General features: G+C 71.4%; 109 protein-coding genes, 1 tRNA gene and 1 riboswitch (2 of these 111 cut by a window edge). Of the genes, 58 read left to right on the top strand and 52 right to left on the bottom strand.

Annotated elements, in window-relative coordinates; translation table 11 throughout:
• A protein-coding gene (locus GGQ54_RS04110; protein WP_179444232.1) for an acyl-CoA carboxylase subunit beta crosses the window boundary here: on the top strand, positions 1–1,533 show its 3' portion. The gene continues 18 nt to the left of window position 1, outside the view; the window shows 1,533 of its 1,551 coding nt (coding positions 19–1,551); the start codon falls outside the window, past its left edge; its stop codon occupies positions 1,531–1,533.
• A gap of 51 nt (positions 1,534–1,584) precedes the next feature.
• Here GGQ54_RS04110 and GGQ54_RS04105 read toward each other — a convergent pair whose 3' ends face one another.
• The 9 genes from GGQ54_RS04105 to GGQ54_RS04065 all read right to left on the bottom strand — a co-directional run bounded on the left by GGQ54_RS04105 (position 1,585) and on the right by GGQ54_RS04065 (position 11,341).
• The gene (locus tag GGQ54_RS04105) at positions 1,585–2,295 is read right to left on the bottom strand and encodes an SDR family oxidoreductase (RefSeq protein WP_179444231.1); all 711 of its coding nucleotides are present in this window, start codon (positions 2,293–2,295) and stop codon (positions 1,585–1,587) included.
• A 9-nt stretch (positions 2,296–2,304) separates the two neighbouring features.
• Positions 2,305–2,778 (bottom strand): monovalent cation/H(+) antiporter subunit G, encoded by a 474-nt coding sequence (gene mnhG, locus GGQ54_RS04100; protein WP_179444230.1) that lies wholly within the window; start codon positions 2,776–2,778, stop codon positions 2,305–2,307.
• Complete coding sequence (locus tag GGQ54_RS04095) at positions 2,775–3,101, bottom strand: MrpF/PhaF family protein (protein WP_179444229.1); 327 nt, start codon at positions 3,099–3,101, stop codon at positions 2,775–2,777. The genes mnhG and GGQ54_RS04095 overlap by 4 nt, the downstream gene beginning before the upstream one ends.
• Positions 3,098–3,694 carry a Na+/H+ antiporter subunit E gene (locus GGQ54_RS04090; protein ID WP_179444228.1) on the bottom strand — a complete coding sequence of 199 codons (597 nt, stop codon included), beginning with the start codon at positions 3,692–3,694 and terminating at the stop codon, positions 3,098–3,100. The genes GGQ54_RS04095 and GGQ54_RS04090 overlap by 4 nt, the downstream gene beginning before the upstream one ends.
• A complete protein-coding gene (locus tag GGQ54_RS04085) occupies positions 3,694–5,226 on the bottom strand; it encodes a Na+/H+ antiporter subunit D (RefSeq protein WP_179444227.1) in 1,533 nt (510 codons plus the stop codon). The genes GGQ54_RS04090 and GGQ54_RS04085 overlap by 1 nt, the downstream gene beginning before the upstream one ends.
• Positions 5,223–5,798, bottom strand: a complete 576-nt coding sequence (locus GGQ54_RS04080; protein WP_246292548.1) for a Na(+)/H(+) antiporter subunit C — start codon at positions 5,796–5,798, stop codon at positions 5,223–5,225. Before GGQ54_RS04080 ends, GGQ54_RS04085 begins: the two co-directional genes overlap by 4 nt.
• Positions 5,795–8,803, bottom strand: coding sequence for a Na+/H+ antiporter subunit A (locus GGQ54_RS04075; protein ID WP_179444226.1), 3,009 nt, complete (start codon positions 8,801–8,803; stop codon positions 5,795–5,797). The genes GGQ54_RS04080 and GGQ54_RS04075 overlap by 4 nt, the downstream gene beginning before the upstream one ends.
• Before the next feature lie 149 nt (positions 8,804–8,952).
• Entirely contained in the window at positions 8,953–9,819 is an 867-nt protein-coding gene (locus GGQ54_RS04070; protein ID WP_179444225.1) for a class I SAM-dependent methyltransferase, read from the bottom strand.
• A 61-nt stretch (positions 9,820–9,880) separates the two neighbouring features.
• Positions 9,881–11,341 carry a hypothetical protein gene (locus GGQ54_RS04065; RefSeq protein ID WP_179444224.1) on the bottom strand — a complete coding sequence of 487 codons (1,461 nt, stop codon included), beginning with the start codon at positions 11,339–11,341 and terminating at the stop codon, positions 9,881–9,883.
• 192 nt (positions 11,342–11,533) lie between these two features.
• Here GGQ54_RS04065 and GGQ54_RS04060 point away from each other — a divergent pair, with 192 nt between their 5' ends.
• Positions 11,534–14,023 (top strand): helix-turn-helix transcriptional regulator, encoded by a 2,490-nt coding sequence (locus GGQ54_RS04060; RefSeq protein WP_179444223.1) that lies wholly within the window; start codon positions 11,534–11,536, stop codon positions 14,021–14,023.
• A gap of 6 nt (positions 14,024–14,029) precedes the next feature.
• Here GGQ54_RS04060 and GGQ54_RS04055 read toward each other — a convergent pair whose 3' ends face one another.
• The gene (locus tag GGQ54_RS04055) at positions 14,030–16,168 is read right to left on the bottom strand and encodes an alpha-galactosidase (RefSeq protein WP_179444222.1); all 2,139 of its coding nucleotides are present in this window, start codon (positions 16,166–16,168) and stop codon (positions 14,030–14,032) included.
• A 64-nt stretch (positions 16,169–16,232) separates the two neighbouring features.
• Between GGQ54_RS04055 and GGQ54_RS04050 the strand changes: the two genes are divergently transcribed.
• Complete coding sequence (locus GGQ54_RS04050; RefSeq protein ID WP_179444221.1) at positions 16,233–16,589, top strand: hypothetical protein; 357 nt, start codon at positions 16,233–16,235, stop codon at positions 16,587–16,589.
• A gap of 13 nt (positions 16,590–16,602) precedes the next feature.
• Here the strand turns inward: GGQ54_RS04050 and GGQ54_RS04045 are convergent, their stop codons facing one another.
• The 8 genes from GGQ54_RS04045 to GGQ54_RS04010 form a co-directional block, all read right to left on the bottom strand.
• Positions 16,603–16,995, bottom strand: a complete 393-nt coding sequence (locus GGQ54_RS04045) for a nuclear transport factor 2 family protein (RefSeq protein WP_179444220.1) — start codon at positions 16,993–16,995, stop codon at positions 16,603–16,605.
• A 62-nt stretch (positions 16,996–17,057) separates the two neighbouring features.
• Positions 17,058–19,598: a DEAD/DEAH box helicase gene (locus tag GGQ54_RS04040; protein WP_179444219.1), complete on the bottom strand. Its 2,541-nt coding sequence runs from the start codon at positions 19,596–19,598 to the stop codon at positions 17,058–17,060.
• 136 nt (positions 19,599–19,734) lie between these two features.
• Positions 19,735–21,168: a S28 family serine protease gene (locus GGQ54_RS04035; RefSeq protein ID WP_179444218.1), complete on the bottom strand. Its 1,434-nt coding sequence runs from the start codon at positions 21,166–21,168 to the stop codon at positions 19,735–19,737.
• Between the two features lie 96 nt (positions 21,169–21,264).
• Positions 21,265–22,662 carry a glycosyltransferase family protein gene (locus GGQ54_RS04030; protein ID WP_179444217.1) on the bottom strand — a complete coding sequence of 466 codons (1,398 nt, stop codon included), beginning with the start codon at positions 22,660–22,662 and terminating at the stop codon, positions 21,265–21,267.
• A gap of 63 nt (positions 22,663–22,725) precedes the next feature.
• Positions 22,726–23,901 (bottom strand): carbohydrate kinase family protein, encoded by a 1,176-nt coding sequence (locus GGQ54_RS04025; RefSeq protein ID WP_179444216.1) that lies wholly within the window; start codon positions 23,899–23,901, stop codon positions 22,726–22,728.
• A complete protein-coding gene (locus tag GGQ54_RS04020) occupies positions 23,898–24,704 on the bottom strand; it encodes a carbohydrate ABC transporter permease (protein WP_179444215.1) in 807 nt (268 codons plus the stop codon). The genes GGQ54_RS04025 and GGQ54_RS04020 overlap by 4 nt, the downstream gene beginning before the upstream one ends.
• Positions 24,701–25,654, bottom strand: coding sequence for a carbohydrate ABC transporter permease (locus GGQ54_RS04015; protein ID WP_179444214.1), 954 nt, complete (start codon positions 25,652–25,654; stop codon positions 24,701–24,703). Before GGQ54_RS04015 ends, GGQ54_RS04020 begins: the two co-directional genes overlap by 4 nt.
• Before the next feature lie 7 nt (positions 25,655–25,661).
• On the bottom strand, positions 25,662–27,020 hold the full coding sequence (locus GGQ54_RS04010; protein WP_343045845.1) for a substrate-binding domain-containing protein: 1,359 nt from the start codon (positions 27,018–27,020) through the stop codon (positions 25,662–25,664).
• Between the two features lie 136 nt (positions 27,021–27,156).
• On the opposite strand from GGQ54_RS04010, the gene GGQ54_RS04005 reads away from it, so the two are divergent.
• Both GGQ54_RS04005 and GGQ54_RS04000 read left to right on the top strand, forming a co-directional pair.
• Complete coding sequence (locus GGQ54_RS04005; RefSeq protein WP_179444213.1) at positions 27,157–27,921, top strand: DeoR family transcriptional regulator; 765 nt, start codon at positions 27,157–27,159, stop codon at positions 27,919–27,921.
• Positions 27,918–29,285, top strand: coding sequence for a family 4 glycosyl hydrolase (locus GGQ54_RS04000; protein WP_179444212.1), 1,368 nt, complete (start codon positions 27,918–27,920; stop codon positions 29,283–29,285). Before GGQ54_RS04005 ends, GGQ54_RS04000 begins: the two co-directional genes overlap by 4 nt.
• Here the strand turns inward: GGQ54_RS04000 and GGQ54_RS03995 are convergent.
• On the bottom strand, positions 29,225–30,232 hold the full coding sequence (locus GGQ54_RS03995; RefSeq protein ID WP_179444211.1) for a helix-turn-helix transcriptional regulator: 1,008 nt from the start codon (positions 30,230–30,232) through the stop codon (positions 29,225–29,227). The genes GGQ54_RS04000 and GGQ54_RS03995 overlap by 61 nt on opposite strands.
• A gap of 63 nt (positions 30,233–30,295) precedes the next feature.
• Here GGQ54_RS03995 and GGQ54_RS03990 point away from each other — a divergent pair, with 63 nt between their 5' ends.
• A complete protein-coding gene (locus GGQ54_RS03990) occupies positions 30,296–30,877 on the top strand; it encodes a TIGR03086 family metal-binding protein (RefSeq protein ID WP_179444210.1) in 582 nt (193 codons plus the stop codon).
• A gap of 31 nt (positions 30,878–30,908) precedes the next feature.
• Positions 30,909–32,099 carry an MFS transporter gene (locus GGQ54_RS03985; protein WP_179444209.1) on the top strand — a complete coding sequence of 397 codons (1,191 nt, stop codon included), beginning with the start codon at positions 30,909–30,911 and terminating at the stop codon, positions 32,097–32,099.
• 90 nt (positions 32,100–32,189) lie between these two features.
• Here GGQ54_RS03985 and GGQ54_RS03980 read toward each other — a convergent pair whose 3' ends face one another.
• The 5 genes from GGQ54_RS03980 to GGQ54_RS03960 form a co-directional block, all read right to left on the bottom strand.
• A complete protein-coding gene (locus GGQ54_RS03980) occupies positions 32,190–32,510 on the bottom strand; it encodes an imine reductase family protein (RefSeq protein WP_179444208.1) in 321 nt (106 codons plus the stop codon).
• 20 nt (positions 32,511–32,530) lie between these two features.
• Entirely contained in the window at positions 32,531–34,024 is a 1,494-nt protein-coding gene (locus GGQ54_RS03975) for an HNH endonuclease signature motif containing protein (RefSeq protein ID WP_218843686.1), read from the bottom strand.
• Between the two features lie 286 nt (positions 34,025–34,310).
• Positions 34,311–35,066 carry a decaprenylphospho-beta-D-erythro-pentofuranosid-2-ulose 2-reductase gene (gene dprE2 / locus GGQ54_RS03970; protein ID WP_179444207.1) on the bottom strand — a complete coding sequence of 252 codons (756 nt, stop codon included), beginning with the start codon at positions 35,064–35,066 and terminating at the stop codon, positions 34,311–34,313.
• A gap of 27 nt (positions 35,067–35,093) precedes the next feature.
• Positions 35,094–36,470 (bottom strand): decaprenylphosphoryl-beta-D-ribose oxidase, encoded by a 1,377-nt coding sequence (dprE1, locus tag GGQ54_RS03965; RefSeq protein WP_343045844.1) that lies wholly within the window; start codon positions 36,468–36,470, stop codon positions 35,094–35,096.
• Positions 36,467–37,483, bottom strand: a complete 1,017-nt coding sequence (locus GGQ54_RS03960; RefSeq protein ID WP_179444206.1) for a decaprenyl-phosphate phosphoribosyltransferase — start codon at positions 37,481–37,483, stop codon at positions 36,467–36,469. Before GGQ54_RS03960 ends, dprE1 begins: the two co-directional genes overlap by 4 nt.
• 36 nt (positions 37,484–37,519) lie before the next feature.
• Between GGQ54_RS03960 and GGQ54_RS03955 the strand changes: the two genes are divergently transcribed.
• Complete coding sequence (locus tag GGQ54_RS03955) at positions 37,520–37,957, top strand: hypothetical protein (protein WP_179444205.1); 438 nt, start codon at positions 37,520–37,522, stop codon at positions 37,955–37,957.
• A gap of 25 nt (positions 37,958–37,982) precedes the next feature.
• Entirely contained in the window at positions 37,983–38,471 is a 489-nt protein-coding gene (locus tag GGQ54_RS03950) for a hypothetical protein (protein ID WP_179444204.1), read from the top strand.
• Here GGQ54_RS03950 and GGQ54_RS03945 read toward each other — a convergent pair.
• The 6 genes from GGQ54_RS03945 to GGQ54_RS03920 form a co-directional block, all read right to left on the bottom strand.
• Positions 38,464–39,096, bottom strand: coding sequence for a Maf family protein (locus GGQ54_RS03945; protein WP_179444203.1), 633 nt, complete (start codon positions 39,094–39,096; stop codon positions 38,464–38,466). The genes GGQ54_RS03950 and GGQ54_RS03945 overlap by 8 nt on opposite strands.
• Positions 39,093–39,764 carry a DUF937 domain-containing protein gene (locus GGQ54_RS03940; RefSeq protein ID WP_179444202.1) on the bottom strand — a complete coding sequence of 224 codons (672 nt, stop codon included), beginning with the start codon at positions 39,762–39,764 and terminating at the stop codon, positions 39,093–39,095. The genes GGQ54_RS03945 and GGQ54_RS03940 overlap by 4 nt, the downstream gene beginning before the upstream one ends.
• A gap of 100 nt (positions 39,765–39,864) precedes the next feature.
• Entirely contained in the window at positions 39,865–41,535 is a 1,671-nt protein-coding gene (locus GGQ54_RS03935; RefSeq protein WP_179444201.1) for a dipeptide ABC transporter ATP-binding protein, read from the bottom strand.
• Entirely contained in the window at positions 41,532–42,443 is a 912-nt protein-coding gene (locus GGQ54_RS03930) for an ABC transporter permease (RefSeq protein ID WP_179444200.1), read from the bottom strand. The genes GGQ54_RS03935 and GGQ54_RS03930 overlap by 4 nt, the downstream gene beginning before the upstream one ends.
• Positions 42,440–43,438, bottom strand: a complete 999-nt coding sequence (locus GGQ54_RS03925; protein WP_179444199.1) for an ABC transporter permease — start codon at positions 43,436–43,438, stop codon at positions 42,440–42,442. The genes GGQ54_RS03930 and GGQ54_RS03925 overlap by 4 nt, the downstream gene beginning before the upstream one ends.
• A gap of 10 nt (positions 43,439–43,448) precedes the next feature.
• Complete coding sequence (locus tag GGQ54_RS03920) at positions 43,449–44,990, bottom strand: ABC transporter substrate-binding protein (protein ID WP_179444198.1); 1,542 nt, start codon at positions 44,988–44,990, stop codon at positions 43,449–43,451.
• Between the two features lie 115 nt (positions 44,991–45,105).
• On the opposite strand from GGQ54_RS03920, the gene GGQ54_RS03915 reads away from it, so the two are divergent.
• Complete coding sequence (locus GGQ54_RS03915) at positions 45,106–45,882, top strand: DUF1028 domain-containing protein (protein ID WP_179444197.1); 777 nt, start codon at positions 45,106–45,108, stop codon at positions 45,880–45,882.
• Here GGQ54_RS03915 and GGQ54_RS03910 read toward each other — a convergent pair.
• From GGQ54_RS03910 to GGQ54_RS03900, 3 genes are read right to left on the bottom strand one after another with little or no spacing between them, the layout of a single operon-like run.
• Entirely contained in the window at positions 45,863–46,447 is a 585-nt protein-coding gene (locus GGQ54_RS03910) for a helix-turn-helix domain-containing protein (protein WP_218843684.1), read from the bottom strand. The two genes, GGQ54_RS03915 and GGQ54_RS03910, sit on opposite strands and share 20 nt — an antisense overlap.
• A gap of 43 nt (positions 46,448–46,490) precedes the next feature.
• Complete coding sequence (locus GGQ54_RS03905) at positions 46,491–46,721, bottom strand: acyl-CoA carboxylase subunit epsilon (protein WP_179444195.1); 231 nt, start codon at positions 46,719–46,721, stop codon at positions 46,491–46,493.
• A 28-nt stretch (positions 46,722–46,749) separates the two neighbouring features.
• A complete protein-coding gene (locus tag GGQ54_RS03900; RefSeq protein WP_179444194.1) occupies positions 46,750–48,321 on the bottom strand; it encodes a carboxyl transferase domain-containing protein in 1,572 nt (523 codons plus the stop codon).
• Between the two features lie 45 nt (positions 48,322–48,366).
• Between GGQ54_RS03900 and GGQ54_RS03895 the strand changes: the two genes are divergently transcribed.
• The 3 genes from GGQ54_RS03895 to GGQ54_RS03885 all read left to right on the top strand — a co-directional run bounded on the left by GGQ54_RS03895 (position 48,367) and on the right by GGQ54_RS03885 (position 50,448).
• Positions 48,367–49,179, top strand: a complete 813-nt coding sequence (locus tag GGQ54_RS03895; RefSeq protein ID WP_179444193.1) for a biotin--[acetyl-CoA-carboxylase] ligase — start codon at positions 48,367–48,369, stop codon at positions 49,177–49,179.
• A 253-nt stretch (positions 49,180–49,432) separates the two neighbouring features.
• Positions 49,433–49,930, top strand: a complete 498-nt coding sequence (locus GGQ54_RS03890; protein ID WP_179444192.1) for a PH domain-containing protein — start codon at positions 49,433–49,435, stop codon at positions 49,928–49,930.
• 23 nt (positions 49,931–49,953) lie between these two features.
• The gene (locus GGQ54_RS03885) at positions 49,954–50,448 is read left to right on the top strand and encodes a GtrA family protein (RefSeq protein WP_343045843.1); all 495 of its coding nucleotides are present in this window, start codon (positions 49,954–49,956) and stop codon (positions 50,446–50,448) included.
• 8 nt (positions 50,449–50,456) lie between these two features.
• On the opposite strand, the gene GGQ54_RS03880 is transcribed toward GGQ54_RS03885, so the two are convergent.
• The gene (locus GGQ54_RS03880) at positions 50,457–51,359 is read right to left on the bottom strand and encodes a LysR family transcriptional regulator (RefSeq protein ID WP_179444191.1); all 903 of its coding nucleotides are present in this window, start codon (positions 51,357–51,359) and stop codon (positions 50,457–50,459) included.
• Between the two features lie 110 nt (positions 51,360–51,469).
• Between GGQ54_RS03880 and GGQ54_RS03875 the strand changes: the two genes are divergently transcribed.
• From GGQ54_RS03875 to GGQ54_RS03855, 5 genes are all read left to right on the top strand, one after another.
• Complete coding sequence (locus GGQ54_RS03875) at positions 51,470–52,777, top strand: MFS transporter (protein ID WP_179444190.1); 1,308 nt, start codon at positions 51,470–51,472, stop codon at positions 52,775–52,777.
• Positions 52,778–52,884: 107 nt separating this feature from the next.
• Positions 52,885–53,802, top strand: coding sequence for a carbon-nitrogen hydrolase family protein (locus GGQ54_RS03870; RefSeq protein ID WP_179444189.1), 918 nt, complete (start codon positions 52,885–52,887; stop codon positions 53,800–53,802).
• Between the two features lie 48 nt (positions 53,803–53,850).
• Positions 53,851–55,014 carry a 5-(carboxyamino)imidazole ribonucleotide synthase gene (locus GGQ54_RS03865; RefSeq protein ID WP_179444188.1) on the top strand — a complete coding sequence of 388 codons (1,164 nt, stop codon included), beginning with the start codon at positions 53,851–53,853 and terminating at the stop codon, positions 55,012–55,014.
• A gap of 284 nt (positions 55,015–55,298) precedes the next feature.
• Complete coding sequence (locus GGQ54_RS03860; RefSeq protein WP_179444187.1) at positions 55,299–55,853, top strand: hypothetical protein; 555 nt, start codon at positions 55,299–55,301, stop codon at positions 55,851–55,853.
• 2 nt (positions 55,854–55,855) lie between these two features.
• The gene (locus tag GGQ54_RS03855) at positions 55,856–56,284 is read left to right on the top strand and encodes a DUF7878 domain-containing protein (protein ID WP_179444186.1); all 429 of its coding nucleotides are present in this window, start codon (positions 55,856–55,858) and stop codon (positions 56,282–56,284) included.
• 1,066 nt (positions 56,285–57,350) lie between these two features.
• On the opposite strand, the gene GGQ54_RS03850 is transcribed toward GGQ54_RS03855, so the two are convergent.
• Entirely contained in the window at positions 57,351–58,112 is a 762-nt protein-coding gene (locus GGQ54_RS03850; RefSeq protein ID WP_179444185.1) for a helix-turn-helix domain-containing protein, read from the bottom strand.
• Positions 58,113–58,232: 120 nt separating this feature from the next.
• Between GGQ54_RS03850 and GGQ54_RS03845 the strand changes: the two genes are divergently transcribed.
• Complete coding sequence (locus GGQ54_RS03845) at positions 58,233–58,586, top strand: nuclear transport factor 2 family protein (RefSeq protein ID WP_179444184.1); 354 nt, start codon at positions 58,233–58,235, stop codon at positions 58,584–58,586.
• Positions 58,587–58,699: 113 nt separating this feature from the next.
• Positions 58,700–59,041: a hypothetical protein gene (locus GGQ54_RS03840; protein ID WP_179444183.1), complete on the top strand. Its 342-nt coding sequence runs from the start codon at positions 58,700–58,702 to the stop codon at positions 59,039–59,041.
• 12 nt (positions 59,042–59,053) lie between these two features.
• Here GGQ54_RS03840 and GGQ54_RS03835 read toward each other — a convergent pair whose 3' ends face one another.
• A complete protein-coding gene (locus tag GGQ54_RS03835; RefSeq protein ID WP_179444182.1) occupies positions 59,054–59,248 on the bottom strand; it encodes a Z-ring associated ZapG family protein in 195 nt (64 codons plus the stop codon).
• A 46-nt stretch (positions 59,249–59,294) separates the two neighbouring features.
• Between GGQ54_RS03835 and GGQ54_RS03830 the strand changes: the two genes are divergently transcribed.
• The 6 genes from GGQ54_RS03830 to GGQ54_RS03805 are packed head-to-tail and all read left to right on the top strand — an operon-like array spanning position 59,295 to position 63,190.
• Positions 59,295–59,795, top strand: a complete 501-nt coding sequence (locus GGQ54_RS03830; RefSeq protein WP_179444181.1) for an anthrone oxygenase family protein — start codon at positions 59,295–59,297, stop codon at positions 59,793–59,795.
• A gap of 18 nt (positions 59,796–59,813) precedes the next feature.
• Positions 59,814–60,305 (top strand): 5-(carboxyamino)imidazole ribonucleotide mutase, encoded by a 492-nt coding sequence (gene purE / locus GGQ54_RS03825; RefSeq protein WP_179444180.1) that lies wholly within the window; start codon positions 59,814–59,816, stop codon positions 60,303–60,305.
• A 25-nt stretch (positions 60,306–60,330) separates the two neighbouring features.
• Positions 60,331–60,819 carry a hypothetical protein gene (locus tag GGQ54_RS03820; RefSeq protein ID WP_179444179.1) on the top strand — a complete coding sequence of 163 codons (489 nt, stop codon included), beginning with the start codon at positions 60,331–60,333 and terminating at the stop codon, positions 60,817–60,819.
• Positions 60,820–60,829: 10 nt separating this feature from the next.
• Positions 60,830–61,234 (top strand): NUDIX hydrolase, encoded by a 405-nt coding sequence (locus tag GGQ54_RS03815; RefSeq protein ID WP_179444178.1) that lies wholly within the window; start codon positions 60,830–60,832, stop codon positions 61,232–61,234.
• Positions 61,231–62,001, top strand: a complete 771-nt coding sequence (locus tag GGQ54_RS03810) for an EI24 domain-containing protein (protein WP_179444177.1) — start codon at positions 61,231–61,233, stop codon at positions 61,999–62,001. Before GGQ54_RS03815 ends, GGQ54_RS03810 begins: the two co-directional genes overlap by 4 nt.
• A gap of 19 nt (positions 62,002–62,020) precedes the next feature.
• Complete coding sequence (locus GGQ54_RS03805) at positions 62,021–63,190, top strand: acyl-CoA dehydrogenase family protein (protein ID WP_179444176.1); 1,170 nt, start codon at positions 62,021–62,023, stop codon at positions 63,188–63,190.
• A 4-nt stretch (positions 63,191–63,194) separates the two neighbouring features.
• Here GGQ54_RS03805 and GGQ54_RS03800 read toward each other — a convergent pair whose 3' ends face one another.
• Complete coding sequence (locus GGQ54_RS03800; RefSeq protein ID WP_179444175.1) at positions 63,195–64,508, bottom strand: LCP family protein; 1,314 nt, start codon at positions 64,506–64,508, stop codon at positions 63,195–63,197.
• Positions 64,509–64,742: 234 nt separating this feature from the next.
• Here GGQ54_RS03800 and GGQ54_RS17535 point away from each other — a divergent pair, with 234 nt between their 5' ends.
• Positions 64,743–66,335 (top strand): LCP family glycopolymer transferase, encoded by a 1,593-nt coding sequence (locus GGQ54_RS17535; protein WP_179444174.1) that lies wholly within the window; start codon positions 64,743–64,745, stop codon positions 66,333–66,335.
• 508 nt (positions 66,336–66,843) lie between these two features.
• Here the strand turns inward: GGQ54_RS17535 and GGQ54_RS03790 are convergent.
• A complete protein-coding gene (locus tag GGQ54_RS03790) occupies positions 66,844–67,542 on the bottom strand; it encodes a TIGR03089 family protein (protein ID WP_179444173.1) in 699 nt (232 codons plus the stop codon).
• Positions 67,543–67,623: 81 nt separating this feature from the next.
• Between GGQ54_RS03790 and GGQ54_RS03785 the strand changes: the two genes are divergently transcribed.
• Positions 67,624–68,700 (top strand): mannose-1-phosphate guanylyltransferase, encoded by a 1,077-nt coding sequence (locus GGQ54_RS03785; RefSeq protein ID WP_179444172.1) that lies wholly within the window; start codon positions 67,624–67,626, stop codon positions 68,698–68,700.
• A gap of 46 nt (positions 68,701–68,746) precedes the next feature.
• Here GGQ54_RS03785 and cofE read toward each other — a convergent pair whose 3' ends face one another.
• Positions 68,747–69,604, bottom strand: coding sequence for a coenzyme F420-0:L-glutamate ligase (cofE, locus tag GGQ54_RS03780; RefSeq protein ID WP_179444171.1), 858 nt, complete (start codon positions 69,602–69,604; stop codon positions 68,747–68,749).
• Positions 69,604–70,635, bottom strand: a complete 1,032-nt coding sequence (gene cofD, locus GGQ54_RS03775) for a 2-phospho-L-lactate transferase (RefSeq protein WP_179444170.1) — start codon at positions 70,633–70,635, stop codon at positions 69,604–69,606. The genes cofE and cofD overlap by 1 nt, the downstream gene beginning before the upstream one ends.
• 125 nt (positions 70,636–70,760) lie before the next feature.
• Between cofD and GGQ54_RS03770 the strand changes: the two genes are divergently transcribed.
• From GGQ54_RS03770 to GGQ54_RS03755, 4 genes are all read left to right on the top strand, one after another.
• On the top strand, positions 70,761–71,531 hold the full coding sequence (locus GGQ54_RS03770) for a hypothetical protein (protein WP_179444169.1): 771 nt from the start codon (positions 70,761–70,763) through the stop codon (positions 71,529–71,531).
• A 71-nt stretch (positions 71,532–71,602) separates the two neighbouring features.
• On the top strand, positions 71,603–71,866 hold the full coding sequence (locus tag GGQ54_RS03765) for a WhiB family transcriptional regulator (protein ID WP_179444168.1): 264 nt from the start codon (positions 71,603–71,605) through the stop codon (positions 71,864–71,866).
• A gap of 99 nt (positions 71,867–71,965) precedes the next feature.
• Entirely contained in the window at positions 71,966–75,592 is a 3,627-nt protein-coding gene (locus tag GGQ54_RS03760) for a glycosyltransferase (protein ID WP_179444167.1), read from the top strand.
• Positions 75,592–76,998 (top strand): DUF5719 family protein, encoded by a 1,407-nt coding sequence (locus tag GGQ54_RS03755; RefSeq protein WP_179444166.1) that lies wholly within the window; start codon positions 75,592–75,594, stop codon positions 76,996–76,998. Before GGQ54_RS03760 ends, GGQ54_RS03755 begins: the two co-directional genes overlap by 1 nt.
• 39 nt (positions 76,999–77,037) lie before the next feature.
• Here the strand turns inward: GGQ54_RS03755 and GGQ54_RS03750 are convergent, their stop codons facing one another.
• A complete protein-coding gene (locus tag GGQ54_RS03750; protein WP_179444165.1) occupies positions 77,038–77,463 on the bottom strand; it encodes a metallopeptidase family protein in 426 nt (141 codons plus the stop codon).
• A gap of 149 nt (positions 77,464–77,612) precedes the next feature.
• Here GGQ54_RS03750 and GGQ54_RS03745 point away from each other — a divergent pair, with 149 nt between their 5' ends.
• The 8 genes from GGQ54_RS03745 (at position 77,613) to ahcY (ending at position 84,352) form a co-directional block, all read left to right on the top strand.
• A complete protein-coding gene (locus tag GGQ54_RS03745; RefSeq protein ID WP_179444164.1) occupies positions 77,613–78,029 on the top strand; it encodes a DUF3499 domain-containing protein in 417 nt (138 codons plus the stop codon).
• A gap of 9 nt (positions 78,030–78,038) precedes the next feature.
• A complete protein-coding gene (locus tag GGQ54_RS03740; RefSeq protein ID WP_179444163.1) occupies positions 78,039–79,433 on the top strand; it encodes a phosphomannomutase/phosphoglucomutase in 1,395 nt (464 codons plus the stop codon).
• 48 nt (positions 79,434–79,481) lie between these two features.
• Complete coding sequence (locus GGQ54_RS03735; RefSeq protein WP_218843677.1) at positions 79,482–79,697, top strand: Trm112 family protein; 216 nt, start codon at positions 79,482–79,484, stop codon at positions 79,695–79,697.
• A 9-nt stretch (positions 79,698–79,706) separates the two neighbouring features.
• Positions 79,707–80,729 (top strand): SIS domain-containing protein, encoded by a 1,023-nt coding sequence (locus GGQ54_RS03730; RefSeq protein WP_179444162.1) that lies wholly within the window; start codon positions 79,707–79,709, stop codon positions 80,727–80,729.
• Between the two features lie 39 nt (positions 80,730–80,768).
• Positions 80,769–81,743 carry a cation diffusion facilitator family transporter gene (locus GGQ54_RS03725; protein ID WP_179444161.1) on the top strand — a complete coding sequence of 325 codons (975 nt, stop codon included), beginning with the start codon at positions 80,769–80,771 and terminating at the stop codon, positions 81,741–81,743.
• Complete coding sequence (gene aroQ, locus GGQ54_RS03720; protein ID WP_179444160.1) at positions 81,743–82,195, top strand: type II 3-dehydroquinate dehydratase; 453 nt, start codon at positions 81,743–81,745, stop codon at positions 82,193–82,195. The genes GGQ54_RS03725 and aroQ overlap by 1 nt, the downstream gene beginning before the upstream one ends.
• Positions 82,192–82,821: a vitamin K epoxide reductase family protein gene (locus tag GGQ54_RS03715; protein WP_179444159.1), complete on the top strand. Its 630-nt coding sequence runs from the start codon at positions 82,192–82,194 to the stop codon at positions 82,819–82,821. The genes aroQ and GGQ54_RS03715 overlap by 4 nt, the downstream gene beginning before the upstream one ends.
• A 79-nt stretch (positions 82,822–82,900) precedes the next feature.
• Complete coding sequence (gene ahcY / locus GGQ54_RS03710) at positions 82,901–84,352, top strand: adenosylhomocysteinase (RefSeq protein WP_179444158.1); 1,452 nt, start codon at positions 82,901–82,903, stop codon at positions 84,350–84,352.
• A gap of 519 nt (positions 84,353–84,871) precedes the next feature.
• On the opposite strand, the gene GGQ54_RS03705 is transcribed toward ahcY, so the two are convergent.
• Positions 84,872–85,135: a DUF3039 domain-containing protein gene (locus GGQ54_RS03705; RefSeq protein ID WP_179444157.1), complete on the bottom strand. Its 264-nt coding sequence runs from the start codon at positions 85,133–85,135 to the stop codon at positions 84,872–84,874.
• An 87-nt stretch (positions 85,136–85,222) separates the two neighbouring features.
• On the opposite strand from GGQ54_RS03705, the gene GGQ54_RS03700 reads away from it, so the two are divergent.
• Positions 85,223–86,668: an MFS transporter gene (locus tag GGQ54_RS03700; RefSeq protein ID WP_179444156.1), complete on the top strand. Its 1,446-nt coding sequence runs from the start codon at positions 85,223–85,225 to the stop codon at positions 86,666–86,668.
• Here the strand turns inward: GGQ54_RS03700 and ribH are convergent.
• From ribH to ribD, 4 genes are read right to left on the bottom strand one after another with little or no spacing between them, the layout of a single operon-like run.
• The gene (gene ribH, locus GGQ54_RS03695) at positions 86,643–87,143 is read right to left on the bottom strand and encodes a 6,7-dimethyl-8-ribityllumazine synthase (protein ID WP_179444155.1); all 501 of its coding nucleotides are present in this window, start codon (positions 87,141–87,143) and stop codon (positions 86,643–86,645) included. The genes GGQ54_RS03700 and ribH overlap by 26 nt on opposite strands.
• Positions 87,128–87,748 (bottom strand): 3,4-dihydroxy-2-butanone-4-phosphate synthase, encoded by a 621-nt coding sequence (gene ribB, locus GGQ54_RS03690; RefSeq protein ID WP_179444154.1) that lies wholly within the window; start codon positions 87,746–87,748, stop codon positions 87,128–87,130. The genes ribH and ribB overlap by 16 nt, the downstream gene beginning before the upstream one ends.
• Positions 87,745–88,365: a riboflavin synthase gene (locus tag GGQ54_RS03685; protein ID WP_179444153.1), complete on the bottom strand. Its 621-nt coding sequence runs from the start codon at positions 88,363–88,365 to the stop codon at positions 87,745–87,747. Before GGQ54_RS03685 ends, ribB begins: the two co-directional genes overlap by 4 nt.
• Positions 88,365–89,381: a bifunctional diaminohydroxyphosphoribosylaminopyrimidine deaminase/5-amino-6-(5-phosphoribosylamino)uracil reductase RibD gene (gene ribD, locus GGQ54_RS03680; RefSeq protein ID WP_179444152.1), complete on the bottom strand. Its 1,017-nt coding sequence runs from the start codon at positions 89,379–89,381 to the stop codon at positions 88,365–88,367. The genes GGQ54_RS03685 and ribD overlap by 1 nt, the downstream gene beginning before the upstream one ends.
• 69 nt (positions 89,382–89,450) lie before the next feature.
• Positions 89,451–89,604, bottom strand: a riboswitch (FMN riboswitch).
• 77 nt (positions 89,605–89,681) lie between these two features.
• Here ribD and GGQ54_RS03675 point away from each other — a divergent pair.
• The gene (locus GGQ54_RS03675; RefSeq protein WP_425487394.1) at positions 89,682–91,445 is read left to right on the top strand and encodes a DEAD/DEAH box helicase; all 1,764 of its coding nucleotides are present in this window, start codon (positions 89,682–89,684) and stop codon (positions 91,443–91,445) included.
• Here the strand turns inward: GGQ54_RS03675 and GGQ54_RS03670 are convergent, their stop codons facing one another.
• Positions 91,446–92,738, bottom strand: coding sequence for a serine/threonine-protein kinase (locus GGQ54_RS03670; protein WP_179444150.1), 1,293 nt, complete (start codon positions 92,736–92,738; stop codon positions 91,446–91,448). It abuts the gene before it with no gap.
• Between the two features lie 108 nt (positions 92,739–92,846).
• Here GGQ54_RS03670 and GGQ54_RS03665 point away from each other — a divergent pair, with 108 nt between their 5' ends.
• Together GGQ54_RS03665 and malQ are read left to right on the top strand one after the other, a co-directional pair.
• Positions 92,847–93,644 (top strand): RDD family protein, encoded by a 798-nt coding sequence (locus tag GGQ54_RS03665; RefSeq protein WP_179444149.1) that lies wholly within the window; start codon positions 92,847–92,849, stop codon positions 93,642–93,644.
• Positions 93,644–95,740, top strand: a complete 2,097-nt coding sequence (malQ, locus tag GGQ54_RS03660) for a 4-alpha-glucanotransferase (protein ID WP_179444148.1) — start codon at positions 93,644–93,646, stop codon at positions 95,738–95,740. Before GGQ54_RS03665 ends, malQ begins: the two co-directional genes overlap by 1 nt.
• On the opposite strand, the gene GGQ54_RS03655 is transcribed toward malQ, so the two are convergent.
• Complete coding sequence (locus GGQ54_RS03655) at positions 95,717–96,325, bottom strand: isochorismatase family protein (RefSeq protein ID WP_179444147.1); 609 nt, start codon at positions 96,323–96,325, stop codon at positions 95,717–95,719. The two genes, malQ and GGQ54_RS03655, sit on opposite strands and share 24 nt — an antisense overlap.
• The gene (locus GGQ54_RS03650; RefSeq protein WP_179446407.1) at positions 96,322–97,620 is read right to left on the bottom strand and encodes a nicotinate phosphoribosyltransferase; all 1,299 of its coding nucleotides are present in this window, start codon (positions 97,618–97,620) and stop codon (positions 96,322–96,324) included. Before GGQ54_RS03650 ends, GGQ54_RS03655 begins: the two co-directional genes overlap by 4 nt.
• Positions 97,621–97,793: 173 nt before the next feature.
• Here GGQ54_RS03650 and clpS point away from each other — a divergent pair, with 173 nt between their 5' ends.
• The 7 genes from clpS to GGQ54_RS03615 all read left to right on the top strand — a co-directional run bounded on the left by clpS (position 97,794) and on the right by GGQ54_RS03615 (position 102,482).
• Positions 97,794–98,117 (top strand): ATP-dependent Clp protease adapter ClpS, encoded by a 324-nt coding sequence (clpS, locus tag GGQ54_RS03645; protein WP_179444146.1) that lies wholly within the window; start codon positions 97,794–97,796, stop codon positions 98,115–98,117.
• 52 nt (positions 98,118–98,169) lie between these two features.
• On the top strand, positions 98,170–98,736 hold the full coding sequence (locus tag GGQ54_RS03640; RefSeq protein ID WP_179444145.1) for a DUF2017 domain-containing protein: 567 nt from the start codon (positions 98,170–98,172) through the stop codon (positions 98,734–98,736).
• A 20-nt stretch (positions 98,737–98,756) separates the two neighbouring features.
• The gene (murI, locus tag GGQ54_RS03635) at positions 98,757–99,554 is read left to right on the top strand and encodes a glutamate racemase (RefSeq protein WP_343045842.1); all 798 of its coding nucleotides are present in this window, start codon (positions 98,757–98,759) and stop codon (positions 99,552–99,554) included.
• A gap of 285 nt (positions 99,555–99,839) precedes the next feature.
• Positions 99,840–100,583, top strand: coding sequence for a ribonuclease PH (rph, locus tag GGQ54_RS03630; protein ID WP_179444143.1), 744 nt, complete (start codon positions 99,840–99,842; stop codon positions 100,581–100,583).
• Positions 100,580–101,209: an RdgB/HAM1 family non-canonical purine NTP pyrophosphatase gene (rdgB, locus tag GGQ54_RS03625; RefSeq protein ID WP_179444142.1), complete on the top strand. Its 630-nt coding sequence runs from the start codon at positions 100,580–100,582 to the stop codon at positions 101,207–101,209. Before rph ends, rdgB begins: the two co-directional genes overlap by 4 nt.
• A complete protein-coding gene (locus tag GGQ54_RS03620) occupies positions 101,209–102,003 on the top strand; it encodes a thymidylate synthase (RefSeq protein WP_179444141.1) in 795 nt (264 codons plus the stop codon). Before rdgB ends, GGQ54_RS03620 begins: the two co-directional genes overlap by 1 nt.
• Positions 102,000–102,482 carry a dihydrofolate reductase gene (locus GGQ54_RS03615; protein ID WP_179444140.1) on the top strand — a complete coding sequence of 161 codons (483 nt, stop codon included), beginning with the start codon at positions 102,000–102,002 and terminating at the stop codon, positions 102,480–102,482. Before GGQ54_RS03620 ends, GGQ54_RS03615 begins: the two co-directional genes overlap by 4 nt.
• Positions 102,483–102,503: 21 nt before the next feature.
• Here GGQ54_RS03615 and GGQ54_RS03610 read toward each other — a convergent pair.
• Both GGQ54_RS03610 and GGQ54_RS03605 read right to left on the bottom strand, forming a co-directional pair.
• Positions 102,504–102,580, bottom strand: a tRNA-Leu gene (locus tag GGQ54_RS03610).
• A gap of 31 nt (positions 102,581–102,611) precedes the next feature.
• Positions 102,612–103,091, bottom strand: a complete 480-nt coding sequence (locus tag GGQ54_RS03605; RefSeq protein ID WP_179444139.1) for a peroxiredoxin — start codon at positions 103,089–103,091, stop codon at positions 102,612–102,614.
• 167 nt (positions 103,092–103,258) lie between these two features.
• On the opposite strand from GGQ54_RS03605, the gene GGQ54_RS03600 reads away from it, so the two are divergent.
• From GGQ54_RS03600 to GGQ54_RS03575, 6 genes are all read left to right on the top strand, one after another.
• Positions 103,259–104,593, top strand: coding sequence for an ABC transporter substrate-binding protein (locus GGQ54_RS03600; protein WP_179444138.1), 1,335 nt, complete (start codon positions 103,259–103,261; stop codon positions 104,591–104,593).
• 56 nt (positions 104,594–104,649) lie between these two features.
• A complete protein-coding gene (locus GGQ54_RS03595) occupies positions 104,650–104,970 on the top strand; it encodes a DUF3618 domain-containing protein (RefSeq protein ID WP_179444137.1) in 321 nt (106 codons plus the stop codon).
• Between the two features lie 300 nt (positions 104,971–105,270).
• Entirely contained in the window at positions 105,271–106,629 is a 1,359-nt protein-coding gene (locus GGQ54_RS03590) for an ABC transporter substrate-binding protein (protein WP_179444136.1), read from the top strand.
• A gap of 53 nt (positions 106,630–106,682) precedes the next feature.
• Entirely contained in the window at positions 106,683–107,849 is a 1,167-nt protein-coding gene (locus GGQ54_RS03585) for a carbohydrate ABC transporter permease (RefSeq protein WP_179444135.1), read from the top strand.
• Positions 107,846–108,778, top strand: a complete 933-nt coding sequence (locus GGQ54_RS03580) for a carbohydrate ABC transporter permease (RefSeq protein WP_179444134.1) — start codon at positions 107,846–107,848, stop codon at positions 108,776–108,778. Before GGQ54_RS03585 ends, GGQ54_RS03580 begins: the two co-directional genes overlap by 4 nt.
• 19 nt (positions 108,779–108,797) lie before the next feature.
• On the top strand, positions 108,798–109,430 hold the full coding sequence (locus GGQ54_RS03575) for a pyridoxamine 5'-phosphate oxidase family protein (protein ID WP_179444133.1): 633 nt from the start codon (positions 108,798–108,800) through the stop codon (positions 109,428–109,430).
• A gap of 1 nt (position 109,431) precedes the next feature.
• Here the strand turns inward: GGQ54_RS03575 and GGQ54_RS03570 are convergent, their stop codons facing one another.
• Positions 109,432–110,931 (bottom strand): FAD-dependent monooxygenase, encoded by a 1,500-nt coding sequence (locus GGQ54_RS03570; protein WP_179444132.1) that lies wholly within the window; start codon positions 110,929–110,931, stop codon positions 109,432–109,434.
• 60 nt (positions 110,932–110,991) lie between these two features.
• On the opposite strand from GGQ54_RS03570, the gene GGQ54_RS03565 reads away from it, so the two are divergent.
• A protein-coding gene (locus tag GGQ54_RS03565; protein ID WP_179444131.1) for a TetR/AcrR family transcriptional regulator crosses the window boundary here: on the top strand, positions 110,992–111,324 show its 5' portion. Its footprint extends 264 nt past the window's final position; only the first 333 of its 597 coding nucleotides appear in the window; it begins with the start codon at positions 110,992–110,994; its stop codon lies beyond the right edge, outside the window.

The following is a 111,324-nucleotide window of genomic DNA, read 5'->3' as shown; positions in this document are numbered from 1 at the left end:
TCCCCGGTGATCAGCGACGACGCGATGATCCGGTCGGCGCGGGAGGCCACCCTTGCCCCGTCGGAGAAGGCCGCCGCCAAGCTCGCCGACCAGAACAAGCTCTTCGTCCGCGACCGGCTCGCGCTGTTGTTCGACGACGGAACCTTCGTCGAGGACGGCCAGCTCGCGAATGCGGCGGCGGGCAACCTGCCGGCCGACGGCGTCGTCACCGGCCGCGGCCTGGTCGCCGGCCGCCCCGCGCTCGTGGTGGCCAACGACCCGTCGGTGAAGGCGGGCTCGTGGGGCGCCCGGACGGTGGAGAAGATCATCCGGGTGACCGAGACCGCGCTGCGCGACGAACTCCCGGTGTTCTGGTTCATCGATTCCGCGGGTGCCCGGATCACCGATCAGGTGGAGCTGTTCCCGGGCCGCCGCGGTGCGGGCCGGATCTTCCACAACCAGGTCGCCCTGTCGGGCAAGGTGCCACAGATCTGCTGCCTGTTCGGCCCGTCGGCGGCCGGCGGTGCCTACATCCCGTCGTTCTGCGATCTGGTGATCATGGTCGAGGGCAATGCGTCGATGTATCTCGGCTCGCCCCGGATGGCCGAGATGGTGGTCGGGGAGAAGGTGACGCTGGAGGAGATGGGCGGCGCGCGGATGCACGCCTCGGTGTCCGGCTGCGGCGACCAGCTCGCCACCGACGACGCCGATGCGATCGAGCAGGCGAAGGCGTACTTCTCCTATCTGCCGGAGAACTGGCGCGCCGAGCCGCCGGTCTATGCGCCCGAGCCGCCGGCGCGGGAGTTCGCCGCCGATCTGGTGCCGGCCGAGGAGTCGGCCGGCTATGACGTGCACACCGTGATCGAGGCGATCGTCGATGCCGACAGCTTCTTCGAGGTGAAGCCGCTGTTCGCGCCCGAGCTGGTGGTCGGATTCGGGCTGCTGGAGGGTCGCGTGATCGGCATCGTCGCCAACCAGCCCGCGGTGAAGGGTGGCGTGCTGTTCGTCGACTCCGCCGACAAGGCCGCACGGTTCATTCTCGAGTGCGACGCCTTCAACGTGCCGTTGCTCTATCTCGCCGATGTGCCCGGTTTCATGATCGGCTCGGCCGTCGAGCGCCAGGGCATCATCCGGCACGGCGCAAAGATGATCACCGCCGTCTCCGAGGCAACGGTGCCGACCGTCTCGCTGATCGTCCGCAAGGCCTACGGGGCCGGGCTGTACGCCATGAGCGGACCCGGTTTCGGCCCGGATGCCACGCTGGCGCTGCCAACCGCGAAGATCGCCGTGATGGGCCCGGAGGCGGCGATCAATGCCGTTTATGCCAACAAGATCAACGCGATCGCCGACGATGCCGAGCGCGAGGCCTATGTCGAACGGCTGCGCACCGAGTATGAGGCCGATATCGACATCCTCCGGCTGGCCAGCGACCTGGTGATCGACGCGATCATCGAGCCGGCGGAGGTACGCGCCGAGCTGGTGGCGCGGTTCGCCGCCGCGGCCGGCAAGGACCGGCACTTCTCCCAGCGCCGGCACGGCGTACCCCCCGTCTGATCCGGGCGGCCGACCCGGCTCAGCCGGTGTGGACCGGGCGGCCGACCCGGCTCAGCCGGTGTATACCGGGCGGATCGAGACCGACTCGACCATCGCGTCGGGAGAGGCATCGACCGCGGCCCGGACGGCGGCCGCGACGGACTCCGGGCGCAGGTACTCATCGCCCCGGTAGCCGGTATTTCCTCGCTGGTGCTGGATCTCTCGTTGCATGTCGGTGTCGACCCGCCCCGGATGGATGCTCGCCACCCGCACCTCGCCGCGGACCTGTTCGCGCAGCGAGTCGGTCAGTGCCGTCAGCGCGAACTTCGAGGCCGAGTACATCGCCCCGCCGCGGCCGGCCATCAGCCCGGACCCCGAGTTGATCATGATTACCTGGCCGCCCGCGGCCCGCAGGGCCGGCAGCAGGTCGCGGGTCAGGTCGGCGACCGCGATCACGTTCAACTCCATGATCGTCCGCCAGTCCTCGCGGCTGGCGTCCTCGACGATCGCCAGGTTCGAGATTCCGGCCGAGTGCACCAGCACGTCGAGCCGGTCGATCCCGGCAGCAGCTTGCCGCGTGGACTCCTCGTCGGCCAGGTCGGCGACGAAGACGCCGGCATCGGGCAGCTCGGCGGCGACCCGTGCCGCCGCCTCGGGGTCGCGCCCGCCGATCAGCACGCGGTGATCGCGGCCCAGATCGCGGGCAATGGCCAGCCCGATGCCGCGGGTGCCCCCGGTGACGAGCGCGGTGGGTCGAGACGTGTCGCGTGCCGTCGCAGTCATGGTTCCAACCTAACCGGCCGGGTCGTCGGCGCCGTCACGGCCCGCGGGGCGCCAACGGGTGCGATGCCGCTCGGGATCGTGGGTGGGCGCGGTCTCGCCGTCCCCGGCGGGCTCGTCGACGGGCGTTTCCACCAGCTCGAAGCCGGCCCGGGACAGGTCCTCGGCCAGGTCGTCGACGTCCAGCAGATCGTCGCGGAACTGATGGGTGCGGTACGCGGTCCGCCCGACCATGTGCGCCGCCACCGGCGCGGTCGCCAGTTGCAGCAGCATCGCCAGCACCATCACGCCGATCACCCGCGGTTCGCGCAAGGTCAGGCCGAGCCCGGCGAGCACGCACAGCAGGCCGAGGGTCTGGGGCTTGGTGGCCGCGTGCATCCGGGTCAGCACGTCCGGTAGCCGGACCAGCCCGATGGCCGCGGTCAGGCAGAGGAAGGAACCGGCGAGCAACAGCAGGGCGCCGGCGATGTCGAGGACGGCGTTCATCGCTGGTCCTCCCAGCCGCGGCCCTCGTTGCCACCGTCGGGATCGCGCCAGGAGATCGCCTGGTCACGGTCGGCGGCGAACCGGGCGACGCTCAGCGAGCCGGCGAAGCCGAGCAGCGCGAGCACGAGGATGACGGGCAGCGTGGTGACGTGCCGATTCAGCGCCGCTTCCAGCGCGAGGCCACAGATCAGGATCGCGATCACCACATCGCCGGCGACCACCCGGTCGAGGGTGCTCGGTCCCCGGGCCAGCCGGAACAGGGTGAGCACGGCGGCGGCGCTCAGCATCGCGGCGGCCACCGCGATGATCACCGTGACGATCATGGGGCCTCCTCCTCGTCGCCGGGCGATTGCCGGATCGCGGCCTGCTCCTCGCGGCTGCCGAATGCCGCCAGCACCGCATCCTCGGCGCGCCGCACCTGGAGCCGCGCCTGTGCCAGGTCGTCTGCCGACGTGGCCTCGAGCACGTGCAGATAGAGGGTGCGGTTCGACCGCCGGGCCTCGATCACCAACGACCCGGGGACCAACGAGGCCAGCTCGCTGACCAGCGCCTCGTACAGGTCGTCATCGACGCGCAGCGGCACCCGGATGATGCCGCTGTGCAACGGGGGTCCGGGTCGCAGGATCGCGCGGATCACGTCGATGCTGGCCACGGTCAGCGATCCGAGCAGCCGCACCAGCAGCCACGCCACCCGAAACGGCCGGAAGCGGCCGGCGAAGCGTACCGGTGGCATCGGGAATGCCAGCGTGATGATCAGGCCGACCAGCAGGCCCATCAGCGCGGCGAAGATCGACAGGTCGCCCCACAGCACCATCCAGACGATCGCCAGCGCCAGAATCGTGCGCCACTGCAATCCGCTGCGCCGCGGCGGCAGCGCCGGGTTCGCCGGGTCGGTGTTCGGCTCCCGTTCGCTCATCAGCGCACCCCCGGGGGGAGGACGGACTCCAGGTACGGCGTGACCGCGAGCAGGTCCTGTGCGGCGCGCTCGGAGTAGCCGTAGAGGGGTCCCGCGATGAAGGTGATCCCGAGGCCGACCAGCACCAGGAAGCCCGCGGTCACCACCATCCCGAGCGGCAGGCGTACCCCGCGGCGCCGGATCGTCAGCGACGCCCCGCCGGTGCGGACCTCCTCGGGCACCTCGCGCCAGAACGCGCGATTCCAGACCTTGGCCATCGCGTACAGGGTGAGCAGGCTGGTCAGGACGCCTCCGGCGACGAGCAGGTACGCCAACGGCGTGCCGTTGGCCACTCCGGCGCCGAGCAGGCCCACCTTGCCGACGAAGCCCGACAACGGCGGGATGCCGGCGAGGTTCATCGCCGGCACGAAGAACAACACCCCGAGCACCGGCGACAGGGCGGCGAGGCCGCCGAGCCGGTTCAGCGAGGTGCTGCCGCCGCGCCGCTCGATCAGCCCGGTGACCAGGAACAGGGTGGTCTGGATGGTGATGTGGTGGGCGGTGTAGAAGATCGCGCCGGCGTACCCGGCCACGGAGGCGAGCGCGACCCCGAAGATCATGTAGCCGATGTGGCTGACCAGGGTGAAGGACAGCATTCGTTTGATCTCGGACTGGGCGACCGCCCCGAGGATGCCGACGATCATCGTCAGCAGCGCCGCCCACATCAGCGGCACGGTCAGCGGCGAGTCGGGGAACAGCGTGGTCTGGGTACGGATGATGGCGTACACGCCGACCTTGGTCAGCAATCCCGCGAAGACGGCGGTGACCGGCGCGGGCGCGGTCGGGTAGGAGTCCGGCAGCCACGCCGAGAGCGGGAAGACCGCGGCCTTGATCGAGAACACCACCAGCAACAGCAACTGCAGGATCAGTTGCAGCGGTCCCGGCAGCTCGGCGAAGCGCAGCGACAACTGCGCGAAGTTGACCGTGCCGGTCGCGGCATAGACGACCGCGATCGCGATCAGGAAGAGCAACGAGGACATCAGGTTGACCACGACATAGGTGCTGCCGGCGCGGACCCGCTCGCCGGTGCCGCCGAGGGTGAGCAGCACGTAGGAAGCGAACAGCAAGATCTCGAACCCGACGAACAGGTTGAACAGGTCGCCGGAACTGAACGCGGCCGAGACGCCCGCCGCGAGCACCAGGAAGGTCGGGTGGTAGATCGAGACCGGCGTCTCGCGCTTGCGGGCCTCGAGGTCGGTGCCGATCGAGAACACCAGCACGGTGAACGCGACCAGCGAGGAGACGAACAACATCAGCGCCGAGAACCGGTCGATCACCAGGGCCAGGCCGAGCGGCTCGGGCCAGGCGCCGATCCACAGCGACATCGGTCCGGTCCGGTCGGTGATCCCGATCAGGAATCCCTCGATGATCAGCACGGCCAGCAGGACCACCACGGAGACGGCGCGCTGGGCCCGCGGCCAGCGGCTCAGCGCCAGCGCCAGGCCGGCGCCCAGCAGCGGCAGCAGGACCGGCAGCGGAAGCAGATTGTTCACCGCTCGTCCTCCTTCGCCGGGTCCTCGTCGTTCTCGGGCTCGTCGTTCTCGGGCTCGTCGTTCTCGGGCTCGTCGTTCTCGGGCTCATCGTTCTCGGGCTCATCGTCCTCGGGGGGCGGCTCCTCGGAGACGATCACCCGCTCGTCCTCCGAGGGCAGCGAGGAGTCGGGCTCGTCGAAGGACTGGGAAGCAAGATCGGCCCGGGCCAGGCGCCGGATCTGGGCGTCCTCGACATCGTCGGGCACGTCGTCATTGCCGTCGAGCTGGAAGCTGCGGTAGGCCAGGGTGAGCACGAACGCGGCCGTACCGAGGGTGATCACGATCGCGGTCAGCACCATCGCCTGCGGCAGCGGATCGCTCATCTCCTCCGCCGGGGTACGCCCGATCAGCGGCGCGCCGCCGCCTCGCCCGGAGGCCACCAGGAACAACAGATTGATCCCGTTGCCGGCGATCAGCAGGCCGATCAGGATCCGGGTCAGCGACCGCTCCAGCATCAGATAGGCGCCGGCCGCGAACAGCGCGGCGCCACAGATGACCAGGGTCAGGTTGGGCGCCATGTCGGGATTGATCATCGATCACCCTCCAGACTGGCCGCATAGGCCCGCGGCCCGGTGGTGCGCGGGCCGGGGGTGTTGTCCTCGGCCTCGTGCTGGTCGATCCCCGAGCCGAGGCTGCGGATCAGATCCAGCATCACGCCGACCACCACCAGGTAGACGCCGATGTCGAAGATCATCGACGTGACCAGATAGGGCTCGCCGAGGATCGGCAACTGCCCGAACGGGGTGGCCACCGAGATCAGCGGCTCGATGGTCAGGTCGATCTTGTAGGACTGGCCGATCCGGCCGCCCCACAGCGCCGGCGCCAACACGCTCGCCCCGGCGAGCAGCAGGCCGCTCCCGAGGACCGTGCCCGCGTTCACCGGCGCGGCCTCGTCCAGCTCGTCGCGGCCGCCCGCCAGGTAGCGGATCGCCAGGGCCAGGCCGGCGACCAGGCCGCCCGCGAACCCGCCGCCGGGGTCGTTGTGGCCCGCGATCAGGAAGTAGATCGAGACGACCATCATCACCCCGAACAGCAGCCGGGTGACGACCTCGAAGACGACCGATCGGTTGGCCGGCGACAAGGCGACGCCGCCGCGCAGCCAGACCGTCGGCCCCTGTGCGGCGCGCCGACGCCGCTCGCGCCGAGTCGCCCGGGTCCGGTCCGGTGTGGTCAGCCGCGCATTGCGGGTACGCAGGAAGATCAGGCTGGCCACGCCCGTGGCGGCCACCGCGAGCACGGCGATCTCGCCGAGGGTGTCCCAGGAGCGGATGTCGACCAGGGTGATGTTGACGATGTTGTCGCCGTAGCCGAACTCGTAGGCATAGGTCGGGTAGGTCTCCGAGACGGGCGCCGCGGTCCGGGAACCGGCGGCATAGAAGGCGATTCCGCCGACCACCACGCCCGCCGTGCCGGCCACCGCGATTCGCCACCAGCGAGCCGAGCTGCGCGGGCGATGGGTGAAGGAGCGGGGCAACTTGCGCATCACCAGGACCAGCACGACGAGCGTCACGGTCTCCACCAGGACCTGGGTCAGCGCCAGATCCGGGGCGCCGTGCAGCAGGAACAGCAGCGCCGCCCCGTAGCCGACCACGCCGACCGCGACCACCGCCTTCATCCGGCCGCGTGCATTCGCGGCGATCACCGCGGCCGCGATGGTCAGCGCGCCGACCACGACCTGGGCGGCCGAGGTGGCGATCACGAACCGGTCGGGAAAGACCTGGGTGGTGGCCAGCACCAGGCCTGGTCCGGCGATGACCACCACGAGGATCGTGCCGAGGTAGTTGGGCAGCGAGCCGCGCTGGGTGAGCGCGGTCGTCTCGACCGCGATCCGGTCCACGCCGCGCATGATCAGCCGGTAGACGTCGGCGGCCTCCGGCACCCGGGGCAGCGAGCCGTGCATCTGCTCGACGCGTCCCCGGGTCCAGAACAACAGGCCGCCGACCACCAGCACGGCGGCCGACATCGCCAGCGGCGCGCCGAATCCGTGCCAGAGCGCGATCCCGTGGCCCGGCTCGCCGACCCGGCCCAGCGCGACATACGGTTCGAGTGCCGCGGTCAGTTGGGGTCCGAGAAAGCCGCCGACGAGCGACAGGACGGCCAGCAGCAACGGTGCCGCCACGAAGCCGCCGGGGCGGGGTGCGCAGGCGGTGGTGCGGCCGTCGGCGGGGGAGTCGTCCTCGCCCGCGCTCTTGGTGGCGAAGGTGCCCCAGAGGAACCGCAGCGTGTACGCCACCGTGAGCGCCGAGCCGAACAGCAGGGCGCCCGTCAGCGCCAGCGCGGGCAGCGGCGGCACCCGCGTACCGTCCGAGCCCGCGACCAGATAGCTCAACGACTCGAATGCGCTCTCCTTGGTGGTGAAGCCGATCAGCGGCGGTACGCCGGCCATCGACGCTCCGGCGAGCACCGACGCCACCAACACCACGGGCATCGCCCGCCCGACGCCGGACAGCTCGCGGATGTCGCGGCTGCCGGCGCTGCGGTCGACGACCCCGACGATCAGGAACAGCGCCGACTTGAACAAGGCGTGGGAGATGATCATGCCCACGCCGGCCAGCATGGCCGAGCGGGTGCCGAGGCCATTCATGAACATCAGGAAGCCGAGCTGACTGACGGTGCCGTAGGCGAGCAGCACCTTGATGTCGTGTTGCCGCAGGGCGCGCAACGCGCCGAGGACCATGGTCACGGCGCCGAGCGTGAGCAGGATCTCCCGCCAGCCGGGCAGACCCGCGAAGAACGGCGACAACAGCGCCACCAGATAGACGCCGGCCTTGACCATCGCTGCCGCGTGCAGGTACGCGCTGACGGGCGTCGGGGCCGCCATCGCGCCCGGCAGCCAGAAGTGGAAGGGCACCTGCGCGGACTTGGTCAGCGCGCCGAGCAGGAGCAACAACACCGCGATGATCACGATCGGCGAGGCCGTGGCCGGATCGTCGATGGCCGCGCGGACGACGGGGGATGCGAGCACCCCGGACAGCCGGAACGTGCCGGCGGTGACGCCGAGCATGACGATCCCGACCAGCATCGCCAGCCCACCGAAGGTGGTCACGATCAGCGCGGTCAGGGCGGCCAGCCGGTTCGCGCTGCGGCCGGGATTGTGACCCCCGACCAGCAGGTAGGAGAAGACCGTCGTCAACTCCCAGAAGATGTAGAACACGATCAGGTCGTCGGCCAGAACCAGACCCAGCATGGCGCCGGCGAACGCGGTGAGCACGGCACCGGTGCGTGCCGCGGGATCCGCGGTGGTGAAGTACCACCGGCAGTACGCCAGGATCAGCGCGCCGACGCCGGAGACCAGCAGGGCGAGCACCCACTGCAGCGTTCCCATCCGGAACGACAGCTCGATCGCGAGCGCCGGGATCCACGGCAGAGACTCGACGACCGAGCCTCCGGCCAGCACGGTGGGCGCCTGGGCGACCAGCCAGACGAATGCGACGAGCGGGCCGAGCGCGAGCAGCAGGTACGCCCGCCGCCCCAGGACTCGGACGAGGGCGGGGGCGAGCGCGGCCAGCGCGAACTGCACGGCGATGAGCGCTGCCACGGATGCCCTCTCGTCGACGGGTTCTCGGACGCCCCCGGGGATCGCGTGACGACCGGCCTCGGGAGCGCACAGGCTACCGAAGAACGTCCCGCGACCGCGCGGCCGCCGTGCGCTCGACCGCGGGCCTCGTCAGGCGGGCGGCGGATTCGTCAGCGGCGGCGGAAGGTGAGCAGGATGAAGGTGTAGTCGAGGCCGACCCGGGTCCAGTGCACCGGGCGCTCGGGGTGGGTCAGCGAGTCCGGGCTCGACAGGTCGCCCACCAGCTCCAGACCCGCCGCATCGGCCAGCAGGACCAGGTCTGCGATGTCGTCCGGTCCGAAGATCCGGACCTCTGCGCCGTACGCGGTCCGCCCGGTGGTGTCCGGGGGCACCTCGTCGTAGTCGGTGGACACGACGAGGATGCCGCCGGGGCGCAGAACCCGCGCGGACTCGTGGAGGAACGCCTCGAGCGGTACGCCGTGCTCGATCACGGACATGCAGGTGATGGCGTCGAGCGATGCGTCGGGCAGCTCCGTGGCGGTGACGTCACCGTGTCGGAAGGTCACCCCGTCGTGGCGTACCTCGAGGCCGAACTCGAGATTGATCCCGAGCAGCGAGTCCCGCTGGGTCCCGAGTCCGTACAGTCGCAACCAGGGCAGCACCGGCGAGTATCGCGCGCTGCCCGCGTCCATCACCCGCGCCGTGCGCGTGCCGTCGTCGGCGAGGCGGAGCACCGCCGCGACGGCGCCGAGGGCGTCCCAGTTCTTGGGCAGATCGCGGTGCAGCGGCAGCCGGAGCCGCTTGGCCTCCTCGACCGCCCGCTGCCACTCGGCGTCGCTGGGCAGCACACCCGTCGGGCCAACGCTGCGCGGGACCGGTCGGCGCACCGCGGTGCCCTGTCGCGCCTCGGCCCGCCGCTGCAGGGCGACGCGGGCCCAGAGCGCATGCTCCGCGACGCGTTTCGCGATGGCGAGCAGGCGCCCGCCGGGCGGGGCGGCTACCTGAACCGGAGACTCCTCATCGTCTGCGCTGGCCATTCGGCAAAGGTAACCATCCCGCCCGCGAGCACCAAGGGCGCTGGGCCTTGACGGGTGCCGATCAGTCGCGGCGCCGGCGGATGAGCGCGGTGCCGGTCGCGAGCAGCGCCGTCGCGGCGACGAGCGCGCCCAGGCCGGTGGCCGCGCCGGTGTCGGCGAGCGGGCTGCCGCCCGCGCCGGATCCGGTGCCGTCGCCGCGGGGACCGCCCGGGGACACGCTCGACGGTGGTGCCGACGAGGTGCTCGACGGGCGCGCCGGTCCGGGCGTACCGGACGGCTCGGTGGACGGGCCGGTCGGCTCCGTGGACGGGCCGGTCGGCTCGGGGTTTGCCGCCGTGATCGTGATCGGTGCCCAGCCGATCAGGCTCTCGTCCTCGGCGTACACGGCGATCCGGTGCTCGCCGGTGGTGTTCGCCGGCAGCGTGACCGCGATCGTCGAGTCCGGGCCCACGGTCGCGGTGCCGAGGTAGCTCGGCTGGCTGAACAGCCAGACGCCGACCCGGTCGCCGGGGGTCCCGTTCGTGATGGTGATGGTGATGGTGCTGCCGGCAACCGCGCTGTCCGGAGCGGTGATCCCGCCCTCGGTGTCGTCGGTCAGCTCGTCCGCGCTGGGCGGCGTCGCCGGGATCGTGTCCCCCGGGGTCGTCGTCGGGCTGGGCGTCACTGCCGGGCTGGGCGTCGGTGACGGGGTCGGGCTGGGCGTGGGCGTAGCGGTCGGGCTCGGGGTCGCGGTCGGCGTGGGCGACGGGGTCGGGCTCGCGGTCGGGCTCGGCGTCGGTGTGGGCGACGGGGTCGGTGTGGGCGACGGGGTCGGTGTGGGCGACGGGGTCGGTGTGGGTGTCGGTGTGGGTGTCGGTGTGGGGGTCGGAGTCGGCGTCGGTGTGGGCGTCGGCGTCGGCGTCGGTGTGGGGGTCGGAGTCGGCGTCGGTGTCGGGCTCGGAGTCGGCGTCGGGGTCGGGCTCGGAGTCGGCGTCGGGGTCGGGCTCGGCGTGGGTGTGGGCGTCGGGCTGGGCGTGGGCGACGGCGTGGGGCTGGGCGTCGGGGTCGGCGTGGGCTGCGCGCTCACCTGTGCGGTCCAGGTGAAGCGGTAACCCTGGCAGCCCAGTTCCGGCATGCTGGCGTACCCTTCGCCGCTGGCGGAACCGTCCGCGTTCAGCAGGAAGTCCATCTCGTAGCGGACGATGGCGCCCGGGTCGCCGAGCTCCCAGATCACCTTCTGCCGCACGCCGGCCTCCATCGTCGTGGGCGGAATCCCCGCCCACTGCATGGCCGTCGGGTACAGGCCGCACTGGATGTAGCTCTCGGTGAAGAAGTCCGTCAGCACGCCCGCGGAGTCGACCTTGAACTCCACCACTGCGCCGTTGTACGCCGAGCTCGGGCCCGTGTAGGTGCCGGCCGGCGGCGCCGCCTTCGCGAATGCCACCGGTTGTGCCAGGACCGTCAGTCCGAGCAGCGCGGTGATGGCTCCGAGGAACAGCAGCCAACTCTTGCGCTGGCGACGCCGATGGGCGCTGGATGACATGGGCGAGGGTCCTTCGCTCGTGCTCGACAGGTGGCGCCGACGGGCGCCCGGCCAACCTATGAGCCAGATGTGTGCCCGGGGTACCCGTGGTACTACGGGTCTTGGCCCGGCGCGAGGTCTCGCCCCGGCTTCGGCCATGATGGGCGCGTTACGGGCGCGCGCCCGTGCCGGACGGAAGCGAGCAGGAAAACGATGGCCAGGCGGCAGGCACAGGCGTCACGGCTGCGGGCCGCGCTGGATGCGACCGGGCGCACGCCCGGGTCGTCACGGGTGTTGCTCGTCGAGGGCGGCATGGGCATCGGCAAGACCTCACTGTTGACCACGGCCGCCGCGGCGGGCTTCGACGTGGTGCTCGCCCGGGCGGATCGACTGACCGGGGGGTCGCCCCTGTCGGTCGCGCGGTCCGTGCTCGAACATCTGGACCCCGACGTGGCGGTCGGGGCCGAGGAATCGGTCCGGGATCTTGCTCGGCGGGCCGCGCGGGTGCTCGACGCGCGACCGGTGCCGATCGTCGTCGATGACGCCCAGTGGCTGGATCCCGCATCGGCGGAGTTTCTGCAGGGCCTGTTGCTCGGCCGGGTCACGACCTGGCGCACCCTGGTTCTGGCCCATCGCACCGGCCGGCCGCCGCTGTCGATCATCGACATCGCCCACCGGGTCGGCGCGGACGTGGAACATCTGCAGCTCGAGCCGTTGCCCGACGAGGACATCGCGGCGATCGCGGCCGATCTGCCGGCGTGGCAGGGCGCCGAGGTGGTCGCGGGCGCGCGCGGCAATCCGCTGTTCGCGAGCGTCCTCAGCGCGCTGTTTCGCCGCCGACCCGAGCTGGCGACCACGGCCGAGGCGCTGCGCGCCGAGCCGGCCGATGCCGGCGCGGCGCTGTACCGGGCGGTGGCGGCCGATCTGGCCCAACTCGACGCCGACGAGACGGCCGCCCTCGAGGCCGTGGCCGTGCTGGACTCGCTGGACGTGGCCGCGCTGGCGGTGATCGCCGATCGCGAGGAGGAGCGGGTGAGCGCCCAGCTCGGCCGGCTGCGTTCGCTCCAGTTGTTGTCCCAGAACCCGGGCGAGGCGATCCATCCGGTGATCAGGTCCAGCGTCTATCACGCCATCCCGCCCGACCGTGCGGTACGCGCACACCGCCGCGCCGCGGCGCTGCCCGGCCTCGCCCCCTACCAGCGGGCAGAACACCTCGCGATGTTGCGCGAACACGCCTCCGCCGCGGAGATCGACCGCCTGGTCGAGCTTGCCGAGCCCGCCATCGGCACCGACCCGGGCGCCGTGCGACGCTGGCTCGAACCCACCCGGCATCACCGGGTCAGCCCGCGACGCGATCTGCTGCTGGCCCGGGCGCTCGTGCTCGACGGGCGCCCCGACGACGCGGCCGGCCTGCTCGAGCCGCTGCTGACCGACAGCGCGGCCGACGCTGCCGAGGCGCGCAGCCTGCTCGCCCAGGCCTGGCGCGCCTCCGGGCGGACCGCCGAGGCACACCGGCTGCTCGCCGAGGCCCCGCTCACCGAACCGGCCACCCTGATCGACGCTGCCGCGCTGGCGGCGCTGGCGGGCGAGATCGACACCGTGCGGGACACCGTCGACCGGCTGGCCGGCTCCCCGCCGCAGTTTCAGCTCGCCGGCCGGGCACTGCGCGCGGTCGCGCTGCTCGGATCCGGCGACATCGCGGCCGCGCGGCGGGCGCTGGCCGGTGTGCCCGACGCGTTGCGTGCGCTGGGCGACGACCGGTTGCGCGACATCCTGGACGCCTGTGCTGCCGCGGTGTGGAGCGCGTACCTGCTGGATGACTTCCATGCCGCGATCGCTCTCGGTGAACGCGCGCTGTGGGTCGCCCAACGTCACGGGCGCGGGCACGTGCTGGCCAATCTCGGCGCCGCGACGGCCCATGCCCTGGCCAGCGTCGGTCGGCTGTCCGAGACCGACGAGCTCGGCGAGCAGGCCGTCGCGGATGCCGAGCGCTACCAGACCCCCGATCCGATCCCGATGGCCCGGCACGCCCAGGTGCTTGCGGCATTCTGGGCCGACGACCCGGCGCTGCTGCGCCGGCGGTTCGATCAGCTCCGGGCCGCACCGTCGCCGGGCGTGGAGTGGTGGCGGCGCGCGACCCGGTCGACCCGCGCGCGCATCGCTGCCGTGCTCGGCGAGCCGGAGCCGTACGCCGTGCTGCTGCCCCCGCCCGATGTGGCCGCCGGACTGCGGCATGCCGACGCCGCCACGGTCGCTGCACTCGGCGGTGACCAGGCCACCGCCCAACACCTGCTGGCCGCCGGTCTCGACCACGCCGAGCGGCACCGGCTACGCAGCCAGGGTGCGCTGCTGCGCCTGCTGACGGCCATGCTGGTCGCCCGGCCCGCCCGGGACTGGCCGCGGGCAGCCGAGCTGGCCGAGCAGGCCGTTGACGAATTCTCGGCTCTCGGCATGTCCTGCCACCTGCGACTTGCCCGGCAGACGGCGGCAGAGATCACGCGCGATGCCGCGGCCTCGCCCGCGGGCACGCTGACCCGCCGCGAGCTGGAGATCGCCCGCCTGGTCGCCGACGGGCTGTCCAATCAGCAGATCGCGGACCGGCTGGTGATCAGTCGACGCACCGTCGAGGAGCACGTCTCGAAGGTGCTGCGCAAGCTCGACGTCTCCTCCCGCGCGGCCGTGCGGCCGGTGCTGCACAGCTAGCTCCGGTCAGTGCGCCGCCAGGTGCAGCAGCACCAGTTGGTCGGGGTGCAGCACCGGTGCCGCGATGCCGACGGACGTCAGTGCTGCACCGGCGAGCGTCACGCCGGCGCCCGGCCAGCCGGCCGGGTAGCCGGCGAGGTCGGGACCCGGCGGCGGTGTGATGTCGCGGACCAGGTAGCGGCGATCCGGATCCAGGCCGCGCAACCGGATCCGGCCGGCGGGCTCGGTGGCGCGCGATCCGGTGCTGACCACCGCGAACAGCGCCTCCGATCGATCGGGCGCGACGACGCCGTGCACGTCGAGGTTGTCGGTGTGCGGGTCCAGGCGGACGACGCGTCCGCGGTGCAGGAGCGCGCGGTGCTCCTTGTGCAGGGCGACCCACGCGCTCAGTTCGGCCAACTCGCCGTCGGTCGCCCCGGTCAGGTCCCATTCGATGCCGAGGTGCCCCCAGAACGCGGTGCCCGCCCGGAAGTGCAACGTGTGCCGACGCCTCGTGGTGTGCGAGTGCCCCGAGGCGATGTGGGCGCCCATCAGCTCCGGGGTGATCAACTGGGTGGTCCAGCGGTGGATCTGTTGGCGTTCCAGCGGGTCGATGCAGTCGCTGGCCCAGACCCGGTCGGTGTGGGCCAGTACGCCCAGATCGACCCGGGCACCGCCGGAGGAGCAGGACTCGATCTCGAGGCCGGGGAAGCGATCCTTCAGCTCGGCCATCAGCCGGTACGCGGCGAGCGTCTGCTCGTGCACTCCCGGGCGGCCGCTCGGCGCCGTGCCGGCGTCGATCAGGTCGCGATTGTGATCCCACTTCAGATAGGCGATGGGGTACGCCTCGAGCACCGCGACGAGCTGGTCGCGGACGTGGGCGTAGGCCTGGTCGATGCCGAGATTGATCACCTGCTGGTGACGCGACTCCACCGGCAGCCGGTCACCGGTCGCCATGATCCACTCCGGGTGGGCGCGCGCCACGTCGGAATCGGCATTGATCATCTCCGGCTCGACCCAGAGACCGAACTCCATCCCCAGCCCGCGCACATGATCAACCAGCGGTCCGAGCCCGTCGGGCCAGACGTCGGGGGAGACCACCCAGTCGCCCAGCCCGGCGCGATCGTCGCGGCGCGCACCGAACCAGCCGTCGTCCAGCACATAGCGCTCGGCGCCGGCGGCAGCCGCGGCATCGGCGAGCGCGCGCAGCTTCGTCAGGTCATGATCGAAATAGACGGCCTCCCAGACGTTGATCGTCACCGGCCGCGGGCGCCGGGGATGCTCGGCGCGCTCACGGAGGAAGGCGTGCAGGCGCGCGGCCTGGTCATCGAGCCCGTCGCCGTAGCTGGCGTACAGCCACGGCGTCGCGTAGCTCTCGCCCGGCCCCAGCACCATCTCGCCCGGCAACAGCAGTTCCGCCGCCCCGATCGTGCGGTGCCCGTTGAACAGCCGCTCCGCCCAGTGCCGATGGTTGCCCGACCAGCCGAGGTGAACGCCCCACACCTGCCCGGTGGCGAATCCGAAGCCCGGTTCGCCGGCGCTCAGCAGGTACGCCGCATCGGGGCCGGTCCGGCCCTTGCGGCCCTCCCGCAGATGCACGCCCACCCCCAGCGGCGCGCGCTGGGGCACGCGCTCGTTGCCCCAGTGGCCGGCGAAGTCCAGGACCTCGGCGGCCCGGTCGGGGACCGGCAGGGTGAGGCCGAGCTCGTCGAGGAAGTAGTCGTCGGTGCCGGTATTGGTGAGCCGGGCCGCGGTCCGGAGCAACCCGGACGGGGCAAGTGCGACGGTGAGCGCGAGGGCCAGGCCGGCGCTCTCGTCGCGGGCGTCGACCTCCAGGGTGGTCTTGTCCGGATCCAGCCGGGCGCCGATGATCGCGAATCTGGGCGACCAGTCGCGCCCGCCCGTGCGGTGGCCGACCAGGCCCGGGCGCCCCGTCCAGCCGGTCCAGTGCCCGGGGACCAGCGACGGCGTGACGGGAAGATCGACATTGTTCTGTGCGACCGGCGGCTCGGTGGTCCGGACCAGCTCCGCGGCCTCCGCGGGAGCAAGGTCGCCCGGCAGCTCGGCGCCCCAGTGGGTGATCCGGGGCAGGTCGGCGGTCAGGTCCACCAGCACCGAGACGCCGCCCGAGCGCAGGTGGGCGAGACCGGGGAATGAGGCGTTCATCGCAACCGAGCATAGGGCGGATAACCGGTTGCCGGGCGATCGCGCGATGCCGTTGACTCGCGGCATGATTCCGCCCGACTGGATCGCCCATCACCGCGCCGACGACGACGAGCTGCTGGGCTACCTGCGCCCGGAGGATGACGGGTTCGTGCCGGTCACCGTGTTCGGGTATCCGCTGGGCGAGCGGGGCGACCGCGACGGCGCGGCCGAGACGCTGGATTCGCGCGGTCTGTCCTATCTGGCCGAGCCGTGGTTGCTGCGCGCGGCCGACGGATCCGAGCGCAGGGTCGCGATCATCGAGGCCAGCCCGGAGCGGGTGGTCGTCAGCGGCGCCGACTACGCCTTCGCCCTGGCGGTCGGCGCGAACGTCGGCGAGCCGATCGAGCTGGCGGTGCCGACCGATCGGCTGCGCCCCGCCTGAGTGCCGGCGAGGCTCAGGCGGGTGACTCGATCACCTGGCGCCAGCGCCCGTCCCGGAGCGTGGCGTCCACCCGCCGCGCGACGGACGAGCCGGGCGTGCGGTGTCGTTCGAGGAACAGCACGCGCAGCGAGGCCTCGGCGTCGTCCAGCACCTCGACCTCGGAGATCTCGATCATCAGCTCCGGCGCGACGCCGCCCGCGCGGTCCAGCTCGGCGGCGAGCCCGGCCAGCTCGAGCTCGCGCCCGTCGAGGGTCTGCAACCGGAAGTCGGGGCTGTGCGCCGCGAGGAACGCCTCCAACGACGTCCGGTCGGCTCGGGTCAGCCAGGCCTGGAGCAGGCGGTGGTGCTCGATCAACAGGTCTCGCGCCCGCTGGTCGGGTTGCGGCGTCTGCTGGGCATCGGACATGTTCGGCAGCCTAGCGACCACTGCTCGCCGAGCGAGTGCCGCCGTTCCGCCGGCGCGGCCGGTCAGTCCAGCCGGGTGAGGCCGGTGGCCAGTACGATCGCGGCGCCGGCGGCATCGCTGGCGGCGAGATCGAGGGTCGCGGTGATCGCCCAGTCGTGATCGCCGGCGGGATCGGCCAGTACCTGGCGCAGGTCCCAGCGACCCGGCTGTCGGTCGATCTGCAACATCCCGGGGGCCCGAGCCGCGGCGTCGATGCCGATCTCGTCGTGATCGTCGTAGTAGTCGTCCAGCGCATCGGCCCACGCGTCGGCGTCCATGATCACCGTGCCCGGCGGGTCGGTCAGCGCAGCCACGCGCTCCTCGACCGCGCCGAGCGCGTCCGGGTCGTCGCGCCGGGCGAGCTCGACGCGGTGGAACATGGCATTGCGCACCGCCACGGTGAGGGCGCGCTGGTTCGCCGTGAAGGGGCGCTCGGGCCGCGGCTCGGCGGCATCCGGGCGTACCGGATCGGGATTCGTCAGGGCCTCCCACTCGTCCAGCAGGCTGGAGTCGGTCTGCCGGATCACCTCGCCCAACCACTCGACGAGATCGTCGAACTCGTCGTTGCGGGCCCGCTCGGGCACCGTGTGCCGCAGGGTGCGGTAGGCATCGGTCAGGTAGCGCAGCAGTACGCCCTCGCTGCGCGCGAGCCCGTAGACGGAGACGTACTCGGCGAAGGTCATCGCGGTCTCATACATCTCGCGGACGATCGATTTCGGCGACAACGCCTCGGGCGCGATCCACGGATGGGTTTCCCGGTACGCCTCGAGCGCCGTCTCCAGCAGGTCGGCAAGCGGCTGCGGCCAGGTGATCTCCTCGGCCAGCTCCATCCGCTCGGTGTAGTCGAGTCCCTCGGCCTTCATGGCGCCGATGGCCTCGCCGCGCGCCCGCCGCTGCTGGGCGAACAACACGGGCTTCGGGTCCTCCAGGATGGATTCGATCACCGAGACCACATCGCGGGCATGATCGGGCGAATCGGCATCGAGGGTGTCGAGGGCCGCCAGCGCGAACGGGGCGAGCGGTTGGTTCACGGCGAAATCGCGTTGCAGGTCCACGGTCAGGGCATAGCGGCGCCCGTCCTCGCGCGCTGTGGGCAGGCGTTCGACCACACCGGAGTTGATCAACTCGCGGGCCAGCACCAGCGCGTGTCTGCGCAGCCGCCGTCGGCCGGCGTCGTCATGATGATTGTCGGTGATCAGCCGGTACGCCGCGGCCACCGGATTGCCCTGCCGGGCGAGCAGGTTGACCAGCATCGCGTGCGACATCCGCAGGCGCGGCTGCAGTGGCTCGGGCGGCGCCGCGATCAGCCGGGTGAAGGTCTCCTCGGTCCAACTGATCTGTCCCTCAGCGGGCTGCTTGCGCTTGATCTTCTTCTGCTTGGCGCGGTCGTCGCCCGCCTTGGCCAGCGCGCGCTTGTTCTCGATCACGTGCTCCGGTGCCTGGGCCACCACCCAGCCGCGGACATCGAAGCCGGCCCGGCCCGCCCGGCCGGCGATCTGGTGGAACTCGCGGGCCCGCAGCAGGCGCATCTTCGTGCCGTCGAACTTGGTCAGCCCGGTCAGCAGCACGGTGCGGATCGGCACGTTGATCCCGACCCCGAGCGTGTCGGTGCCGCAGATGATCTTGAGCAGCCCGGCCTGGGCGAGTTGTTCGACCAGGCGACGGTACTTGGGCAGCATGCCGGCGTGATGCACCCCGATGCCGGCGCGGACGAGGCGGCTCAGGGTCCGGCCGAAGCCGGCGGCGAAGCGGAAGTTGCCGATCTTGTCCGCGATGGCGTCGCGGTCGGCGCGGGAGACCAGGTTCAGGCCGACCAGGGACTGCGCGCCCTCCAGCGCGGCGGCCTGGGAGAAATGGACGACGTAGACGGGTGCGCGGTCGGCGTCCAGCAGCGCGGTGAGCTGTTCGCCGATCGGTTCCTCGGACCATTCGTAGTCCAGCGGCACGGGCCGTTCGGTGCCGGTGATCACCGTGGTCCCGCGGCCGGTACGCCGGTCCAGGTCGGCCGCGAAGCCGTCGACCTCGCCCAGCGTCGCCGACATCAGCACGAACTGGGCCTGCGGCAGCTCCAGCAGCGGGACCTGCCAGGCCCAGCCGCGGTCCGGCTCGGCGTAGAAGTGGAACTCGTCGGCGATCACGCAGCCGGCATCGGCCAGCACGCCCTCGCGCAGCGCGATGTTGGCGAGGATCTCGGCGGTGCAGCAGATGATCGGCGCGTCGGCGTTGACCGAGCCGTCGCCGGTGACCATCCCGACATTGTCGGCGCCGAAGGCGGCCACCAGGTCGAAGAACTTCTCGCTGACCAGCGCTTTGATCGGGGCGGTGTAGAAGCTGACCTCGTCACGGGCCAGGGCGGCGAAGTGCGCGGCGAGGGCGACCATCGACTTCCCCGAGCCGGTGGGCGTGGAGATGATCACGTTCTCGCCCGACACCAGCGCCAGCAGCGCCTCCTCCTGGTGCGGGTAGAGCGGCGTACCCCGCTGCGCCGCCCAGTCCGCGAACGCGTCGTAGAGCGCCTCGGGTGTGGGGTCGGTCGGGATCAGGTCGGTCAGTGTGGCGGCCATGGCGCTGGCCAGCCTCTCACAGGGGTCTCGCGTGGGCGACCGGCCCGCCCGCGCCGCCGTTACCGACCACTCGCCGGGATTCCGGCGGCGGTTCGGTGAGTTCCCGCGCCGTTGGCGACCGCTCGCGCGGGTTTGGTCAGCGCAGCGGGACGGCGCGCGGCGCCTCCAGGTAGTCCGGCTCGCGGTCGAGGCCGTCGATCTTGGGCGGCAGGCCGGTACGGCGCGCGGAGATGGTGTCGTCCAGGCCCGCCCAGGAGCGGACCAGCGCCACCGCCCGGTCGCGCTCGGCCGGGGGCAGTTGCTCGATGTTCGAGCCGTGCGTACCGCCGTCGACGAAGAACCGGAAGCACTCGCGGCTCGCGCCGGACGTTCCGCAGGTGAACGGCTCGGCGCTCCACGGGTCGTTGCCGCCGTAGACGTAGAGCATCCGTTCCGAGGAGGTACGCACCCAGCGGTCGATGTCGCGCATCGCCGGCCAGTCGAAGCGGTTCGGGCGTACCGAGCGCGGCACGAAGTTCCGGGCGATGTTGGTGCCGGGGTATTGCAGGAGATCGCCGATCCGGTCCTCGTACGGTTTCGGCGAGCCGAGCTGGTAGGCGGCCTGGAAGTAGTAGGGCACATAGCGCTCGAGGTTCTGGTCGGCGTACCCGGTCAGCGGTGACGTCGCCTCGTAGAAGTCCCACACCTGATCATCGGTGGCGGTGTCCGGATCGGGCACCGAACCGCATTCCGACTGCGGGGTGTACTGCCAGAACGCGAAGTAGAGGTCGATCACGCCCGACTCGATCGCCTGCCAGCGGTTGCCGACGATCCGATAGGTCAGGCCGGCCTGCGCCGACGCGTCGGCCACGCGCGCGTCCCAGGTGTCGCGATCGGACAGGACGCGGCGCTGCAGCCCGACCAGCCGGTCGCGGCAGGCGGGATCGGTGCCGACGCCGGCGAGGAAGCTGTCGTAGGCCTCGTCGCGGCTGTCGAGCACGTCGTTCGGGGCGACATAGGGTACCGAGCCGTTGACATCGTCGGGGAAGAAGCGCCGATGATAGGTGGCCGTCATGCCGCCCTTGGAGCCGCCGGTGGTCAGCCAGTTCTGGTCGTAGAGCTGCTTGAAGGACTCGATGATCACGTGCTGGTCGGTCGCGGCCTGCTTGATGGTCAGCTCGTCTTCCCAGTCCGGGTTGCTCGGGCGGGAGGGGGTGAAGAAGCGGTACTCCATGCTGAGCTGGTTGCCGTCCACGATCCGGGCCGGCTCGCTGCGGCCGGGATTGGTGGAGACGTTGTAACCGCTGGTGTACATGATCATCGGGCGGTCCTCCGACCGATGCAGCAGTGTCAGCCGCTGGGTGAACGTGCCCTTGCCCGGGTCGTCATGATCGACGCGCTGGGTGAAGCCGATCACGAAGAACCGGAAGCCCTCGGCCACCGGGCGCTCCTCGACGGAGGCGACCCCCGGCAGCGCGGCGATCCGGTCGGCGAGATCGGTCGGCGCCGAACGCGCGGCCGGGACCAGCGCCAACCAGGTCGTCAGCGCGATGGCGAGCGCGGCGATGCCGCTGAGCAGGCGACGAGGCATGATGGGGGGCCCTTTCGGTCAGACGTCGTCGTCGTGGTCTGCGGACCACTGCCGTTCAACCTAGGCCAATTCGACGGCCGGTACGCCGAATTCGGCTCAACCGGCATCGGCCCGGAAGCCGAGCTCCGGATCCTGGGACTCCTCCACCTCGCGTGGCCGCGGCGTGAACGTGCCGCGGATCATCGAGAATGGTCGCACCATCTGATTGCCGATCCGGTAGCTCCAGGACTCTCGGAGCGCCTCGACCTCGACGGCCAGACGATGGCCGTCGGCGATCAGGTCGGTCTCGCGGGCACGGGCCGAGGACAACTCTGCCTCGAGCCGGGCCGACCGATCGCGCTGCGTCGCCAGCTCCTGGCTGAGCACATGGATCTCGGCGCGGGCCTGATCGCGTTCACCCCAGAACTGGTAGAAGCGTGCGGCAAAACGCTGTGCGCTGCGGGTGGCGAGACCGAACGCGGGCGGCCAGGCGAGTGCCGGGCGATCGGTCCCGGCCTCGCGCAGTACCTGATCAAGTACCGGGCCCAGCGCGTACGCGGAGCGGAACGCGGGTCGGTTCGCCGACTGGAAGTCGCGTGCGGCCGCGTACCCGGTGAGCACGCGCTCGGCGATCGTTCGCGCCGCCAGCCGTTCGCCGCCGCGCCCGGAGAAGTTGCGGTCGGCCGCGGCGGCCAGGTTTGCCTGGTCCAGATAGCCGAATCCGCCGAAATGATCGTAGACGAACACCGGAACGCCGGCGACCAGCGCATACTGCACTGTCTTGCCGATCGTGATCACCACATCGAACTCGGTGATCAACTCGGCAGTGAGCAGGCGGTAGTTGGTCTGGCCCTGGCCGAACACCTCCACCTCGTGGCCGCGCTCGGTGAGTAGCGTCGCCGCGGTCAGAACCTCTGCCGGCGGGTGATTCGAGACGACCAGGATTCGCTCGGGTGAGTCCCGGTCGCGGGGTATCGCTGCGGAGAAACCGTCCGGCACGGGATTGGGGAAGAGCGCGGTTGGGGTCTCCGGATCCAGGAAGGGGGTCAACGTCCGCCGCGCTTCCGCCGAGACGAACAACGAGATGCCGGCCAACCGGTCCTCCAGGCCCGCCATGTAGGGATGCTCGTCGGCGGCAAAGTCCAGCGCGGACATGTGCAGGAAGACGAAGATCGGCAGGTTCGCCCGGTGCCGGGCGTCCTGGCTGTTGAGATCATCGATCAGCGAGGCCGGGAGCACCTGGCTGTGCACCCAGATCACATCGAAATCGTCCAGCGACAACGACTTTGCCGAGACTTCGTCGAGCACCGGGAGACCCCGCGCGGCGAACTCGTCGGCCATGGGTGCTGCGACATGACTGGCATAGACCGTGACGTCCGCGCCGGAGGCGAGAAGATGCTCGGCAAGCTCCAGCGCGACGACGGTGGAACCCATGATGTCTCGGATGATCGAATGGGTGATGAGGAAGCGGCGGCCCCGGATCCGGTCCATGACGCGATCCTGCCAGTCGATCATGGACCGATCCGGTATTGCGCCCGGCGTGGCACTCTGCTTGCTGACCCGCCGATGATCACCTGCTCAACCGGCGCCGCGCTCGGCATCGGAGGCGAGGGCGAAGGTGCCCTGGGCCCGGCGTACCCCCTGGACCCGGTGCCGGGGCAGCAGGTCGGCCAGGAAGGCATAGTCGTCGCGGGTCCGGGCGGCGGCCGGATCCCCGGCGTCGGCGTGCTCGCGGGTCTGTGACCACCAGTCGGAGATGTCGCCCCAGCCGGGCGCCGCCAGCGATCCGCCGAACTGTTGCACCGCGAGTGCGGAGCACAGCGAGGCGAAGCGCAACCGGTCCAGCAGCGGCCAGCCGGCCAGCGCGCCGAGCAGCGACGCGGCGGCGAACACGTCGCCGGCACCGGTCGGGTCGATGGCCTCCACCCGCAGCGCCGGACAGTGGGCCTGTTCCCCGGTGCTGGAGTCGATCGCGTACGCCCCCGCCGCACCGTCGGTGACGATGGCGAGCGGAACCAGTTCGGCGAGCGCCCGCACCGCGTGCTCGGCGGAGTCGGTACGCGTGTAGCCCATCGCCTCGGTCGCATTCGGCACGAAGGCGTAGCAGTGTGCGAGCGGGGCCAGGGTTGCCGGATCCCAACGCCCGGACGGATCGAAGCCGATGTCGGCGAAGATCTTCGTCCCTCGTGCGGCGAGATCGCGCCACCACGCCACCTCACCGGCGAGGTCGACCAACGCGGCCCTGGCCGCCGGTGCGGCCGCGATCTGCGGCCCGAGCGGCTCGGGCAGCGGGTGCCCGTGGGTGATCATCGAGCGGTCGCCGCCGTGCGCGATGGACACCGTCACCGAGGAGTGGAAGTCGGCGAAGCGACGCGAGGCCGACAGATCGATCCGCTCCTGCCCGGACAGGGTGTCCCACATCCAGTCGGCATACGCGTCGTCGCCGAAACCCGCCACCAGCCCGGTGCGCAGGCCGAGCCGGGAGGCCGCCACCGCCAGGTTCGCGATGCCGCCCGGCCCCGACCCCAGACCACTGGTCCACAGCTCCTCGCCGGGCTGGGGCATCCGGGACAGCCCGGTGAAGATCAGGTCGAAGAACACGGTCCCGGACAACAGCACGTCCAGCGGCGGGTCGCTCGGCCGCCGGCCGGCGGCGAGCGGATCCCAGGCCCAGCAGGTCGGGCAGAACTCCTCGGCGTGATCATGCTGCTCGTGGTCGTGAGCGTCGACATCGTCGGGCTGGGGCGTGTTCATTCCTTGCTCGCTCCTTCCAGCATCCCGCGGATGAAGTGGCGCTGGAGAACCAGGAAGACGATCACGATCGGGGCGGCGACGATGATCGCGGCCGCGGCGAGCAGCGCATTCTCGGCCGTGTACTGGCCCTTGAAGATTGCCAGGCTGAGCGGCGCGGTACGCAACTCGCCCGCCGGCGCCATCAGCAGCGGGATCAAGAACTCGTTCCACGTCCACATGAACACCAGCACGGCGAGCGTGGCCAGCGCCGGCAGGGAGGCAGGTAGCAACACCCGCCACAGGGTGCGCAACGGGCCCGCCCCGTCGATCGCCGCCGCCTCGGTGAGCGAACGCGGAAGGGCGCGGAACTGGGTACGCATCCAGAACACGCCGAAGGCCACCGACTGGGCGATCTGCGGCAAGGCGATCGCGGCCAGCGTGTCGGTCAGCCCCAGTGTGCGCAGGTCGAAGAACAGGGGGATGACGATCGCCTCGGTCGGCACCATCAGCCCGAACAGGAACAGGTAGTAGATGACTGTCGCGCCCTTGAACCGCATCGTGCCGAAGGCGTACCCGGCAAGTACCGAGGCGATCAGCGCACACACCACCACGATGACCGCAACCAGCGCCGAGGTCTGCAGATAGCGGGCGAACTCGCCGATCCGCCATGCCTCGACGAAGTTCTCCGGGTGCGGGCCCGGGACCTGACCGGTGCGCGGGGACAGCGCGGTGATCACGATGGAGGCGATCGGTGCGAACGCGAGCACCGCGAAGCCCAGCAGGATCAGATGATTGGCGAGCCGCTCGCCGGCAGAGATCCTCATCGCTCGGCCTCCCCGATCCGGGTGACCAGCAGATTGATGGCGAAGATCAGCAACGCGAGGACCACCGCGACCGCGCACGCCGAGCCCACGTCCTTCAGCTCGATGGCGCGACGGTAGACCTCGAAGCTCGGCACGGTGGTGGCGGTGCCCGGGCCGCCGCTGGTGATCACATAGACCAGATCGAAGGTCTTCAGCGCCGCGATGATCGTCAGCACCAGCGAAACCACGATCTCTCCGCGGACGGCGGGCAGCGTGATCGCGAAGAACTCCTGCACCGGACCCGCGCCGTCCAGGCGGGCGGATTCGTAGAGCTCGTCGGGGATGCGGTTCATCCCGGCGAGCAGCAACAGCATCACCAGACCGGTCTGCAGCCAGGTGCCGATCACCCCGATGGCAACCAGCGCCCAGACGGGCTCGCCGAGCCAGCCCCGCGCCAGCGCGTCCAGCCCGACGGCCCGGAGCAGCGTGTTCAGCGCACCGTCCGGCGCGAAGATCTGGCGCCAGGCCACCGCGACCACCACCAGCGCCACGACCTGGGGCAGGAACAGCAGCGTGCGGAACACCGGTTGGCCGAGGATCGAGCCACGGCGCTGGATCGCAGCCAACAGCAGGCCCAGGACAAGGGGAATGAGCGCATAGAAGATGATCAGCACGAAGGCATGCAGCATCGCCTCGCGGAACCGTTTGTCGCCGGCCAGGTCCACGTAGTTGGCGAGCCCCACGAAGGTCGACGGACCGATCCCGCTCCAGGAGTAGAGCGAGTACTGCGCGGCGCGGAACAGCGGGAACAGGGTGAAGCCCGCGAATACCAGCAGCGCGGGCGCGACCAGGAGATAGGGCACCAGCGGCGAGCGGACCACGGCCGACGGCGCCGAGCGCGGGCGCCGGTCGCCGGGTCCTCGCCGATGCTCGGTCGGGACCCGGTCGGCGACGGCTTGGCGAGCGATCATCGACGACTCAGCCGCCGACGAAGGCGCCGTAGTCGTCGGAGAAGGCGGCCAGCACCTGCTGCGGATCCTCGCGCCCGGCGATCAGCTCCTGCAGGTTGTTGCCCGCGGTGTCGGCGAACGTCGGGGTCGCATAGTCGAGATAGGGCAGCAGGGAGCCCTTGGTCGAGACCTCGTCGAATGCCCGGAAGATCTCCGCGCTCGCACCGGAGGCGGGCGCCAGTTGGGCGGCGTTGCGTACCGGCAGGCCGTCGTTCTCCGCGATCAGGGACATGGCCTCGTCGCTGGTGATGAAATCGATGTACGCCGCCGCGACGTCGCGCTGGGCCGCTCGGGCGGGCACGGTGAACGGCAGGCCGGTGCCGCCCGTGCTGACCGGCGCCCCGCCGGCCTCGCGCGGCGGCGGGACCATGAAGTGCAGGTCATCGCCGAGCACCTTGATCATGTCGGCCGCCAGCCAGGAGCCGCCGGGCAGGAAGGCCCCCTTCCCCTTGGTGAAGTCGGTCCAGGCGGCGTCGTAGTCCAGGCCGTTCGGCGAATCGCCGAAGTACTTCTTGGTCGACCAGTCGGCGAATGCCTGCATCGCCTGGGCATTCTCCGGGCTGTTCCAGTCGGCGCCGGCATTGCCCATCCCGAGCGCGATGATCTGATCGGCCGGCACATAGGCGCCCTGCAGGGGGCCGAAGACGTGCAGCGCGGGCCACTTCTCGATGTTGCCCAGGATCATCGGCTGGGTGCCCTTGGCCGAGGCGGCATCCAGTGCCGCCAGGTACTCGTCCCAGGTCTGCGGCACCGCGATCCCGAGCTCGGCGAGTCGCTTGGCCGAGTAGAAGATGCCAACGACCTCGCCGGTCTGTGGCAGGCCGTACAGATTCCCCGAGCCGAAGGTCACCGCGTCGGCGCTGTAGCTGGACTTGGCCAAGACATCGGCGGGGTAGCGCTCGGCCCAGCCGTACGCCGCGGCGTACGGCGTGAGGTCGGTCAACTGTCCGGCCTTGACGAACTCGCCCATGTCGGCGCGCGCGTTGTTGACCTGGACCACGTCGGGCACGTCGTTGCCGGACAGGGCGAGCGCGACGGTCTTCTTCAGGTCGTCGAAGGACTCCGACTTCCGTTCGATCGTCACATTGGGGTACTTCGCCATGAACCGGGAGTTGAGTTCGTCGAGCGCGGCCTTGGAGCCGCCGCGGACCTCCTGGTCCCAGACCCGGATCGTCACGGTGCCCGCGGCCGCGGGGTCGGTGACGACGGCGTCCGGTGCCGGACCGGCGGGTGCGGGAGCCTGCCCCGAGCCCGGTGCGCAGGCGGTGAATCCCGCGAGCGCCCCGGCGGCCAGCGATCCCGTCAGGAAGGTTCGACGATCGATCACGTCATCTCCTCAAGCGTCATTGCCGCGGGATCCGCGTGAACCCCGCCCGGAGTCGCAGTCTGACATGTTCTGAAGGAAAGTGATAGCCCATGAACGAAGGTGACGGAATCTGATCCCTTGGTGCTAACGTGACGCCGTGCTGACCGATGAGCGACGCCGCCGGATCGTGGTCGGCGTGCGCCGGCACGGATCGTGCTCCATCGCGGATCTGTGCCGGGAGCTGGGGGTCTCCGAGGCCACCGTGCGGCGCGATCTTGATCAACTTGCCGCCGACGGAGCGATCCGGCGGGTACGCGGGGGCGCGAGCGACCCGCGGGTCTCCATCCGGCCGGAGGCGGATTCGCAGCCCTTCGCCGAGGTCGCGGCACGCGGCGAGCCGGCCCGGCGTGCCATCGCCGAACGGGCCGCGGGGCTGGTCGACGACGGCGACGTGTTGATCATGGACATCGGGACGTCGGTGGCGGCGATGTGTCCGTTCCTCCGGGACCGCGACGTCACGGTGATCACCTCGTCGCTGGCCGTCGTGAATGCGCTGGCCGACGCACCGGCCGTCGATCTGCTCGTCCTGGGCGGCATGTTGCGTCCGAACTACGCGTCGTTGGTGGGTGCGATGACGGAGGCCAATCTGCGCCAGGTGCGGGCCGGGCTCGCGTTCCTCGGCGCGTCGGGGATCCGGCCCGACGGGGCGGTGCTCGACACCACCCCGAGCGAGGTTCCCGTCAAGCGCGCGGCGCTGGAGGTGGCCGCGCAGGCGTACCTGCTCGCCGATGCGGAGAAGTTGCCCGGCAGCGGCTTCCTGGAGGTGGCGCGGCTCGATGCCTTCGCCGGGTTGATCACGGACGCGAAACCGGCCCGGACGGTGCTTGACCCAGAACTCGACGTGGAGGTGATCGTGGCATGAGGCTGGTGATCCTGGGCGGGGGCGGATTCCGCGTACCGCTCGTCTACGAGGCGGCGGCGGCGCGCGCCGGCGGCGTCGCGGTCGACGAGATCGTCCTGCATGATTCCGACCCGGGCCGGCTGGCGGCCATCGGAGCCGTCGTGGGCGAGCTGGCCGACGGCTACGGGCGCAGTGCCCCGGCGTACCGGACCACGACCGACCTGGCCGACGCCCTGCGCGGCGCGGACTTCGTGTTCAGCGCGATCCGAGTCGGTGGCGCACACGCGCGCACGGTGGACGAGCGGGTCGCGCTCGACCTCGGCCTGCTGGGGCAGGAGACGATCGGCCCGGGCGGGCTGGCGTACGCGCTGCGCACCATCGGTCCCGCCCGACGGATCGCCGAGGCGGTCGCCGAGATCGCACCGCGTGCCTGGGTGATCAACTTCACCAATCCGGCAGGCATCGTCACCGAGGTGATGCGCGGGGTGCTGGGCGAGCGCGCCGTCGGGATCTGCGACACCCCGATCGGTCTGGTCCGCCGGCTCGCCCGCGTGCTCGATCTTGATCTCGACGCCGATGCGGGACGAATCGGTTATGACTATCTCGGGCTCAACCACCTCGGCTGGCTGCGCTCGTTCACCGTCGACGGCACCGATCGGCTGCCGGGCGTGCTCGCCGATGATCACGCGCTGGAGCGGATCGAGGAGGCTCGGCTGTTCGGCTTCGACTGGGTGCGCGCGCTCGGGTCGATCCCGAACGAGTACCTCTTCTACTACTTCTTCACCGACGAGGCGCGGCGCCGGATCGAGCAGGCGGGGGAGACCCGCGGCGAGTTCCTGGTCCGGCAGCAGGACGCCTTCTATGCCGGCGCCGGCAGGGATCGGCTGGCCGACTGGCGGCGGGTCCTGCGCGAGCGTGAGGAGAGCTACATGGCCGAGACGCGCGACGAGGAACGCGAGGCAGCCGATATCGCCGGCGGCGGCTACCAGGAGGTCGCCATGCGGTTGATGGCGGCGCTGGCCGGCGGGCCCGAGCAGCGGATGATCCTGGATGTCGGCAACCGTGCCGGTGATCAACGACTGGTCGCCGCGCTGCCCGATGATCTTGTGGTCGAGGTGCCGTGTGTCGTCGACTCGGCCGGTGTGCATCCGCAGCCGGTGGCGGCGCCGGATCTGGCGCAGCTCGGGATGATGGCGCGGCTGCGCGGGTCGGAGCGGCTGATCGCCGAGGCGGCCCTGACCGGTAGCCGGGAGCGGGCCTGGGAGGGCTTCGCGCTGCATCCGCTGGTGGACTCCCCGGTGCTCGGTCGCCGACTGCTCGACGGCTACCTGACGGCCGAGCCGCTGCTGGCCGAGGTGCTGCCGGCCGGATCCTCGGCCAGATAGACCGCGGTCGCCTCCCGGGCGATCCTGATCATCATCGCGCGCAGGGCGGGCGGGGCGAGCGCCTCGACCCCGTCGCCCAGGCCCAGCAGCACGGCGACCGCCTCGCGCAGCCCGTGCACGCGCATGATCAACACGGTCCGCCCGCCGCGGGTGGTCTCCTCGATCGGCGCGGTCAGGTTCATCGCCATCAGCCGGCGGATCAGCGCGACCCGGTCCGGGCGGGTGGCCACCTCGATCCGGATCCCCGGCCGGTCGCGGTAGCTCTCGCGCAGCCGCCGCCACAGCGCCCGCAGGTCGATGCCGTCGGGTCGGGCGGCACGCTGGGGGAGCAGGGTGGCCCGGTTGATCCGCTCGACTCGGAACGACTTCACCTGCCCGCGGTGCGCGGCGAGCAGATACCAGGTGTTGCCGGCGAGCACCAGGCCGTACGGATCGACGGTACGCCGGCCGCGCCGCGACGGGTCCATCGGCGTGTAGTCGAGGACGAGACGCCGGCGCTCCAGGACGGCGAGCTGGACGGTGGGCAGCTCGGCCAACCGCGGCGGCGCGCCGGCGAAGCCCTCGGCGTCGACGATGATCAACTCCTGCAGCCGGCCGAGCTCGCGGTCGGTCTCCTCCGGCAGCCGGGCGGCGAGCTTGCGCAGCGCCGAGGTCATCTCGGCCTCAACGCCGAGCGCCGACGCCGCCCCCTCGCCGCCGGCCAGGAAGAGCGCGCGTGCCTCGTCGGGGGTGAGATCCTCGACGCCGGGGCGATAGCCGGGCAGCAGGGCGTACCCGCCGTGCCGTCCGCGTTCGGCATAGACCGGTACGCCCGAGGCCGACAGCGCCTCGATGTCACGGAGCACGGTGCGTTCGGTGACCTCGAGGCGATCCGCGAGCTGCGCGGCGGTCAACTTGCCGTGCCGGCGCAGCAGGCCGACCAGCCTGAGCAGACGGTCCGCGCGCATGGCCCAAGTTCAGCACAGAAATCACGACACAGGATGTCGGGTATACCCGGAATGCTCGTGGACATGAACGAGACACAGCAACTGGTGGACAACCGCGACAACCTGAACCGGGCCCGGGCCTGGGTGACCGAACTGCTCGGCAACGTCGAGCCCGGCCAGCTCAGCGACCCGACGCCGTGTTCGGGCTACGACGTGCGGGCGCTGATCGAGCATCTGTACGCGGTGGTGGGCAAGACCATCGGGATGGCGCAGGGTCACGCCGCCGTCGACCTCCCCTCGTCCGTGCCGGCCGATGCCGACGACCTGGCCGGCGGCCACGCCCGGCTGGTCGAGCAGGCGAGCGCCGCCTGGGCCGACGACGCCTCGCTCGCCACGATCGTGGAAGCCCCGTTCGGGCGGGTGCCGGCGGCGGTGATGATCAGCGCCTTCGTGGGCGAGACGCTGACGCACGGCTGGGATCTCGCGGTCGCGACCGGGCAGGACGCCGAGGCCGATGCCGATCTGGCCGAGGGTGCCCTCGCGGGCGCGCAGCGGGTGCTGCCCGGCGGGCGTGAGGACTTGCCGTTCGACGAGCCGGTCCCGCCCGCGGCCGCTGCCGGTCTGACCGAGCGGTTGGCGAACTTCATGGGGCGCCGGTCGCGCTGAGCGGGTCGCCGGTCCGGCGGTGGCCTAGCCTGTGCGCCGTGGCCGCCACGAATCGCCGGATGCACCGCCGCGCAACGGGCTCGCCCCGCTGTATGCGGCCGGGTTCACGACCGCATTCGGCGCGCATGGCGTGGCCGCGGCGCTCGGGGTGGAGTCGGGCGAGCTCGGGGTCGGGTTGTTGGGCTTCGGGCTGATGCTCGCCGTGTACGACCTCGCCGAGGTGGTGCTGAAGCCGGTCTTCGGCGCGCTCAGCGATCGGGTCGGCGTCCGGCCCGTGATCATCGGCGGTCTGCTGGCCTTCGCGGCCGCGTCGGCGGTCGGGGTGTTCGCGGCCGGGGTGGTCGGGCTGACGCTGGCGCGCTTCGGGCAGGGGATGGCCGCCGCGGCATTCTCGCCGGCGGCCTCGGCGGGGGTGGCGCGGATCGGCGGCGGCGCGACCACGGGTCGGCGCTTCGGCCGGTACGGCTCCTGGAAGGGTCTGGGGTACGCCTTCGGCCCGATCCTGGGGGCGGCGCTGGTCTGGGCCGGCGGCCTGCCGGCGCTGTACGCCGCGCTCGCGGTGCTCGCCCTCGCCGTCGCCGGATGGGTGGTGGCGGCGGTGCCCCCGCTGCGTGTGCTGCCGCGCTCGCGCGCGACGGTTCTCGATCTTGCCCGCGAGGTCGCCCAGCGATCGTTCCTGGCTCCGGTCGCGGCGATGGCGGTGGCGACCGGGGCGCTCGGCGTCGGGGTGGGCTTCCTGCCGCTGCTCGGCACGCGGCTGGGCCTGGGGGAGTTCGGCGCGGTGGCCGCGGTGACGGTGCTCGCGCTGACGCTGACCGCCGTGCAGCCGTGGGCCGGCGCGCGCCGCGATGCGGGCCGGCTGGCGACGGGCACCGGGATGATCATCGGGCTGGCGTTGGTGGCGGCCGGGCTGGTGGTGGTGGCGGTGCCGCTGCCGACCGTCGCGGCCGCGATCGCGCTGTACCTCGCCGCGGTGCTGCTCGGCATCGGCATCGGCGTGGTCACCCCGCTGGGATTCGCGGCGATCGCCGCCGCGACCCCGGAGGATCGGATGGGCCGGACGATGGGCAGCGCCGAGCTGGGCCGCGAGCTGGGCGATGCCGGCGGCCCGCTGCTGGTCGGCGGGCTCGCGGCGGTCAGCACCGTCGGGGTCGGGCTGGCCGCGCTGGCCGGTCTGGCGCTCGCCGTCGGGGCCGGGGCAAAGGTCGCGCTGCGCGGCTGAGCGGGATCCTTCAGCATCCCTTCCGCAGGTGATGCCGCCAACCCGCGTGGAGAGCGGCCGGATCTGCGGAAGCGATCGGGTGGAGGCCGATCATCCGCGCGGGAGGAGTCCCTCGAACACGCAGGCCCAGTCGGTGTCGCCGGGGAGGGTGTCGGCGGCGCGGGCGGACGCGGCCCGGACGAGGGCCGGCAGCGCCGGGTCGATGCCGCGGTCCGTGCTGGCGACGACGACCTTGTCGAGGAAGGCGAGGCACATGTCGAGCCGGGCCTGGCCGGCGTCGTAGCGGCGATCGGACGCCGCCCGCGCCAGTCCGGGCAGCGTCTGCCGCAGGGTGCCGACGATTCCCTCGGATAGGGCAGGTGGTTCGGCCGGAACATCGACCGCGGGCCGGGACCTCCGACACCGGCTCACGCAGGGAGATCCGGGAACTCTCACGGGTCGTCCGATTCGGACGCACGCCTACGACCCAAGGCACGTGGACGGAACCGGGGGTGCCGGAGCGGTCGGCGCGCGGCGTCGACGCGAGTCGGCGGCAGTAGTTCCGGTAAACCGTCGGTGCCGATCCGCACGACCCACTGCTCGCCCGGCGGGGCCTGCGGGCGTGGCTCGATCAGGCCGTGGTGGTGTCGGCACAGCAGCACCAGGTTGGCCAGGCTGGTGGGCCCGCCGGCCTGCCAGGGAACGATGTGGTGGGCCTCGCAGCGCTCCGGCGGCCGGTCGCAGCCGGGCATCACGCAGCCGCGGTCGCGCACCGTGAGGGCCGCGCGGACAGGTCCGGTGACGAGCCGGTGCTCGCGGCCGACATCAAGAGGCTGACCCGCGCCGCCGAGCACCACCGGCAGCAGATCGCAGTCGCACGCGAGCCGGCGTAGCGCGGCCGCCGAGATCCGGGCCCCGGTGCGCAGCGACTCCGCCCGCGTGCCGCCGATCCTGTGATCATCGACCCCGTGCGCATCGACCCCGTGCGCATCGACCCTGTGCGCATCGACCCTGTGCGCATCGACCCTGTGCGCATCGACCCTGTGCGCATCGACACCGTGTGCATCGACCTCGTGCCGGACCTGCGCCAGCAGCTCGTCGTGGGCGATGGTCACGACCAGGCGCGGCCGATCGCCGCCGGCACCCGGCGCGGTGGCGCAGCCCTGGATGTGCTGGACCATCGCGGCCAGCCCGTCCGCTCGCCGTTGCTCGGGTGAGCTGAGCTCGGCCGCGAGCGGATCGCGCGCCGCGACGGAGGCGTCGCGCGTGGCGTACGCGTCGACCACGGCTACCAGCGCCTCGCCGTCGAGTTGCGGCAACCGTCCGCGGAACCTGATCGAGCCGTGCCCGTCGTCGGCGAACGTGAGCGAGCGTGCCTGCTGGGCCCGCCGCTCCGCGCGCTCCAACGCGGCGCTGTCGTGCGCGTCGGCGACGTCGGGGGCGATGATCTCCACCAGATGGTTGCCGAGCCGGCGCAACATGGCCGGGTCGAAACGCTGGGTCGCCGCGTGGTCGATCATGGTCGCCTCGCCGGCGACCAGCTCGGCCGGCGACAGCCCGGCGGGCAGCCGGTCCAGGGTGTCGGTGATGGCGCCCGCCTGCGCCGGGCCGACCCGGGCCTCCGCGAGCGCCTCGGCGACCCCGGCGAATCGACCGAGGCGGTGGGCGTCCTTGATCAACCCCGCAGCCTGCCCCGCGGTCATCCGCCCGGTCTGCGCCAGCCAGGTCCGCGTCGAGACGCCGTGGGCGAGCATCGTGTCGCCCGCCTCGTCGACCGCCCGGACGCCGGCGGCGATCACCGCCTCGAGTCGGGCCTGCAGCGCGAGCCAACCCTCCAGTTGCGCCAGCCGCTCGGTCGGCTCGTCGGCGCTCACCGCGCCGCCGGCGAGCGCGTCGGCGAGCACCTGTTGCGCCCGTTTGACGACCTCGCGGGGATCCGGCTTCATGGGACTCAGCCTAGGGATGGCCACCGACATTCCCCTCCGCGCAGATCGCCCGCAATGCCCTTTTCCACAAGGGATCCCCAATGTCGTCACCTGTGGACAACTGTCCTGGGAATCGACGCCGCGCGCGGCGTCACGGGCGCCCGGCTCACCGCTCGGCGTCGCCACCCACCACACTCTCCCGCACCCGGGCCAACAGATCCCCGCGCACCGGCCACGGATTCCACTTCGAGGATCCGGCCGGATTCGCGAAACTGATCAAGGAATTTCCCTGATCAACAGATCACGATCAGAACGGCAGCTTGCGGAAGATCGGCCTCGGCACCAGCTTGAGCACCAACATCACCAACTGGAACAGCTTCGGCGACCAGATCTGTTCCTTGCCGGCCCGCACCCCGTCGACCACCTGCTCGGCCACCGCCTCCGGGGTGGTCGCGAGCGGCGCCTCCTTCAGACCCGCGGTCATCTTGGACTTCACGAAGCCCGGCCGCACGACGAGCACCTTGATCCCGTGCTCGGCCAGCGCATAGGTCAGTCCCGTGTAGAAGGCGTCGAACCCGGCCTTGGACGAGCCGTAGACGAAGTTCGACCTCCGGGCGCGCTCGCCCGCGACGGACGACAGTGCCACGATCGTTCCGTGCCCCTGGGCCTTCATGGCGTTCGACAACAACACGCCCACCTCGACGGCCGAGCCGTAGTTCACGTCGGCCAGCTCCCGCGCGGAGCCCGGGTCGGTCCAGTCGCGCTCGTTCTCGCCGAGCAGACCGTACGCCACCACCGCCACGTCGACATCGCCCAGCGCGAACGCCTCCGCGATCGCCTTCGCCGGCGAGCCGGGGTCGCCGGCGTTGAAGTCGATCTCGGTGACCTCCAGGCCAACCCCGCGCAGATCCGCGGCGGCCGCCTCGCGCCGCTCGCCCGGCCGAGCGGCCATGATCACGCGCGGCCGCGACGTCTGGGCGTACCGGCGCGCGATCGCCAGCGCGATGTCGGACGTGCCGCCGACCAGCAACAGGTTCCTCGGGTTACCGACTGCGTCGATCATGGTTCTCCTCGCGGTTGGTGGTCATGATCAGATACCGAGGCGCCGGGCCTGGTCGGAGACGAAGATCCCGTGCGGGTCGAGCCGCGCGCGCAGCTCGCGGAACTCGTCCAGTCGCGGATACATCTGCGCGAACGTCGCGGCATCGACCCGGGAGTCCTTGGCCAGGTAGAGCCGGCCACCCGCCCCCAGCACGACCTGGTCGAGCGCGTGCACCAGCCGGTCCAGGCCGCGCCTGATCGGCAGGTCGACGGTGAACGTCCAGCCGGGCCGGGGGAAGGACAGCAGCCCGCGGTTGCCCTCCCCGAATCGCTTCAGCACGTTCAGCCCGGAGATGTGCCCCGACGACGTGATCATCTCGACGGTACGCCGGAACGCGGCCTCGGCATCGAACGGGATCTGGAACTGGTACTGCAGGAACCCCGCCGGGCCGTAGCCGCGGTTCCAGTGATCGAAGACATCCAGCGGCTGGAAGAACTGGGTGATGTTCTGCACCTCGCCGACGCGATGCTTCGGCGCCTTGCGGTACCAGAACTCGCTGAACGCCGCTCCGGTGATCTTGTTCAGCATCCCGTTGGGGAAGACATCGGGGACGGTGCCGAGCTTCGGTCCGACGAACCGCAGCGGCTCACCGCGCAGCTTGTCCGGCAGCTCGCACCGGGTGGCCTTCTCGCCGCGGGTGTAGACCGCGCGGCCCATCGACCGCCCGCTGGTCACCGCGTCCATCCACGACACCGTGTAGGTGTAGTTGTCGTCGTCGCGGGTCATCAGGTCGATGGTCTCGTCGAGATCGGCGGTCCGGTCGGTGTCGACGGTGAAGTAGCCAGTCTCGCAGCGCTGCATCGCGATGGTGGCGCGGAGCACGATCCCGGTCAGGCCCATCCCGCCGACCGTCGCCCAGAACTCGGCCGAGCCCTCGCCGTCCGGGGTCAGCGTGCGGATCTCGCCGTCGGCGGTGAGCAGGTCCAGGCTGCGCACGTGATTGCCGAAGGAGCCCTGCTTGTGGTGGTTCTTGCCGTGCACGTCGGCGGCGATCGCGCCGCCGATGGTCACCTGCCGGGTCCCGGGCAGGACCGGCACCCACAGCCCGAGCGGGAGTGCCGCCCGCATCAACTGGTCCAGCGAGACGCCGGCCTCGACCACGGCGAGCGGCGGCTCGGCCTCCGCGTCCAGCGAGAGGATCTGGTTGAGCTGGGTCAGATCCAGCGTCAGCCCGCCCGAGTTCTGCGCCGGGTCGCCGTAGGACGAGCCCAACCCGCGCGCGATCAGCCCCCGCGCGCCCGGTTCGCCGGCCCGCGCGGAGGCCTCGCGTACCGCCTCGACGGCGTCGTCGACGGTCCGCACCGGGCGGACCAGCCCGCGGGTGCGCATCGCCCGGCCGAAGCCGTGCAGCTCCTGCACGCTCACGCGAACACCCCGACGGCGACCAGGATCAGCCACACCGCGCCGGTCACCTGCAGCGAGCGGTGCCGCAACACCACGTCCTCCGGCTCGCCGGCATCGCCGGAGTCGACCTCGCGGGCGTACTGCAACAGGCCGAGCGTCAGCGGGATCACCGACAGCACCGCCCAGGGGATGTCCCACAACTGCGGATTCGCCCGCGTCTGCTCGAAGGCCCACAGGGCGTACGCCATCACGGTCACGCTGGCCGCGAGCATCCATGCGAACCGCAGATAGGACGACGAGTAGCGCTCCAGCGAGCGCCGCGTACCCGCCTCCGCGCCGAGCGCGACCATCTCCGAGTAGCGCTTTCCGGCGACCATGAACAGCGAGCCGAACGCCGCGACCAGCAAGAACCACTGGCTGAGCGGGATGTCGGTCGCGACGCCGCCGGCGATCGCGCGCAGCAGGAAGCCCGAGGCGACCATCGCCAGGTCGATCACCGGCTCGTGCTTGAAGAACAGCGAGTACAGGATCTGCAGCACCGCGTAGACCACCAGCACGATGCCGAGCTGGATCGAGGTGGCGAAGCCGATCACGAGCGCGAGCACGCCGGTGATCGCGGCGAGCACCCAGGCGGCGCCGACCCGCAGCTCGCCGGCGGCGATCGGCCGGTACCGCTTGCGCGGGTGCAGGCGGTCCTCCTCGACATCGCGGATGTCGTTGATCAGATAGATGCAGGCGCTGATCAGACAGAACGCGACGAAAGCCAGCGCCGCTCGGCCCAGCACTGCCGGCTGGAACAGGCTGCCGTCGGCCAGCGGCGCGGTGAAGACCAGGACGTTCTTGGTCCACTGCTTGGGCCGCATCGCCCGCAGGGCGGCCGGGACCCGGGAGCGTCGCGGGCTGGCGTCCTCGACGTCCTGGCCGGTCTGCCCGACGAGGCGCTCGCCCGGGGCGGGTGGCTGCTCGTCGAACCCCGAGGGGTCGCTGTCGCCGGGGGCGTCGCCGGGGCGCGGGGCAGTCGGATCGGTGCTCATCTCGGCATCGAGCGTAGCGTGACTATTCTGGCCCGCGTGAAATCGACGCCGGGCCGCCGGCTCCCCGCGGCGGCCGTGGGCGTGGTGCTCGCCCTCGGTGCACTGGCCGGTTGCTCGGCGGCGGCGCCCCCGTCCCGACCCGCTCCCAGCAGCGCGCAGCCGGCACCGAGCTTCGGGCCGGATGTGGTGACCCTGGCCGAGCTCGGATTCCGCAACGGACCGGTCGATCGGGTGCCGCTGCCCGCGGGGGTACGCCTTGCCGAGCGCATCGACCAGCCCAATGTGGTCACCATCGTGATCACCGCCCCGCCCGGGGAGGAGTTCATCGCGTTCCTCGCCGACCGGCTGCCCGAGGCCGGATTCGAGGTGCGCGCGGCCTCGGCCAGCGGGATCGTGTTCTCCGGATTCGGCTGGGACGGGGGCGCGACCGCCGGCGAGGCCACCGCGCTCACGCTGCGCCTGCGTGACGGCTGACCCGGACGGACGAAATACTCGCGCCATGTCCTCCGAGCCCAGCGGCATCGTCGGCCCCGACGGCAACCTGCCGCCCCAGCCCGCCGCGGCGCAGCCCGGGGTGCCCCCCGCGTACCCGGCACCGAACGTGCCGGACCGCGGCCTCGGCACCGGCGCCCTGATCCGCCTGCACCTGCAACCGGGGCCGCACAACTACCGGCCCGCCTGGACCGTGGACGGCGTCACCCAGCTCTCCGAGTGGGGCACCCAACTGATCCCGGTCAGCCCCGGCCGCCACGTCGTCGCCGCCGGGTACGCCGTCGCCAGCAACGGCCCCGCGCAGTTGCCGGTCCAGCTCGCCCCCGGGCAGGCCGTGGACGTCTACTACCGGCCGGGGCTGTGGGGGACCAGCCGGATCGGGTTCGCCCCGCACCGCGGCACGGGGGGCCTGACCTGCCTGATCGCCGTGCTGGTGCCACTCCTCGTGCTCGCCGTCCTGTTCTTCGGCCTGGCGATGGTCGCCATGATCAACTGAAGGCGGGCCAGGCCACACCCAGCGCGGCCAGCTCGGTGCGCAGCAGCGGCAGGCCGATGCCCACGACGGCGTGCGGGTCGCCCTCGATGCCGCTGATCAGCGGGCCGCCGAGCCCGTCGAGCGTGAAGGCGCCGGCCACCGCCTCGGGCTCGCCGGTTGCCGCGTAGGCGGCGATCTCGGCGTCGTCGGCGTCGGCGAAGTGCACGATCGTCGAGGCGACGGCGTCGCGGCGGCGTACCCCCGGCGGACCGAACCGACCGCTCGGGTCGTCCAGGGTCAGCGCGTGACCGGTGTGCAGCGTCCCGGAGTTGCCGCGCAGCCGCCGCCAGCGCTCGATCACGGCTGCCGGATCGCCCGGCTTGCCGTGCGACTCGCCGTCGAACTCCAGCAGCGAGTCACACCCGATGATCAACAGCGGTTCGTCGTCGCCGGGGCCGCGCTGCGCGGCGAGGCGCTCGTGCACGGCGTCGGCCTTCAGCCTGGCCAGCGCGCCGACCAGCCCGGGCACCGTGGGCGCGTCGATCCCCGTCTCGTCCACGCCGGAGACGATCACCTCCGGCTCGATGCCCGCGCGGCGCAGGGTCGCCAGCCGCGCGGGCGAGGCCGAGGCGAGGACCAGCCTCAACTGCGCCGGCCCCCGCCGAGCAGGTCGTTCAGCAGGCCGCCGAGGATGCCGCCCGGAATCGGGCCGGACTGCTGGGCCGGCTCGGGTGCGGTCTGTTCCGGCGCGGGCGCGTTCGGCGCCGGCTGACCGGGCGCGGGCTGGCCGGCCGGCGGCTGCGGGTCCTTGCCGCCGAGGACCTGGCCGAGGATGTCCTGCAGGGGGCCGACCGCCGTGCCGCCCGCGGCGCCGGCGAGGATCGGGCCGAGCAGGTCGCCGTACTTGGTGCCCTGCACCTTCTTGGCGAGGTACGCCAGGACGATCGGCGCCAGGATCGGCAACAACTTGTTGATCAGGTCCTGCTGGCCGCCGGAGCCGCCCAGGCGCTGCACGACCGCCTCGGTGTTGTCGCCGAAGACGTTGGAGACGATCTTCTCGCCGTCGGCGGTGTCGACCGCCTGCAGCTTGAACGTGCCGCCGTCACCGGCGACCACCGGGGAGTTCTCGTGCTGCTGCACCGCGGTGGCGAGGGAGCGTGCGCCGCCCTCGTCGTCGGCATTGGCGCTCATTCCGCCGAGCAGGGCGGAGACCGCCTGCCGGGCTGCCTGCTCGGTCTGGGCCGGATCGCTGCCGACCTCGGAGGCGAGTTGATCGATCGGGACGGCGTTCAGGATTTCATCGACGGCGCTCACGGCGGCTCCCTCGGGTGGTTGGTGTCGGGTCGTTGGGGTGACCCGGGTCGGATCTGGCGACAGCCTGCCATGAGCCGGGGCTCGCCGACAGGGCGACGGGTCAGCGCGGTGTACCGGCGGCCGCGCGCGGGCGGTCGGGCGGGATCGCGGCGAGCAGCGCGCGGGTGTAGGGGTCCCGCGGCCGGTGGAAGACATCGTCGGCGCTGCCGTGTTCGACCGCGCGACCATTGCGGAGCACCAGCACCTCGTGGCTCATCTGTGCGACCACGGCCAGGTCGTGGGCGATGAACAGGTAGGTCAGGCCCAGCTCGGCCTGCAGTTCGCGCAGCAGGTCCAGTACGCGCGCCTGGATCGACACGTCGAGCGACGCGGTCGACTCGTCGAGGATGATCACGTCCGGCTCCAACGCGAGCGCCCGGGCGATCGACACCCGCTGGCGCTGGCCGCCGGACAACTCGTGCGGGAACCGCGAGGCGAAGTCGCCGGGCAGCCCGACCAGATCGAGCAGTTCGGCGACCCGCGCCGCCGGGCGCCCGCCGAGCCGATGGACGCGCAGCGGTTCGGCGATCGAGTCGGCGATCGACGCGCGCGGGTCCAACGAACTGAACGGATCCTGGAACACCATCGCCAGCCGGCGCCGCAGTGCCCGCCCGGCCGAGCCCCGCGCGCCCAGCACCGATGCGCCCGCCAGGGTCACGGTGCCCGCGCGCGGCCGGACCAGCCCGGTGAGCGCGTTGGCGATCGTCGACTTGCCCGAGCCGGACTCGCCCACGATGCCGAGCGTGTGACCGCCACGCACGCAGAAGCTGACGTCGTCCACGGCATGCACCCGCAGCGGGCCCGTGGGCGTGCGTACCGAGAACTCCACGTCCAGGCCGGCGACGTCCAGCAGCGGGGCGGCCGCCGGGTCGGCTCGCGGCAGCTCGACGTCGTCCAGCCGCGGGCGGGCCGCCAGCAGCTCGCGGGTGTAGGCGGCCTGCGGACGGTCGACCAGGTCCAGGATCGGCGCCTGCTCGACGACCCCGCCGGTACGCAGCACGACCACGTCGTCGGCGAGTTCGCCGATCACCCCGAGGTCGTGGCTGATCCACACCACGGCCGTGCCACGCTCTGCCTGCAACGCCCGGACCAGGTCGATGATCTGCGCCTGGGTCGTGACGTCCAGCGCCGTCGTCGGCTCGTCGGCGATCAGCAACGCCGGATCGCAGGCCAGCGCAATCGCGATCATCACCCGCTGCCGCTGTCCCCCCGACAGCTGGTGCGGGTAGCTCGCGATGCGCCGGCCCGGATCCGGCAACCCGACCGCCTCCAGCAGCTCGCCGGTGCGGGCCAGTGCCGCCTTGCGCTCCACCCCCCGATGTGCCTGGAGCGGTTCGGCGATCTGTTGGCCCACGGTCAGGATCGGGTTGAGTGAGGTGGCCGGATCCTGGAAGACGAATCCGATCCGGTCGCCGTGGACCGCGCGCAGGGTCGCCGGCCGCGCGCCGACGAGCTCAACCCCCGCGGACCCCGTCGTGCCGAGCACGCTCGATCCGCGCGTGCCGAGCACGCTCGATCCGCGCGTGCCGAGCACGCTCGATCCGCCGACCCGCGCGCCGGGGGCGTCGAGCAGGCCGGTCGCGGCCAGCACGGTGACCGACTTGCCCGAGCCGGACTCGCCGACGATCCCGAGGGTCTGGCCGGCGCCGACCTCCGCGCTCACGCCGTCGACGATCGTGCGGCGGCCGATGCTCACCCGCAGGTCGCGCACGGACAGCACGGGCTCGCTCATCGCTGCCTCCTCGTCTCCATCAGCGTGCGCTGCTTGGGATCCAGGACGTCGCGGAGCCCGTCGCCGACAAGATTGAACGCGAGCGCGGTCACCAGCACCGCGGCGCCGGGAAACACGCCCATCCACCACGCCTGGCCGAGGAAGTTCTGGGCGTCGGCCAGCATCCCGCCCCAGGACGGGTTCGGGGGCTGGATGCCCAGCCCGAGGAACGACAGCGCCGCCTCGGACAAGATCGCGAACGCGAGGGACAGCGAGACCTGGACGATGATCGGACCGGTCACGTTCGGCAGGACGCGACGCAGCAGGATTCGCCACCACGGGCTGCCCATCGTCCGCGACACCTGCACGAACGTCTCCTGCCGGACCGACAACACGCTGGCCCTGGTGATGCGGGCGAAGATCGGAATGTAGACGATGCCGATCGCGATCATCGTCGTCGCCTTGCTGGGCGCGAGGATCGCCACGATTGCCAGCGCCAGCAGCATCACCGGGAAGGCGAACATCACATCGACGAGGCGCATCAAGATCACGTCGACCACGCCGCCGACATAGCCGGAGACCAGCCCGATCAGTACGCCCGCGATCGTGGCGATCGCCACCGATACGATCGCGACCTCCAGCGAGGCGCGCCCGGCGATGATCACCCGGGTCGCGACGTCGCGGCCCAGCTCGTCGGTGCCGAACCAGTGCGCCGCCGACGGCGGCCGCAGCGCGTTCGGGACGTCCACGTCGTTCAGCCCGTACGGCAGCACGAACGGGCCGATCACCGTCAGGCCGACGATGAGCACCAGCACCACTACGCTGGCCGCTGTGACCGGATTTCCGGCCAGCAGCCGCCAGGCGCGGGTCCGGGTCGGCGCCTCCTGCGCGACGGCCGCGGTTGCGGTGCCCCGGTCGCGGTCGGTCATGACAGCCGGATCCTCGGGTCGGCCACCGCGTACAGCACATCGACCAGGAGATTGATCAGCAGGAACATCGCGGCCACCAGCAGCACCGCGCCCTGGATCACCGGGTAGTCGCGCGACGCGACCGCGTCGTAGACGAGCCGGCCCAGCCCGGGCCAGGCGAACACGACCTCGACCACCATCACCCCGCCGAGGACGGTTGCGAGCTGGATCCCGGCGATGGTCAGGATCGGTACCAGCGCGTTGCGCAGGATGTGCCGTCCGATCACGATCCGGTCGGGGAGCCCCTTGGAACGGGCCGTGCGCACGAAGCCCGCGGAGGCGACCTCGAGCACGGCCGAGCGGACATAGCGGGTCATGATCGCTCCGGCGACGATCCCGACCGTGGCCGCGGGCAGGGCAACCTGCCGTAACCATCCGACGGGGTCCTCGGTGATCGGCACGTAGCCCGACGACGGAAGCCAGCCCAGGGTGGCGGAGAAGGCGGTGATCAACAACAGGCCGACCCAGAAGTCGGGGATCGACACGCCCACCTGGCTGAAGATCCGGATGATCGCATCGGCCACGCCGCCGTGGGAGAGCGCGGAGAAGATCCCGGCCGGGATTGCGATGAGCAACGCGATCGCCAGGCCGGTGACCGCGAGCGAGATGGTTGCGGGCAGCCTGCTCAACAAGATCACGGTGACCGGATCGCCGTTGCGAAAGCTCACCCCGAGATCGCCGGTGACGGCGTGGCCGAGATAGCTGACGAACTGCTCCCACAGCGGGCGGTCCAGGCCGCTCGCGGTGCGCAGCGCATCATAGGCCTCCTGGGTGTACCGGGTGCCGAGCGCGAGCCGGACCGGGTCGCCGGGGACCAGATGCACCAGCGAGAACGCGACCACCATGACGCCGAACAGCACCACCGCCGTGTAGGCCGCGCGGCGTAGCAGGAATCCCAGCAGGGGAGGGAATCCGCGCCGGGTGGCGCCCGTCGTCGGTGTCGCGGTGGCCGTCATGATCGCGCGATCATGGCGCGAGCGAGGCGGTCCGGAACCGCACCGCCCGGTCGGACCGGATCGCATAGTTCGACAGCTTCGGGCTCCACACCTGCAGCACCGCGGGGTTGTAGAGGTAGATGTAGCTGCAGTCGTCGGCGATCGTGGTCGCGGCCTGGGCGTAGGTCTGCTTGCGTCGGGCGACGTCGGTCTCGGTGCGGCCGGCATCGAGCAGCTTGTCCACCTCGGGATTGGAGTACCCCTGGGCGTTGTTCGCGCCGTCGCTGTGGTGCTGGGCGTAGTAGAAGTCGTCCGGGTCGAGGTTGCCCAGCCAGCCCATCATCAGCAGGTCGAACTTGTGCGCGCTCTGATCGTCGAGCCAACTGGAGAAGTCCGGCTGCCGGATCTTGACCTCGATCCCCAGCGGTTCGAGATTGGCGGCGACGATCTGCGCCACGGTGACCGTCTCGGGGTAGTCGCTGGTGGCCATGAAATCGATCGTTCCGCCGGAGAAGCCGACCTCGCCGAGCAACTGCTTGGCCCTGGCCAGGTCCGTGCGGTACGTGCCGTACTCGGTGTACCACGAGCTGGTCGGCGGGATCGCGAGCTGGTTGAGCTGCGCGGTGCCGTAGCTGACCGCCTGCACGATGGCGTCGCGGTCGATTGCGTACGCCACGGCCTGCCGGGCGCGCGGATCGTTCCACGGCTGGTTGCGTTCGTTCAGCGCGAGGTACCAGTAGTCGCTGCTCGGCTCTTGTCCCAGCACGACGCCGGAATCGGTCGAGAGCGCCTGCACCTGCTGCGGGGGTACCGAATCGGTCCACTGGATCTCGCCGCTCCTCAGCGACGCCAGCGCGGTCGACGCTTCGGACACGAAGGTGTAGCGGACCTCGCCCAGCCCGGGTGCCCCACCCCAGTAGGTGGGATTCGCGGCGAGGGTGATGTGGTCGCCGTTGACGTACTCGGCGAGCGAGAACGGACCGGTGCCGATCGGCTTGGTGGTGATCGCCTTGGACTCGACATTGTTCTTGCTGACGATCGCCACGCCCTTGAAGCTGCCGAGGCTGGACAGCAGGTTCGGCGCCGGCTGTGACAACGTGATCACGACCGTCGCGGGATCGGCGGCCTTGACGTCCTTCACGGCGGCGAACTTGTAGGCGTTGGCGAGCTTGTCGTCGATGATCCGGCGGTAGGAGTAGACGACGTCGTCGGCGGTGAACGGCGAGCCGTCGTGGAACGTGACGCCCTGACGCAACGAGAACGTCCAGGTCAACTGGTCGTCGCTGGTGGTCCACTTCTCGGCCAGCGCCGGTTGCAGCTCGAGGTTCTCGTCGGGCTCGACGAGGGTGTCGTAGACGTTTTCCAGCACCTCGAAGGAGAAATAGGAGGTGGTCTTGTGCGGGTCGAGCTGGTCCGGCTCGCCGGCGATCGCGGCGTTCAGTACCGCGCCGGCGGCGGATCCGCCCGACGGGCCCCCGGCGCCGCCGAGATCCACCGACCTGCCGGTGGAGCAGCCGCCGAGCACCCCGGTCGCCGCGAGCGCGCCCGCGGTCAGGAGGGTTCTGCGCTTCATCGCTGCCTCGCAATCACTTCATTGATGATCTGATCAGTATGGGGCAGACTGGCGGCGTGCGACAAGGTTTCGGTGCGGGTGGGTTTCGCCGCCTCGGCCACGCGGAGGTGGTCCGGTGACCTACACCCTGCTCGCGGCCGGGACCGGCGGCGCGCTCGGCGCCGTCAGCGCCAGCCGCAGCCTGGCGGTCGGCGCCTCCACGATCGGGATCGACCCGACGTGCGGGGTGGTGGCGAGCCAGGCGTGGACGAACCGGCGCCTTCGCGACGTCGCCCTGCGCAGCCTGCCCGCCGGGGCCGAGGCGGCCGTGGCAGATGCGGTCGGCGCCGACCCGGACCCGGCCTGGCGGCAACTGGCCGCGCTCGCTCGCGACGGCGGCACCGCGCACTTCACCGGGCAGCGCTGCGGATCGTGGGCGGGGGCGCTCGCCGAGCGGGGCGTGGTCGCGGTCGGCAACCTGCTGGCGGGCCCGGCCGTTCTGCGCGGTCTGGTCGACGGTTTCGCGGCCCCGGACCCGGACGCCTTCTCGCTGGTACGCGAGGCCGCCGCCGACGAGTCGGACACAGGCCCGATCGATGCGGGGGGTTCGCCCGATCGCGGGGTGCCGGGTGGCGCGGCCGAGCTCGCGATCCGGCTGCTCGCCGCGGCGGGCGCCGCCGAAGCAGCCGGCGGCGACCTGCGCGGGCGGCAGTCCGCGGCCATCGTGGTCGCCGAGCCCGCCGAGCGACGGCTGCAGCCACCGGAGTTGATCATCGACCTGCGCGTCGATGATCACGCCGAGCCGGTACGCGAGCTCGCCCGGCTGTTGGCGCTGCGGCTCGGCCACGGCGCGGACCGGGCTGAGGAGTTCGCCCGGAGCTTCGGCGGCGTGCTCAGGGCTCGATCGGGCTGACCGCCCCGAGGACGACGGTTTCGCCATCGTCGCCGTTGGCCCACCAGTGCGGCACCGAGCATGGGTAGGTGATCGAATCGCCCGCGGCGAGCCGCACTCGCCGCTCGCCGTGCACGACGATCAGCACCCCGCTCTCGACGGTCACCGCCTCGGTCCCGAGATGCCGAAACGGTTGCTCCTCGTTGGAGAAGCCCGGCGGCAGGGTCGATCGGATGAGCTGGATCACCAGCGCCGTCCGCGGGGTCAACAGCTCCCGGACGACGCGCATCGACGCCGGGGTGCCGGGCGCCACCGGGATGTGGGTGCGCTGGTCGCCGCGTACCACCATGGCGTCGTCGGCGCGCGGACTGACCAGGGCGGCCAACGGCATGTCCAGCGCGGCCGCGAGCCGGCTGAGGGAGGAGAACGACGGATTTCCCTTGCCCCGTTCGAGTTCGCTGACCAGGCCGAAGCTGACGCCGGCGCGGGTGGCGAGGTCGGCCACGCTCATGCCGAGCCGTTTGCGCGTCGTGCGGATGACGGCGCCGAGGTCGGCGACGGTCACGGCGTCGACCTCTTCGCTCACGCGGCTCCCTCGGGTCATCTGCCGGGTCGTCGAGTGGCCCGGGTCACGGTCTGCCGACAGCCTGCCACGACCCCGGACCCGGCGACAAAGCTGCGTCGCGGGTGAGCGGGGAGCCGGCCAACCGCCAGCGCCGCGCCCAACCGCTGGACCCCTCGCGATCATGACCGGCCCGATCACCGCGGGCGGGCAGCGCCCGGAGCACCGCGATCACCGCGGCGACCTCCTCGGGCGTGGGGTTGCCCCGGAACTCGATCTTGGCGGTGTCGTCGGTCATGGCGTACCTCTCGGCGGGCGGGGGTGGTTCAGAGCGGGATGTTGCCGTGCTTCTTCGGTGGCAGTTGCTCGCGCTTGCTCTCCAGCAGCCGCAGCGCGCGGGCGATCTCCAGCCGGGTCCGCCGGGGATGGATCACCTGGTCGACGTAGCCGCGCTCGGCAGCGATGTAGGGATTGGCGAGCTGGGTCTCGTAGTCGTCGATCAACTCCGCCCGGCGGGCTTCGGGATCGTCGGCCTCGGCGAGGGTGCGCCGGTGCAGGATGTTCACGGCCCCCTGGGCGCCCATCACCGCGATCTGCGCGGTCGGCCAGGCGAGGTTGAGATCGGCGCCGAGGTGCTTGGAGCCCATCACGTCGTAGGCGCCGCCGTAGGCCTTGCGGGTGATCACGGTGATCAGCGGCACCGTCGCCTCGGCGTAGGCGTAGATCAACTTCGCTCCGCGACGGATGATCCCGTTCCACTCCTGGTCGGTGCCGGGCAGGAAGCCGGGCACATCGACGAAGGTCAACACGGGGATGTTGAAGGCATCGCAGGTACGCACGAAGCGCGCGGCCTTCTCGGAGGCGCCGATGTCGAGGCAGCCCGCGAACTTGGTCGGCTGGTTGGCGACCACGCCGACGCTGCGGCCGGACACGCGCCCGAAGCCGCAGACGATGTTCTCGGCGTACAGCGGCTGCACCTCCAGGAACTCGCCCTCGTCGACCACCGCGGAGATCACGTCGTGGATGTCGTAGGGCTGGTTCGGCGAGTCCGGGATCAGCGTGTCCAGCGCCAGGTCGGCCTCCGTCGGCTCCGGCGAGGTCTCGTCGGCGAAGCGCGGCGGGTCGGCCAGGTTGTTCTGCGGCAGGTAGGACAGCAACTCCTTGACGTAGTCGATCGCGTCCTGTTCGTCCGCGCCCAGATAGTGCGCATTGCCCGATGTGGCGTTGTGGGTACGCCCGCCGCCGAGGTCCTCCATCGTGACGTCCTCGCCGGTCACGGTCTTGATCACGTCCGGGCCGGTGATGAACATCTGCGAGGTCTTGTCCACCATCACGATGAAGTCGGTCAGGGCGGGGGAGTAGACGTGGCCGCCGGCCGCAGCGCCCATGATCAACGAGATCTGCGGGATCACGCCCGAGGCGTGGGTGTTGCGACGGAAGATCTCGGCGTACAGGCCGAGCGAGACGACACCCTCCTGGATCCGGGCCCCGCCGCCCTCGTTGATCCCGACCAGCGGGCAGCCGGTCTTCATCGCGAAGTCGATGATCTTGACGATCTTCTCCCCGTAGACCTCGCCGAGGCTGCCGCCGAAGACGGTGACGTCCTGGGAGAAGATCGCCACCGGCCGGCCGTCGACGGTGCCGACGCCGGTCACCACGCCGTCGCCGTAGGGCCGGTTCTTGTCCAGGCCGAAGTTGGTGGAGCGGTGCCGGGCGAGCTCGTCGATCTCGACGAAGCTGTCCTCGTCGACCAGCAGTTCGACGCGCTCGCGGGCGGTCAGCTTGCCCCGGGCGTGCTGCTTCTCCACGGCCTTGGCCGAGCCGGCATGGACGGCCTCGTCGATGCGGCGGTCGAGGTCGGCGAGCTTGCCGGCCGTCGTGTGCAGATCTGGTTCCACAAACTCGGACCCTAGCGTTCGGCCGCCCGGGCTAGGCTCGCGGCCGTGTCAGCATCCCCGCCCGGGGCGGTCGTCGACCCGGTACGCCTGCGCGCCGCGCTGTCGGAGCGTGCCTGGCCCGCGCTGTCGGTGGTGGACGAGACCGGCTCCACGAATGCCGACCTGGCCGATGCGGCGGCGAGTGGGCGGGCGGGGCCGGGGACGGTGCTGGTGGCGGGTCATCAGACGGCCGGGCGGGGTCGACTGGCCCGGGCCTGGACGGCGCCGCCGTGGACCTCGGTCGCGACCTCGGTGCTGCTGGCGCCGCGGCGCCCGGTCGAGGACTGGGGGTGGCTGTCGATGATCGTCGGGCTCGCCGTGGCGACCGGGATCCGGGAGGCGACGGGCCTCGCGGCGCGGCTGAAGTGGCCGAACGACGTGCTGCTGGACGGGCGCAAGGTCTGCGGCATTCTCGGCCAACGGGTGCCGGGCGAGCGGCCGGCCAGCGTGGTCGGCTTCGGCCTGAACACCACGATGACCGCCGCCGAGCTGCCCGTGCCCACGGCGACCTCGCTCGACCTGGCCGCGGCGGCGGGCGACATACCCGCTCCGGACCCGACCGACGTCCTGGCCGCGATCCTCGGCGACCTCGCCGCGCGGCTGGCCCGCTGGGACGACGGCGCGGATCCGCGCCCGGACTACCTCGCGCTGAGCGACACCGTCGGGCGCCGGGTCCGGGTCGAACTGCCGGGAGGCGCGCCGCCGGCCGAGGGCGAGGCCACCGGCGTCGACGCCGGCGGGCGCATCGTCGTCCACACCGTCGCGGGCCCGCGCGCCTTCGGCGCCGGCGACATCGTGCACCTTCGCCCCGGGGAGTAGCCGCGCTGGTCTCGACAGGCTCGACCGGCGCCTATCGGCAGGTCTCGCGCCGAAAGTGACCACTCGTCGGGGTTTCGGCTGTGTCGGGGGCAGCGTGGTGGCCAGAACTCTGGCGAGTGGTCGGTAACGGCGGTTGGGTGCTGGGTGTTGGCGTGCTGGGTGATGGCGTGCTGGGTGGTTGTGGGGACTCGACAGGCTCAACCAGCGTTGGTCTCGACCGGCGGCGCGCCCGCGCTGTGTCAGCATGGGGGCCGTGGGTGGCAGGCGCTGGCTGGCGGCGGGGGAACAGGAGATCGTCACGCTGCGCCCGCACGCGAAGGTGATCGCCTGGCCGGTGATCCTGCTGCTGATCCTCGCCGCGCTGTTCGGCGCCGGGTTGCGCGCGATCCCGGAGGATCGGCCCGAGCTGTTCTGGGTGCTCGCGGCGGTGCTGGGCAGCGCGGCGCTGCTGTTCGTGCTGCGGCCGCTGCTGCACTGGCGTACCACTCGTTATGTGTTCACCGACCAGCGCATCCTCACCCGCCGGGGGGTGTTCGGCCGGGTCGGCCGGGTGATTGCGCTGCGCGGGATCCGCGAGGTCGGCTACCGGCGTACCCTCACCGACCGGCTGCTGGGCTGCGGCACGCTGCGCCTGACGACGTTCGACGGGCTGCCGCTGCAGATCTCCCACGTCCCGGACATCCGGCGGGTGCAGCTCGTGCTGGACGAGCTGTGCCGCGCGCAACTGCCCGCGATGCCCGCCCGCTGGTGATCCGGCGGGTACGCTGACCGCCCGTGACCGACCCGTCCCAGGCCGCGGAGGACCCGCACCCCGCCGAGCTGCCGCAGCCGATCGAGCTGCCGCTGGAGGAGCGGGGGAGCGCGGCGCCGCTGGGTACGCAGCTCGTCCGGTTCGTGGTGACGGGCGGCCTGTCGGCGGTCGTCGACTTCGGCACGCTGCTGGCGCTGACCCACTTGCTGGGGTTCAGCCAGCCGGCGGGCAAGGCGGTCTCGTTCGTGCTCGGCACCACCACGGCGTACCTGATCAATCGTCGCTGGACCTTCCGGGCCGAGCCGAGCAAGCGGCGCTTTGCCGCGGTGGTCGCGCTGTATGCGCTGACGTTCGCGCTGCAGGTCGGGCTGTACTCGCTGACCTTCCCGCTGGTGCTGCGTGCGCTCGGGCACGGGGCCGAGGTGCCCACCCAGGTGATCTGTTTCGTCTTCGCCCAGGGAGTCGCGACCGCGGTGAACTTCGTGGTCCAGCGATTCGTGATCTTCCGGCTGATCTGAGCGAGAGTTCAGGCGCCGGGCCAGGGGATCGAGGCGATCAGGTCGCGCAGCCACCGATGTGCGGGATCGCCCTCGTCGGCGACGCGCCAGAGCAGCGTGATCGCGAAGCTCGGCATCGGCATCGGCGGCGGGCTGACGGTGAGGCCGGCGGCATGGGCGAACTCGTGCGCGGCGAAGCTCGGCAGCGTTGCCACGGTCGGGGTGCGGCGCAGCGACGTCAGCACGCCGGCGAAGTGGGTGAACGAGCCGATCGCGGGACGCTCGTGGCCCATCGCGTCCAGCAGATCGTCGACGAATCCGCGCTGGGCGTCGTAGGAGATCCGGACGTGGCGCAAGGAGACGTAGTCCCGCAGCGACAGCGGCGTCGAGATGCCGAGCCGCGCGCCGTCGTAGAGGCAACTGTAGGAGCCGGAGAACAGCGGGCGGCGCTGGTACGCGGCGGGCACGCTGCCCGGGTCGGCGCAGATGACGGCGTCCACCCGCGGGTTCGCCAGGGCATCGCGCCACAGGTGGGAATTGGTTTGTCGGAAGGTGAACCGCACGCTCCACTGTCGCTGGCCGGCCGCGGCGAGCAGGCGCGGTGCGAGCCAGGCCTCGAGGTCGTCGGAGAGCGCGATGATCATGGTGCGCCGCGATGCCTGCGGTTCGAAGACCTCGTCGCCGAACAGCGCTCCGGCGATCTGGCCCAGGGGCTGACCGATCCGCGAGGCCAGCTCCAGCGCCCGGGGCGTGGGCTGCATCCCGGAGCGGGTGCGGACGAACAGGTCGTCGTCGAAGGTACGCCGCAGGCGCCCGAGCGCGGCGCTCACCGCGCCCTGACTGATCTGCAGGGTGGCGGCGGCGCGCGTGACGTGCCGCTCGCGCATCAGCACGTGGAACACGACCAGCAGGTTGAGATCGACCCGCCTCAAATCAATGACGTTGATGATGCCCACTGTAGTCATTACTACTGGTGGTCGGTGACCGTCCCGGGTACCTAGCTTCGGTCCGCAAGGAGGCCGGCACCGGAGCCGGAGTGATCATGAATCAGGCCAGCACCCAGTCGCCCACCGCCGCGAGCGCCGGCGTGGACCTGCGCAAACGCGGCCTTGCCGTCGGCATCGGCAACTTCATGGAGTGGTTCGACTTCGCCATCTACGGCTACTTCGCCGCCGTCATCGGGGCGCAGTTCTTTCCCTCCGACGATCCGAGCGCCTCGTTGCTCGCCTCGCTCGCCACCTTTGCCGCCGGCTTCCTCGCCCGCCCGATCGGGGCGCTCGTCCTCGGGCCGCTCGGCGATCGGCTCGGCCGGCGCGCGGTGCTCGTGATCACCGTGTTCGGGATGGGGGTGGCCACGGCGCTGATGGGCCTGCTGCCCACCTTCGACCAGATCGGGATCTGGGCGCCCGCGCTGATGGTCGTGCTGCGGCTGGTGCAGGGCATGATGGTCGGCGGCGAGTGGTCCAGCGCCGCGGCGTACCTGATCGAGAGTGCACCGGGCACCCGGCGGGCCCGGACCGCGACGATCCTGACCACCACGGCGGGCCTCGCCTTCCTCACCGGCACCGTTCTGGCAACCCTGCTGACCGCGACGCTGTCCGCGGAGCAGGTCGCGGCGTGGGGCTGGCGCCTGCCCTTCCTCGCGTCGTTCGTGATGGCCGTCGTGGCCATCTACATCCGGCGACGGCTCGGCGAGACGCCGGTCTTCGAGCAGGTCGCCGCGCGCCGCGCGGCGGGGGAGACCGCGCCCCTGCGGGCCGACGCGGTGGCGCGTGCGTTCGTGCTCGCCCTGACGTTCTCCGCGCTGTTCGGCGTCAGCTTGTACTACCTGATCACCTACGCCAACAATCACCTGTCCGGCGTGGTCGGGATGGCGCGCTTCGACGCCCTGCTGGCGTGTTCGATCGGCCTCGGCTGTTACGTGTTGGTCAATCCGCTGATCGGCATGATCGCCGATCGGATCGGTCGGCGACCGGTCGTGCTCGCCTCGGCCGCCGGGCTGGTGCTGCTCGGCCTGCCCATCTTCTGGCTCTGGGACACGGGTTCGTTCCCGCTGGTCCTGCTCGGGCTGGTCGTGCTCGGTGTGCTCGTCGCGATGGCCGGTGTGATGAACGTCGTCTTGCTGGTCGAGGTGTTCCCCGCATCGATCCGTTCCAGCGGGGCCGCGCTCGGCCACAACATCGCGTTGGCGCTGCTCGCCGGCCCTGGCCCGTTCATCGCCGCGCTGCTGATCCGGCTCACCGGCAACTCGCTCGCGCCGGCCGGCTACCTGGTCGCGGTGGCCCTGCTCGCCGGCATCGTGTTGGCGACGCTGTTGCCGGAGACCCTGCGCCGGGACATCTCCGAATGATCATGGCCCGAGTGATCATGGCCCGAGTGATCATGGCCCGAGCGATCATGGCCGCACGTGCCCGGCGTACCCCATTTCACCCGCATCATCGACCGAGGAGCCGATCAATGACCCGTGTAGCCGTCGTGCAGGCCGGATCCGTGCCGTTCGATTCCGCCGCCGCCATCGACAAGACCGCGGACCTGCTGCGCGAGTGCGCCGCCGGCGGGGCCGAGCTGGCCGTCTTCCCCGAGGCATTCATCGGCGGATACCCGAAGGGATCGACCTTCGGCAGCGTCGTCGGGGCGCGCTCGCCCGAGGGTCGCGAGCTCTACCGCCGCTACGCCGACGCGGCCGTCGCCGTGGACGGCCCGGAGGTCGCGCGGCTCGTCGAGCTGGTCGCGGAGTCCGGTGTGTTCACGGTGATCGGCGTGATCGAGCGCCGCGGGAACACCCTCTACTGCACCGCGTTGATGATCGATCCGGGCGCCGGCCTGGTCGGGATGCACCGCAAGCTGATGCCGACCGCGCTGGAGCGGCTGGTGTGGGGCTTCGGCGATGGCTCGACGCTCGACGTGGTCGACTCGCCGGCCGGGCGCCTGGGTGCGGTGATCTGCTGGGAGAACTACATGCCGCTGCTGCGCCAGGCGATGTATGCCCAGGGAGTGCAGATCTGGTGCGCTCCCACCGCCGACGACCGGCCCACCTGGCAGGCGACGATGACCCACATCGCCCTCGAGGGGCGGGTGTTCGTGTTGTCGGCATGCCAATACCTGACCCGGGCCGACTTCGGCGAGGACTACCGGGTCGAGTACGAGGCCGACGGCGACGTGCTGATGCGCGGCGGGAGCATGATCATCGATCCGGGTGGGCAGGTGCTGGCCGGGCCGGTCTTCGACGCCGAGGAAGTGCTCTTCGCCGACATCGACCTCGCGGCGAAGACCGAACGGCATCTCGACTTCGACCCGGTCGGGCACTACGCGCGGCCCGACGTGTTCGAGCTCGTCGTCGACAGCCGGCCGCGCGACGGGGTCAGGTTCGACTGAGGCCGACGGCCGACGGCCGACGGCCGGCGGCGGCTAGGCTGAGCGGCCGTGAGTGAATCGGTACGCCCGTTCGTCGTCGGCATCATCGGCGGCGGCCAGTTGGCGCGGATGATGTACGCCGCCGCGATCCGGCTCGGGCTGCGGGTGCGCCTGCTGGCCGAGGGGCCGGACGTGAGCGCCGCGCAGGTGGTGGCGGACGTGACCGTGGGCGACTACACCGATCCGGCGACGGTACGCGCGTTTGCCGAGGGCTGCGATGTGATCACCTTTGACCACGAGCACGTGCCGACGCAGATCCTCCGCGAGTTGGAGGCGGCCGGCGTGGCGGTGCGGCCCGGGCCGGACGCGTTGGTGCATGCACAGGACAAGGCGGTGATGCGGGAGCGGCTGACCGCGCTCGGCGTACCGGTGCCGGCCTGGCGGGTGGTGGCGAATGCGGGTGAGTTGCGCGCGTTCGGCGACGAGCACGGCTGGCCGGTGATCGCCAAGACCTCCCGCGGGGGCTATGACGGCAAGGGCGTGTGGAAGCTGGACGGGGTGGAGGTCGCGGACGAGCCGTTCGCCGGGCTGGGCGAGGGGGTGCAGGTTGTCGCGGAGGAGTTCGTCGACTTCGAGCGCGAGCTGAGCGCGCTGGTGGTGCGCTCCCCGTCGGGCCAGGCCGCGGCGTACCCGATCAGCGAGTCGGTCCAGCGTGACGGGGTGTGCGTCGAGACCACCACGCCGGCGCCGGGGCTGACCGAGGAGCAGGCCGTGGGTGCGGAGCGGCTCGCGCTGGGGATTGCTCATGATCTTGGTGTGGTGGGGGTGCTGGCGGTGGAGCTGATGCAGCGTCGCGACGGTTCGGTCGTGGTCAACGAGCTGGCGATGCGCCCGCACAACACCGGGCACTGGAGCATTGACGGGGCGGTCACCTCGCAGTTCGAGAACCACCTGCGCGCGGTGGTCGATCTGCCGCTCGGCGATCCGGCCGCGCGCGAGTCGTGGACCGTGATGGGCAATGTGCTCGGTGGAAGCGAGCCGGATCTGGTGTCGGCGCTGTTGCACTGTTTCGCCCGGGACCGCGAGCTGCGCGCGGAGCTGTACGGCAAGGAGGTGCGCCCGGGCCGCAAGGTCGGGCACGTGAATGCCTACGGTGATGATCTTGAGCAGGTACGCCGTCGCGCCCGGCACGCCGCCGGGTACCTGATGGGTGATCCTGCCGAGCGGGGCTAGGGGTGGAGATGTCGGGTGGGGAGTACAACGCGTTCGTGTTGGGTCATGTTCGTGGTGGCCGAGCGGGGGCGGTGAAGTCGTATCGCAGTTATCGGAGTCGGGTGGCCAAGGTCCGGTCTGAGCGGGCGTATGCGAACCACCGCCGCGGGGAGCGGCAGTCGTTGACCGAGGGTTGGTCGCGTCAAATCCCGAGTGGGCGGCGCGCGGTCCGGCGCGGGACGTGGGCTCATCCGCATCCTGATCGGTACGAGGTTGCGAAGTCTCGTAACGGCGGGGTGACGCCGGTGGGCTGGGCCAATACCTACAATCCGGAGAACCGGCCGTATGTCAGCGCTGGTTGTGGCAATGCTGACGATCCGTACGCGTGTTCAGAACTCCAGTGTGAGATCGCTTTGACCGCGCTCACCTTGCTCATCCCCGGTGGGGGCACCGTTCGAGCGGGCACTTGGGCCGCCCGGAGCGGGGCGTGGGGTGTGCGGGCCACACGCGTCGCCACGTCAACCACACGCGCCGCAAACGGGGCGTCGCGTCTCGCAGAAGCGTCGAGCTCGGCCTTCCGCGCGGCGGACAACATTGATGATTGGACAGTTTCTGCGAAGTACCTGCCTGGCGCGGGTGGTCGCTGGAACAAGTGGGCGGAGGGCGTCGACATCGACGGTTCCGTCGCGGGCGCGCTGAGATCTGAAGGAGCAAGTTTCCTTCCCAACGCTGGGACGGCGACCGACCGATTCGTCGTCCGAACCAACATGGGTTCGATCGTCGGAAGGAGGGGCGAGACCTTCGTCAAGGTTGTCGTCTCGAACGATGGCCGCGTCATCACCGCCTACCCGGTGAAGTAGTGATGGCTACCATCTCGCTCAGCTTCAGCGACACAGCGTTCAGGCGCGGTTCAGCGCGCAACAAATTCGACCTCCTCCTGGGCGTCGAGGGCACGCTTCAATTGGCAGTCGGGGATCGGCTGGTCTACAGCGAACCGATGTTCCCAGTTGTCGAGTTGCGCCACGCATTGGCGTCTTGGCTCCGCTGCGCGGACAGCGACTTTGAATTCATTTCAATGGAATCGGATGAGCCGGGCCTCCTCTGGTTCCGACAGCAGCCTTCCGGCCGCTGGAGGGCCGGCTCGATCCACCAGGACGACATCGCTGTGACGGAGCTCAATCTCCCCGCGGTCGAGGCGGGCTGCTATCGCTTCATCGAGGCAGTTGATCAGTGGGTTCGCGAAAACCTTGGGGTCGAGGTCGAAGACGTCTTGGGGGCCGACGATGTGTAGATGGCTGGTCTCCTTCTTCGGTGCGGTCGCGGCGGTGATGGCGAGTCTCGGATTGTTGTTCGGCTGTGCGGCTGCAGCGGAGGCGACAACCGTCCTTATGTCAGCGCTGGGTGTGGCAATGCTGACGATCCGTACGCGTGTTCAGAACTCAGCGTGGGATCGCGCTGACCGCGCTCACCTTGCTCATTCCCGGCGGGGGTGCTGTTCGAGCGGGCTCCTGGGCCGTCCGCGGCACCCGCGCAGCTAGTGTTTCGGTCGCGTCGCGAGCGGGGCTGATAATGTTGCGAACGGTGTGCGATTAGGGCGGCAGTTGGCGCGCGAATCAGTCGAGTCACTATTCGTTTCGGGCGGAGGGTTGAAGTCTGAGGCGGTTCGTGAATCGCGTAGGATTATTCTTGGTGCCCGATTGAACAGCAAGCAAGTGATAAAGCACCTGACATCTAATGGAAGTAGGATGGCGACTGGGGGAAATATATTCCCACCCGCGTTCATCAAGGCCTGTCCGGCGACTTCCAGGTCTATTTTTACAAGAGTTGGAGGACGGGAGAGATCAATTAGAATGTTGACTAACAAGTCAGTTTTTGCGGGCAGCCGATGATAGTGGAATGCGTAGTCAATCCGGTCGCGTCTGACACCGAGCCACCGGGAGCGAGCCCTTGGATCACGGTCGGTGCCAATTACCGTGTTGCCGCACTGCTTGCGGTTCCAAACAGCCGTATCGAACTGCAGATAATAGCCGACGACGGATTCTCGTTAGCTTGGTTCGACTCATCGCTCTTCTTGACTGTCGACAGTTCGATTCCCAAAAGTTGGACGGTTCGCGTCAATGATGCAGGAGCCGTCGAATTTGCGCCCGCAGCGTGGCTCGTAGACGGATTCTGGGAATCTTACTACGGCGGCGACGCAATCGCGGCCCGCGCAGTGGAGTCGGAGCTTGAGAAGCTGCTGAGGCCGTGACATTCTTCCCGACCGCTTGGCTGGATCTTTGCCAATTTGGAGTCCGGTGCGTGGGAGAGAATCCGAGCGCGCGCGGACCCTGACCACGACGGCCCCAAGGGTGCGGGCATCAGTGGGGCGGGTGCAGTCGTGATCTGGTGGTCTCGTCGGCGGGGAGGAAGGTCTCCAGGTGCAGCTCGTCGATGGTGGCGTCGTGTGCGGTGAGCACGGCGCTGACCACGCTGAACAGCCGCAGGGGCGGCGCGTCGTCGGCTACACAGAGGACGAGTTCGGCGACAGGGCCGGATGGTGTGGGCGCCGTGCCGTTGCTCGGGTACTGCCGGCACTCGGCGTACAGCGCGGCCAGTCGCGGGTCGGCGGTGTGGTCGGCTCGGGCGGCGACCTGGTGCAATAGGTGTTCGCGCCACAGGGTGAGGTTGATGATGCGTGGGGCCAGCCCGTCGGGGTGCAGGCTGAGGCGGACGACGTTGACCGGTGGTTCCAGCAGGCGCGGCGCGCAGTCGGCGAGCAGCGGGGCGACGGCGTCGTTGGCGTCCACGAGATCCCAGTATCGGTCCAGGAGCACGGCCGGATACGGCTGGTGTGCGTCGACCAGGGTGCGGAAGGAGGCGAGGACTTCTGCGGTGTCCTCCGGGTGTGCGTGCCGCGGGGCGAAACCGGCGGCGATGAGGAGGGTGTCGCGTTCGCGCGGTGGCACCTCCAGGTGGTCGGCGAGGCGTAGGACCATGTCGGCGCTCGGCCGCGATCGTCCGGTCTCGACGAAGCTCAGGTGTCGCCCGCTGACCTCGGCGCGGCCGGCGAGTTCGAGCTGGCTGAGCCGTCGGCGCTGGCGCCAGGCGCGCAGCAGCGTACCCACCTCCATCGTGGTCATGGTCGCGAATCTAGGCCGCGTGCGGACGTGCTGCCATTACCTACGGGGTAATCGCCACCGGTTCGTGGCCGGGGCAGGCTGGGCGTCGATCGAATTGACAGCACGAGACCGGAGGACACCATGAACAACATCGTCGACGCCTACCTTGCGACCTGGAACTGCACGGACCCGGAGGCCCGCCGCGACCTGCTGACGCGGCACTGGTCGCCCCAGGCCACCTACACGGATCCGATGGCCGACGTTGCCGGTGCCGAGGCCATCGGCGCCGTGGTGGCCGGTGTGCAGGAACAGTTTCCGGGGTTCGAGTTCAGCCTGGTCGGCGAGCCTGACGCGCACCACCGCCAGGTGCGGTTCCGGTGGGGCCTCGGTGCCTCGGGCGCGGAGCCGCTGGTGATCGGCTTCGACGTGGTCACCGTCGACGCCGACGGTCGAATCGCCACCGTTGCCGGCTTCCTGGACCGCGTACCGGCCTGAGCGAGGGAACTCGCGCGCTTGATCGTTGGTCGTTGGCAAGACCTGGCGGAGATCATGTGCGACTCTGGTCAAGAGCCGTGGTCTGCCCGGGATGCGACGTCAATGAGGGTGGAATGGTTGATGAAACTGCGGTAGACGGGAATGGGCTGGACGGCATCGCGACTGTCGGCGGTCGGCTCGGCGTCTGCGTGGTCATCGCGGTCGTGCTGTGGGTTCTGGGCGCCATTCTGGTGGTGTATGCGACACCGCTCGACGCGCTGGTTCCGTTCGGCGGCTGTACCCGAGCTGAGCGGATCGGTCAGGACACCGACGTGCTCGCGTGCAACGACCGAATCAAGATCGGCATGTTCGGCATGCTCCAGGCGCTCTCGGTGGCAGTGGCGATCGTCGCCGTCGTTGTCTTCGCGGTCCTGACGGCACACGCCCGCCTGCATCGACGACCTCCGCGAAGCTGACGGGCCCCGGCCTCACTCGCGCCCGGACGAGCGCCGCCGATAGGCGACCACGCCCAGGGCGACGGCGGCGAGCAGGCAGATCAGCCCGAAGATCCACATCAGCGCGCCGTAGGAGCTGACCTGGCGACTGAGCGCCGCCAGCACGATCGCCGCGATCAGCAGGACGGCGACACCGATCCACAGGCCGATCGCTCTGGTTCCGCGCACGGTCGGACGATAGCGTCCGGACCGAGCAACGAGTAAGGGGCGGCGCGTGGGTGTGTTCGAGATCCTGGTGATCATCGCAGGTGTCGGCGCAGGGCTCGGGGCCGGATCGTTCTTCGTGTTCTCGGTGATGGTGCTGCCGGCGCTGGACCGGCTCGCGCCCGTCGATGCGGTACGCGCGATGCAGCAGATCAACATCGTCGCCCCGCGGCCGCTGTTCCTCTCCGTGCTGTTCGGCTCGATCCTGCCCGCACTCGCCGTGCCGGCGCTGGTGATCGGCCGCAACGGCCTCGACCCCGTCGCGCTCGGCGCCTCGCTGGCCGCCCTGGCCCAGCTCGGCGTACTCGTGATCACCGTCGTCGGGAACGTGCCGCTGAACAACAAACTGGCCACCGCCCACCCCGAGAACGCCGAGCGCGAATGGGCCGAGTTCCGCGAGCCGTGGGCGCGCTGGAACACCTTGCGTACCCTGTCCGGCACCCTCGCCCTGATGATGTGGTTCGTGCTGCTCGCCGGTCCCGCCCGCGGCCCCGCGCTCGGCGGTCTGTGACCCACTAGTCTGCCGACCATGAGCGCGCGCGTCGGCATCGTGATGGGATCGGACTCCGACTGGCCGACCATGTCCGCGGCCGGCGAGGCACTGGCCGAGTTCGGCATCGACCACGAGGCCGATGTGGTCTCCGCGCACCGGATGCCTGAGGCCATGATCGACTACGGCCGCCGCGCCCACTCGCGCGGCCTCGAGGTGATCATCGCCGGCGCCGGCGGCGCCGCGCACCTGCCGGGCATGCTCGCCGCGGTGACCCCGCTGCCCGTCATCGGCGTACCCGTCCCGCTGAAGTACCTCGACGGCATGGACTCGCTGCTCTCCATCGTGCAGATGCCGGCCGGCGTGCCGGTCGCGACCGTCGCCATCGGCAATGCCCGCAATGCCGGGCTGCTGGCCGTCCGGATCCTGGCCGCCGGCGACCCCGACCTGACCGCGCGGATGGTCGCCTTCCAGGACGACCTTCGGGCGACAGCCGAGGCCAAGGGCGAGCGAGTACGCCGCGGCGAGTGACCCGTAGCCGGCCTAGCCTGCGGCAATGATCGCGCGATCGGCCGACCGCGCGCCCCGCAACGGCCTCCTCGTCGCGCTGGCCGTCGCGGTCGGCCTGGCCGTCGTCGCCGCTGCCGTCGTGCTGCTCGGGCGGGCCGGTGGATTGTGGCCGCGCTCCGCCGGTCGCCTCGTCGTCATGATCCCCGACACCCGCCCGATGGGGCGGCCGGTCGACTGGGCGGGCCTGTATCGCGACGACTTCGGCATCCTCGCCGACCGACTCGCCGACCAGGGCGCCGACACGGCGCCGGTGCTCGCCGCCGGTCCGGGCGACGGCTTCTTCTATGCCTACCAATACGATGCCTGCGGGCTCGACTTCGACGGCTGGCGAATCGCCCGCGGCCAGTTGGAACCCGCCATGATCGAATTGAATCGCGCCTGCGCCCGCCCGCAGTACGCCGTCGCGGTGACGTGGTTCGACTGGACGGAGCTGCCCGGCGAGTTCACCGTGCGGGGCACGCCGGTCCGGCGCTAGCGTTGGCCCCATGGACCGTGACATCCGCGTCAGCGCCGTCGTGATGCGCGACGCCGCTGGCCGCGTGTTGACGGTACGCAAGCGCGGCACCGACCGTTTCATGCTGCCCGGCGGCAAACCCGAGCCCGGCGAGGACCCGGCGGCCGCGGCGATCCGCGAGTTCGCCGAAGAGCTGTCCGGGCAGCTTGATCACCGGATGCTGCGCCCGCTCGGCCGGCACACGGCCGCTGCGGCCAACGAACCGCGGCATCGCGTGGTGGCAACGGTCTTCGAACACCCGCTTATCGAACCGGTCGCGCCCGCCGCCGAGATCGCCGAGCTGCGCTGGGTCGATCCTGGCGCCGCGCCGGGCGCCGATCTCGCCCCGCTGCTCGCCGACGCGGTCTTTCCGATGCTCGCGCAGGCGGCGCGATGAGGTCAGTCTTCACCGGCGCGGGCTTCCTGTTGCGTGGCGCCGGGATGATCATCCGCCGGCCGAAGCTGTTCTGGACCGGTGCGATCCCGCCGATGATCACTTCGGTGCTGTTCGTCGGCGCGCTGGTCGGCCTGTTCTTCGGTGCGCCGACGCTGGGCGGCGCGCTGACGGCCTTCGCCGAGGGCTGGGATCCAGCGGTACGCGAGGTGCTGCGCGGCGTCGCCGCCCTGCTGATCACCGCGGCCGCCGTGCTGATCATGGTCGTCGCCTTCTCCAGTATCACGCTGCTGATCGGCGGCCCGTTCTACGAGCGGATCGCCGCGTCGGTGGAGCGCGAGCTCGGCGGGCCGCCCGAGGGCCGGGCAGTCGACGTGCCCCTGGCCCGTTCGATCGGCCAGACGATCGCCGTCGTCGCGATCACCGCGCTCGGCGGTGCCATCTTCTTCGTGATCGGACTGATCCCGGTCGTCGGCACCATCGCGGCCGCGGTCGGGGGAGCGATCTTCGGCGGCTGGATGATCGCCCTGGAACTCGTCGGCCAGCCGCTCGCCCAGCGCGGGGTGGTCAGCCTGCCCGCCCGGGACCGGGTGCTGCGCGGCCGTCGGCTGGCGACGCTCGGCTTCGGCGTACCCACCTTCTTGTTGTTGTCCGTGCCGCTGCTGGCCATCGTCGTCTTCCCCGCCGCGGCCGCCGGGGGAGTGCTGCTGGCCCGGGCCCAGACCGGCGAGCCGCTGGCCGCCGGCCGGGGGACTACCAGCCCTGCTTAGCGAGCGCTAAGCTGCCTCGGTGAGCGACTTCACCGATATCTATCGCCCGACGGAGGACCACGAGGCGTTCCGCGCGGCCGTGCGCGAGGTCTGCGACAACAAGGTGGCGCCCCATGCCGCCGAGGTCGACGAGCTCGCCGAGTTCCCGCGCGCCTCCTACGACGCGCTGCGCAAGGCCGACTTCCACGCCCCGCACATCCCGGAGGCCTACGGCGGCGTCGGTGCCGACGCGCTGGCCACCGTGATCGTGATCGAGGAGGTCGCGCGCGCCTGCGCGTCCAGCTCGCTGATCCCGGCGGTGAACAAGCTCGGCTCGATGCCGGTGCTGCTGTCCGGCTCGGACGAGCTGAAGCAGGCCGTCCTGCCGCCGATCGCCGCGGGCGAGGCGATGTTCTCCTACTGCCTGTCCGAGCCGGACGCCGGCTCCGATGCCGCATCGATGAAGACCCGTGCGGTCCGCGACGGTGACGGCTGGGTGCTGAACGGGGTGAAGCGCTGGATCACCAATGCGGGCGAGTCGGAGTACTATACGGTGTTCGCCGTGACCGATCCCGATGCCCGGTCCAAGGGGATCAGCGCCTTCGTCGTGCGCAAGTCCGACGAGGGCGTCGACTTCGGCGCGCCGGAGAAGAAGCTCGGCATCAAGGGCTCGCCGACCCGCGAGGTCTACCTGGAGAACGTCCGCCTCGGCGACGACCGGCTGATTGGCGATCCCGGCACCGGCTTCGCGACTGCCATGCGTACCCTCGACCACACCCGCGTCACCATCGCGGCCCAGGCGCTCGGGATCGCGCAGGGGGCACTGGACTACGCGCTCGGCTATGTCAAGGAGCGCAAGCAGTTCGGCAAGGCGATCGCCGATTTCCAGGGTCTGCAGTTCATGATCGCCGACATGGGCATGAAGCTGGAGGCGGCCCGCCAGCTCACCTACGCCGCCGCGGCCAAGTCCGAGCGGGGCGACGGCGACCTGACCTACTTCGGCGCCACCGCCAAGTGCTTCGCCTCCGATGTCGCGATGGAGATCACCACCGACGCCGTGCAACTGCTCGGCGGCTACGGCTACACCCGCGACTACCCGGTCGAGCGGATGATGCGCGACGCGAAGATCACCCAGATCTACGAGGGCACGAACCAGGTGCAGCGGATCGTGATGGCTCGCCAACTTCTGGCGGGGCTACCGCAGGCCTGAGGAGTCAGGAGTCGGCCCGGAAGCGGTCGAGCTTGGAGGTGTCGCCGGACTTGATGTCGGCGAACATCTCCTCGGCCTGCTCGATGTCCCAGATCATCGAGCTGCCCGCGCTCGTCCGCGCATTCGCATCGCTGATCGGGATCATCAGCGTCAGGCCGTCACCACCGGACGTGCCGAGCATCGCCTGGCCCATCAGCCCCACATCGATCGGGCTGGCCTGCTCGTCGACGCCGAACGAGCGCGCCGCCGCCATGTTCACCCCCCAGTAGCGGACCGGGTTGACGAAGGTCACCGGCGAGGCCACCTTCTTGGCGATCTTGCCGATCACCTCGCGCTGCCGCTGGGTCCGCGCGATGTCGCCCGTCGCGTCCGTGTAGCGGGTGCGGACATAGCCGAGCGCCGTCGGCCCGTCGACGTTCTGGCAACCCGCCTTGATGTCCAGGCCCGCCCGACGGTCCTTGATCGCCTTCTTCGGGCACACCTCGACGCCGCCGACCGCATCGACCATCCCGGCAAATCCGGCGAAGCCGATCTCGGCGTACCGATCGACGCGCAGGCCGGTGTTCTGCTCGATCGTCTCGATCAACAGTTGCGGGCCGCCGAAGGCGTACGCGGCATTGATCTTGTTCTTGCCCTTGCCCGGGATGCGGACGAAGGAGTCCCGCGGCACCGAGATCAGCGCGGGTTTCCCGATCGTCGGCCGGTAGAGCAGCATGATCGTGTCGGTACGCCGCCCCTTGCCGCCGCCCGTGCTCAGCCGCTCGCGCTCTGCCTTCGACAGGTCCTCGCGGCCGTCGGAGCCGACCAGCAGCCACAGCGTGCCCGGCTGATCGTCGGGCCGGTTGCTGCCGCTCGGCATCGCCTCGATCTTGGTCGTCTGCGTCCATGCATAGATCGGGGTGGCGATCAGGAAGACCAGCCAGGCGATCAGCAACGCGAGCAGGGTACGCCGGACCGGGTGGCCACGCCGTGGGCGACCGGCCGGGCCCGGACGGGCCGGGGCGGGCCGGGGCGGGGAGGCCGGCGGGCGCGGCGGCGGCGCGGCCGGCGGAAGGGCCGACCTGCGCCGCTGCGCCGGGCCGGCCTCATGGGGGAGCCCGGACTCGGTGCGGGAACGGGCCGGGCCGCCGGGGTCGCCGAACGACGCCCGGCGCCGCCCGCCTCCTGCCGGCGGATCCGCGGGCGCATCCGGGCCGAACACCCGGGTCGGTTCCGGAGGGGACGGCTGCGGTGCGGGCTCGTCGTCGCGGCGATAGAGCCAGTCCATGTCGTCGCGGTCCTCGGGGCCGGGGCGCCCACCACGGTCGGTACCTGCCATGGCGTCCACGGTAGCCAAGGCGTACCACCGAGACCCGGTGCGGCGGCCCGGGCAGCGGGTTTCGAGACCGTGGTGCCACGCCGGTGCCGGATTGCGGACCGAGGTTCGGTACGCCGGGCCCGCGGATCCGCCACCGTCACGGCGTGGCTGGTTCCCCGGCCGTGCGCGAGCTTCCATACTGGCCAGCGGGTGTCTAACCGCCGGGCACCACTTCCCCCGCACGAAAGGCGCAGCGTGAGCGATCCCACTCACCGTCCCGCAATCTCCCGTGCCGGCAGCCGCCGGCCCGGGCCCGATGACCGCGGCTCGGAGGCCGCGGGTCGCAGCGACGGCATCCGGCTGCGACGTGGCATGGGACTGCTGCTGATCACGCTGTTGGTGCCCGGATCGGCCCAGATTGCCGCCGGCAACCGCCGGCTCGGCCGCCTCGCCGTGCGGTGCTGGCTGATCATGCTCGGCGTGGTGGTGCTGTTCGGGACCGGGCTGCTGCTGGCCCGCGGCGCGACCATCGCCGTGCTGGCATTTCCGCCGGTCACCGCCGCGTTGTGCATCGCGGTCGTGGCGGCCGGCATCGGCTGGGCCCTGCTCTTCGCCGATGCCTGGCGGATCGCGCGCCCGCCCGAGCTCGCGCGCCAGCACCGCCCCGCGTTCGCGCTGATCGCGCTCGTCCTCGCGCTCGGGGCGCTGCTCGGTTCGGCCGGCACGGCCCGCACGGTCTGGGCCCAGGGCAGCCTGCTGTCCAGTGTCTTCGTCGGCGGCGGGCAGACCGCGCCGTCGGCTGGCCGGATCAATGTGTTGCTGCTCGGTGCCGACGACGGGAAGGGGCGCGTCGGGTTGCGGCCCGACTCGATGACCGTGGCGAGCATCGACGCCGAGACCGGGCGTACCGTCTTGTTCTCGATCCCACGGAACCTGCAGGGCGCGCCGTTCCCCGACAGCTCGCCGCTGAAGCAGTTCTATCCCGACGGGTTCCGCTGCGCCGAGGAGAAGTGCATGATCAACGGCGTCTACACCGAGGCGACCGAGGTGCACAAGGGGCTCTATCCGGAGTCGGTCGGCGATCCCGGGCTGCAGGCCACCCGCGAGGTGATCGGCGAGCTGCTCGGGCTGCAGATCAATTACTACGCGATGATCGATCTGGCCGGCTTCGAGCAGCTCATCGACGCGGTCGGCGGCATCCGCCTCGACATCAACAAGCCGATCCCGGTCGGCGGCGGCAGCTCGAAGATCAGCCGCTACATCCAGCCCGGAAAGAACGTCTTGTTGAACGGTGAGGACGCGTTGTGGGTCGCCCGCTCTCGCGCCGAGAGCAGCGACTACGACCGGATGAGCCGGCAGAAGTGCGTGATGAACGCGATGCTGCAGCAACTCGATCCGGTCACGGTGCTGACCAAGTTCACCGCGATCGCGGATGCCGGCAAGGAGATCGTCGAGACCGACATCCCGACCGACAAGGTCGACTCCATGATCGAACTCGCCCTGAAGGCGCGCTCGACCAAGATCAGCAGCGTCGCATTCGTGCCGCCGCTGATCAAGCCGGCCCAGCCCGATCTGGCGCTGATCCGGGCCACCGTCCAGGAGAAGATCGCCGCCGCCGAGGCCGCGGACGTGCCAGCCACCAGCCCGCCCGCACCCGCGGACAAGCAGTCCGATGGCGCGAAGCCCAGCGGTCCGGTGGAGTCAAGCAAGGACAAGAGTGGCTCGGGCAAGGACGACGCCGGGAGCGACCGGGAGGGGTCGGGCAAGAAGGACCGGGCGGATACCGGCGACGCCGCCGAGCCCCAGCCCGCCAATGACGACCTGGGAGAGGTCTGCAGCGCCGCCTGATCCGCGAGCCGAACCGGCAGCCGCGAGTGTTGCCAGGCCCGCGTCTGCCGGTTGGGTTCGCGGATGCGGGGTGGCGTACCTTCCGCGGGCTGAACCGGCACCCGCGGGCTGAATCGGCGCCTGCCGGGTGCAGCGGTGGGGGAGTCGGTCGGTGCAATGGTCGGGAATGCACTTTTCTGGCTGGGAGTGCGCGGCGTCGGCCGGGCCAGCGCGTCATGCCGGGGATCGGTGCGCGGGGCCGGCAGCTCCCGACCAGAAAAGTGCGGCCGAACGAGCCCTCGCCACCCAGCTTCCGGGCCACCCCCGGCCGCGACCAGGCTGACGGCCGCCCGATCCGCGGGCCGAACCGGCAGCCGCGAGTGTTGCCCGGCCCGCGTCTGCCGGTTGGGTTCGCGGACATGGGGGTTGTGTACCGTCCGCGGGCTGAACCGGCACTCGCGGGCTGAACCGGCACTCGCGGGCTGAATCGGCACGCGCGGGCTGAACCGGCAGCCGCGAACCGGCGCGGTCAGGCGATCCGTTCGGCGGCGCGGATCCGGTCGAGTTCGGCGGCGGGTACGCGGGGAGCCAGCACCGCCGAGCCGCCGCCGAGCAGCGGCGCGAGCAGCCCGTCGCGTACCGCCGGCCATGGGCCCGCGGGTTCGCTGATCAGCACGGGCCCCGGCGCCGGTGCCACCCCGTCCAGCAACTCGCCCAACGACCGCGCGCCCGGTGCCCCGGCCCAGGCCGCGCGGGACGGATCGTCGGCGACGGCGAGATGGACATCCGGCTGGGCGCGTACCTCCGCGGCCCAGTCGAGCACCCCGGGCGCGGGATCCCCGGGCATCGCGAGCGGGTGCAGCGAACACGCCACGGTGACCGGCCCGCCCGCGCCGGCACCGGGCCCGCCCACGCGCAGCACCGCGCCCTCGGCCGGCCCCGGCGACACCGCGAGCCCCGCCTGCCAGGCGGCCATCAACCAGGCGAAGGTCATCCAGTGCGCCGGCTGATCGGCGGCCAGCTCCAGGGCCAGCAGCGGCGCCGGCGACGGCGGGTCGTACAGATCCGCGATCCCCTCGTCCTCCAGCCAGTTGGTGGTCTTGTCGACCCAGTTGGCGAAGCTGGCGGCGGACAACTCGGTCCGCCCGGCCGCCGCGTACTGCGTCAGCAGGGGCTGCGCGGGCGCCTCGCGGACCCGCGCGGCCAACAGTTCGGTCGGGTTCGTCACCGCGCCAGCCTACGGGCGCCCCGGCAGCGGCCCTGCGCGACGAATCGGCGTCTCGACGCCCCGCTGGTTAGGCTGTCCGCCATGCGTTATGTGGTCATCATGGCGGGCGGTTCGGGGAAACGCCTGTGGCCCCTGTCCCGCAAGGGCATGCCCAAACAACTGCTGCGGCTGGTCGGCGACACCTCGCTGCTGCGCCTGGCCTACGACCGGGTGCAGGGCAGCGTACCTACCGAGAACATCCTGGTCTGCACCGGAGCGCAGTACGCCGCCGAGGTCCGCGCGGAGATCCCGGAGCTGTCCGACGACCAGATCCTCGGCGAGCCCGAGGGCCGCGATTCGCTGAACGCGGTCGCGTGGCCCGCCGCCGTGCTCGCCGCGGCCGACCCCGATGCGACCGTCGCGATGGTCACCGCCGACCAGATCATGCAGCCGGTGGAGGCATTCCGGGACGCGCTCGACGTGGCCTTCGACGCCGTCGATGCCGACCCGACGGCACTGGTCACCTTCGGTGTGGTGCCGACCTCCGCGCACACCGGCTACGGCTACCTCAAGCGCGGCGCCCAGGCGGCCGGGCTGACCGACGTCTACCGGGTGGACGGATTCCGCGAGAAGCCCGATCTCGACACCGCGCGGGAGTACCTGGCCGACGGCAACCACTGGTGGAACTCCGGCATGTTCGTCTGGCGGGCGGCCACCCTGCTGGAGCAGTTGCAGCGACTGGTCCCCGACTGCCACGAGATCGTCACCAGGATCGCCGCCGAGCCGGCGCTGCTCGGGGAGCTGTTCGGCAAGCTGCCGAAGATCAGCATCGACTACGCGGTGATGGAGCCCGTCGCGGCCGGCCGCGGCACCGCGCACGTGCTGGCCGTCCCGTTGCCGGTGACCTGGCACGATGTCGGCGGTTTCGCCGCTCTCGCCGAGCACCTGCCGAGCGACGACCAGGGCAACAGCGTCGAGGGCCGCGCGGTGCTGCTCGACGCCCGCAACAATTTGGTGATCAACCGGGCCGCCGACGACACCCTGGTCGCCGTGTTCGGGATGGAGGGCGCCGTCGTGGTGCACAGCGGCGACGCGATCCTGGTCTGTTCCGCCGCCGAATCCGAACGGATCAAGGAGATCGTCGCGCTGGTCGAGAACGAGGCCGCCCAGTTCGCCTGAGACGCACGTTCGCCGGAAACGTCCCGTTCGCCGGAAAGCCCGTCGGTCAGGCGATCGTGCCGACGATGGCCCGCACCGTCGCCGGGTCGCCGTCGACGGCCTCGGTCACGGCCTTGATCAACTCCTCGCCGTCCAGTTCGACCAGCTCGGCGTACCGCTTCGTCGATCGGTACGCCGACAGCACCGCCCACAGCACCGCCTCCCGGCTGCCCCGGGCGAACAGGTCCTGCTCGGTCGGGCGCTGCAGCTCCCGTGCCGAATGCTCGGCGTCGGTGATCAACTCCGCCAGGCCACGGATCACCGCCACCGGCCGGCCGGCGAGCTTGCCCTTGGCCAGGTCGGCGGCCGCGGCCAGCTCATCGGCGACCGCCATCTCGGTGACCCGAAGATCGTTGCCATAGGAATCGCGCAACCCGGCATGATCAAGAGTCGGTCGTACGCCGGCCAGGCCGATGGCATGGTCGGTCTGCCCGATTCGCCAGGCGCGGCCGGCGGTGTCGGTGATGATCACGCCGAGCCGGAGCCCGGTGCGCGCCCCGAGCTCGCGGAGCAGTGCCGCGGCACTGGCGTCGGGGTCCTGCGGCAACAACAAGATCGTGCCGACCTCGACATTGGAGGAGTCGATGCCGGCCGCCGCCTGGGTGATGCCCTGCCGGTTGCGGACGATGCGTACCCCGCCCCGCCGGGCGACCACGGCGACCGACTCCGCGGCGGCCGCCTCCGCGGCCCGCTCGGCCGGCACGGCACGATCCTCGGCCTTGCTGATGATCTTGGACGTCACGCAGACCAGATCACCGTCGGCGAGCGGCCGGCCCGCCGCGGCACAGGCGTCGCTGATCAACTCCGCGAGGTCGGCGCCCGGGTTGACCTCGCCGATGCCGTCCGGGGCGAAGATCGTGATCATCAGGCCGCGGGCCGGGGTGGCCGGGCGAAGGCGGCGCCGGCCGTGACGAAGCGCGCCGTCGCCGCCGGGTCGGTCATCAGCAGCGGCATCGGCAGGGTGGGCAGGCCCTCGGCAGCCAGCGTCGCCGCGGCCGCCTCGTCGGCGGCGTCGACCAGCCACGCGTCCAGGATCCCGGTGCCCGACCGCGGGCCGTAGTGCCGCCCGACCCCGGCGGCGCTGACCTCGACGCCGATCGCCGGCAGCAGTTTGTCGGCCATTCCGAGCACCGGCGCGCCGCCCAGGATGCCGGAGAACCCGACCACCGGCGCGCCGGCCGTGCGCAGGGCGCCGCGGATGCCCGGTACCGCGAGGATCGGGCCGATCGAGACGACCGGGTTGCTCGGCGCGAGGAGGATCAGGTCCGCCTCGGCCAGGGCGTCCAGCACGCCGGGGGCCGGGCTCGCCTGTTCGATCCCGACGAAGACGACCTGCTCGACCGCCGGGGCGGCGTGCAGGCGTACCCAGAACTCCTGGAAGTGCACCGCGCGCCGGCCCGACGCCGTATCGGAATCGGTGATCAGCACATGGGTCTCGACGCGGTCGTCGGTCATCGGGAGCACCCGCAGCCGGGGCAGGTCGGCCAGCCAACGCGCCGCCAGCACCTCGGTGACCTGGCTGAGCGGATAGCCGTTGCCGAGCATCTGGGTGCGGACCAGATGCGTTGCGATGTCGCGATCGCCCAGGCCGAACCAGGTCGGCTCGGCACCGTAGGCGGCGAGCTCCTCGCCGATCAGCCAACCCTCGTCGCGCCGCCCCCAGCCCTTGGCCTCGTCGATCCCGCCGCCGAGGGTGTAGAGCATGGTGTCGATGTCCGGGCAGATCCGCAGCCCGTGCAGGGTGATGTCGTCCGCGGTGTTCGCGATCACGGTCACCTCGGCCTGCGGCCAGGCCGCCAGCACCCCGCGGGTGAAGCGCGATCCGCCCACGCCGCCGGCCAGTACGACGATCCGGCGGGGGGCGGGCTGCGGTGTGGTCGATTCGTCGGCGGGCACCCGCCCAGTCTGGCAGGGCCGGGTGACCGGATCGGTGGCGTGTCACATCGCGTTCCTCGCGGCAGCGCGATCTAGGCTGGCGCCGGTCGAGCACCGCCGAGCAGAACCGGCGGGGTAGGAGCGAGATGGGAAGCGTGCGGCGGTTCCGCGAACCGGTGGCCTGGGTGGTGTTCGTCGTCGTCGTGCTGCTCGCCGCCGGCGCGATCGCGCTGCACACGGTCGCCTCGTCGGCCGACGAATCCTGGCTCGCCGCCGCCGGTGCCATCTCCGAGCGCCTGTACAACCCCCTCTCGGCGATCGCCCTGACCATCGTCGTCGGCGCCTGCGTGCTCTGGCAGCCGCCGACCCGGCACGCGCGGGCGCTGACCTTCCTCGCTGCCTGGTTCGCCCTGATCGCGACCGCTCTGGTCCTCGTGCTCGGGGTGATCGGGCTCTTCGGCGCCGGCTCGGTCCTCGGCGCCCTGATCGATCTGGTCGGGCTGATCACCATCGCCTTGCTGCCCGCCCTGTCGGCGTGGTTGTTGTGGCGCTTCCGGGAGGCCGCGCGGACCGGTGAGGCGGGGTTGCCCGACCTGCGCCGGGCCCGCGCGAGCGTCGGCCTCGCCCGGGACGAGCCGGCCGAGGTGATCGACGACGGTCAGGCCGAGGGCGATGCCCCGCCCGTCTGGCAGCCGGGCGAGGCCTCCGGCGCCGTCTGGCACCGGGCCTCCGACGCGGCGGGCGGTGCGCCCGCCAGCGAGCGCGGCGGGAACCCGTCGCAGGCAGCAGCGCCGGGCGGGGCATGGCGTCCCGCGCGGCCACCGGCCGGTGGGACGGCGCCGTTGGCCACTCCCGAGCGTCAGGAGCCGGAGTCGCGCGGCCCGAAGGGGCCCGGAGAGGACCCGCCGAGCGCTTGACTTGATCGAACAACAGGCATGTAATTTCAGGCAGGGACCGGGCTCGAGCCGGTCCGGGTCGAGGAGGAATCATGCTGGAGCTGCATTCGGAAGAGCCCGCAGAAGACGACGAGGGCGCCCTGGGTTGGCAGGAGCGTGCCCTGTGCGCGCAGACCGACCCCGAGGCCTTCTTCCCCGAAAAGGGCGGGTCCACCCGCGAGGCCAAGAAGGTCTGTCTGTCCTGCGATGTCCGCAGCGAGTGCCTCGACTATGCGCTCGCCAACGACGAGCGGTTCGGTATCTGGGGCGGCCTCAGCGAGCGCGAACGCCGCAAACTGAAGAAGCGCGCCGTCTGAGCGCGGCACCGCGACACCGTGCGGCCTGAAGCCGAGCCGGGGCAGGATCCTCCTGCTGCGCGCGTACCCACTGCCCAGGACTGGTCCTGGCTGCACGAGGTGACCGACCGTCCCACCGTCGACCCCGGTGCGACCACGGTCACCGCAGTTCTCGTCGCACACAACGGCGCCCGCTGGCTGCCCGACGCCCTGGCCGCGATCGCGGCGCTGACGGTACGCCCCGGCCGGATCATCGCCGCCGACGCCGCCTCCACCGACGAGACCCCCGGACTGCTCGCCGCGGCCGCCGCATCCGGCGTGGTCGATGCCGTGCACACCGTCTCCGACGCCGGGTTCGGCCTGGCCGTCGCCGAGGCGCTCGAGGCCGACGAGGCGCCGCCGGGGCAATGGCTGTGGCTGCTGCACGACGATGCCGTTCCCGAGCCCGAGGCGCTCGCCGAGTTGATCACAGCCGCGGTGGGCTCCGAATCGCCCGACTCGTCAGAGTCATCGGAATCATCAGAGTCATCGGAATCATCCGAGTCACCCCCGGCGCACCGACCGTTGGATGTGATCGGGCCGCTGCTGTTGCGGCCGCGGCTGCGCGGGCACCCGGTCGCCATCGGCGAGCTCGGGGTCTCGATCTCGGACACGGGGCGGCGCGAGCTGGGGCTGGAGCCCGGCGAGATCGACCAGAAGCAGCGCGAGGCGTCCGATGTGCTCGGCGTCGGCACCTGCGGGATGTTCGTGCGGCGTACCGTCTTCGACGGCCTGGGCGGCCTGGACAGCGAGCTCGGGGTGTTCCGGGACGGCGTCGCGTTCGGGTGGCGGGCCAATCTGGCGGGGCATCGCGTCGGCACCGCGCCGCGCGCCCGGATCACCCACCGGCAGGCCGGGCGCGAGGGCGAGCGCGAGTCCTGGGTGATCGGCGAGCACCCGGCGGCCACCGATCGCGCGCTCGGGATGATGGTGATCAGCGGGCACCGCTCGGGTCCGGCGGCACTCGGCACCGCGATCCGGCTGGTCTGGGGCGTGCTGCTGCGCGCGATCGGGTTCCTGCTCGGCAAGGACCCGGCCTCGGCGGCCAACGAGTTCCGGGCGCTGCGGCACTGGGCCGGCTCACGCGCGGTCATCGACGCCGTCCGCGAACGCAACGGAGAGGCGGCCGCCAGCCCGGCCGATCGGCAGCGCACGCGCGCGCTGCGGCCGCCGCCGCTGGATTCGTGGCGGGTCGGCGCGGACGCGGCCGGCCGCTCGATCACGAACCGCTGGCGGCGGCTGATCGGCGAGGGCGAGCGCAGCTCGATCGACGAGCTGACCGGCGATGCCTACGCCGAGCACTCCGACAGCACCCGCCCCGCGTGGCAGAACCCGATCGGCATCACCTTCGCCCTGCTGGTGCTGGCCAGCCTCGCCGCCGGGCGCGAGCTGATCGGCCCCGGCGTGCTGTCGGGCCCGCAACTGCTGCCGAGTCGGCCGGACCTGGCCGCCGCCTACAGCGCCTATCTCGATGCCATTCCCGGCTCCGCGGCGATGGCGCCGCCCTGGCTCGGCCTGACCGCGCTGGCCGCGACCCTGACCCTCGGCCAGCCGGAGCTGTTGACCAGCCTCCTCGCCTTCGGCTGCGTGCCGCTGAGCTTCCTGACCGGCTGGCTGTTCGTCCGGCCGATCCTCGCCTCGCGCGCCGCGCGCTGGGGCGGCCCGCTCGCCTATGCCGCACTGCTGCCGGCGCTGGGCGGCCTGAACCGGGGCGCCCTCGGCGCCGCCGTGGTGTCCATCGTGTTGCCGCTGTTGGCGATTTCGGTACGCCGGATGGTCCGCCCCGCCGACGACAGCAGCGCCGCCGAGCGCTGGCGGCCGGCCTGGTCGGCGGCGGTGTTCTCCTTGATCATCATCGCGGCGCTGCCGTCCTTCGTCGTGCTGACGGTGCTGGGGGCGCTGGTGCTGCTGATCGTGGCGCCCGGCGCACGTGCCCGCGCGGTGGCCGCGCTGGTGGCGCCACTGGTCTTGCTCGCGCCCTGGCTGCCCGGGCTGGCGGCGGGCTGGGGGCGGCTGCTCACCGGCCCGGACGGCGCGCTGGCGTTGCTCGAGCCGACCGCCGGGGGCTGGCCGCTGCTGATCGGGCAGACGCCCGGCGCCGGCGCGGCCCCGTGGTGGTTGGCGATCGGATTCTTCGGGCTGATCTGGCTGGCGGCGCTGGTCGGGGTGGCCGGGGGACCGAGCCGCCTGCTGCTGGTCGGCCTGGGCGTCGCGCCCGTCGGTTTTGCGATGGCCGCGCTGCCCGCCGGCTGGCTGCTGCGACTCGGCCCGGGCGATGCCCAGGCCCGCGCGGATGCGCTGACCTGGCTGCTGATCGCGTTCGCGGGGCTGGTCCTCGCCGGGACGGCGGGCGCCAATGCGCTCAGTCGGGCCGGGACCGCGCATCCGCTGCGCGGGATCGGCAAGGTGGCGGTCTCCGCGGGTGCGGCGATCGCCGCGGCGGGCGTGCTGGCGGGCGCGGGGTGGTGGGTCGCCGGCGGGCTGACCGGACCGATCCAGCGCGGCCCGGCGGGGGAGTTGCCGCCGTTCATGGTGAACGCCATGCGGTCGGAGGTCGGGGTGCGGGTGCTTGCCATCGACCTGACCGGAGCCGAGCCCGCCTGGTCGCTGATCGAGGGGGAGGCGTACCGGCTCGGCGATGCCGACCGCGGGTATGCCTTCGGCGGCGATCCCCAATTGCGGGCGCTCGCGGCCGGGCTCACCGCGCGGCTGCTCGGCGGCAGCGCCGACGAGGCCATCGTCGGCGACCTGAATCGGCTCGGCGTCGGCTATCTGTGGGTACGCGGCGCCGACGGCGACGAGGTGATCGCGCAGATCAGCAACGTGCCCGGGCTGGGGCCGGGCAGCGGGGAGCGGGGGACGCGGGTCTGGACCGTGCCGAGCACCGTCGGCCGCGCGGTCCTGATCGGCGCCGCCGATCCCCAGCCGATCGGTCGGACCGGCACGGTGATCGCGCCCGGCGGCGAGCGGACGCTGGTCCTGGCCGAGCCGGTCGACCGGCGCTGGGTAGCCGAGATGGACGGTCGCCTGCTCGCGCCCGTGCCCGGCCCCGCGGGGCAGCCCGCCTTCGCGGTCGGTACCCAGGGCGGGCTGTTGACCTATCGCCTGGACAACGGGCTGCTTCCCGGCCTGGCGCTGGCCCAGCTCATCGCGCTGTTGCTGCTCATCGTGCTCGCCGCCCCGACCGCGCGTCGCGGCCGCGCCGCCGCCCCCGAGGTACGCCCCCGCCGGGTAGCCGACGACACCGGCGACGCCCGCGAGGCGCCCGAGTCGGCCCGACCCGCGCCCGCGGCGACACCGGCCACACCCGAACCGGTCACACCCGCACCGGCCGCACCCGCACCCGCACCCGCGGCGACGCCGGGCGCCGCACCGGCGGCCGCAGCCGGCTCGGCCACCGAAACCGACCACGAGGGTCGCCTCCGCGCGGGAGACGGGCCCGAGGCACGACCGGAACCGACCACCGAGGGCGCTTCCGGACCCGCCGATGCGCCGCGACCCCGGCGCGCGGCCCGCCGGGCACTGGCCGAGGACGAGCCGTCGGCGGACACACCGTCGTCGACGCCTCCGGCGCAACCCCCGACTGAGCCGCCGGCAGCGCCCAGCCGCCGGGCCCGGGGCGGGCCGGATCCCGGCGTACCCGCCGAGACCGAGCCGCCCCGGCCCAGGCGCGCGGCCCGCCGGGCGATCACCGAGGAGGACGAGTGATGACTGCGCCGATCCGGGCGATCTACGCGCTGGTCGCGGTCGCGCTCACCCTCGGTGCGGTGCTGCTCGGCCAGGGCCTCGGCGCCACCCCCGCCGAGCCGGACCGGCTGACCGTGACCACCGGGGCCAGCACGCGGGTCTGCCCGGCGCTGACCTCCGGAGGCTCCGGCGGAACGGTCGTGATCGACGGTCGCGCCGCCGAATCCGGCTCGGAGATCCGGCTGCAGCGCGGCGACGGGACCGATCTTGGCGTCGTCCCGGGCGGTCAGATCCGCGGCATCGGCGTGGACGAGTCGGCCACCACGCTCGCCCGCGCCGGCGTCGGCGCGGCCGACCGTTCCGGCCAGTCGGCCGTCGCGCGGATCGCCACCGGCCCGCAGCGCGGCCTGTCGCTGACGCCCTGCGCCGACCCGGGCACCGACGGCTGGTTCGTGGGGCTCCGCTCGACCGACCGGGACCGGGCCACGGTGCTGCTGACCAACCCCGACCGCTCGCCCGCCGAGGTGTCGCTCGCGGTGCACACCAGCCAGGGCGTGCAGTCGGTCGCGGGCGCCTCGGGCCTGACCCTGCAGCCCGGCCAGACCCGCGCGGTGGGTCTGGAGCCGCTGCTCACCTCGCCCGACCCGCTCGCCGTGCAGGTACGCGCCACCGCCGGTCGCGTCGCCGCGGTCGCCACCATCGAGTCGGGCACCGGCGCGGAGCCGGCCGGGGCCGACTGGACGATCCCGGCGGCCGAGCCGGCGACCAGCGTGATCATTCCCGGCGTACCCGGCGGCGACGGGCCACGCGAGCTGTCCGTGGTGAATCCGTCCGACGTGCGTACCACGGTCCGGGTGGAGGCGATCGGCGCGCAGGGCGCGTTCGCGCCGGCCGATGCCGACACGATCGAGCTCGGGCCGCAGAGCGTCGGCCGGGTGGCGCTGGAATCCGCGCTGTCGGGCGAGGCGGTCGCCATCCGGCTGACCGCCGATCAGCCCGTCACGGGCGCCGTGGTCTCGCGCAGTTCCACCGACACCGCCCGCGCCGACCTCGCCGTGGCACCGGCGGCCGCGCCGGTCACCGGGCTGGGCATTGCCGCCGTCGCGGGGTACGCCGAACACCGGGGCACGCTGGTGGCGACCGCGCCGGGCGCGGCGGCCGGCTATGCCTGGGAGGTCTTCGACGGCGAGGGGACATCGGTGGCCAGCGGCCGCGAGATCGTCGCCGCCGGCGCCACCGCGGCGATCGAGCTGCCCGCGGGGGAACAGCTCAGCCTGCAGGTCGTGCCGGATCCGGGCGCCGAGCTGTACGCCGGTGTGGTGCTGGCGGGCGACTGGGAGAACATCGCCACGCTGTCCGACGCCGCCGTGATCTCCCCCGAGGGCGTCGCCGGCCCGGTGCCGCGGTTCGATCCCCGGGTCGGCTGAGCGCGACCCCGCAGCCAGGTCGAGCACGCGCGCGAGACATCAGGGCTGGTCGAGCTGGGGATCGATCTCGTGCAGCGGGATCGTCGTCAGCGCCGACAACTGCTCCACCAGCGCGCGATGCACCAGCAACCGCAGGTCCGGCCGCGAGATCGCGCGATACTCCAGCGGCCGCCGGTACAGCACGACCCGGGCCGGCTCGTCGCCGACCGGTTCGACGGCGGCAGCCAACGGCGCCTCGCCCTCCTGCCAGGCGTCGGTGATCTCGGGGACGTCGACGACCCCGACCTGCACCCCGGCGATGGCCCGCGGGCAGGAGGCGCGCACCCGGCGTACCGATTCGGCGACGGCATCGTCGAAGAAGGCCGCCCGACCGGGCGGCCGGCGGGGCGAGGCGGGCCGTCGGGTCAGCGGATTCGGCGCCGCGAGCGGCCCGCGCAGCCCTCGCTCATGGCGGTCGCGTCGCATGCCGCCGACCCTACCCGCGGGTCGGCGGGGCCGATGGGCCCTCGCTGGTGTGTCGAACCCGGGCCCGCGCCCGCCGCGCCACTAGCCTCGAATGGCCGGACGTAGCCGGGGGCGCGTCGGTGTCGGCACCACGAGGCAGGGGAGCAGTCATGGCACGCAGGCGCTGTACGCGTACCGCATGCACAGGTTGGGCGGTCGCCACCCTGACCTACGTCTACGCCGACTCGACCGCGGTCCTCGGGCCGCTCGCCCTGCGTGCCGAGCCGGGCTCCTACGACCTGTGCCGGTCGCACTCGACCGGGCTGTCGGCGCCGCGCGGGTGGGAGATCATCCGGCTGCCCGACGACACCTCCGAACGCGAGAAGGCGGCGAACGACGATCTGCTCGCGCTCGCCGATGCGGTGCGGGAGGCCGGTCGCGGTTACGACGACGAGCGCCCCGCGCGCCGCGACGACCCCGCGCGGAACGGACTGGTCGAGGTCGCCCGGCGCGGTCACCTGACCGTGCTGGCCGAGCCGCCGACCGGCGCGGAGGCCGATGGGCCCGGCGGGGGCGATCGCGGCTAGTCTTCGCGCGTGCTGCAGGACGGAATCTTCAAGGCAAATGACATCCGTGGCGTGCTCGGGGGAGCAACTGCCGAATGGGACGCCGACGGCGCCCGCGCCGTGGGCGCGGCGTTCGCCGACGCGATCGGGCTGGGGCCGGGCAGCTCGTGCGTGATGGGCCGCGACATGCGGCTCAGCGGCCCCGAACTCGCTGAGGCCTTCGCGGCGGGGGTGATCTCGCGCGGCGCCGATGTGATCGACATCGGGCTGGCCAGCACCGATCAGCTCTGGTACGCCTCGGGCAGCCTCGATCTCCCCGGCGCGCAGCTCACCGCGAGCCACAACCCGGCCCGCTACAACGGCATCAAGTTCTGCCTGGCGGGCGCGCGGCCGGTCAGCTCCGAGCTGCTTCGCGACGTCCGCGACCGTGCGTTCGCGATCGAGCGCGGCGAGACCGGCGAGACCGGCGCGCCGGGCGTGACCCCCGGCCGGGTGATCGAGCGCGACGTGCTGGACGGGTACGCCGAGCACCTGCGCTCCCTGGTCGACCTGTCGGGCCTGCGGCCGCTGCGGGTGGTCGTCGATGCGGGCAACGGCATGGCGGGTCTCACCGCGCCGGTCGTCCTCGGCCCGCTCGATGTCGAGGTGGTCGGTCTCTTCCTCGACCTGGACGGCAGCTTCCCCAACCATCAGCCGAACCCGCTGGAGCCGGAGAACCTGGTCGACGCCCAGCGGGCCGTGCGCGAGCACGGTGCCGACTGCGCGCTCGTCTTCGACGGCGACGCCGACCGCTGCTTCGTGGTCGACGACACCGGCGCCGTGGTCGACCCGTCGGCGATCACCGCGATGATCGCCAGCGCCGAGCTCGGGCGCGAGCCGGGCGCGGCGGTCGTCCGCAACACGATCACCTCGCGCACCGTCGCCGAGGTGGTCGCCGAGCAGGGCGGGCGCAGCGTGACCTCGCGGGTCGGGCACACCTTCGTCAAGGCGGCGATGGCCGACAACGACGCGATCTTCGGCGGCGAGCACTCCGCGCACTACTACTTCCGGGACTTCTGGTTCGCCGACACCGGGATGCTCGCCGGGCTGCACGTGCTCAGCCAGCTCGGCCGCAGCGACCGTCCGCTGTCGGAGCTGGTCGAGAGCTTCCGCCGCTACACGCCGTCGGGGGAGATCAACTCCACGGTCGCCGACGCCGACGCCGTGCTGCGCCGCTTCGCCGACGCCTTCGCCGGGCGCGGGGAGATCGAGTGGGGCGACGGCGTGTTGATCAACGCCGAGGACTGGTGGGTCAACCTGCGCCCGTCCAACACCGAGCCCCTGCTGCGGTTGAACATCGAGGCCCGCACGCCGGAGCAGATGACCGCGCTGCGCGAGGAGGTGCTGGAGATCATCCGCGGTACGCCGTCGCGGCCGACCGGCTAGCGGCACAATGCCGCGAACGCGATGCGTCGCTGCGCCTAGACTGCCCGCATGGAGTCCGGACCCGACGACGGCGTGGCGCTCAGCGCCGATCTGCTCGACATCCTCGCCTGCCCGCGCTGCCGCCAGCGGTTGGCGGTCGATCATGATCGCGGCGAGTTGATCTGCCTCGGGCCGGAGTGCGGTCTGGCGTACCCCGTCCGGGACGGGATTCCCGTGCTGCTCGTCGACGAGGCGCGCCCCACGCTCGCCGGCCGTCCCGCCTGAGGGGCAGCGGTGGCAGAGTTCGACGACGCCCGACTGGAGAATCCGCTGGCGCTGGGTCGCGCCGACGATGTGCTGCGCCGGCTGGCGTCGGCCGGGGCGCGGGTACGCCGGGAGGCCGAGGGTGCCGAGAGTGGGCGCGCGGCGCTGCGCGACCTCCCGCGACCGCGGGCGGTGATCGCCGCGGGCGGCGAGGCCCGGCTGATCCGCGCGCTGCTGGAGCCGACCTGCCCGGTGCCGTTCCTGGCCTGGCCCCGCCCCGGCCTGCCCGGCTGGGTCGGCGCGCTCGATCTGGTGGTGGTCAGCGCCTCCGACGGCGGTTCGCCCGACCTGATCGCCACCGTCCGCGAGGCGGTACGCCGCGGCGCCACCCTGATGATCGCCTGCCCGGTGCCGTCCGCGATCGCCGAGTTCGCCGGCGGCCGTTCCAGCATCGTGTTGCCGACCGTGACCGGCGACCCGCTGGCCGCCGTCGTGATCGCCCTGGCCGGCCTGCACGACGCCGGGCTCGGCCCGTCCACCTCGCCGGAACAGGTTGCCGACGCCATGGACCGGGTTGCCGAGGACTGTTCGCCGCACGAGAGCATCGCCACCAACCCGGCCAAGGACATCGCGCTCGGCCTGGCCGATGCGCAGCCGCTGATCTGGGGCGGGTCGGTACTGGCCGCGCGGGCCAGCCGCCGGATCGCCGAGGCCATCCGGGCCGCGACCGGGCGGGCCGCGCTGGCCGCCGATGCGGGCGAGCTGGCGCCGGTGATCGAGGCGGCCGGCCGCCGAGACCCGTTCGCCGATCCGTTCACCGACGATGCGCCCGCCGATCGACGCCCGGCCCTGATCGAGCTCGACGACGGCTCGGCCGACGAGCACGTCAGGCTGGACCGCAACCGGCTGACCGGCGCCGCGGCCCGCCACGACGTCCGGGTCTGCCTGATCTCGGCCCAGCACGGGTCCGACCTGGAGCGCTACGCCACCGTCCTGCAGACCGGGCTCTTCACCGCCTGCTATCTCGCCGTCGGCCTGGATCGGCTCCAGTGATGGTTCCCATCTTCGGCGGCGCTGGCACAATGGCGTCTCGTGAGCGCTGAGGGAGGGACCAGGGCCGTCGTGGCGGCCCTGACGGCGAATCTGTCGATTGCCGTCGCGAAGTTCGTCGCCTGGGGGCTGACGGGTGCCTCCTCGATGCTGGCCGAGGCGATCCACTCGGTCGCCGACTCCGGCAACCAGGTGTTGTTGCTGATCGGCGGTCGGCGCGGCCGGCAGCCGGCCGACGCCGAGCATCCGTTCGGCTACGGCCGGGTCCGCTACCTCTATGCCTTCGTCGTGTCGATCGTGCTGTTCTCCGTCGGCGGCCTGTTCGCGCTCTACGAGGCGTACCACAAGTTCGAGGAGGTACGCACCGGCCACCCGAACGAGCTGCTGGAGAGCCAGTGGTGGTGGGTGCCGCTGGCGGTGCTGGGATTCGCGATCATCGCCGAGTCGTTCTCCTTCCGCACGGCGCTCAAGGAGGGCAATGCCGCGCGCGGCCGGCAGAGCTTCCCCGCCTTCATCCGCAATTCCAAGTCCCCGGAGCTTCCGGTGATCCTGTTGGAGGATCTGGCGGCCCTGATCGGTCTGGTCCTCGCCCTGTTCGGTGTCGGCCTGACCCTGCTCACCGGCAACGGGATCTTCGACGTGATCGGCACCGCCATGATCGGCGTCCTGCTGGTCGTCGTCGCCGCCGTGCTGGCCTGGGAGATGCGCTCCCTGCTGATCGGCGAGTCGGCGAGCGCGGAGGACATCGAGGCGATCACCGAGGCGATCACCGGTACGCCCGGGGTCGACCGGCTGCTGAACCTGCGTACCCTGCAGCTCGGCCCCGACGACGTTCTGGTCGCGGCCAAGATCTCCGTTGCCGATGCGACCAGCGCCGACGATGTCGCCCGGGTGATCAACGCCGCGGAGGAGCGGATCGCCGCCGCCGAGCCGACGGTCACCCACTGCTACCTCGAGCCCGACATCTACGCCGCCGACTACCGGCCGGCACCGCGACCCGACGGCGCGGAGCACTGATGCGCGTACTCGTTCTGAACGGCCCCAATCTCGGCCGCCTCGGTCGCCGCGAACCGGAGATCTACGGGTCGCTCACCCATGATCAACTCGCGGCACAACTGGTGGACTTCGGGTCCGGACTGGGCCTGGGTATCGAGGTCCGGCAGACCGACGCCGAGGCCGAGATGATCGGCTGGTTGCACGAGGCCGCCGACGAATCGCTGCCGGTGGTGCTGAACCCGGCGGCGTGGACCCACTACTCGATCGCGATCGCCGATGCCGTCGCCCAGCGCACGGCGGACCTGATCGAGGTGCACCTGAGCAATGTGCATGCCCGCGAGGAGTTTCGGCGACACTCCTACATCACCCCCTACGCCACCGGTGTGATCGCCGGCCTCGGCGTCGACGGCTATCGGCTCGCGCTGCGTGCCCTCGCCGACCGCATCGCGCGCCGAGACGAGGAACAGGAATGACGATGACCGACGAGCTGCTCGACGACGAGGTCGTCGACACCGATCCCGAGCCGCTCTCCCGGCGAGCACTGGGGCTGATCCTGGTGATCTGCTCCGCGGTCGGGCTGTTCTGCGCGATGGCGCTGAGCATCGAGAAGATCACCTTGCTGCAGAATCCGGACCAGGCGCTGGTCTGCGACATCAACGCGCAGATCCAGTGCGCCGAGGTGATGCGCTCGTGGCAGTCGAACGCGTTCGGCTTCCCCAACCCGTTCCTCGGCCTGGTCTGCTTCGGAATCACCATCGCCGTCGGCATGGGGCTGCTGGCCGGGGCGCGGTTCGCCGAGTGGTTCTGGGGCGGCCTGCAGGCGGGAGTGATCTTCGGCGCGGTCTTCGTGCACTGGCTGATGATCAACACGATGTTCGACATCGGCGCCATCTGCCCCTACTGCATGGCGGTCTGGGCCATCACGATGCCGATGTTCTTCGCGGTCACGGCGCGCAACCTGCATGCCTGGCGTGGCTCGATCCCGGCCGGGCTGCGGGGCGTCACCGACTTCGTCTCCCGGATGGCGCTCCCGCTGACGGTGGTCTGGTGGATCGCCGCCGCCGCGCTCGTCGTCTCCGTCATCTTGTTCGTGCTCTGAGCTGCTCGGCGCCCCGGCGCGGCTTCGTGTGCCGGCCCGCGGGGCCTAGGATGTCCGCGGACACGACGAAGGGAACCCTGTGACCACGACCACCGATGCCAGCACCGACTTCCGGGTCGCCGACCTCGGGCTCGCCGACTTCGGCCGCAAGGAGATCACGCTCGCCGAGCACGAGATGCCGGGCCTGATGGCGATGCGCGAGCGGTACGCCGAGTCGCAGCCGCTGGCCGGCGCCAGGATCGCCGGGTCCCTGCACATGACCGTGCAGACGGCCGTGCTGATCGAGACGCTGGTCGCGCTCGGCGCGCAGGTGCGCTGGGCGTCGTGCAACATCTACTCCACCCAGGACCATGCCGCGGCGGCGGTGGCCGTGGGTTCGGGTACGCCCGAGGCCCCGGCCGGCGTACCGGTATTCGCCTGGAAGGGCGAGACCCTGGAGGAGTACTGGTGGTGCACCGAGCAGATCCTGAACTGGCCGGACGGCGAGCACCCGAACATGATCCTCGACGACGGCGGGGACGCGACGATGCTGCTGCACTCCGCGGTCGAGTACCTGAAGGCCGGGCGGGTGCCCGAGGCCGGCGAGGACGACCCGGAGGAGCTGCGGGTCCTGCTGGCGCTGATCGCGGACAACCTTGCCGAGCAGCGCACCGACTGGGTGGCGCTGGCCAACGAGATCAAGGGCGTCACCGAGGAGACCACCACCGGCGTGCACCGGCTGGCCGAGATGGCCCGCGATGATCAACTGCTGTTCCCGGCGATCAACGTCAACGACTCGGTGACCAAGTCGAAGTTCGACAACAAGTACGGCTGCCGGCACTCGCTGATCGACGGCATCAATCGCGCCACCGACGTGCTGATCGGCGGCAAGGTCGCGGTGGTCTGCGGCTACGGCGACGTCGGCAAGGGCTGCGCGGAATCCCTGCGCGGGCAGGGCGCCCGGGTGATCGTGACCGAGATCGATCCGATCTGTGCGCTGCAGGCGGCGATGGACGGCTACCAGGTCGCCCGGCTCGAGGACGTCGTGGAGACCGCCGACATCTTCGTCACCGCCACCGGCTGCAAGGATGTGATCACCGCCGACCAGATGTCGCGGATGAAGCACCAGGCGATCATCGGCAACATCGGCCACTTCGACAACGAGATCGACATGGCCGGGCTGGCCCGGATCGACGGGGTGGTCAAGGACGAGGTGAAGCCGCAGGTGCACACCTGGACCTTCCCCGACGGGCGCTCGATCATCGTCTTGTCCGAGGGCCGGCTGCTGAACCTCGGCAACGCGACCGGGCACCCGAGCTTCGTGATGAGCAATTCCTTCACCAACCAGGTGCTGGCCCAGATCGAGCTGTTCACCAAGCCCGACGAGTACCCGGTCGGCGTCTACGTGCTGCCCAAGCACCTCGACGAGGAGGTCGCCCGGCTGCACCTCGGCGCCCTCGGCGTGGAGCTGACCGAGCTGACACCGGAGCAGGCGAGCTATCTCGGCGTGGAGCAGTCCGGCCCGTACAAGCCGGAGGCGTACCGCTACTGACCGCGGGCGCGCCCGCGATCCGACCCCGCGAGCTGAACCGGCATCCGCGAGCTGAATCGGCATCCGCGAGCTGAGTATCGTTCGCGGCTGCCGGTTCGGCCCGCGGATTGTGGGTTGCCCTTGTTACCGCGAACGGAACCGGCATCCGCGGGTCGGGCGTACCCGCATGGCCGATATCGACCGCTCGTCAGGGTTTTGGTCATCGATCTGGGTCGGCGGGCGCCAATATCCGGGCGAGTGGTCGGTTGTGGCGGACGGTCGGCGGGTCAGGCGTGGACGCGGCGTCGATGAGTGCGGTCGGGGCCGCGCGTTGCGGTGGGTCCGTGCGGTGGCTGAGGTCGGGCGTACCCGCATCGCCGATATCGACCGCTCGTCAGGGTTTTGGTGGGCGATTTGGGTCGACGGGCGCCGATATCCCGGCGAGTGGTCGGTATCGGCGAGGGGGTACGCGAACTGCCGCGCGGCGGGCGCCGACATCCCCACAAGTGGTCGGTTGTGCCGAGGGGTACGCGAACGACCTCAGTCCTCGCCGTCCTCCGGGCGCAGGGTCTCCCAGATCTCCTTGCACTCCGGGCAGACCGGGAACTTGTCCGGGTTGCGGCTCGGGACCCACACCTTCCCGCACAGCGCGATCACCGGCGTACCCATCACCATCGCCTCGGTCAGCTTGTCCTTCGCGACGTAGTGCGAGAGCCGTTCATGATCACCCGGCTCCACCGGGGTGGTGTCGGTGCGCTCGTCGAGGATCGTCTCCGCGCCCGGGCTCAACTGCTGCTGCGTCATGGGCGGGAGTCTACGTCGGCCCCGTTGCGCCGACCTGGACCCGCGTTGCGTTGACGTGAAGCGGGGTCGAGGTGGTTGCATGACCCTGTGCCCGACCGTCCCTCCGATGTCACCGCGTCGACGTCCCGATCGGTCGGCGGCGTGTCCGTGCGGGCGGACGGCACGATCCGACCCACCCCGATGCTGATCATCGGCATGGTCTCGGGGGTGTTCAGCGCCGCCTTCGAGAACATCGCGGTGGCGACCGCCATGCCGGAGGCGGCGCGCGACCTCGACGGCCTGACCTACTACGCCTGGGCGTTCACCTTGTTCGTCATCGGTCAGCTCGTCGGCACGGCGGTCGGCGGCCGGGTGAACGACCGGATCGGGCCGCTGCGCCCGATGCTGATCGGGTTCGCCCTGTTCGCCGTCGGGCTCGTGGTCGCGGGGGTCGCGCCGGTCTGGCCGATGCTGCTCGTCGGCCGGCTCACCCAGGGGCTCGGCGCCGGCGCGATGTTCGTCAGCCTGACCGTGGTGATCGCGCGGCTCTTCGACGATGCGGACCGGGCGCGGGTGATGGCGTGGATCTCGGCCGCCTGGGTGGTGCCGGCCTTCGTCGGGCCGCCGATCGCGGGCTGGCTGGCCGAACGGCTGTCCTGGCACTGGGTCTTCTTCTCCGTGCTGCCGCTGCTGTTGCTCGCGGCGGTGCTGGTGATCCCCATCGTGGTCCGGGTGGCGCGCGCCGGTCTGCTCGACGCCGATGCCGACAATGCGACCCCGATTCCGCTGTGGGCACCGGGGTTGGCGGCGGCGGCCGCGGCATCCCTGCAGGCGGCCGGCCAGTCGTGGGCGGCCGGGATGGCGCCGCTCGCCGGGCTGTTCGCCGCCGTCGGGGTGGTGCTGCTGGTGATCGCGCTGCCGAAGCTGATGCCGGAAGGGTTCGCGCGGATGCGGCGCGGCCTGGCCTCGGTGGTCTGGTGCCGGATGATCTTCCCCGGCGCGTTCTTCGGTGCCGAGTCGTTCCTGCCGCTGATGCTGGTCGAAACCCGCGGCCTGAGCCTGACCCTGGCCGGAGCGATCCTCACCGTCGGCTCGCTCGGCTGGGCCCTCGGCGCCTGGGGCCAGTCGCGCCCGTGGGTGCGGGGGAGCCGCAATCGGCTCGTCGTGTTCGGGGTGATCGCCGTCGCGGTCGGGGTCGGCGTGGCTTCGATCGCGTCCTGGCTGCCGGCCGCCTGGCCCGGGATCGTCGCCCTCGGCTGGGTGATCGCCGGCCTGGGGATGGGGCTCGCCGTGGCGAGCACCAGCCTGGTCGTGATGACGCTGTCGCCGACCGCGCAGCAGGGCCGCAATGCCGCCTCGCTGCAGATCGCCGAGGGCATCGGCGTCAGCATCTTCGTCGGCCTGTCCGGCACGATCTTCGCCGCGCTGCACCCGTCGGGAAACCTGCCGCTGACCTTCGGCACCGTCGCCTCCGCGATGATGGTCGTCGCCGTGTTGGCCCTCCCGTTCGCCCTCCGGATCGGCCGCGTCAGCGAGACCGTCCCCCTGCGCTGACGCGCGCCCGGTCACCGAAGCGGCTCATCTCGACGGCGGTCCGGGCGGCCTCGGCGCCGACATTGTGGCCGCCGGCGCCCTCGCTGCGGGCCAATGCCTGGTCGATGTTCTCGGTCGTCAGTACGCCGAAGACGACCGGTACGCCGGTGTCCAGCCCGACCCGCATCAGCCCGGCCGCCGCCTGCCCGGCGACATGATCGAAATGCGCGGTGTCGCCGCGGATCACGCAGCCGAGTGCGATCACCGCGTCATGATCAACCGCCAGCCGCCGACAGGCGAACGGCAGCTCGAACGCGCCCGGCACCCAGGCCTCCACGGCCGGTTCCCCGCCGAGGCCCGCCAGCTCGCGCCGCGTACCCTCCAGCAGCCGCATCGTCACGTGATCGTTGAACCGCCCACACGCCACGGCGATCCGCAGACCCGTCGCGTCGAGGGCGGGCTCGACCCGCCCGGCGTACCTCACATCCGTGCCCATGCCAGCCTCTCCTCCAGGTGTGCGGACAGTTCCGCGATCGTGATCATCGGTAGGGCGTGCCGGGCGGCGAACCGACGCAGCTCGGGCGCGCGGGCCATGCCCCGCTTGTCCGCCGTCACCACCTCGCACAGCACACCCGCGGGCGCCCGCCCCGCCAGGCGCGCCAGGTCGACCGCGGCCTCGGTGTGCCCGGGCCGCTCCGCAACCCCGCCCGGCCGCGCCCGCAGCGGCACCAGGTGCCCGGGCCGGCGCAAGGCCTCGGGCCCGGCCGACGGATCGGCCAGCGCCCGGGCGGCACCCGCGCGCTCCGCGGCGGAGATCCCCGTCCCGGCGTCCGCGACGTCGACGGTGACCAGGTACGCCGTGCGCAGCGGGTCCTCCTGCGCGCTCGTCATCGCCGGCAGCGCGAGCTCGTCGGCCCGCTCGGGCGTGATCGCGCAGCAGATGAAGCCCGAGGTGTGGGCCAGGAAGAACGCCAGCGACGACGCGTCGGCCGCGTCCGCGGCCATGATCAGATCGCCCTCGGCCTCGCGGTCGGCGGCATCGAGCACCAGCGCCATCCCGCCCGCCGCGATGGCGGCGACCGCCTCCTCGACCGCGCTCATCGCTCGTCCCGCCACGCGAGCAGCCGCTCGTCCCGCCACGCGAGCAGCCGCTCGTCCCGCCACGCGAGCAGCCGCTCGACATGCTTGGCGGTCACATCGGCCTCCAGATGCACCGCATCGCCCGGCGCCCGGCGGCCGAGCGTGGTGACCGAGGCGGTGTGCGGGATGATCGCCGCGCCGAAGGAATGATCATCCGGCTCGACCACCGTCAGGCTCACCCCGTCCACGGCGATCGAGCCCTTCGCCACCACATAGCGCGCAAGATCATCCGGCAGCGACACTCGCAGGTCCGGGGCGGGGGAGAGGACTCGCCCGATCCCGTCGACATGACCGGTGACCAGGTGCCCGTCCAGCCGTCCGCCCAGCCTGGCCGGGCGCTCCAGATTCACCACGTCGCCCGCCACCAGCTCGCCCAACGCGGTACGCCGCAGCGTCTCGGCGCTGAGATCGGCGCGCCACCAGTCGGCACCCCGCTCCACCACGGTCAGGCAGCAGCCGTTGACCGCGATCGAGTCGCCGAGCCCCGCATCGGCCAGCACCTCGGTGCAGGTGATCACCAGTCGGCCGGCCCCGGCCTCCACCACGGTGCCCAGCTCGGCCACGATTCCGGTGAACATCAGGCCACCCCCTTCTCCAGCTCGACCACGAGATCGCCGCCGAGATGGCGTACCCCGGCGATCCGGCCGCGCCACACCTCGTCGATGCTGCGCGCCCCGCTCCCGCGGAACAGCGGCGCCGCATCGTCGCCGCCGAACAGCGCGGGCGCCAGGTGCATCAGGTAGCGGTCGACCAGCCCCGCCCGGTGGAAGTCGTGGGCGACCCGGGAGCCGCCCTCCACCAACAACTGCAGCACGCCGCGGCGGCCGAGATCGTCCAGCACGCCGGGCAGCGGCCCGGACAGCTCCAGGCACGGGTGCACCCGCGCCCCCGCCGGCGCCCGGCCGAGCACCACCCGCAGCGGATCTCGGCCGGCGACCGCCCGCACCGTCAACTCGGGATCGTCGGTGCGCACCGTGCCCGCCCCGACCAGCACCGCGTCGCATTGCGCCCGCAGCCGGTGCGCCTCCGCGCGGGCGGCGTCCCCGGTCACCCAGCGCGAGCTGCCGTCGGCGGCCGCGATCCGGCCGTCCAGGCTCGCCGCGAGCTTCATGATCACGAACGGCCTGCCCGTCCGCCGATGGGTCAGATAGGGCCGCAGTTGATCCGTCGCTCGATCCGTGCAAACCCCTTCGGTGACGGCGATCCCGGCAGCTCTCAGCCGTGCGGCGCCGCGCCCGTCGACCCGCGGATCCGGGTCGCCGACCGCGAACACCACGCGCGCCACGCCCGCCCCGATCAGGGCCTCGGTGCAGGGCGCGGTGCGGCCGTGATGATCACACGGCTCCAGCGTCACCCACACGGTGGCGCCGGTCACGTCGGCGCCCCCGGCCCGCGCCGCGTCCAGCACGACCTGTTCGGCGTGCCGGCCGGGCGGGGGCTCGGTGGCCCCGGCGAACTCCCGGCCGTCGCGGGTACGCAGGATCGCGCCTACCCAGGGATTGGGTGAGGTCAGGTGGCGAACCCGATCAGCCTGTGTGATCGCTCGCCGCATGCCCCACTCGTCGGACTCAGGTGCGAAGCTCGCGCCCGTCATCGGTCCTCCAGCGGTCCATGCGAGCGCGCGCTGCCGCGTACCGTGCTCCGCACGCGCGTACGCTGCCGCGCACCCTCGCTCTCATCCGGACTGACGATCGCCTCGAGCGACCGAACACCGTCGGTCCCGGAATTGCGCCGGGTCGGCCAGGGTCGCATCGGGCGACCGAGGTTCGCGGACTGTCACCGCCGGTCAGGAATTGCACCGTGCCCCGCGAGGGGTCGACGCACACCCTAGCGCCGGCCCGGTGGGGTGCGTCGGGTGTCTCGACGGTCGGCCGCTCCCCCTAGGATGGGGCCAGTGAGCTCGCCCGATCCGCAACCGCTGGTCGTCCATGCGGACAAGCTCTCCCCGGCGTTCCCCGATCGGGCCGCGTGGGGCACCGTCAAGCAGTTGCGGGCCTGGCAGGCCGCGGCGCTGGAGGCCTATCGCGAGACCCAGCCGCGCGACTTCCTCGCGGTCGCGACCCCGGGCGCGGGCAAGACCTCGTTCGCGCTGACCCTGGCCGCCGAGCTGCTCAACCGGCGCATCGTCGAGCGGATCACGGTGGTCGCGCCCACCGAGCACCTGAAGACCCAGTGGGCGCAGGCGGCCGCCCGGATCGGCATCCAGATCGACCCGAACTTCGGCACCCGGCAGGGCCGGACGTCGGCCGACTTCCAGGGCTTCGCGCTCACCTATGCCGGCGTCGCCGCCAACCCCAACGCCCTGCGGATCCGCACCGAGCAGCGCAACACGCTGGTCATCCTGGACGAGATCCACCACGCCGGCGACGCGCGCTCCTGGGGCGAGGCGGTACGCGAGGCGTTCGAGCCGGCCCGGCGCCGCCTGGCGCTGACCGGTACGCCGTTTCGCTCCGACGCCAACCCCATCCCGTTCGTCCGCTACGAGCCCGACGGCACCGGCGCGCTGCGCTCCCGCGCCGACTATTCCTACGGCTACGGGCCGGCGCTCGCCGACGGCATCGTCCGCCCCGTCCTGTTCCTGGCCTACTCCGGCGACATGCACTGGCGGACCAAGGCCGGCGACGAGCTGACCGCCCGGCTCGGCGGGCCGCTGACCAAGGACCTCGCCGCGCAGGCGCTGCGCACCGCGCTCGATCCCGGCGGCGCCTGGATCCCCGCGGTGCTGCGCGCCGCCGACACCCGACTGAGCGAGGTCCGCTCCGGCGTACCCGATGCCGGCGGCCTGGTGATCGCCGGCGACCAGACCAACGCCCGGGCGTACGCGAAGATCCTCACCCAGCTCACCGGCCGCAAGCCGGCGCTGGTGCTGTCCGACGAACCCGGCTCCAGCAAGCGGATCAGCGACTTCGCCGAATCCGACGAGCGCTGGATGGTCGCGGTCCGGATGGTCTCCGAGGGTGTGGACGTGCCGCGGCTCGCCGTCGGCGTCTATGCCACGCCCACGCTGACCCCGCTGTTCTTCGCCCAGGCGGTCGGCCGGTTCGTCCGCGCCCGCGCCAAGGGCGAGACCGCGTCGGTGTTCCTGCCCAGCATCGCGCCGCTGCTCGGCCTGGCCGCCGAGCTGGAGGCCGAGCGCGACCATGCCCTGAAGCCGCCGACAGCGCAGGACGAGGCGGCGCTGCTGGCCGAGGCCGAGCGGGAACAGACCGAACCCGATGCCGACCTCGACGAGGGCGCCTTCACGGCGCTGGCGAGCGAGGCCGACTTCGAGAAGGTGCTCTTCGACGGCGGCGAGTTCGGGCTGCAGACGATGGCCGGCAGCGACGAGGAGCGCGACTATCTCGGCCTGCCCGGGCTGTTGGAGCCCGATCAGGTGAAGGACCTGCTGCGCCGCCGCCAGGCCGATCATCTGGAGCGTTCCGAACAGCGAGGTACGCCGACCCAGCCGCGGCCGGTCGCCGGGCACCAGCAACTACGCGAGCTGCGCAAGGAACTGAACGGCCTGGTCGGCGCCTGGCACCACCGCACCGGCAAACCGCACGGCGTGATCCACAACGAGCTGCGCGAGGCCTGCGGCGGCCCCGCGGCCGTGGCGGCCGATGCCGAGCAGCTCACCTCCCGGATCGAGCGGATCCGGGCCTGGGCCACCCGCGCCTGATCAGGTCAGGGAAAAATAGATCCAGCCCAGCAACACGGCGAGCAGGAACGCCCCGATCGCCAGCAACAACCACATCAGCACGCCACCGCGGCGGCGCTCCGGCTCCGCTGCCGGGCGCGCCGCCGGCAGGTAGCTCCAGTCGTTGACCATCTGCCCGTGCGCCGGCACGTTCGGCACCGGCGGTGCCGGTTGCGCGCCCTGCGGATGTGGGGCCTGCGTGGGTGCGGCCGGAGGCTGTGGGGTACGCGTCGGCTGGGCGGCGGGCCGCTCGGACCAACTCTGCCGCTGCCGGGCCGCGGACTGCTCCGACCACGACACGCGCTGCCGCGACGCGGGCGGCAGCGAGCCCGGCGAGGGCGCGGAATGCGAGGGCGCACCCTCGGCGGGACGCTCCGGCAGGGTCGGCCAGGCCGGCGGGGCCGTGACCCGGCGTACCCGCGTCAGGTCGACCGCGGTCGTGCTCGGCTCGGCACCATCGGCCTCGATCTGCCCGGCGATCCGGTCCAGCCGGTCCGCCAGGGCCTTCGCCGACGCGGGCCGCGCCGATGCGTCCCGGGCGAGCGCGTGCCGCAGCACATCGTCCAGGTCGGTCGGAATCCCGAGCCGCTCGGCGATCGGCTCCGGGTGCTGGTCGGCGGTGCGGTTCAGCAGGTCGGCGAGATTGCGTACCCGAAACGGCGGCCGGCCGGTCAGCAGGGCGTAAGTCACGCAGCCGATCGCGTAGATGTCGGCGCGATGGTCGAACCCGGCGCCGGTCGCCTGCTCCAGCGCCATGTAGGACGGCGTACCCGCCGTCATCGTCCCGCCCACGTCGTCGACCATCGACTTCGCGACGCCGAGATCGGACAGCCGGATCACCAACGACCCGTCCGCCCGCGTGTCGAGCAGCAGATTTCCCGGCGTGACGTCGCGGTGCACCACCCGGTGATCGTGCAACACCTGCAGCGCCCGGCAGGCCTCGGCGGCCGCGCGGATCGCCTGCGCCGGCGCCCGCAGCTCCCGCCGCCACTGGTCGAGCGAGCCGGCATCGCAGTAGTCCATGACGAAATACGGCCGACCGTCGTCCAGCTCGCCGATGTCGTAGACCCGGATGATCCGGTTGTCGGAGATCCGGCGCATCAGCCGGGCCTCGCTGACGAACCGGCCGCGCACGTCCTCGCGCGCCGACCAGTTCTCCGCCAGCACCTTGATCGCCACCGGCACGTCGAGATCGTCGTCGTGGCCCTGCCAGACGGTCGCGAACGAACCCGCGCCGATCCGCGCGACGAGCCGATAGCGTCCGATCCGTTCCATGGTCCTCCTAGTGTCGGCACGAACGGGGCCAGAAGCCAGCCCATCGGCCGCTCCCGGCCGGATTCGACCGATTCTCCCCGCCGGCGGCCGAGAGGGGACAATGGCCGGGTGAGTGACATTCCCGTCGGCCGCCCGCCCGCCCCGCCCGGCCGTCACGCCGCACCGGCCGGCTGGTACCCCGATCCCGTCGACCCGCGGCGCGCCCGCTACTGGGACGGCTGGCAGTGGAGCCGGGACACCCGCGAACAGGACCCGGGTTCCGCCGCGCCCGGTACGCAGCAGCCCGGTTTCCAGCAGGCCGGCAACCACCACGTCGGAGGGCAGCCGGGGGCGTCGTCCTTCGGTACGCCGGGTCGCGGCGGCAAGGCCGTCGCCACCGCCGACGGCGTACCGCTCGCCGCCTGGGGCGCGCGTCTCGGCGCCTGGCTGCTGGACCTGGTGATCATCGGCGTGGTCTGGGTGCTGATCACGCTGCCGATCTGGCAGCGGCTCTTCGCCCGGGTCGGCGCCTACTACAACGAGGCGCTGGCCGCCGAGCAGGCCGGCCTGCCGATCCCGCCGCAGCCCGATCCGGAGACGCTGCTGTCGCCCGACGATCAGCTCTGGCTGTCCGGGGCGCTGCTGCTCGCCGCCATCGTGATCCACGTCGGGTTCCTGGCCTGGCGCTCGGCCACGCCGGGCCAGTTGCTGGTCGGGATCCGTGCGGTGCCGGTCGATCGCGGCCGCGAGCCGGGCCGACTCGGCGCGGGCGCCGTCGCCGCGCGCACGGTCGCGCGCGGGCTGCTGCCGCAGATCTGGCTGCTCTGGCCGCTGGTGATCATCGACGGTGTGGTCGCCGCGACCGACCCGAAACGCCAGTCGGTGCACGACAAGATCTCTCGCACCCAGGTCATCCGCACCCGCTGATGAGCACCGCCTCCCCGCTGCACGAGCTGGCCGTCGCGCACGGCATCGCCACCGAGTACCAGGACTGGCGGCAGGTCCGGCGTACCGCCTCCGACGCGACCCTGCGCGCGGTGCTCACCGACCTCGGCGTCGACGCCTCCACCCCGGAGCGGATCGACGCCGCCCTGGCGGCCGCGCGCGCCGCCGCGGCCGCGCTGCCGCCGGTGATCATCGCCCGCGAGGGCCGACCCGGCACGGTGCCCGCGCCCACCGGAACGCTCGCGGAGCTGGTCACCGAGGACGGCGCTCGCCGCTCGCTCGGTCCCGCCCGGTCCGGCGAGCTGGCGCTGCCGGGGGACCTGCCGCTCGGCTATCACCGGCTCGACCTGGCCTCACCCGCACGCCGGATCGCGCGGACGCTGATCGTCGTCCCCGAGCGCATCCCGGTGCCGCCCGCGCTCGCCGCGACCCGCCAGTGGGGCACCGCGACGCAGGTCTACTCGATGACATCGGCGCGCTCGTGGGGGATCGGCGACCTGGCCGATCTCGCCGACCTGGCCCGCTGGTCGGGCCGCGAACACGGCGCGGGATTCGTGCTGGTCAACCCCCTTCAGGCCGGCGGGGTGGTGCCGCCGCTGGAGCCCTCGCCGTATCTGCCGGCCAGCCGGCGGTTCACCGATCCGCTGTACCTGGCGATCGATCGGCTGCCCGAGTACGCCGCCCTGTCCGCCGCCGAGCGTGCCGAGGTGGACCGACTCGCCGACGCCGCCCGTGCCTCGCTGGGCGAACTGATCGATCGCGATGCCGTCTGGAACGCGAAGCTGGCCGCCCTGCGCATCCTGTTCGGACACGTCGACCGGGCGGGCGAGGCGCTCACGGCGTACCGCACCGCGTGGGGACGCCCGCTGACCGATTTCGCGACCTGGTGCGCGCTGGCCCGCGAGCACGGCCCCCGCTGGCAGGACTGGCCGGCCGGCCTGCGCAGTCCCGAGCTGCCGGACGTCGCGGGGTACGCCGACGCGCATCGCGACGAGATCGACTTCTGGTGCTGGGTGCAGTACGCGGCCGACGCGCAGCTCGGCGAGGTTCAGGCCGGAGCCCGCGCGGCCGGGATGGCGCTCGGGGTGATGCACGACCTGGCGGTCGGCGTCAGCCCGGACGGGGCCGACGCCTGGGGCCTCGGTGACGTGTTCGCCCGGAGCTGCCGGGTGGGCGCGCCGCCGGATGCGTTCAACCAGCTCGGGCAGGACTGGGGCCAGCACCCCTGGCGCCCGGACCGGCTGGCCCAGGTCGCCTATGCGCCGTTCCGGGACATGGTCGCCGGGATCCTGCGGCATGCGGGTGGTCTGCGGATCGATCACGTGATGGGCCTGTTCCGGCTCTGGTGGGTGCCCGGCGACGCGGCGCCCACCGAGGGCACCTATGTGCACTACGACCATGAGGCGATGCTCGGCATCCTCGCGCTCGAGGCGCAGCGGGCCGGCGCGGTGATCGTCGGCGAGGATCTCGGCACCGTCGAGCCCGAGGTGCGGACGGAGCTCGCCGGCCGGGGTGTGCTCGGCACCTCGATCCTGTGGTTCGAGCAGGACTGGGACGCCGGCGTACCGCTCGAACCGGGGCAGTGGCGGCGTGACTGCCTGGCCTCGGTCACCACCCACGACCTGCCGCCGACGGCCGGCTATCTCGACGGCGTACACATCGCGCTGCGCGACCGGCTCGGCCTGCTGACCATTCCGGTCGCCGACGAGGAGGCTGCCCTGGCCGCCGACATCGCGCGCTGGCGGGAGATGCTGGCGCGGCACGGCCTGCTGGCGCCGGGCGCCGGCCCGGACGCGATGATCGAGGGCCTGCACGCCTTCCTCGGGCTCACCCCCGCACGTTTGCTGGGGGTGTCCGTCTCGGACCTGGCCGGCGATCGTCGGGCACAGAACCAACCGGGCACCAGCGACGAGTACCCGAACTGGCGGCTGCCGCTCGCCGACGCCGACGGGCGCACGGTGCTGCTGGAGGAGCTGATCGCCTCGCCGAGGGCCAACGCTCTGGCCGAGGTGATGCGCGCCGCGTCGGCCCGCGACGCGTCAGCCGGCGCCGCGTCAGCCCGCGACGACTCCCCGTAGCGAGACGCCGGCACCGGCCAGCTCGTCACTGACCTGCTGGACCCGATCGGCGGCGACCGCGGCGGTCAGATCCAGCAGCACGGTCGTCGCGAACCCCTCGCGGGCGGCATCCAGCGCCGTCGCGCGGACGCAGTGGTCGGTCGCGATGCCGCAGATCTCGACCTCGCCGATCCCCTGCGCCCGCAGCCAGTCGGCCAGCCTCGCCCCGCCGGGTTCGGTGCCCTCGAAGCCGGAGTAGGCGGCGCTGTACTCGCCCTTGTCGAAGATCGCGGCGAAGTCGCGAAAGGTGAGTTGATCATCGAACTCCACCCCGGGCGTACCCGCCACACAGTGCGGCGGCCAGGAGTCGACGAAGTCGGGTTCGGTGGAGAAATGATCACCGGGGTCGATGTGATGATCACGGGTGGCGACGACGGTGGCGTAGCCGTGCTGGTCCGCCAGCAGCCGGGAGACGGACTCGGCGACCGCGTGGCCGCCGGACACCCCGAGCGCGCCGCCCTCGCAGAAGTCGCGCTGCACGTCGACGACGATCAGGGCCCGACCGGAAGTGGTCGGCGCGGCGGCGTTGATGTCGGCATGGGTCATCGTCGGCTCCGATAGGGGCTCAGAAGTTGATCACCGTCGGGTTCGACGTAGATGGTCTCGATCACCGGGCCGCCGCGCGACATCTTGCGCGCATCCAACGGCAGCTCGGCCCGCGCGCGGACATGCCGCTCCCGCGCCGCGGTCAGGGGTTCGTCGCCGACGATCTCGCCCTCGCGAACCAGCGGCACCAGCAGCGGGCGGTCGTTGTGATCACCACGCGCGGGCTCGCCGATGCCGATGACCTCCGCCTCGGCCACGCCGCGCTCGTCCAGGCGGCGCAGGGCGTACTTGCGCCCCCCGATCGAGGTCTTGTTGGTGGACTTCTTGGCCACCGGGACGAGGGGAGAGGCGGGGTCGGCGTCGACGGCGCGCGCGACCAGCTTGTAGACGAATCCCGACGTCGGGTGGCCCGATCCGGTGACCAGGGCCGTGCCGACTCCGTAGCCGTCGACCGGCGCCCCGGACAGGGCGGCGATGTTCCACTCGTCGAGATCGGAAGTGACGATGATCTTGGTCTTGGTGGCGCCGAGTTCGTCGAGCTGTCGGCGTACCCGGCGGGCCGCCTCGGCCAGGTCGCCCGAGTCCAGCCGGATGGCGCCGAGCTCGCCGCCCGCGAGCTCGATGCCGGTGCGTACCGCCTCGGCGACGTCGTAGGTGTCGACCAGCAGGGTCGTGCCGGTGCCGAGTGCGTCGAGCTGGGCGCGGAACGCCTCGCGTTCGGAGTCGAACAGCAGGGTGAACGAGTGCGCCGCCGTGCCGGCCGTGGGTACGCCGTAGCGGCGCCCGGCCTCCAGATTGGAGGTGGTCTCGAAACCCGCGATGTAGGCGGCGCGGGCCGCCGCGACCGCGGCCAGCTCCTGGGTACGCCGCGAACCCATCTCGATGCACGGCCGGCCGTTCGCCATCGCCGTCATCCGCGACGCCGCCGATGCGATCGCCGAGTCGTGGTTGTAGATCGACAAGAACACCGTCTCCAGCAGCACCGCCTCGGCGAAGCTGCCCTCGACCACCAGCAGCGGCGATCCCGGGAAGTAGATCTCGCCCTCGGGATAGCCCCAGATGTTGCCGGAAAAGCGGTAGTCGGCCAGCCAGTCGGCGGTCACATCGTCGACGACCTCGCGGTCGCGCAGGAACGCCAGCGACTCGTCATCGAACCGGAAGTGCCGCAGCGCCCGCAGCGCTCGACCCACGCCGGCGACCACGCCGTAGCGGCGGCCCTCCGGCAGGGTGCGCCCGAACAGCTCGAAGACGCTGTGCCGCTGCGCGGTGCCGGCCTGCAGCGCGGCGCGCAGCATGGTCAACTCGTACTGGTCGGTCAGCAGGGCGGTGGTGGGAACGTCGCTCGGCCCCCAACTGGCCCGGGGCGCGGGATCCGGCGCCGCAGCGGCGCGTGGCTCGGTCACGGTCGCAGGGTAACGCGGCCCGTCGGCATTTCAGGTGGCGGCCCGGCTTTGCCACAATGAACCCCATGCCCGCCACCATCTCGTGTTCCTCGCCGGAGGTGACCCCGGCCGGTGGCGCCGCCATCGCCGAGCGTCCCGCCGAGGGCGGACTCGACGCGGCCCCGTGGGTGACGATCGTCTGGGACGATCCGGTCAACCTGATGTCGTATGTCACGCACGTCTTCGTCACCTACTTCCACTACTCCCGGGAGAAGGCGCAGCAACTGATGATGCAGGTGCACTCCGAAGGCAAGGCAGTGGTCTCCTCCGGGGGCCGGGAGGAGATGGAGCGCGACTGCAATGCCATGCACGGCTTCGGGCTGTGGGCGACGCTGGACAAGGCCGACTGACCGGGCATGCCCGGACGGTCCGGGCGACGGCACGGACGGCGAGAAGGAGACGATGAGAAGGTTCACCCGCAAGGGCTCGGTGCTCACCGCGCGGATGTCGGAGGCGGAGGTGGCGATGCTCGCCTCGCTGATCGGCCAGTTGGTCGAGCTGACCACCGACGCGCTGGGCGAGCCGGCCGCCGAATCGGCCGATCCGCTGGAGCGGTTGTCCGCCGAGCTGTCGGCCGAGCCCGACGAGCCGGAGCAGTCCGGTGATCCCGTCATCCAGCGGCTGTTCCCGAATCCGTATCCGCACGACCCGCAGGCCGCGTCGGACTATCGGCGCTACACCCAGGCCGATCTGCGCGACCAACTCGTGGCCCACGCCCGGCAGGTGCTGGACGACCTGGCGGCCAGCGGGTCCGGGTCGCGGCCGGTCGCGGTCGCGGAGGCCGATGTCGATTCCTGGCTGAAGGTGCTGACCGCGCTGCGGCTGAGCCTCGCCGCACGGCTGGGGGTGAGCGACGCCGAGGGCGTGGAGGAGCTGGCGGCGCTGCCCGAGGACGACGCCCGGGCGTACCTGTATTCGGTCTTCGAATGGCTGGGCTTCGCCCAGGAGACGTTGGTGGGGAGCCTGTGAGCGGCAGCGAGGAACGGGCAGTGGTCGACACCGAGGCGCCGATCGGGATCTTCGACTCCGGTTTCGGCGGGCTGACCGTGGCGCGCGCTGTGGTCGACCAGTTGCCCAACGAGGACATCATCTATCTGGGCGACACCGCCCGCGCCCCCTACGGCGTACAGACCATCGGGCAGGTACGCGAGAACGCCCTCGAGTGCCTGGATCACCTGGTGTCGTTGGGCGTCAAGGCGTTGGTGATCGCCTGCAACACCGCCTCCGCGGCCATGCTCCGCGACGCCCGCGAGCGCTATGCGGTGCCGGTGGTCGAGGTGATCGTTCCGGCGGTACGCCGGGCCGCCGCCGCCACCCGGTCCGGGCTGGTCGGGGTGATCAGCACCGAGGCCACGGCCACCTCGGGCGCCTATGCCGACACCTTCGCTGCCGTGCCGCAGGTCGAGGTGATCAACCGCGCCTGCCCCAAGTTCGTCGAGTTCGTCGAGGCCGGGATCACCGGCGGCCCGGAGCTGCTGGCCTGCGCCGAGGACTACCTGGCGCCGCTGCGGGCCGCGCAGATCGACACGCTGATCCTCGGCTCGACGCACTTCCCGCTGCTGACCGGCGTGATCTCCTATGTCCTCGGCGAGAACGTCACGCTGATCTCCAGCGCCGAGGAGGGCGCGAAGGAGACCTATGCGACCCTGACCCGCCGCGCGCTGGTCCACGATCGGCCCCGCGCGCGCAACCATCGCTTCCTGACCACGGGCAACCCCGAGCAGTTCGCGGGCGTCGGCCGACGCCTGATGGGTGGATTCGTCACCGACGTCGAGCAGTTCTCCTGATCGGGGCCACCTGCGAAATCTCGTTGAACGTCCCGCTCGCGCGACATACGGTGGACAGCACGCGAGAGAGGAGGTGGTCCGAGTAATGAATGACTTGTGGACACGTGAGGTGGCTCGCCGCTGACCAGCGGCATCGCCAGGACCGCGCCGGGTGACCGGCGCAGCTGTTGGTAGCAGCGAATCCCAGCGAGCTACCCGGACCCGCAGGCGCCGGAAGAGTCCATCCGGCACGCCTCCTTCGCGAGGCAGCCTGCGGGTCTGTCCATGCCCGGTAGGGTCTGGCCCATGAGTTCCCAGCCTCGTGTCGACGGTCGTGCCCTTGATCAACTTCGCGAGGTGCGGATCACCCGCAACTGGCTCGACCATGCCGAGGGTTCGGTGTTGGTCGAGTTCGGCGCGACGCGGGTGCTGGTCGCCGCCAGCGTCACCGAGGGCGTACCCCGCTGGCGCAAGGGAAGCGGCCTGGGCTGGGTGACCGCGGAGTACGCGATGCTGCCCCGGGCCACCCACGACCGCTCCTCCCGCGAGTCGGTGAAGGGCAAGATCGGCGGGCGCACGCACGAGATCAGCCGCCTGATCGGGCGCAGCCTGCGAGCGGTCGTCGACTATGCCGCGCTGGGTGAGAACACCATCGTGCTCGACTGCGACGTGCTGCAGGCCGACGGGGGTACGCGTACCGCCGCGATCACCGGCGCCTATGTCGCCCTCGCCGATGCCGTGGAGTGGCTTCGCGGCCGCAATGCCCTGGCCGGTGAGCCGCTGACCGACTCGGTCGCTGCGATCTCCGTCGGCGTCGTCGGTGGTACGCCGATGCTCGACCTCGCCTACACCGAGGACTCGGGCGCCGACGTCGACCTGAACGTCGTGATGACGGGCTCCGGGCGTTTCGTCGAGGTCCAGGGCACCGCGGAGGCCGAGCCCTTCGACCGTGACCTGCTGAACACGCTGCTCGACCTCGGCGTCGCCGGCTGCGCCGAGCTGACCACCCTGCAGCGCGCCGCCCTGGACACCGAACCGGCCGCGCGGTGACCAGGCTGCTGTTGGCCAGCCACAACGCCAAGAAGCTGGCCGAGCTGTCGCGGCTGTTCGCCGGCCGCGGCATCGAGGTGGTCGGGCTCGGGGATGTCTCTGCCGAGCAGCCGCCCGCGGAGACCGGCGGCACCTTCGAGCACAATGCGCTGATCAAGGCCCGCGCGGCGGCACGCTCGACCGGGCTGCCGTCGCTCGCCGACGATTCCGGGCTGGCGGTGGACGTGCTGAACGGCATGCCCGGCGTCCGCAGCGCCCGCTGGTCGGGTCCGGAGGCCACCGATGCCGACAACCTGGCGCTGCTGTTGCGCCAGCTCGACGATGTGCCCGAGCCGGACCGCGGCGCCCACTTCGTCTGCGCGCTGGCCTACGTCCGGCCCAGCCCCGCCGGTGAGCTGCGCGAGGATGTCGCGATCGGCGAGCTGCCCGGCACGCTCACCCTCGCCCCTGCCGGGCGACACGGGTTCGGCTACGACCCGATCTTCCGCGCGGCCGGACATAGGATGACCCTGGCCGAGATGGCGCCGGAGGAGAAGGACGCGATCAGCCACCGGGCCCGGGCGCTGGCGCTGATGGCGCCGCTGGTGGTCGAGGAGCTCGGGAAGACGGACCCGCGGGAGAACTGATGCAGCAATACCTGGAGCTGTTGGACAAGGTGCTGAACCAGGGGGTACGCAAGGACGACCGCACCGGCACCGGCACCCTGAGCCTGTTCGGCCACCAGATGCGCTTCGACCTGAATGCCGGTTTCCCGCTGGTCACCACCAAGAAGGTCCACCTGCGCTCGGTGGTCGGCGAGCTGTTGTGGTTCCTGCGCGGCGACACCAATGTCGCCTGGTTGCGCGAGCACGGCGTGACGATCTGGGACGAGTGGGCCGACGAGGCGGGCGAGCTCGGCCCGGTCTACGGCTACCAGTGGCGCTCCTGGCCCACCCCCGACGGCCGCCACGTCGACCAGATCCGCACGGTGATCGACAACATCCGGTCCAATCCCGATTCGCGTCGGCACCTGGTCAACGCGTGGAATGTCGCCGAGCTGGACGAGATGGCGCTGCCGCCGTGCCACACGATGTTCCAGTTCTATGTCGCCGATGGCAAGCTGTCCTGCCAGCTCTACCAGCGATCGGCCGACGTCTTCCTCGGCGTACCGTTCAACATCGCCAGCTACGCCCTGCTGACTCACATGGTCGCGCAGGTCTGCGGGCTCGGGGTGGGCGATTTCGTGCACACCACCGGCGACACCCACCTCTACCTCAACCATCTTGATCAGGTACGCACGCAGCTCGCGCGCGAGCCGCGCCCGCTGCCGACATTGCGCCTGGATCCGGCGGTACGCGACATCGACGCCTTCTCCTTCGAGCACATCGCGGTCGAGAACTACGACCCGCATCCGCCGATCAAGGCGCCGGTGGCCGTGTGAGCGAGCTGACCGCGATCGTGATCATGGGTCACGGGGGCGTGATCGGCGACGGCGCGGACCAGCCCTGGCACATCGCCGAAGATCAACAACGATTCAAGCGACTGACCACCGGCGGCGTGTTGATCATGGGCCGGCGTACCTTCGAGGCGATCGGGCGGGTGCTACCGGGGCGGACCACCGTCGTGCTCACCCGCGACCCGGAGTGGCGCCATGGCCAGGTCACCGTCGCCCATGACGCCGACGCCGCGCTGGCGGCCGCCCGATCGGCCGGCGGGCCGATCTTCGTCGCTGGTGGTGGCGAGATCTACCGGCTCTTCGCCGACCGGCTGACCCGGCTCGAGGTGACGCTGGTCGACGCCGAGGCCGAGGGCGATGTGACCTTCCCGGTGATCGACACCGACACCTGGTACGAGTCCGCGCGCGAGAATCGCGACGGCTACTCCTTCGTCACCTGGGAGCGGTTGGACCGCGCCGGCTGAGCGGATCCGCGCGGGCCGTTGTGGTGCGGCCGGTGAGACTCGAACTCACACTGGCAGGTACCTAAAACCTGTGCCTCTGCCAATTGGGCTACGGCCGCGCAGCAGACAGGCTACGCGGTCGGCGCGGCCTCAGATGTCGAGCTGGGTCCGCAGCCGGTCGACGTGACCGGTCGCCTTCACGTTGTACTGGGCGAGGTCGATCGTCCCGGCGCCGTCGTCGTCGACGTCGATCACGAAGGTCGAGCGGATCACGCCCTCGATCTCCTTGCCGTAGAGCTTCTTCGTGCCGTAGGCGCCGTAGGCCTCCAGCACCGTCCGGTCGGGATCGGACAACAGCTCGAAGCTGATCTGCTCGGCGTCGCGGAACTGCCGCAGCTTGTCCAACGGGTCCGGGGAGATCCCGAGCACCACGACGCCGGCCTCGTCGAAGCGCGGCCCGGCCGCGGTGAAGTCGATCGCCTGGGTCGTGCAGCCGGGGGTCATCGCGGCGGGGTAGAAGTAGACGACCACGCGCCGGCCGCGCTGATCGGCGAGCGAGATCTCGGAGCCGGATGCGGCGGGCAGGGTGAAGGGCGGCGCGGGCGAACCGGCCTCGAGTCTGGTGGACATGACGGCAGGGTAGCGGGGGAGCCCGACAGCGCCGATCGAAGTGCTTTGTGTCTGTTCGGTAACCATCCACCGCAAGACATTTCCCACTCGTTGTCGACAGTCCTACAATCGGCCATTGCCGCGGCTCGACGGATAGCGGCATCTGACCCGCAAGAGAGGTGACGACGATGTCCACTGTCCTTCGCTCCCGCCCGCGAGCGCGGGTGATGCTCGCCGGCGCCATCGGTGGTCTGGCCCTGCTGGCCGCCGCCTGTGGTGCCCCGGCCGATCCGGGCGGCGGCACCGCCCCGGGCCCGACGGCCGACCAGGCCGCCTACAACGAACGCGGTCCCATCACCTACGTGCAGGGCAAGGACACCAGCGGCTTCCTGCAGAAGCAGATCGACAAGTGGAACGAGGCGAATCCCGATCAGGAGGTCACCCTGGTCGAGTTGCCGGAGGACGCCGATTCCCAGCGGGCGCAGTTCGTGCAGAACGCGCAGACGCGCAACCCGGACTACACGGTGCTCGGCCTGGACGTGGTCTGGACCGCCGAGTTCGCGGCGAACAGTTGGGTGGATCCGCTGCCGAGTGATCAACTCGACCTGACCGATTTCGTCCAGGGTGGCGTGCAGACCTCGACCTACTTCGACCAGTTGTACGCCGTACCGCTGACTGCCAATGGCGCGCTGCTGTACTACCGCAAGGACCTGCTGGACGCGGCCGGCGTGACCAAGGTGCCGACGACGTACGCGGAGATGAAGCAGGCCTGCGAGACGGTCAAGTCCAAGGTCGCCGAGGCCAAGGACATCGACTGCTACTCCGGCCAGCACCAGAAGTACGAGGGGCTGACCGTGAACATCTCCGAGGCGGTGAACAGCTCCGGTGGTTCGATGACCGACGAGCAGGGCAAGCCCGCGGTGAACACGCCCGAGGCCAAGCAGGCGTTCCAGTGGCTGGCGGACTGGTTCGCCGACGGCACCATCCCGAAGGAGGCGCTGACCTGGAAGGAGGAGGAGAGCCGCACGGCCTTCCAGGACGGCAAGTTGATCTTCATGCGCAACTGGCCCTACGCCTATGCGCTGGCCAACAAGGGTGACGGCTCGTCGAAGGTGAACGGCAAGTTCGACATCGCTCCGCTGCCGGGCCTGAACGGTCCCGGCACCTCGACGCTGGGCGGCCGCAACCTCGCCATCTCGGCCTTCGCCAAGAACAAGGGCACCGCCCTCGAGTTCGTCAAGTACATGACGCAGCCGGAGCAGCAGAAGGAGATGGCCCTGCAGACCAGCCAGGCTCCGATCCTGACCAGCCTGTACGACGACGCCGAACTGAACAAGACCTATGGCTACTACCCGGTCCTGCTGGAGTCGCTGAAGTCGGCCAAGCAGCGGCCCCAGGTGGTGCGCTACGGCGACGTCACGCTCGCCATCCAGGACGCCGTCTACCCGGTCGAGCAGGGCACGTCACAACCGGACGCGGCGGCAGACCAACTGCAGACCCGGCTGAGCGAGCTCACCGGCTAGAGTACGACTCGCTCGGGCCCGACCCGGGCCCGAGCGAGCCCAGCCAGGAGGGATTCGTGTCCGACCCGAAGCAGCGCAAGGCCCCGGACCCGCGCAGCGTGTCCGAGATCGAGTCCGACATCGCGGCCACCGAGGCGCGACTGAGTGCCGACGTCGAGGATCTGGTCGATCAGGTACAGCCGGGACGCGTGAAGGAGCGGGCCTTCAGCGAGGCCAAGACCTTCGCCACGACCGAGTTCAACAAGGCCAAACAGGAATTCGTGGACAACTACGGGTTGCGCTGGGATCGCGTCGCCCTGATCGGCGGCGCGGTCGTCGGCACGGTGGTGTTCGCCCTCGTGCTGCGCGGCATCGTGAAAGCGGCCCGCCGCAACTGACCCCGTCCCGCGGGAGCGGACGCAGAAGTCGAACACGCTGGTGCGACCGGCGATGCCGGGCAATGCCGCGGCTGCGCTGAACGAGTGGCAACCCGGGCTGGAAGGACGTGTCCTCGGGCGAGCCGGGCGGCCGTTGCGCAACGCTCTGTCGCCGGTCGCGATGCTGGGTAACGATTTGGGGCACAGCACGCGACGCGGAGTGCCCTTCGAGGCCCGACGGCGTTAAGTTCTGGCCACTGCACAAACTGAACATCCGGCACGGTCCAGACCAGCCGGACGTACACGACATAAGGATCGACGATGGGGACGAACCGAACAGCAGTACGCCGACCCGCCGGCCGCGCGGTGCGCGCGGCGGCAGGTGTGGCGATCGTGTCGGCGCTGGCACTGACGGCGGCCGCCTGTGGCGGCACGCCGCCGCCGGGCGATCAGCCGGGTGGGGACACCGAGACCGCCGCCGGGCCCGACTTCACCCAGCGGGGCCCGATCAAGTACGTCCAGGGCAAGGACACCTCGGGCAACCTGCAGAACCAGATCGACGCGTGGAACAAGGACAACCCCGACGAGAAGGTCGAGTTGGTCGAGTTGCCCGACAACGCCGACCAGCAGCGGGCCCAGATGATCCAGAACGCCCAGACGCGCAGCCCCGAGTACACGGTGCTCAGCCTGGACGTGGTGTGGACGGCGGAGTTCGCGGCGAACAGCTATGTGGATCCGCTGCCGGCCGACCAGTTCGACATGGCGAGCTTCCTGCAGCCCACGGTCGACGGCGCGACCTATTTCGATCAGCTCTACGGCATTCCCGGCACCGGTGACGGCGGGTTGTTGTACTACCGCTCGGATCTGCTGAAGGAGGCCGGCGTGGCCCAGCCGCCGACCACCTGGCAGGAGATGAAGGATGCCTGCGCAGCGGTCAAGTCGAAGGTATCGGATGCCAAGGACATGGGTTGCTTCGCCGGCCAGTACCAGAAGTACGAGGGTCTGACGGTGAATGTCGCCGAGGCGGTCGACTCCGCCGGCGGCGCGCTGGTGGACGCCCAGGGCGTACCCACCGCGAACAGCCCGCAGTCGGTCGAGGGCCTGAACTTCCTGGGCGAGTCGTTCGCCGACGGGACCATCCCGAAGGAGGCGATCACCTGGCAGGAGGAGCAGGGCCGGCAGGCCTTCCAGGACGGCAAGTTGATCTTCCACCGCAACTGGCCGTACGCCTTCGCACTGATGAGCAAGTCCGACGGCTCGTCGAAGGTGAACGGGAAGTTCGAGGTCGCGCCGCTGCCCGGCAAGGACGGCCCGGGCGTGTCCTCGTTGGGCGGGCACAACTTCGCGATCTCGTCGTTCGCCGAGAACAAGGGCACCGCGCTCGACTTCATCAAGTACATGACGAGCGCGGAGACGCAGAAGGCGAACACGCTGGCAACCTCGCTGGCGCCGACGCTGACCGCGCTCTACGACGATCCCGAGCTGAACAAGAAGTACCCGTACATGCCGACGCTGAAGGCCTCGATCGAGAGCGCCAAGCCCCGGCCGAAGGTCGTCCAGTACGGCGATGTCACGCTGGCGATCCAGGATGCGACCTATCCGGTCATGCAGGGCGACTCCACGGCCGCCGATGCGATGAATCAACTGCAGCCGCGGCTGGAGCAGTTGATCCAGAGGTGATTCCGTGCGGGGAGGCCTGATCGGGCCTCCCCGCCTGGCAAGGAGGCACGGCCATGGCCGATGAGCAAGTCCCGTCCCGAGCCGCGAGCGGATCAGCCAGTTCCGTTGCGGACGAGGAGCCCGCGGCCCGCGCCGCGGTCGATCGATCCGCGGCGGCCAAGCGGCCGCCGCACAAGACGCGGCGCAATGCGCTGTCCGACGGCCAGGGCCGGCTGGCCGGGCTGTTGCTGTCACCGACGATGCTGGTCATCTTGTTCATCGTCGGCATCCCCATCCTGTTGTCGATGCGGGAGTCGGTGTTCCGCCAGTTGGACGCGGTCGATCCCCGGACCGGCAAGGTGGTCGGGGGTGACCAGTTCGTCGGCCTGGGCAACTACACCGACGTGTTCTCCAACACCGCGCAACTGGTCACCACCCAGTGGGGCACCCACGACCGGTTCACGAATGCGCTGATCAACACGACGCTGTTCACGGTGATCTGTGTGCTGATCGAGACCGTGCTCGGCGTGGCGATGGCGCTGATCATGGCGCGGGCGATCCGCGGCACCGGTCTGATCCGCGCCGGCATCTTGGTGCCGTGGGCGATCCCGACCATCGTCTCGGCGCTGATGTGGAAGCTGATCTTCGACTCCGACGGCGTCGCCAACAAGATCCTCGGTCAGCAGATCCTCTGGCTCGCCGACGGCCCGCAGTCCTTCCTGGCGGTGATCATCGCCGATGTCTGGAAGACGGCACCGTTCATCGGGCTGCTCACCCTGGCGGGCCTGCAGACCATCCCCGCCGAGGTCTACGAGGCGGCCAAGGTGGACGGCGCCAGCCCCTGGCAGACCTTCGTGCGGATCACCTTGCCGATGGTCAAGCCGGCACTGGTGGTCGCCGTGCTGTTCCGCGCCCTCGACACGCTGCGGATGTTCGATCTGCCCTGGGGCATGATCGGCTCCGGCAAGTACTCGGTCGAGACGATGTCCATGTTCGCCTACATCGAGAGCAATGCCACCAGATACGGGCCGGCGGCGGCGTACTCGATCGTGTTGTTCCTCTACATCATGCTGATCGCCTTCGTGTTCGTCCGGGTGCTCGGCGCCGATGTCGTCGGTGACGAGGAACTGAATGCCATCAAGGAGCAGAAGAAGCGGCACCGGCAGCAGAAGCGCACGGGCGCCCGCAATGGGAGCACCCGGTCGACCGGGGCAACGATCACGTCGGGAGACATGCCATGAGCACCACCGTCGACACCGGGTCGGAGCAGCAGCGGCGGACCAGCGCCGAGGAGTTCGCGGAACTCAAGAAGCCGAAGAAGTCGGCGCGCAGCCGCGCCTTCCAGATCCTCGGCATCCTCGGCATGGCGGCGATCCTGATCTATTGTGTGGCGCCGTTCTACTGGATGGTGGTGTCGTCGCTGCGGCTGCCGACGATGGGCCGGAGCACGGACTTCTTGCCCAATCCGCCGTCCCTGGCGAACTTTGCCGGCGTCTTCGCCGGCAACAACCGGTTCGGTCAGGCTCTGCTGAACTCGCTGATCGTGAGCCTGGCCACCACGCTGCTGACGCTGATCTTCGGCATCCTCGGCTCCTATGCGCTGGCGCGACTGCGCTTCCCGCTGAAGGGCGTGGTGCTCGGCGTGATCATCGCCTGCGCCATGTTCCCCGGCATCACCTTGCTGATCCCGCTGCTGAAGATGTTCTCCGGCTCCTACCCGTGGCTGCCGATCTATTGGATCGACACCTACCAGGCGCTGATCCTGCCCAGCCTGTCTTTCGCGCTGCCGCTGTGCGTGTGGAACCTGACGGCCTTCTTCCGGCAGATGCCGCGCGAGCTGGAACAGGCGGGGATGGTCGACGGCGCCACGCCTGCCCAGGCATTCCGGCTGCTGATCCTGCCGCTGGCCGCCCCGGGCATCTTCACCACGGCGATCATCACCTTCATCGCGGTCTGGAACGAGTTCATGATCGCGCTGACCTTCGGACGCAGCGCGGACATGCAGACCGCCGCGGTGGCGATCTCGAAGTTCACCGGCGTCAGCGGATTCGACACCCCGTACGGCACGATCATGGCGGCCGGTGTCATCGTGACGGTGCCGCTGCTGATCGGCGTGCTGATCTTCCAGCGCCGGATCGTCGCCGGGCTCACCTCGGGCGGCGTGAAGTAGCCCGGTACGCTCACTCGGGATGAGCGTGCCGGGGGAGTGGACGGAGATCACCGACGACGCCGCGTTGACCGCGCTGGTCGGCGAGCCGGTTGCGCGCGTGCGGGAGAAGGTACGCCCGGCGCTGACGGCGCTCGACCGCGACTGGCTCGCCGCCAGCGCGTTCTGTGTGGTCGCCACCGCCGATGCCGAGGGCAACTGCGATGCCTCGCCCAAGGGCGACCCGGCGGGCGACCTGGTGTACGTGCTGGACGACCGGACGATCGCGCTGGCCGAGCGGCCCGGCAACCGACGGGTGGACGGCTACCGCAACATTCTGCGCAACCCGCACGTCGGGCTGATCTTCGTCATCGCCGGTCGCGGCGACACGCTGCGGGTCAACGGGCGGGCCCGGCTGATCGCCGATGCCCCGTTCCTGGACGAGATGGCGGTGCGCGGCAGGCGGCCGATCATGGCGCTGGTGGTCGAGATCGACGAGGTCTTCCACCACTGCTCGAAGGCGTTCCTGCGCTCGAAGCTGTGGCGGCCGGCGACCTGGCGCCCGGACGCCGTCCCCGAGCGCGCGGTGATCGCCAAGGCGATGGAGCGGCCCGACGACGACCTGTCCGAGCTGCAGCGCTACTACGGGCCGTCGTACGCGGAGAAGCTCTACTGAGTCATCCGCGATAGCCCTGCTCGGCGAGCACCCGGGCGAACTCGGCCGGCGCATCGGCCGGCGCGGCCGTCGCGGCGACGAAGCCGTCCGGGCGTACCAGATGGAGCAGCGCGGGGTCGAGGTGGAGATCGCGCCGCTCGCCGAAGCGGTGGGCGGCCCTGATCACTGCCGGTAGGCCGGCAAGGGTGGGTGCGGTCGCACCGTAGGCGTGCACCTGCCAGCTCGCGTCCCGCAGCACGTCGAAGTTCTGGCCCGTCCATGGCAGCCGGCGCCCGACCACCGGATGCCGTCGCCCGGTGGCGCGGGCCGCGTCGGTCATCCAGTAGTGGATGCGGAACTGCCCGAGGTAGCCGACCAGTCGTCGGGCGATCGGCAGCCGGGGCAGCACGCCGCCCAGCAGCGGCGCCCACAGCGGCACCAGGATTCGTCGCGCCGCCACCATGGCCGGGGAGGGGTCGACGACCGCATCGAAGACCCGGTCGACGCCGCCGACCAGGCGGCGGGCGACCGGGCGGCGCTCAGCCTGGTAGCGATCGAGCGCCTTCTCGCCGGCCGCGCCGGCGGCGACCGCGGCGAGTTTGTAGGCGAGGTTGTGGGCGTCCTGCAGGCCGGTGTTCATGCCCTGTCCGCCGACCGGTGAATGTACGTGCGCGGCGTCGCCGGCAAGCAGGACTCGGCCGGCGCGGAAGGCGTCGGCGACGCGGTGATGGACCCGGTAGTGGGCGAACCAGGCGGACTCGCCCCAGGTGACGCCGAATCGCTCGGCGACATCGCGGCGGACGGTGGTCTCGGACGGCTCGTCGGCGCGGTCCATCCCGATCAGGCGATGGTGATCGCGCCCGCGCATGGGGAAGGTGATCAGGAAGCCGTGCTCGGCGAACCGCAGGCTGACCGCGTCGGCGGGCAGGCCGGTCACGTCGCGGGCATCGGCGACCCAGAAGCTGCCCGGTTGGGTGGTGCCGGTGAACGCGATGCCGGCCCGCTCCCGGGTCGGCGAGGACGCCCCGTCGGCGCCGACCAGCCAGCGCCCGGTCGCCTCACCCGGCCCGTCCGGGGTGCTGAACCGGACGCGCACGCCGTCCGGGGTCTCGCGGTGCTCGGTGATCTCGTGGCCCCAGCCGACGGTGCCGCCGGCGCGCTCGAGGTGTTCGACGAGGAGCCGCTCGTTCTCCGACTGTTCCAGCTCGGCGAGGCCGGGGTAGGGGGTGAGGCCGGCGCCGAGGCGGGCGAGGGGCACGGCGCTCGGCGCCGGCCGGTCGCGCCAGCCGGGGGAGACCCGGAATGCCGGTGCGGCGGCATCGCGTACCGCGTCGATCATGCCGAGCTGGTCATAGATCTCCAGGCTGCGTGCCTGCAGCGCGAGCGCGCGGGATTCGCGGGTCGGGCCGGTCTTGGGGTCGAGCAGCAGGTGGGGTACGCCGAGGCGCTGCAGCCAGTTGGCCAGCATCAGCCCGGTCGGGCCGGCCCCGGCGATGATCACCTCGGTGTCGCGGGTCGTCATGGATCGACCATAGAACTCAACGAGTGTTGAAATCAACAGTTGAGGAATTATGCTGGGCGCGTGAGTGGCACCACGGCCCGCGGGCGGCGGCCCGGCAGCCCCGGCACCCGGGCACTGATCATCGAGCGCGCGCGCGAGCTGTTCGCCGAGCGCGGCTACGAGCGGACGTCGCTGCGCGGCGTCGCCCGCGCCGCAGGGGTGGATGCGGCGCTGCTGGTGCACTACTTCGGCGGCAAGGACGGGCTGTTCGCGGCGGCGTTGGAGCTGCCGGTCGACCCGGCCGGGCTGGACGATGCGGTCGATGTCCCGAAGGCACGGCTGGGGGAGGCCGTGACGCGGTTCTATCTGTCGATCTGGGAGGACCCGGCCAGCGGGCCGGCGGCCGTGGCGCTG

Source organism: Naumannella cuiyingiana (assembly GCF_013408305.1).
Classification (GTDB): domain Bacteria; phylum Actinomycetota; class Actinomycetes; order Propionibacteriales; family Propionibacteriaceae; genus Naumannella; species Naumannella cuiyingiana.
Note: the sequence above shows the minus strand (reverse complement) of the source record. Positions and strands in the feature narration are given on the sequence as shown.

Excerpts from the sequence above, each read along its gene's own strand:
- GGQ54_RS04105 (WP_179444231.1), bottom strand. The coding sequence starts at position 2,295 with ATGACTGCGACGGCACGCGACACGTCTCGACCCACCGCGCTCGTCACC.
- mnhG (WP_179444230.1), bottom strand. The coding sequence starts at position 2,778 with ATGAACGCCGTCCTCGACATCGCCGGCGCCCTGCTGTTGCTCGCCGGT.
- GGQ54_RS04095 (WP_179444229.1), bottom strand. The coding sequence starts at position 3,101 with ATGATCGTCACGGTGATCATCGCGGTGGCCGCCGCGATGCTGAGCGCC.
- GGQ54_RS04090 (WP_179444228.1), bottom strand. The coding sequence starts at position 3,694 with ATGAGCGAACGGGAGCCGAACACCGACCCGGCGAACCCGGCGCTGCCG.
- GGQ54_RS04080 (WP_246292548.1), bottom strand. The coding sequence starts at position 5,798 with ATGATCAATCCCGACATGGCGCCCAACCTGACCCTGGTCATCTGTGGC.
- GGQ54_RS04070 (WP_179444225.1), bottom strand. The coding sequence starts at position 9,819 with ATGGCCAGCGCAGACGATGAGGAGTCTCCGGTTCAGGTAGCCGCCCCG.
- GGQ54_RS04065 (WP_179444224.1), bottom strand. The coding sequence starts at position 11,341 with ATGTCATCCAGCGCCCATCGGCGTCGCCAGCGCAAGAGTTGGCTGCTG.
- GGQ54_RS04060 (WP_179444223.1), top strand. The coding sequence starts at position 11,534 with ATGGCCAGGCGGCAGGCACAGGCGTCACGGCTGCGGGCCGCGCTGGAT.
- GGQ54_RS04055 (WP_179444222.1), bottom strand. The coding sequence starts at position 16,168 with ATGAACGCCTCATTCCCCGGTCTCGCCCACCTGCGCTCGGGCGGCGTC.
- GGQ54_RS04050 (WP_179444221.1), top strand. The coding sequence starts at position 16,233 with ATGATTCCGCCCGACTGGATCGCCCATCACCGCGCCGACGACGACGAG.
- GGQ54_RS04045 (WP_179444220.1), bottom strand. The coding sequence starts at position 16,995 with ATGTCCGATGCCCAGCAGACGCCGCAACCCGACCAGCGGGCGCGAGAC.
- GGQ54_RS04040 (WP_179444219.1), bottom strand. The coding sequence starts at position 19,598 with ATGGCCGCCACACTGACCGACCTGATCCCGACCGACCCCACACCCGAG.
- GGQ54_RS04035 (WP_179444218.1), bottom strand. The coding sequence starts at position 21,168 with ATGCCTCGTCGCCTGCTCAGCGGCATCGCCGCGCTCGCCATCGCGCTG.
- GGQ54_RS04030 (WP_179444217.1), bottom strand. The coding sequence starts at position 22,662 with ATGATCGACTGGCAGGATCGCGTCATGGACCGGATCCGGGGCCGCCGC.
- GGQ54_RS04025 (WP_179444216.1), bottom strand. The coding sequence starts at position 23,901 with ATGAACACGCCCCAGCCCGACGATGTCGACGCTCACGACCACGAGCAG.
- GGQ54_RS04020 (WP_179444215.1), bottom strand. The coding sequence starts at position 24,704 with ATGAGGATCTCTGCCGGCGAGCGGCTCGCCAATCATCTGATCCTGCTG.
- GGQ54_RS04015 (WP_179444214.1), bottom strand. The coding sequence starts at position 25,654 with ATGATCGCTCGCCAAGCCGTCGCCGACCGGGTCCCGACCGAGCATCGG.
- GGQ54_RS04000 (WP_179444212.1), top strand. The coding sequence starts at position 27,918 with ATGAGGCTGGTGATCCTGGGCGGGGGCGGATTCCGCGTACCGCTCGTC.
- GGQ54_RS03995 (WP_179444211.1), bottom strand. The coding sequence starts at position 30,232 with ATGCGCGCGGACCGTCTGCTCAGGCTGGTCGGCCTGCTGCGCCGGCAC.
- GGQ54_RS03990 (WP_179444210.1), top strand. The coding sequence starts at position 30,296 with ATGAACGAGACACAGCAACTGGTGGACAACCGCGACAACCTGAACCGG.
- GGQ54_RS03975 (WP_218843686.1), bottom strand. The coding sequence starts at position 34,024 with ATGAAGCCGGATCCCCGCGAGGTCGTCAAACGGGCGCAACAGGTGCTC.
- dprE2 (WP_179444207.1), bottom strand. The coding sequence starts at position 35,066 with ATGATCGACGCAGTCGGTAACCCGAGGAACCTGTTGCTGGTCGGCGGC.
- GGQ54_RS03960 (WP_179444206.1), bottom strand. The coding sequence starts at position 37,483 with ATGAGCACCGATCCGACTGCCCCGCGCCCCGGCGACGCCCCCGGCGAC.
- GGQ54_RS03950 (WP_179444204.1), top strand. The coding sequence starts at position 37,983 with ATGTCCTCCGAGCCCAGCGGCATCGTCGGCCCCGACGGCAACCTGCCG.
- GGQ54_RS03935 (WP_179444201.1), bottom strand. The coding sequence starts at position 41,535 with ATGAGCGAGCCCGTGCTGTCCGTGCGCGACCTGCGGGTGAGCATCGGC.
- GGQ54_RS03930 (WP_179444200.1), bottom strand. The coding sequence starts at position 42,443 with ATGACCGACCGCGACCGGGGCACCGCAACCGCGGCCGTCGCGCAGGAG.
- GGQ54_RS03925 (WP_179444199.1), bottom strand. The coding sequence starts at position 43,438 with ATGACGGCCACCGCGACACCGACGACGGGCGCCACCCGGCGCGGATTC.
- GGQ54_RS03920 (WP_179444198.1), bottom strand. The coding sequence starts at position 44,990 with ATGAAGCGCAGAACCCTCCTGACCGCGGGCGCGCTCGCGGCGACCGGG.
- GGQ54_RS03905 (WP_179444195.1), bottom strand. The coding sequence starts at position 46,721 with ATGACCGACGACACCGCCAAGATCGAGTTCCGGGGCAACCCCACGCCC.
- GGQ54_RS03875 (WP_179444190.1), top strand. The coding sequence starts at position 51,470 with ATGAATCAGGCCAGCACCCAGTCGCCCACCGCCGCGAGCGCCGGCGTG.
- GGQ54_RS03870 (WP_179444189.1), top strand. The coding sequence starts at position 52,885 with ATGACCCGTGTAGCCGTCGTGCAGGCCGGATCCGTGCCGTTCGATTCC.
- GGQ54_RS03855 (WP_179444186.1), top strand. The coding sequence starts at position 55,856 with ATGGCTACCATCTCGCTCAGCTTCAGCGACACAGCGTTCAGGCGCGGT.
- GGQ54_RS03850 (WP_179444185.1), bottom strand. The coding sequence starts at position 58,112 with ATGACCACGATGGAGGTGGGTACGCTGCTGCGCGCCTGGCGCCAGCGC.
- GGQ54_RS03845 (WP_179444184.1), top strand. The coding sequence starts at position 58,233 with ATGAACAACATCGTCGACGCCTACCTTGCGACCTGGAACTGCACGGAC.
- GGQ54_RS03840 (WP_179444183.1), top strand. The coding sequence starts at position 58,700 with ATGGTTGATGAAACTGCGGTAGACGGGAATGGGCTGGACGGCATCGCG.
- purE (WP_179444180.1), top strand. The coding sequence starts at position 59,814 with ATGAGCGCGCGCGTCGGCATCGTGATGGGATCGGACTCCGACTGGCCG.
- GGQ54_RS03820 (WP_179444179.1), top strand. The coding sequence starts at position 60,331 with ATGATCGCGCGATCGGCCGACCGCGCGCCCCGCAACGGCCTCCTCGTC.
- GGQ54_RS03815 (WP_179444178.1), top strand. The coding sequence starts at position 60,830 with ATGGACCGTGACATCCGCGTCAGCGCCGTCGTGATGCGCGACGCCGCT.
- GGQ54_RS03810 (WP_179444177.1), top strand. The coding sequence starts at position 61,231 with ATGAGGTCAGTCTTCACCGGCGCGGGCTTCCTGTTGCGTGGCGCCGGG.
- GGQ54_RS03800 (WP_179444175.1), bottom strand. The coding sequence starts at position 64,508 with ATGGCAGGTACCGACCGTGGTGGGCGCCCCGGCCCCGAGGACCGCGAC.
- GGQ54_RS03785 (WP_179444172.1), top strand. The coding sequence starts at position 67,624 with ATGCGTTATGTGGTCATCATGGCGGGCGGTTCGGGGAAACGCCTGTGG.
- cofE (WP_179444171.1), bottom strand. The coding sequence starts at position 69,604 with ATGATCACGATCTTCGCCCCGGACGGCATCGGCGAGGTCAACCCGGGC.
- GGQ54_RS03770 (WP_179444169.1), top strand. The coding sequence starts at position 70,761 with ATGGGAAGCGTGCGGCGGTTCCGCGAACCGGTGGCCTGGGTGGTGTTC.
- GGQ54_RS03765 (WP_179444168.1), top strand. The coding sequence starts at position 71,603 with ATGCTGGAGCTGCATTCGGAAGAGCCCGCAGAAGACGACGAGGGCGCC.
- GGQ54_RS03755 (WP_179444166.1), top strand. The coding sequence starts at position 75,592 with ATGACTGCGCCGATCCGGGCGATCTACGCGCTGGTCGCGGTCGCGCTC.
- GGQ54_RS03750 (WP_179444165.1), bottom strand. The coding sequence starts at position 77,463 with ATGCGACGCGACCGCCATGAGCGAGGGCTGCGCGGGCCGCTCGCGGCG.
- GGQ54_RS03745 (WP_179444164.1), top strand. The coding sequence starts at position 77,613 with ATGGCACGCAGGCGCTGTACGCGTACCGCATGCACAGGTTGGGCGGTC.
- GGQ54_RS03735 (WP_218843677.1), top strand. The coding sequence starts at position 79,482 with ATGGAGTCCGGACCCGACGACGGCGTGGCGCTCAGCGCCGATCTGCTC.
- aroQ (WP_179444160.1), top strand. The coding sequence starts at position 81,743 with ATGCGCGTACTCGTTCTGAACGGCCCCAATCTCGGCCGCCTCGGTCGC.
- GGQ54_RS03715 (WP_179444159.1), top strand. The coding sequence starts at position 82,192 with ATGACGATGACCGACGAGCTGCTCGACGACGAGGTCGTCGACACCGAT.
- GGQ54_RS03705 (WP_179444157.1), bottom strand. The coding sequence starts at position 85,135 with ATGACGCAGCAGCAGTTGAGCCCGGGCGCGGAGACGATCCTCGACGAG.
- ribH (WP_179444155.1), bottom strand. The coding sequence starts at position 87,143 with ATGGGCACGGATGTGAGGTACGCCGGGCGGGTCGAGCCCGCCCTCGAC.
- ribB (WP_179444154.1), bottom strand. The coding sequence starts at position 87,748 with ATGAGCGCGGTCGAGGAGGCGGTCGCCGCCATCGCGGCGGGCGGGATG.
- GGQ54_RS03685 (WP_179444153.1), bottom strand. The coding sequence starts at position 88,365 with ATGTTCACCGGAATCGTGGCCGAGCTGGGCACCGTGGTGGAGGCCGGG.
- ribD (WP_179444152.1), bottom strand. The coding sequence starts at position 89,381 with ATGACGGGCGCGAGCTTCGCACCTGAGTCCGACGAGTGGGGCATGCGG.
- GGQ54_RS03670 (WP_179444150.1), bottom strand. The coding sequence starts at position 92,738 with ATGGAACGGATCGGACGCTATCGGCTCGTCGCGCGGATCGGCGCGGGT.
- malQ (WP_179444148.1), top strand. The coding sequence starts at position 93,644 with ATGAGCACCGCCTCCCCGCTGCACGAGCTGGCCGTCGCGCACGGCATC.
- GGQ54_RS03655 (WP_179444147.1), bottom strand. The coding sequence starts at position 96,325 with ATGACCCATGCCGACATCAACGCCGCCGCGCCGACCACTTCCGGTCGG.
- GGQ54_RS03650 (WP_179446407.1), bottom strand. The coding sequence starts at position 97,620 with ATGCTGCGCGCCGCGCTGCAGGCCGGCACCGCGCAGCGGCACAGCGTC.
- clpS (WP_179444146.1), top strand. The coding sequence starts at position 97,794 with ATGCCCGCCACCATCTCGTGTTCCTCGCCGGAGGTGACCCCGGCCGGT.
- GGQ54_RS03640 (WP_179444145.1), top strand. The coding sequence starts at position 98,170 with ATGAGAAGGTTCACCCGCAAGGGCTCGGTGCTCACCGCGCGGATGTCG.
- rph (WP_179444143.1), top strand. The coding sequence starts at position 99,840 with ATGAGTTCCCAGCCTCGTGTCGACGGTCGTGCCCTTGATCAACTTCGC.
- GGQ54_RS03620 (WP_179444141.1), top strand. The coding sequence starts at position 101,209 with ATGCAGCAATACCTGGAGCTGTTGGACAAGGTGCTGAACCAGGGGGTA.
- GGQ54_RS03605 (WP_179444139.1), bottom strand. The coding sequence starts at position 103,091 with ATGTCCACCAGACTCGAGGCCGGTTCGCCCGCGCCGCCCTTCACCCTG.
- GGQ54_RS03600 (WP_179444138.1), top strand. The coding sequence starts at position 103,259 with ATGTCCACTGTCCTTCGCTCCCGCCCGCGAGCGCGGGTGATGCTCGCC.
- GGQ54_RS03590 (WP_179444136.1), top strand. The coding sequence starts at position 105,271 with ATGGGGACGAACCGAACAGCAGTACGCCGACCCGCCGGCCGCGCGGTG.
- GGQ54_RS03585 (WP_179444135.1), top strand. The coding sequence starts at position 106,683 with ATGGCCGATGAGCAAGTCCCGTCCCGAGCCGCGAGCGGATCAGCCAGT.
- GGQ54_RS03580 (WP_179444134.1), top strand. The coding sequence starts at position 107,846 with ATGAGCACCACCGTCGACACCGGGTCGGAGCAGCAGCGGCGGACCAGC.
- GGQ54_RS03575 (WP_179444133.1), top strand. The coding sequence starts at position 108,798 with ATGAGCGTGCCGGGGGAGTGGACGGAGATCACCGACGACGCCGCGTTG.
- GGQ54_RS03570 (WP_179444132.1), bottom strand. The coding sequence starts at position 110,931 with ATGACGACCCGCGACACCGAGGTGATCATCGCCGGGGCCGGCCCGACC.